Source organism: Streptomyces sp. NPDC043738 (genome assembly GCF_056436545.1).
Genome location: NZ_JBWKCJ010000018.1, coordinates 1 through 112,864 on the forward strand (window position 1 = coordinate 1; position 112,864 = coordinate 112,864).

100 protein-coding genes, 3 tRNA genes and 1 pseudogene (1 of these 104 cut by a window edge) are annotated in these 112,864 nt (G+C 72.6%); 41 read left to right on the top strand and 63 right to left on the bottom strand.

Annotated features, from left to right (window positions below; genetic code table 11):
* The 5 genes from AC0680_RS22875 to AC0680_RS22895 all read right to left on the bottom strand — a co-directional run.
* Positions 1–5,150 (bottom strand): toxin glutamine deamidase domain-containing protein (locus AC0680_RS22875; RefSeq protein WP_478631682.1); only part of this gene is annotated, 5,150 nt, incomplete at its 3' end.
* Between the two features lie 200 nt (positions 5,151–5,350).
* Entirely contained in the window at positions 5,351–5,851 is a 501-nt protein-coding gene (locus AC0680_RS22880; protein ID WP_478631685.1) for a hypothetical protein, read from the bottom strand.
* A 107-nt stretch (positions 5,852–5,958) separates the two neighbouring features.
* A complete protein-coding gene (locus AC0680_RS22885; RefSeq protein ID WP_478631688.1) occupies positions 5,959–6,339 on the bottom strand; it encodes a hypothetical protein in 381 nt (126 codons plus the stop codon).
* Positions 6,340–6,617: 278 nt separating this feature from the next.
* Positions 6,618–7,442, bottom strand: a complete 825-nt coding sequence (locus AC0680_RS22890; protein ID WP_478631690.1) for a maleylpyruvate isomerase family mycothiol-dependent enzyme — start codon at positions 7,440–7,442, stop codon at positions 6,618–6,620.
* Positions 7,443–7,557: 115 nt separating this feature from the next.
* Positions 7,558–9,492, bottom strand: coding sequence for an APC family permease (locus AC0680_RS22895; RefSeq protein ID WP_478631692.1), 1,935 nt, complete (start codon positions 9,490–9,492; stop codon positions 7,558–7,560).
* Positions 9,493–10,071: 579 nt separating this feature from the next.
* Here AC0680_RS22895 and AC0680_RS22900 point away from each other — a divergent pair.
* On the top strand, positions 10,072–10,581 hold the full coding sequence (locus AC0680_RS22900) for a hypothetical protein (protein WP_478631694.1): 510 nt from the start codon (positions 10,072–10,074) through the stop codon (positions 10,579–10,581).
* Between the two features lie 71 nt (positions 10,582–10,652).
* On the opposite strand, the gene AC0680_RS22905 is transcribed toward AC0680_RS22900, so the two are convergent.
* The 10 genes from AC0680_RS22905 to AC0680_RS22950 form a co-directional block, all read right to left on the bottom strand.
* On the bottom strand, positions 10,653–11,321 hold the full coding sequence (locus tag AC0680_RS22905) for an RDD family protein (protein ID WP_478631697.1): 669 nt from the start codon (positions 11,319–11,321) through the stop codon (positions 10,653–10,655).
* A 56-nt stretch (positions 11,322–11,377) separates the two neighbouring features.
* The gene (locus AC0680_RS22910) at positions 11,378–11,683 is read right to left on the bottom strand and encodes an ArsR/SmtB family transcription factor (RefSeq protein WP_478632031.1); all 306 of its coding nucleotides are present in this window, start codon (positions 11,681–11,683) and stop codon (positions 11,378–11,380) included.
* A 191-nt stretch (positions 11,684–11,874) separates the two neighbouring features.
* The gene (locus tag AC0680_RS22915) at positions 11,875–12,360 is read right to left on the bottom strand and encodes an SRPBCC family protein (protein ID WP_478631699.1); all 486 of its coding nucleotides are present in this window, start codon (positions 12,358–12,360) and stop codon (positions 11,875–11,877) included.
* A gap of 133 nt (positions 12,361–12,493) precedes the next feature.
* Positions 12,494–12,910, bottom strand: a complete 417-nt coding sequence (nirD, locus tag AC0680_RS22920; RefSeq protein ID WP_478631701.1) for a nitrite reductase small subunit NirD — start codon at positions 12,908–12,910, stop codon at positions 12,494–12,496.
* Positions 12,910–15,510, bottom strand: coding sequence for a nitrite reductase large subunit NirB (gene nirB / locus AC0680_RS22925; RefSeq protein WP_478631703.1), 2,601 nt, complete (start codon positions 15,508–15,510; stop codon positions 12,910–12,912). The genes nirD and nirB overlap by 1 nt, the downstream gene beginning before the upstream one ends.
* A 130-nt stretch (positions 15,511–15,640) precedes the next feature.
* A complete protein-coding gene (locus AC0680_RS22930) occupies positions 15,641–17,680 on the bottom strand; it encodes a glycoside hydrolase (RefSeq protein ID WP_478631706.1) in 2,040 nt (679 codons plus the stop codon).
* Positions 17,681–17,938: 258 nt separating this feature from the next.
* Positions 17,939–18,895, bottom strand: a complete 957-nt coding sequence (locus tag AC0680_RS22935; RefSeq protein WP_478631707.1) for an NAD-dependent epimerase/dehydratase family protein — start codon at positions 18,893–18,895, stop codon at positions 17,939–17,941.
* Positions 18,896–19,010: 115 nt separating this feature from the next.
* Positions 19,011–20,201, bottom strand: a complete 1,191-nt coding sequence (locus tag AC0680_RS22940; protein WP_478631708.1) for a M20 metallopeptidase family protein — start codon at positions 20,199–20,201, stop codon at positions 19,011–19,013.
* A gap of 11 nt (positions 20,202–20,212) precedes the next feature.
* The gene (locus tag AC0680_RS22945) at positions 20,213–20,500 is read right to left on the bottom strand and encodes a DUF397 domain-containing protein (RefSeq protein WP_478631711.1); all 288 of its coding nucleotides are present in this window, start codon (positions 20,498–20,500) and stop codon (positions 20,213–20,215) included.
* Positions 20,497–21,327 carry a helix-turn-helix domain-containing protein gene (locus tag AC0680_RS22950; protein ID WP_478631714.1) on the bottom strand — a complete coding sequence of 277 codons (831 nt, stop codon included), beginning with the start codon at positions 21,325–21,327 and terminating at the stop codon, positions 20,497–20,499. The genes AC0680_RS22945 and AC0680_RS22950 overlap by 4 nt, the downstream gene beginning before the upstream one ends.
* 159 nt (positions 21,328–21,486) lie before the next feature.
* Between AC0680_RS22950 and AC0680_RS22955 the strand changes: the two genes are divergently transcribed.
* Entirely contained in the window at positions 21,487–21,768 is a 282-nt protein-coding gene (locus tag AC0680_RS22955; protein ID WP_478631717.1) for a hypothetical protein, read from the top strand.
* 27 nt (positions 21,769–21,795) lie between these two features.
* Here the strand turns inward: AC0680_RS22955 and AC0680_RS22960 are convergent, their stop codons facing one another.
* Positions 21,796–22,728 (bottom strand): aldo/keto reductase, encoded by a 933-nt coding sequence (locus AC0680_RS22960; RefSeq protein WP_478631718.1) that lies wholly within the window; start codon positions 22,726–22,728, stop codon positions 21,796–21,798.
* A 42-nt stretch (positions 22,729–22,770) separates the two neighbouring features.
* Between AC0680_RS22960 and AC0680_RS22965 the strand changes: the two genes are divergently transcribed.
* The gene (locus tag AC0680_RS22965) at positions 22,771–23,559 is read left to right on the top strand and encodes a sulfite exporter TauE/SafE family protein (protein ID WP_478631720.1); all 789 of its coding nucleotides are present in this window, start codon (positions 22,771–22,773) and stop codon (positions 23,557–23,559) included.
* 67 nt (positions 23,560–23,626) lie between these two features.
* Here the strand turns inward: AC0680_RS22965 and AC0680_RS22970 are convergent, their stop codons facing one another.
* The 4 genes from AC0680_RS22970 to AC0680_RS22985 all read right to left on the bottom strand — a co-directional run bounded on the left by AC0680_RS22970 (position 23,627) and on the right by AC0680_RS22985 (position 27,054).
* A complete protein-coding gene (locus AC0680_RS22970; protein WP_478631721.1) occupies positions 23,627–24,757 on the bottom strand; it encodes a hypothetical protein in 1,131 nt (376 codons plus the stop codon).
* A 48-nt stretch (positions 24,758–24,805) separates the two neighbouring features.
* Positions 24,806–25,273, bottom strand: coding sequence for a MarR family transcriptional regulator (locus AC0680_RS22975; RefSeq protein ID WP_478631723.1), 468 nt, complete (start codon positions 25,271–25,273; stop codon positions 24,806–24,808).
* A gap of 114 nt (positions 25,274–25,387) precedes the next feature.
* Positions 25,388–26,266 carry a class I SAM-dependent methyltransferase gene (locus AC0680_RS22980; RefSeq protein ID WP_478631725.1) on the bottom strand — a complete coding sequence of 293 codons (879 nt, stop codon included), beginning with the start codon at positions 26,264–26,266 and terminating at the stop codon, positions 25,388–25,390.
* Positions 26,267–26,640: 374 nt separating this feature from the next.
* Positions 26,641–27,054, bottom strand: coding sequence for a cupin domain-containing protein (locus AC0680_RS22985; RefSeq protein ID WP_478631728.1), 414 nt, complete (start codon positions 27,052–27,054; stop codon positions 26,641–26,643).
* 365 nt (positions 27,055–27,419) lie between these two features.
* Here AC0680_RS22985 and cutA point away from each other — a divergent pair, with 365 nt between their 5' ends.
* The 3 genes from cutA to cpt all read left to right on the top strand — a co-directional run bounded on the left by cutA (position 27,420) and on the right by cpt (position 29,954).
* Entirely contained in the window at positions 27,420–27,716 is a 297-nt protein-coding gene (cutA, locus tag AC0680_RS22990) for a divalent-cation tolerance protein CutA (protein ID WP_478632033.1), read from the top strand.
* 166 nt (positions 27,717–27,882) lie between these two features.
* A complete protein-coding gene (locus AC0680_RS22995; RefSeq protein WP_478631729.1) occupies positions 27,883–29,247 on the top strand; it encodes a trypsin-like serine peptidase in 1,365 nt (454 codons plus the stop codon).
* Between the two features lie 173 nt (positions 29,248–29,420).
* Positions 29,421–29,954: a chloramphenicol phosphotransferase CPT gene (cpt, locus tag AC0680_RS23000; protein ID WP_478631732.1), complete on the top strand. Its 534-nt coding sequence runs from the start codon at positions 29,421–29,423 to the stop codon at positions 29,952–29,954.
* 64 nt (positions 29,955–30,018) lie between these two features.
* Here the strand turns inward: cpt and AC0680_RS23005 are convergent, their stop codons facing one another.
* Positions 30,019–30,756, bottom strand: a complete 738-nt coding sequence (locus AC0680_RS23005) for a SanA/YdcF family protein (protein ID WP_478631733.1) — start codon at positions 30,754–30,756, stop codon at positions 30,019–30,021.
* A gap of 272 nt (positions 30,757–31,028) precedes the next feature.
* On the opposite strand from AC0680_RS23005, the gene AC0680_RS23010 reads away from it, so the two are divergent.
* The 8 genes from AC0680_RS23010 to AC0680_RS23045 all read left to right on the top strand — a co-directional run bounded on the left by AC0680_RS23010 (position 31,029) and on the right by AC0680_RS23045 (position 41,192).
* Positions 31,029–31,472: a gamma-glutamylcyclotransferase family protein gene (locus tag AC0680_RS23010; RefSeq protein ID WP_478632035.1), complete on the top strand. Its 444-nt coding sequence runs from the start codon at positions 31,029–31,031 to the stop codon at positions 31,470–31,472.
* Positions 31,473–31,671: 199 nt separating this feature from the next.
* Positions 31,672–32,715 carry an adenosine deaminase gene (locus AC0680_RS23015; RefSeq protein ID WP_478631734.1) on the top strand — a complete coding sequence of 348 codons (1,044 nt, stop codon included), beginning with the start codon at positions 31,672–31,674 and terminating at the stop codon, positions 32,713–32,715.
* A 163-nt stretch (positions 32,716–32,878) separates the two neighbouring features.
* Positions 32,879–33,769 carry a sirohydrochlorin chelatase gene (locus AC0680_RS23020; RefSeq protein ID WP_478631736.1) on the top strand — a complete coding sequence of 297 codons (891 nt, stop codon included), beginning with the start codon at positions 32,879–32,881 and terminating at the stop codon, positions 33,767–33,769.
* Positions 33,766–35,103 (top strand): deoxyguanosinetriphosphate triphosphohydrolase, encoded by a 1,338-nt coding sequence (locus tag AC0680_RS23025; RefSeq protein ID WP_478631739.1) that lies wholly within the window; start codon positions 33,766–33,768, stop codon positions 35,101–35,103. The genes AC0680_RS23020 and AC0680_RS23025 overlap by 4 nt, the downstream gene beginning before the upstream one ends.
* A 241-nt stretch (positions 35,104–35,344) precedes the next feature.
* Positions 35,345–36,610: an NAD(P)/FAD-dependent oxidoreductase gene (locus AC0680_RS23030; RefSeq protein WP_478631741.1), complete on the top strand. Its 1,266-nt coding sequence runs from the start codon at positions 35,345–35,347 to the stop codon at positions 36,608–36,610.
* 9 nt (positions 36,611–36,619) lie between these two features.
* On the top strand, positions 36,620–37,660 hold the full coding sequence (locus AC0680_RS23035; RefSeq protein WP_478631744.1) for a threo-3-hydroxy-L-aspartate ammonia-lyase: 1,041 nt from the start codon (positions 36,620–36,622) through the stop codon (positions 37,658–37,660).
* Positions 37,661–37,755: 95 nt separating this feature from the next.
* Positions 37,756–39,675: a DNA primase gene (gene dnaG, locus AC0680_RS23040; protein WP_478631747.1), complete on the top strand. Its 1,920-nt coding sequence runs from the start codon at positions 37,756–37,758 to the stop codon at positions 39,673–39,675.
* A 170-nt stretch (positions 39,676–39,845) separates the two neighbouring features.
* The gene (locus AC0680_RS23045) at positions 39,846–41,192 is read left to right on the top strand and encodes an RNA polymerase sigma factor (RefSeq protein WP_478631748.1); all 1,347 of its coding nucleotides are present in this window, start codon (positions 39,846–39,848) and stop codon (positions 41,190–41,192) included.
* A gap of 103 nt (positions 41,193–41,295) precedes the next feature.
* Here the strand turns inward: AC0680_RS23045 and AC0680_RS23050 are convergent, their stop codons facing one another.
* A complete protein-coding gene (locus tag AC0680_RS23050) occupies positions 41,296–42,777 on the bottom strand; it encodes an FGGY family carbohydrate kinase (RefSeq protein WP_478631749.1) in 1,482 nt (493 codons plus the stop codon).
* A gap of 193 nt (positions 42,778–42,970) precedes the next feature.
* Positions 42,971–43,270, bottom strand: a complete 300-nt coding sequence (locus AC0680_RS23055; RefSeq protein WP_399147875.1) for a YtxH domain-containing protein — start codon at positions 43,268–43,270, stop codon at positions 42,971–42,973.
* Positions 43,271–43,489: 219 nt separating this feature from the next.
* Between AC0680_RS23055 and AC0680_RS23060 the strand changes: the two genes are divergently transcribed.
* The 3 genes from AC0680_RS23060 to AC0680_RS23070 all read left to right on the top strand — a co-directional run bounded on the left by AC0680_RS23060 (position 43,490) and on the right by AC0680_RS23070 (position 43,896).
* Positions 43,490–43,562 (top strand) — tRNA-Asn (locus AC0680_RS23060).
* Positions 43,563–43,567: 5 nt separating this feature from the next.
* Positions 43,568–43,640, top strand: a tRNA-Asn gene (locus tag AC0680_RS23065).
* Between the two features lie 179 nt (positions 43,641–43,819).
* Positions 43,820–43,896: transfer RNA gene (locus AC0680_RS23070), tRNA-Ile, on the top strand.
* Positions 43,897–44,042: 146 nt separating this feature from the next.
* On the opposite strand, the gene AC0680_RS23075 is transcribed toward AC0680_RS23070, so the two are convergent.
* The gene (locus AC0680_RS23075; RefSeq protein WP_478631752.1) at positions 44,043–45,473 is read right to left on the bottom strand and encodes a PA14 domain-containing protein; all 1,431 of its coding nucleotides are present in this window, start codon (positions 45,471–45,473) and stop codon (positions 44,043–44,045) included.
* 334 nt (positions 45,474–45,807) lie between these two features.
* Between AC0680_RS23075 and AC0680_RS23080 the strand changes: the two genes are divergently transcribed.
* Both AC0680_RS23080 and AC0680_RS23085 read left to right on the top strand, forming a co-directional pair.
* Positions 45,808–46,710, top strand: a complete 903-nt coding sequence (locus tag AC0680_RS23080; RefSeq protein ID WP_478631754.1) for a GNAT family N-acetyltransferase — start codon at positions 45,808–45,810, stop codon at positions 46,708–46,710.
* 355 nt (positions 46,711–47,065) lie between these two features.
* Entirely contained in the window at positions 47,066–47,584 is a 519-nt protein-coding gene (locus AC0680_RS23085) for a hypothetical protein (RefSeq protein WP_478631757.1), read from the top strand.
* Between the two features lie 278 nt (positions 47,585–47,862).
* Here AC0680_RS23085 and AC0680_RS23090 read toward each other — a convergent pair whose 3' ends face one another.
* The 6 genes from AC0680_RS23090 to AC0680_RS23115 all read right to left on the bottom strand — a co-directional run bounded on the left by AC0680_RS23090 (position 47,863) and on the right by AC0680_RS23115 (position 53,648).
* Positions 47,863–49,095 carry an HTTM domain-containing protein gene (locus AC0680_RS23090; RefSeq protein WP_478631758.1) on the bottom strand — a complete coding sequence of 411 codons (1,233 nt, stop codon included), beginning with the start codon at positions 49,093–49,095 and terminating at the stop codon, positions 47,863–47,865.
* The gene (locus AC0680_RS23095; RefSeq protein WP_478631760.1) at positions 49,092–49,811 is read right to left on the bottom strand and encodes a DUF5819 family protein; all 720 of its coding nucleotides are present in this window, start codon (positions 49,809–49,811) and stop codon (positions 49,092–49,094) included. The genes AC0680_RS23090 and AC0680_RS23095 overlap by 4 nt, the downstream gene beginning before the upstream one ends.
* Before the next feature lie 254 nt (positions 49,812–50,065).
* Positions 50,066–50,836 (bottom strand): AfsR/SARP family transcriptional regulator, encoded by a 771-nt coding sequence (locus tag AC0680_RS23100; RefSeq protein ID WP_478631763.1) that lies wholly within the window; start codon positions 50,834–50,836, stop codon positions 50,066–50,068.
* Between the two features lie 240 nt (positions 50,837–51,076).
* Positions 51,077–51,763: a hypothetical protein gene (locus AC0680_RS23105; protein ID WP_478631765.1), complete on the bottom strand. Its 687-nt coding sequence runs from the start codon at positions 51,761–51,763 to the stop codon at positions 51,077–51,079.
* Positions 51,764–51,988: 225 nt separating this feature from the next.
* Positions 51,989–52,756: a GNAT family N-acetyltransferase gene (locus tag AC0680_RS23110; RefSeq protein ID WP_478631768.1), complete on the bottom strand. Its 768-nt coding sequence runs from the start codon at positions 52,754–52,756 to the stop codon at positions 51,989–51,991.
* Between the two features lie 16 nt (positions 52,757–52,772).
* Positions 52,773–53,648, bottom strand: a complete 876-nt coding sequence (locus AC0680_RS23115) for a glycosyltransferase family 2 protein (protein WP_478631770.1) — start codon at positions 53,646–53,648, stop codon at positions 52,773–52,775.
* 237 nt (positions 53,649–53,885) lie between these two features.
* Here AC0680_RS23115 and AC0680_RS23120 point away from each other — a divergent pair, with 237 nt between their 5' ends.
* From AC0680_RS23120 to AC0680_RS23130, 3 genes are all read left to right on the top strand, one after another.
* Positions 53,886–54,248, top strand: a complete 363-nt coding sequence (locus AC0680_RS23120; protein WP_478631772.1) for a cupin domain-containing protein — start codon at positions 53,886–53,888, stop codon at positions 54,246–54,248.
* Positions 54,249–54,550: 302 nt separating this feature from the next.
* Complete coding sequence (gene trxA / locus AC0680_RS23125; RefSeq protein WP_384427125.1) at positions 54,551–54,943, top strand: thioredoxin; 393 nt, start codon at positions 54,551–54,553, stop codon at positions 54,941–54,943.
* Between the two features lie 11 nt (positions 54,944–54,954).
* Positions 54,955–55,551: a histidine phosphatase family protein gene (locus tag AC0680_RS23130; RefSeq protein ID WP_478631777.1), complete on the top strand. Its 597-nt coding sequence runs from the start codon at positions 54,955–54,957 to the stop codon at positions 55,549–55,551.
* Positions 55,552–55,625: 74 nt separating this feature from the next.
* Here AC0680_RS23130 and mreB read toward each other — a convergent pair whose 3' ends face one another.
* The 11 genes from mreB to pgfA form a co-directional block, all read right to left on the bottom strand.
* Positions 55,626–56,657: a rod shape-determining protein gene (mreB, locus tag AC0680_RS23135; RefSeq protein ID WP_384427129.1), complete on the bottom strand. Its 1,032-nt coding sequence runs from the start codon at positions 56,655–56,657 to the stop codon at positions 55,626–55,628.
* Positions 56,658–56,850: 193 nt separating this feature from the next.
* A complete protein-coding gene (locus AC0680_RS23140; RefSeq protein ID WP_478631780.1) occupies positions 56,851–57,459 on the bottom strand; it encodes a hypothetical protein in 609 nt (202 codons plus the stop codon).
* The gene (locus AC0680_RS23145; protein WP_478631783.1) at positions 57,443–58,252 is read right to left on the bottom strand and encodes an FkbM family methyltransferase; all 810 of its coding nucleotides are present in this window, start codon (positions 58,250–58,252) and stop codon (positions 57,443–57,445) included. Before AC0680_RS23145 ends, AC0680_RS23140 begins: the two co-directional genes overlap by 17 nt.
* Positions 58,249–58,473 carry a Trm112 family protein gene (locus AC0680_RS23150; protein WP_478631786.1) on the bottom strand — a complete coding sequence of 75 codons (225 nt, stop codon included), beginning with the start codon at positions 58,471–58,473 and terminating at the stop codon, positions 58,249–58,251. Before AC0680_RS23150 ends, AC0680_RS23145 begins: the two co-directional genes overlap by 4 nt.
* Positions 58,470–59,489, bottom strand: coding sequence for a DMT family transporter (locus AC0680_RS23155; RefSeq protein WP_478631789.1), 1,020 nt, complete (start codon positions 59,487–59,489; stop codon positions 58,470–58,472). The genes AC0680_RS23150 and AC0680_RS23155 overlap by 4 nt, the downstream gene beginning before the upstream one ends.
* 63 nt (positions 59,490–59,552) lie before the next feature.
* Complete coding sequence (locus AC0680_RS23160) at positions 59,553–60,338, bottom strand: class I SAM-dependent methyltransferase (protein ID WP_478631792.1); 786 nt, start codon at positions 60,336–60,338, stop codon at positions 59,553–59,555.
* Positions 60,335–61,864: a condensation protein gene (locus AC0680_RS23165; protein ID WP_478631795.1), complete on the bottom strand. Its 1,530-nt coding sequence runs from the start codon at positions 61,862–61,864 to the stop codon at positions 60,335–60,337. The genes AC0680_RS23160 and AC0680_RS23165 overlap by 4 nt, the downstream gene beginning before the upstream one ends.
* Positions 61,861–66,390: an alpha-(1->3)-arabinofuranosyltransferase domain-containing protein gene (locus tag AC0680_RS23170; RefSeq protein ID WP_478631798.1), complete on the bottom strand. Its 4,530-nt coding sequence runs from the start codon at positions 66,388–66,390 to the stop codon at positions 61,861–61,863. Before AC0680_RS23170 ends, AC0680_RS23165 begins: the two co-directional genes overlap by 4 nt.
* Entirely contained in the window at positions 66,387–67,112 is a 726-nt protein-coding gene (locus AC0680_RS23175; protein ID WP_478631801.1) for a class I SAM-dependent methyltransferase, read from the bottom strand. Before AC0680_RS23175 ends, AC0680_RS23170 begins: the two co-directional genes overlap by 4 nt.
* Before the next feature lie 7 nt (positions 67,113–67,119).
* Positions 67,120–68,277: a glycosyltransferase family 4 protein gene (locus AC0680_RS23180; RefSeq protein WP_478631803.1), complete on the bottom strand. Its 1,158-nt coding sequence runs from the start codon at positions 68,275–68,277 to the stop codon at positions 67,120–67,122.
* A gap of 169 nt (positions 68,278–68,446) precedes the next feature.
* The gene (gene pgfA / locus AC0680_RS23185; RefSeq protein WP_478631806.1) at positions 68,447–69,451 is read right to left on the bottom strand and encodes a cell envelope lipid trafficking protein PgfA; all 1,005 of its coding nucleotides are present in this window, start codon (positions 69,449–69,451) and stop codon (positions 68,447–68,449) included.
* A 297-nt stretch (positions 69,452–69,748) separates the two neighbouring features.
* Here pgfA and AC0680_RS23190 point away from each other — a divergent pair, with 297 nt between their 5' ends.
* Together AC0680_RS23190 and AC0680_RS23195 are read left to right on the top strand one after the other, a co-directional pair.
* Positions 69,749–69,895 (top strand): hypothetical protein, encoded by a 147-nt coding sequence (locus tag AC0680_RS23190; protein WP_478631809.1) that lies wholly within the window; start codon positions 69,749–69,751, stop codon positions 69,893–69,895.
* Between the two features lie 28 nt (positions 69,896–69,923).
* A complete protein-coding gene (locus tag AC0680_RS23195; protein ID WP_478631812.1) occupies positions 69,924–71,168 on the top strand; it encodes a PucR-like N-terminal domain-containing protein in 1,245 nt (414 codons plus the stop codon).
* Between the two features lie 74 nt (positions 71,169–71,242).
* Here the strand turns inward: AC0680_RS23195 and AC0680_RS23200 are convergent, their stop codons facing one another.
* Positions 71,243–72,184, bottom strand: coding sequence for a TetR/AcrR family transcriptional regulator (locus tag AC0680_RS23200; protein WP_478631814.1), 942 nt, complete (start codon positions 72,182–72,184; stop codon positions 71,243–71,245).
* Positions 72,185–72,418: 234 nt separating this feature from the next.
* On the opposite strand from AC0680_RS23200, the gene AC0680_RS23205 reads away from it, so the two are divergent.
* Complete coding sequence (locus tag AC0680_RS23205; protein ID WP_478631817.1) at positions 72,419–74,023, top strand: MFS transporter; 1,605 nt, start codon at positions 72,419–72,421, stop codon at positions 74,021–74,023.
* On the opposite strand, the gene AC0680_RS23210 is transcribed toward AC0680_RS23205, so the two are convergent.
* Entirely contained in the window at positions 74,016–74,639 is a 624-nt protein-coding gene (locus AC0680_RS23210; protein WP_478631820.1) for a mycothiol-dependent nitroreductase Rv2466c family protein, read from the bottom strand. The genes AC0680_RS23205 and AC0680_RS23210 overlap by 8 nt on opposite strands.
* 110 nt (positions 74,640–74,749) lie before the next feature.
* Entirely contained in the window at positions 74,750–75,181 is a 432-nt protein-coding gene (locus tag AC0680_RS23215; protein ID WP_478631823.1) for a MarR family winged helix-turn-helix transcriptional regulator, read from the bottom strand.
* An 89-nt stretch (positions 75,182–75,270) separates the two neighbouring features.
* Between AC0680_RS23215 and AC0680_RS23220 the strand changes: the two genes are divergently transcribed.
* From AC0680_RS23220 to AC0680_RS23255, 8 genes and pseudogenes are all read left to right on the top strand, one after another.
* Positions 75,271–76,290: an NADP-dependent oxidoreductase gene (locus AC0680_RS23220; protein ID WP_478631826.1), complete on the top strand. Its 1,020-nt coding sequence runs from the start codon at positions 75,271–75,273 to the stop codon at positions 76,288–76,290.
* 131 nt (positions 76,291–76,421) lie between these two features.
* Positions 76,422–76,925 (top strand): N-acetyltransferase family protein, encoded by a 504-nt coding sequence (locus tag AC0680_RS23225; protein WP_478631829.1) that lies wholly within the window; start codon positions 76,422–76,424, stop codon positions 76,923–76,925.
* Positions 76,926–76,988: 63 nt separating this feature from the next.
* Positions 76,989–77,417, top strand: a complete 429-nt coding sequence (locus AC0680_RS23230) for an organic hydroperoxide resistance protein (protein WP_478631832.1) — start codon at positions 76,989–76,991, stop codon at positions 77,415–77,417.
* Between the two features lie 264 nt (positions 77,418–77,681).
* Positions 77,682–77,807 carry a hypothetical protein gene (locus AC0680_RS23235; RefSeq protein WP_384427165.1) on the top strand — a complete coding sequence of 42 codons (126 nt, stop codon included), beginning with the start codon at positions 77,682–77,684 and terminating at the stop codon, positions 77,805–77,807.
* A 343-nt stretch (positions 77,808–78,150) separates the two neighbouring features.
* Positions 78,151–79,149 carry a LacI family DNA-binding transcriptional regulator gene (locus tag AC0680_RS23240; RefSeq protein WP_478631835.1) on the top strand — a complete coding sequence of 333 codons (999 nt, stop codon included), beginning with the start codon at positions 78,151–78,153 and terminating at the stop codon, positions 79,147–79,149.
* Between the two features lie 69 nt (positions 79,150–79,218).
* A complete protein-coding gene (locus AC0680_RS23245) occupies positions 79,219–80,826 on the top strand; it encodes a sugar ABC transporter ATP-binding protein (RefSeq protein ID WP_478631838.1) in 1,608 nt (535 codons plus the stop codon).
* A pseudogene (locus AC0680_RS23250) lies at positions 80,816–82,827 on the top strand (ABC transporter permease/substrate-binding protein). The gene AC0680_RS23245 and the pseudogene AC0680_RS23250 overlap by 11 nt, the downstream one beginning before the upstream one ends.
* 123 nt (positions 82,828–82,950) lie before the next feature.
* Positions 82,951–83,874 (top strand): ribokinase, encoded by a 924-nt coding sequence (locus AC0680_RS23255; protein ID WP_478631841.1) that lies wholly within the window; start codon positions 82,951–82,953, stop codon positions 83,872–83,874.
* A gap of 199 nt (positions 83,875–84,073) precedes the next feature.
* Here AC0680_RS23255 and AC0680_RS23260 read toward each other — a convergent pair whose 3' ends face one another.
* Both AC0680_RS23260 and AC0680_RS23265 read right to left on the bottom strand, forming a co-directional pair.
* Positions 84,074–85,477 carry a nitrilase-related carbon-nitrogen hydrolase gene (locus tag AC0680_RS23260; protein WP_478631844.1) on the bottom strand — a complete coding sequence of 468 codons (1,404 nt, stop codon included), beginning with the start codon at positions 85,475–85,477 and terminating at the stop codon, positions 84,074–84,076.
* Positions 85,478–85,547: 70 nt separating this feature from the next.
* Positions 85,548–86,861, bottom strand: coding sequence for a pyroglutamyl peptidase (locus AC0680_RS23265; protein ID WP_478631846.1), 1,314 nt, complete (start codon positions 86,859–86,861; stop codon positions 85,548–85,550).
* A 131-nt stretch (positions 86,862–86,992) separates the two neighbouring features.
* Between AC0680_RS23265 and AC0680_RS23270 the strand changes: the two genes are divergently transcribed.
* Positions 86,993–87,751 carry an LppU/SCO3897 family protein gene (locus tag AC0680_RS23270; RefSeq protein WP_478631849.1) on the top strand — a complete coding sequence of 253 codons (759 nt, stop codon included), beginning with the start codon at positions 86,993–86,995 and terminating at the stop codon, positions 87,749–87,751.
* A gap of 29 nt (positions 87,752–87,780) precedes the next feature.
* On the opposite strand, the gene AC0680_RS23275 is transcribed toward AC0680_RS23270, so the two are convergent.
* Positions 87,781–88,470: a TetR/AcrR family transcriptional regulator gene (locus AC0680_RS23275; protein WP_478631852.1), complete on the bottom strand. Its 690-nt coding sequence runs from the start codon at positions 88,468–88,470 to the stop codon at positions 87,781–87,783.
* Positions 88,471–88,609: 139 nt separating this feature from the next.
* Between AC0680_RS23275 and AC0680_RS23280 the strand changes: the two genes are divergently transcribed.
* The gene (locus AC0680_RS23280) at positions 88,610–91,225 is read left to right on the top strand and encodes a beta-glucosidase (protein WP_478631855.1); all 2,616 of its coding nucleotides are present in this window, start codon (positions 88,610–88,612) and stop codon (positions 91,223–91,225) included.
* A gap of 79 nt (positions 91,226–91,304) precedes the next feature.
* On the opposite strand, the gene AC0680_RS23285 is transcribed toward AC0680_RS23280, so the two are convergent.
* The 3 genes from AC0680_RS23285 to AC0680_RS23295 form a co-directional block, all read right to left on the bottom strand.
* Complete coding sequence (locus AC0680_RS23285) at positions 91,305–92,003, bottom strand: DUF4097 family beta strand repeat-containing protein (protein ID WP_478631858.1); 699 nt, start codon at positions 92,001–92,003, stop codon at positions 91,305–91,307.
* 150 nt (positions 92,004–92,153) lie between these two features.
* Positions 92,154–93,221 (bottom strand): aldose epimerase family protein, encoded by a 1,068-nt coding sequence (locus AC0680_RS23290; RefSeq protein WP_478631861.1) that lies wholly within the window; start codon positions 93,219–93,221, stop codon positions 92,154–92,156.
* A gap of 88 nt (positions 93,222–93,309) precedes the next feature.
* A complete protein-coding gene (locus tag AC0680_RS23295) occupies positions 93,310–94,221 on the bottom strand; it encodes an SGNH/GDSL hydrolase family protein (protein WP_478631863.1) in 912 nt (303 codons plus the stop codon).
* 323 nt (positions 94,222–94,544) lie between these two features.
* Between AC0680_RS23295 and AC0680_RS23300 the strand changes: the two genes are divergently transcribed.
* Together AC0680_RS23300 and AC0680_RS23305 are read left to right on the top strand one after the other, a co-directional pair.
* Complete coding sequence (locus tag AC0680_RS23300) at positions 94,545–95,039, top strand: DUF3145 domain-containing protein (RefSeq protein ID WP_384427187.1); 495 nt, start codon at positions 94,545–94,547, stop codon at positions 95,037–95,039.
* Positions 95,040–95,223: 184 nt separating this feature from the next.
* The gene (locus AC0680_RS23305) at positions 95,224–96,150 is read left to right on the top strand and encodes an NAD(P)-dependent oxidoreductase (RefSeq protein WP_478631866.1); all 927 of its coding nucleotides are present in this window, start codon (positions 95,224–95,226) and stop codon (positions 96,148–96,150) included.
* A gap of 74 nt (positions 96,151–96,224) precedes the next feature.
* Here the strand turns inward: AC0680_RS23305 and AC0680_RS23310 are convergent, their stop codons facing one another.
* From AC0680_RS23310 to AC0680_RS23330, 5 genes are all read right to left on the bottom strand, one after another.
* Positions 96,225–97,511: a beta-ketoacyl-[acyl-carrier-protein] synthase family protein gene (locus AC0680_RS23310; protein WP_478631868.1), complete on the bottom strand. Its 1,287-nt coding sequence runs from the start codon at positions 97,509–97,511 to the stop codon at positions 96,225–96,227.
* Positions 97,512–97,588: 77 nt separating this feature from the next.
* The gene (locus tag AC0680_RS23315; RefSeq protein ID WP_016572342.1) at positions 97,589–97,837 is read right to left on the bottom strand and encodes an acyl carrier protein; all 249 of its coding nucleotides are present in this window, start codon (positions 97,835–97,837) and stop codon (positions 97,589–97,591) included.
* 105 nt (positions 97,838–97,942) lie between these two features.
* Complete coding sequence (locus AC0680_RS23320; RefSeq protein ID WP_478631874.1) at positions 97,943–98,989, bottom strand: beta-ketoacyl-ACP synthase 3; 1,047 nt, start codon at positions 98,987–98,989, stop codon at positions 97,943–97,945.
* 13 nt (positions 98,990–99,002) lie between these two features.
* Positions 99,003–99,968 (bottom strand): ACP S-malonyltransferase, encoded by a 966-nt coding sequence (locus AC0680_RS23325; RefSeq protein WP_478631876.1) that lies wholly within the window; start codon positions 99,966–99,968, stop codon positions 99,003–99,005.
* Between the two features lie 89 nt (positions 99,969–100,057).
* Positions 100,058–101,242 carry a PucR family transcriptional regulator gene (locus tag AC0680_RS23330; RefSeq protein WP_384427195.1) on the bottom strand — a complete coding sequence of 395 codons (1,185 nt, stop codon included), beginning with the start codon at positions 101,240–101,242 and terminating at the stop codon, positions 100,058–100,060.
* Between the two features lie 58 nt (positions 101,243–101,300).
* Between AC0680_RS23330 and AC0680_RS23335 the strand changes: the two genes are divergently transcribed.
* Positions 101,301–101,972: a pirin family protein gene (locus AC0680_RS23335; protein WP_478631880.1), complete on the top strand. Its 672-nt coding sequence runs from the start codon at positions 101,301–101,303 to the stop codon at positions 101,970–101,972.
* A 56-nt stretch (positions 101,973–102,028) separates the two neighbouring features.
* Here the strand turns inward: AC0680_RS23335 and AC0680_RS23340 are convergent, their stop codons facing one another.
* On the bottom strand, positions 102,029–102,841 hold the full coding sequence (locus AC0680_RS23340) for a serine hydrolase domain-containing protein (protein WP_478631883.1): 813 nt from the start codon (positions 102,839–102,841) through the stop codon (positions 102,029–102,031).
* 150 nt (positions 102,842–102,991) lie between these two features.
* On the opposite strand from AC0680_RS23340, the gene AC0680_RS23345 reads away from it, so the two are divergent.
* Together AC0680_RS23345 and AC0680_RS23350 are read left to right on the top strand one after the other, a co-directional pair.
* Positions 102,992–103,474 carry a MerR family transcriptional regulator gene (locus tag AC0680_RS23345; RefSeq protein WP_478631885.1) on the top strand — a complete coding sequence of 161 codons (483 nt, stop codon included), beginning with the start codon at positions 102,992–102,994 and terminating at the stop codon, positions 103,472–103,474.
* A 7-nt stretch (positions 103,475–103,481) separates the two neighbouring features.
* Positions 103,482–104,498 (top strand): aldo/keto reductase, encoded by a 1,017-nt coding sequence (locus AC0680_RS23350; protein ID WP_478631887.1) that lies wholly within the window; start codon positions 103,482–103,484, stop codon positions 104,496–104,498.
* Between the two features lie 206 nt (positions 104,499–104,704).
* Here AC0680_RS23350 and AC0680_RS23355 read toward each other — a convergent pair whose 3' ends face one another.
* The 7 genes from AC0680_RS23355 to AC0680_RS23385 all read right to left on the bottom strand — a co-directional run bounded on the left by AC0680_RS23355 (position 104,705) and on the right by AC0680_RS23385 (position 112,698).
* Positions 104,705–105,943: an acyltransferase family protein gene (locus AC0680_RS23355; RefSeq protein ID WP_478631890.1), complete on the bottom strand. Its 1,239-nt coding sequence runs from the start codon at positions 105,941–105,943 to the stop codon at positions 104,705–104,707.
* A gap of 73 nt (positions 105,944–106,016) precedes the next feature.
* Positions 106,017–107,183 carry an alpha/beta hydrolase gene (locus AC0680_RS23360; protein ID WP_478631892.1) on the bottom strand — a complete coding sequence of 389 codons (1,167 nt, stop codon included), beginning with the start codon at positions 107,181–107,183 and terminating at the stop codon, positions 106,017–106,019.
* Positions 107,184–107,329: 146 nt separating this feature from the next.
* A complete protein-coding gene (locus AC0680_RS23365) occupies positions 107,330–108,007 on the bottom strand; it encodes a response regulator (RefSeq protein WP_478631895.1) in 678 nt (225 codons plus the stop codon).
* Positions 108,004–109,395, bottom strand: a complete 1,392-nt coding sequence (locus AC0680_RS23370) for a sensor histidine kinase (protein ID WP_478631898.1) — start codon at positions 109,393–109,395, stop codon at positions 108,004–108,006. The genes AC0680_RS23365 and AC0680_RS23370 overlap by 4 nt, the downstream gene beginning before the upstream one ends.
* A gap of 135 nt (positions 109,396–109,530) precedes the next feature.
* Complete coding sequence (locus AC0680_RS23375; protein WP_478631901.1) at positions 109,531–110,412, bottom strand: DUF4429 domain-containing protein; 882 nt, start codon at positions 110,410–110,412, stop codon at positions 109,531–109,533.
* 200 nt (positions 110,413–110,612) lie between these two features.
* Complete coding sequence (locus tag AC0680_RS23380) at positions 110,613–111,827, bottom strand: alpha/beta hydrolase (protein WP_478631903.1); 1,215 nt, start codon at positions 111,825–111,827, stop codon at positions 110,613–110,615.
* Positions 111,828–112,038: 211 nt separating this feature from the next.
* Positions 112,039–112,698: a TetR/AcrR family transcriptional regulator gene (locus AC0680_RS23385; protein WP_478631906.1), complete on the bottom strand. Its 660-nt coding sequence runs from the start codon at positions 112,696–112,698 to the stop codon at positions 112,039–112,041.
* A 115-nt stretch (positions 112,699–112,813) separates the two neighbouring features.
* Between AC0680_RS23385 and AC0680_RS23390 the strand changes: the two genes are divergently transcribed.
* Positions 112,814–112,864, top strand: the 5' end (the start) of a protein-coding gene (locus AC0680_RS23390) for an MFS transporter (protein ID WP_478631908.1). The gene runs 1,551 nt beyond the window's last position; only the first 51 of its 1,602 coding nucleotides appear in the window; its start codon is at positions 112,814–112,816; its stop codon lies beyond the right edge, outside the window.

Genomic DNA, 112,864 nt, shown 5'->3' on the forward strand with positions numbered 1-112,864 from the left:
GAGTCCTCGACGTGCTGCTGGTGCTCGTCGGTGGGGCCCTCGAGACCGCCGGGACGCTCCCGGTTACGCGTCTCGGAGGCAGGGGTGTGCTCGCCCTGGTGCTTGTTGTCGGTGTCGTCCTTGCGCTCCGCGGAGGACTCGTTGCCGTTGTCGTCCGCCTTCTCTTCCGGGCGGGAGGCGTGCTCGGCGTCGGTGTCGGCGGGGCGCTGGGCGGTGTCGGACGCGTCCGGCTCGGTGCGGTCGTTCGGACGATCGTTGTCCGGCGTCGGTGAACTGCCGGCGGCGGTGTTGGGCGCTGCTGCCGGGTGCTGCGGGTTCTGGGGGTTGTACGGCGCCTGTTGCTGGTACGGGTTGTTGTTCGGGGGCTGCTGGTAGGGCTGCTGGGCGTACGGGCCAGGCTGCTGTTGGTACGGGCCGGGCTGCTGCTGGTGCGGCTGCTGGGCGTAGGGGTTTGGCTGGTGCTGCGGCTGGGCGTACGGGCCGGGCTGCTGTTGGTACGGCCCAGGCTGCTGTTGCTGGGGCTGCTGGGTGTACGGCTGCTGTTGGTACGGGTTGTGCTGCTGTTGCTGGGCGTACGGGTTGGGCTGTTGGTGCTGCGGAGCCGGTTGCTGGTGAGGCTGCTGGGCGTACGGTCCGGGCTGCTGCTGGTGCGGCGCGGGCTGCTGCTGGGCGTACGGGCCCGGCTGTTGCTGCTGGTGGGGCTGTTGTGCGTACGGGCCGGGCTGCTGCTGGTGCGGCTGCTGGGAGTAGGGGTTTGGCTGGTGCTGCTGCTGGGCGTACGGGCCTGGCTGCTGTTGGTATGGCCCAGGCTGCTGTTGCTGGGGCTGCTGGGTGTGCGGCTGCTGTTGGTACGGGTTGTGCTGCTGTTGCTGGGCGTACGGGTTGGGCTGTTGGTGCTGCGGAGCCGGTTGCTGGTGAGGCTGCTGGGCGTACGGGCCCGGCTGTTGTTGGTGGGGCTGCTGATAGGGGTTCGGCTGCTGCTGGGCCTGCTGGGCCTGCTGGGCCTGCTGGGCCTGCTGGGCCTGAGCGTGTTGTTGGGCCTGCGCCTGAGCCTGCGCCTGCGCCTGTGCTTGGGCCTGCGCCTGTGCTTGGGCCTGGGCCTGCTGCTGGGCTTGCTGTTGTGCCTGTGCTTGGGCCTGCTGTTGAGCTTGCGCCTGCTGCTGGGCCTGGGCGTGCTGTTGGTTCTGTGCCTGCTGCTGGTTCTGGGGTTGGGCCTGGGGCTGTTGCTGCTGGTTTTGGGGGGCGGCGGGGTCGAAGGGCTGGCGGTTGGCGTCGGTGACGAGGTGCCAGACGTTCTTGGCCTGAGTGTTGATGGGCTGGTCGCTGATCGTGCCGGTCTGGCTGTCGACCCAGACGACCTTGCCGTTGTGGTTGACCGCGTTGAAGACGTGGGCGCCGCCGTTGGGCCAGGTGACCAGTACCGCGGCCGCGGCGCCGGGGCCGGCCTGGCGGAGGTCGTCGGCGATCTGGGCGTAGCCGTCCTTGGCGTTCTGGCCTGAGCTGCGGAACTTGGCGCCGGTGTACTGCTCGATGTTGGCGGTGCCGTTGTTCTCGCCGGACGCGCGGTCGATGCCGCCCTTGCCGTCCGGGTCGAAGGTGCGCGGAGCGGACACCTGCGGGTTGCCGTACCAGGACTCCATGAAGGAGCGGGTGCAGTCGGCGCAGTTGTTGGAGCGGCCGTACACGGCGGGGCCGCCGTCGTTCTGGAGCTGGGCCCACGGCTGGAACGGGTCGTTGAACGCCCGCGGGGTGCCGTCCGGGTTCCGCGGGAAGCTGTTCAGCAGCGCCTGCTGGTCGTGCGGGAACGGCGAGTACAGGCCACCCGGCTGGACGTTGAGGCCGAGCCGTACGTCGTTGTGGCTGCGGAGGTTCTGGGGCTGTGCGACCGGTGGCTGGTGCTGTGGTTGCTGCTGTTGGGGCGGGGTGGGCTGGGTCTGCTGGGGGTTCTGGTTTTGCTGGTGCGGCGCGGGCTGCTGGTGGGGGGCCGGCTGTTGGACGTACGGCCCCGGCTGTTGCTGCGGGGTCTGCTGCTGGGGCGTCTGCTGCTGGTGGGGTACCGGCTGTTGCGTCGGCTGTTGCTGTTGCGGCGCGGGCTGCTGGTGCTGCGGCTGCGGCTGCTGGTTCTGGTGCGGGACGTTCGGGTTCGGCGTGTTGGGGGTCGGGGCACCAGGGCGTGTGGGTGCCTGGGCGCCGGGCTGCGACGGCACCTGGGCAGGGGCGTCGGTCTGGGGCCGGTCCGTACGGGTGGGGGCGGCGGGCTGTGGCGTCCCGTCGGGACGTGCCGAGTCGGGGCGTGTGGTGTCGGGGCGGGATGCGTCAGGACGGGCGCTGTCGGGACGTGTCGCGTCGGGGCGCGATGCGTCGGGGCGGGATGCGTCCGGGCGTGTTGCGCTGGGCTGGGCGCCGTCGGGTCGAGTTGCATCCGGGCGAGTGCCGTCCGGGCGGGTCGAGTCGGGCCGAGTGCCGTCGGGACGTGTCGCGTCGGGACGGGGGCTGTCGGGCCGAGTGCCATCCGGGCGGGTGCCGTCGGGATGTGTCGCGTCGGGATGTGTCGCGTCGGGACGGGTGCCGTCCGGCCGGGTGCCGTCGGGACGGTTTCCGTCGGGACGGTTCCCGTCGGGACGGTTTCCGTCGGGTTGCCCGGAATCGTCGTTGCGGGCGGGGCCGTCGAGGCGGGGGTTGTGCGGGGGACGCTCGGGGGTGGGCTGTTGGGTGTGGTCCTGGACGATCTGGGAGCCGTCGGGGCGGCGGTTGTTGCCGGGAGGCGTGGTGGGCGCGTCGCGGCGGGGGCCGTCCAGGCGGGGGTTGTAGGCGGGGCGTTCGGGCTGACGCTGCTGGGTGACGTCGCGGATGGCCTGGGAGCCGTCGGGGCGACGGTTGGTGCCCGGGGAGGGGGCGGTGTTGCCGGGTGCGGCGCTGCGGGGTGGGGCGCCGTTCGGGGTGGTGCTGCCGCCCTGGGGTGGGATGCCGCCCATCATCGGGCCGGGGGTCTGGGGGGTGTTGGACTGCTGTCCCTGTTGGGGGGTGGAGGGGGTGCTGGGGGTGTTAGCCGTGGGGTCGGTGGTGTGTTGGGTGGGTGGGGGGAGGGTGGCGGTGCCGGCGGACTGGGTGGAGACGGTGGTGTCGTCCGGGTCGTCCATCGTGGGCATGGGGTCGCCGGGGGCCGGGTCGCGCTGCTGGACGGGCTGGCCGGAGGAGGGGGTGTGCTGGACGGGCGCGCCCTGGGGCGGTGTGCCGACGTGCGGCATGGAGGCGCGGCCACCACTGCCACTGTTGTTGGTGTTGTCCCCGTTGTTGCTGCTGTTGCCGCTGCCGTCGGGGGAGTTGTCGCCGTAGGAGGGCGGGTTGCCGGCTATGGGGTCCGGGGTCGGCGAGGGGGCCGGTGCTGGCTGAGGCGCGTCAGGGCGTGAGGGTCCGCCCTCGTGGGGGGCGGAGTCCGGCGCGGGCTGGGTGCTGACGGGGTCCGGGGCGGGGGTGGGGCGTGCGCCATCGGGAGTGGTGTCCGGCGCGGGCTGGGTGCTGATCGGGTCCGCATCCGGGCGGTCCGGGCGTGCGAAGTCCGGGGTGTTGTCCCGGGTGGGCTGGGTGCTGATCGGGTCGGAGTCGGGGCGTGCCGAGTCCGGGGTGTGGTCCGGCGTCGGCTGGGTGCCGATCGGGCCGGAGTCCGGGCGTGCCGAGTCCGGGGTGTTGTCGGGCGTCGGCTGGGTGCTGATGCCGTCCGTGTCCGGGCGAGTGGTGTCCGGAGTGGGGCCCGAGTCGCGGGTGGGGCCGGAGTCCGGGGTGGAGCCGGAGTCGGAGTCGGGGGAGTTCGAGTGAGGGCTGTCGTTGCCGCCTCGGTAGCCCTCGTCGAAGGGGGAGCGCTGGTCCGGGGGCGGCAGGGGCTGGGCGTCGGGGACGTTGCGGGGAGGGGTGGAGCCGGAGTCGTTGGCGGGGGTGTTGGAGGAGGACGGGTTGGTGCCCGTGCCGCCGGAGTCCGCGCCGTCGCGGCCACTGGAGCTGGGGCCGTCGGTGGCGCCCGTGTTGTCCGAGGCGCGGGGGGTGTGGCTGGTGGAGCCGCCGCCGTCGGAGCCGCTGCGGTTGCCACCGCCTGCACTGTTGCCGCTGCCGCTGCCGCTGCCGCCGGAGTCGTTGGAGGTACCGCCCGAACCCGAACCCGAACCCGAGCCAGAGCCCGAGCCAGAGCCGGAATCGGAGCCCGACCCGGAACCGGAACCCGAGCCGCTGCCGGAGCCCCCGCCGTCGGAGCCACTGCCCGACCCCGACCCCGACCCCGACCCCGACCCCGACCCCGAACCCGAGCCGCTGCCCGAGCCCGAGTCCGACCCGCTGTTCGACCCCGACCCGCTTCCGGACCCGCTGGAGCCGCCGTCGCCGGACCCCCCGCCATCGCCGCCGTCCCCGCCGTCGCTGCCGTGCCCGGCGGCGGAGTCCAAGCCCTGGCGGGCCCGCCGGCCCGCCCGGCCGCCGGCACCGTCACGCAGCCCCTCGCCCAGGGACTCGCCCATGTTGTCGACGGCGTCCTCGGCGGCCTTCCGACCCGCCTTGCCCGTCCGGCCCAGGTCGTAGCCCTTCTGGGCGCCGAAGTTCTGGTTGACGGTCTGGGCTATGAGGTCGGAGGCCATGGCCTCCAGCGCGGAGATCACCGGCTCCTTGGCGGCCTCCATGATGGCGTCCAGGAGCTGCTTGGCCACCTCCTTCAGGATGCGGCGGACCATCTCCCGCGTGGCCAGCGTCGCGGCCGCGCCACCGATCTCCGACAGCCCCAGAGTGAACGGGGCGGCGGCCTGCGCGGCGATGATCTCGGCGGCCAGGATCGCCAACTGCACGATCACCGCCACCTTCATGCCGATGACCAGCATGGCAGCGGCCTCAAGCGTGAACGCGATGACCTCGGCCGCCTGCGCCGCGTCATTGAGGTAACCGGAACCGCCGGAGAACTTCTCCCACGTCTTGCTGAACCCCTCGATGGCATCGCCGGAGTTCTCGCCCAGGACATTGCTCGCATAGCTGTTGCCCTGGGCCGCATGACCCTGGACCTCCGACGCGAACGTGCGCCAGACCTGCGCGCACTCCATCAGCTTGTCCTCGTCGGCATGCGGCCAGTTGAAGCCGAGCATGTCCAGGACCCACTCAAGAGGATCCGGCAGCATGAGAGACAAGGTGGAACTCCCCCGTGAAAAAAGTGCAATCAGGCGTGGTGTGGACGCAGGGCGTGCGGAAGGGCTGGTTGCCGAGCCAACACCCCGGAGACCGGAAGCCCTGAGATCAGAACCCTGGAGGTCAGGACCCTTGGGCTCGAATCCTGGGGGCCGGCCCTTGAGGTCGGAGCCCCTGGGGCGGACTTATGGCCTCAGCTGCTGGCCGGTCTCCAGGAGACGCGGACCGCGCTCTGGTCCTTCGTCGGGTCCTGCCAGGCCCGCTTGTTCTCGACGTGCTGCTTCATCAGCGAGTCGTTGAAGTCCTCGTTCTCCGCGTGGTTCTTGGACATCGAGGTCAGCGCCTTGCCGATCTCCTGGAACTTGGCGGCGAGGTGACCCATCGACTCGTACATGCCGTCGCGGACGCCCTCGTAGACGACGCCGAACTTCTCGCCGATCTCGTCGTCCCCCCACGGAGGAGCGTCGGCCTTGCTGGCGAACGACGTCAGACCGCTGACGAACTGCTCACCGAACGACTTCTTCTCCGGCGGCGGCCCCTCCGGGGGCTTGCTCGGCGGCCCCGCTCCCAACGCGCTCAGGCCGTCCATGAGCCGCGCCACCGAAGAGTCGAAGTCCTCGCCGAGCTTGACGAAGTTCGTGCCCTCGGCCTTGAGACCTTCCACATTGGTCTGGAACCCACCAGCGCCAGCCACAACGTCCCCCGTGCTCGTGATGGTTACCTAATGAGATATTCGGGCCAAAGCTTAACCGGCGGCGCTGACAGCTCACCAGGCGCCGGCCGCTGCCCCGGCCGGTGCGCTCAGGCCTCGCTCGGGCGGTAGAAGCGGTGGTAGAGCTCCACTGCCGCCTCCGGGGGGAAATTGGGCAGGAATGTCACGTCGCCGTTGGTCTTGTTGATGGCGACCTGGCTTCCCCCGGGGTCGGCCGGCGGGACGGTGGGGTCCTCGGGCGGCGGCCAGCTGGCGAACACCAGGTAGCCGAGATCGAATTCGTGGACGAACAGGCCTGCGGGGCCACCGGGCGAACCGACCTCGGGGAAGTGCTGCCGACCGATCTCCAGCGCCTCGGCCTCGTTCGTCGGCACCGGACGCGGTCCGGCGTCCACCGGCTCCGGGGGGAGCGGGGGAGGCGTGGGCGGCAGACCGGGGGGCTGGCTGCCCGTCTGGTCGGAATCGGTCATGGTGCGTCTCCCTTGGTGCTGATCCTGTCGATGACCGTCAACCTAACTCACGCATGGTCGGCCGGATTGGTTCACGTGAGGCGGGAAGTGAGGGTGACGGTGAGGGGAGAGGGGGAGGGGAGGGGAGGGGGTAGTAAGGGGGCGGCGAGGACCTTGCTTACCCGAATGTGACTGTTTATCCCAATGCCGCCAGTTACCAGTTAGCCCGTCACCCGTCACCCGTCACCCGTCACCCGTCACCAGTCACCCGTCACCAGTCACCAGTCACCAGTCACGAGTCACCCGAAGTTGACCAGCGACAGCCAGAACTCCAGCAGGTCCGCGTCGCCCACCACCTCGAAGGCCTGCTCGTCGGCTGAGCGGCGGCCGTAGACGAGCAGCAGCAGGTCCGTCAGCGGTGCGCTGACGGAGACCGCGGCCGGCTCCTGCGCGCGCCGCCAGGCCAGGGTGTCGCCGGTGAGGTCGACCAGCCAGTGGGCGGCCGCCTCCGGCGGGGTGTCCGTGGCGTGGAAGTGGAGCGTGCGTCCGGGGCCGAGGAGGGCGCGCCGGTCGGGGTGGTGGTCGAACATCTCGGGGAGCGAGCCCAGTTCCATCCACTCGTCGAGGGCATCGAGGGCGATGCGCTGGTCGACGGTGAAGTCCGTGCCGAGGGTCAGGGTCGCGTCGGCCCGGTGGATGACCGTTTCATGGGCCATCCGGCGGGCGAAGAAGGCTGGGCTGCCGGACGGGAGCGGGGTCCAGATCCGGGCGTCGGGGCCGGCGGCACGCAGGGTACGGGCGAGGCGTTCGGCGCCCTCGGTGAGCCAGCCGGCGAGCTCCTGCGGGCTCCGGTCGGACTCGCGCGGAAGGACGCGCAGCGCGGTGTCGGGCGGCGGCTGTGCGGCCCGGGTGCGGACGACCTCCTCGACCCAGCGATGAGCCTCGCCCAGATGCCGGAGCAGCTGGGCGAGGTTCCAGTCGGGGCAGGAGGGCACGGACGTGCTCAGGTCCGTGCGCTCGTCGAGGCAGGAGCTCAGCAGTCCGGCCTCGGCGGCGATTTCGGCGCAGTGCTCCTCGTAGTCCATGGGGGCATCGGCGGCGTCGGCGGCATCGGTGGCTTCCATGACCTCACGGTAGGGCGCGCCACCGACAATCAGCGGTTCCCACATGCGGCCGCCTCCGCTCCCGCCCTCGGCGGCACACACCCCTACACCCGCCCAGTCGCCTACGCCCAGCCGCCTACGCCCGCCCGGCCGCCTCCAGGCGGAATCGCAGCCGGCAGATGACCGCGTCGGTGTCCCGGCGGATCGCGTGGGCGACGACCGCCCCGCGCTGGTTCTGCAGCAGGCGCTGCCACAGGTGGGCGGGTTCGGCCTCCGGGATCAGGACGGTGATGCGGGTGCCGGGCCGCTGGGCCGCCAGGTCGGTGACGTAGCCGGCTATCGGACGGCCTATGGAGCGGGTGGCGGAGGGCAGTTCGAGGAGTTCCACGCCGGGGTTCCACAGCTCCCAGTCGCGGCGCAGTGCCTCGGCGGCCGGGCGGTCCTCGGGGGTGCTGTAGGTGACGGTGACCGCGACCACCTCATCGCCCAGGGACACCGCCGCGTTCAGCGCCTCACAGGTCAGCCGGGACAGATGCGATACGGGAACGATGACCAGGGAGTGGGCACGGCGCGGCGGCTCGGGGACCCGGCCCAGGCCCAGCCGCTCGCCGATCCGGCCGTAGGCGCGGTGCACCGCTTCGAAGGCGAGGACCAGCAGCGGCAGCGCGACGACGATGAGCCAGGCGCCCTCGGTGAACTTCGTCGCGGTCACGACGACGGCCGAGACGCCGGTGAGCAGCGCGCCGAAACCGTTCAGCAGGGCCTTGCCCCGCCAGCCCGGCGAGCGTTCGAGGCGCCAGTGCCGGACCATGCCGACCTGGCAGATGGTGAAGCCGACGAAGACGCCGATGGCGAAGAGCGGGACGAGGGTGTTGACGTCGCCGCCGGAGAAGACCAGGAGGGCCCCGGCGACGGCGGCGAGGGCCAGCACACCGTGGCGGTGGACCTGGCGGTCCGCCTTCAGGCCGAAGACGTGCGGCAGGAAGTTGTCCCGGGCGAGCAGGCCCATCAGGACGGGGAGGCCGCCGAAGGAGGTGTTCGCGGCCAGCGCGAGCAGCACCATGGTGGCGAACTGGACGACGTAGAAGGCCCAGTTGTGGCCGAGCGAGGCGTCCGCGAGCTGGGCGAGGACCGTGACGCCCTCGACCGGCTGGAGGTGGAAGCGGCCGATGAGGACCGACAGGCCGATCAGCATCACGCCGAGCAGCGCACCGAGCGCGACCTCGGTGCGCTGGGCGCGCTTGGCGGCCGGGGCACGGAAGGACGGCACCGCGTTCGCGACCGCTTCGACACCGGTCAGCGCCGAGCAGCCGGACGCGAACGCCTTGAGCAGCAGCAGGGCCCCGACCGTGGTGGCGTTGTCCGCGAGGGCCGAGGCATGGCCGTCGGCGGTGACGGTGGAGGCGGGCGCGTCGCGGAGGAGACCGACGACGACCATCGCGAGGACGGCGCCGACGAAGACCGCGGTGGGCGCGATGAACGCCTTCGCCGAGTCGACGATCCCGCGCAGGTTGATGCCGGTGATCAGGACGAGCACCGCCAGGCAGATCCAGACGCGGTCCTCGTAGAGCGCGGGGAAGGCGGACGTCAGCGCCGCGACGCCGGCGGTCACCGAGACCGCCACGTTGAGGACGTAGTCGAGGATGAGGGAGGCCGCGGCGACCAGTGCCGTACGGCGGCCGAGGTGGGCCTGGGCGACCGCGTAGGAGCCGCCGCCGTTGGGGTAGGCGGCGATCACCTGGCGGTACGACGCGACCAGGACGGCGAGCAGCGCGGCGATCGCGAGCGTGACCGGCAGCGTGAAGCCCAGGCCGTGGCCGCCCGCCGCGGCCAGCACCAGCACGATCGACTCGGGGCCGTAGGCGACCGACGCCATGGCGTCCAGCGAGAGGGCGGCGAGTCCCTGCAGGGCGGTGAGGCGGTGCCGGGCGTCGGGCTCGGGCCCCTGCCCCTGGGCGCCTCCGGGGCCGGTGGCGGCCTCGCGGGAGCCTCCGGGCCGGGTGGTGACCGCGCCGGTGACGGTATCCGGCGGTTCTTCGGGCCGCCTATCGGGCTGGGACACCATGGACATCTTTCGTCGGACCTCCGTACGGCACTGTGGCCGTATCTCGGTACGGCACTGTGGCGCTGTGCTGGACCAGGCCAGCGTGCGGGCCGCGACGGCCGCCGTCTGCGGGCCTTGGCGGCCCCTTGGCGGGCGAAAGGGCGATCTTCACGCGTTCTTGACGGGGAGGCGGGCGTTCTCGGGCCGCGCCGCGGGGCATGCGGCCGGTTTTCGCGTACGCGGTGGCCGCTTTTCGGCGTCCGCGTCAACGTCGCGTCATCGCCGCGTCAAGGTTCGAGGGGGCCGCGTCAGCGCCGTGCAAACGCCCCCGGCCGACCCGGGGCACCGCTCTAGCTTCAACACATGGGACGGCGACGTGGCCTGGGGCCCGATTTCACGAAGGACGACGGGGACGACGGGGACGACGGCGAGGGCGGGGACTGCGGGGCTGACGGGGCTGACAGGGCTGACAGGGTCGGTGCTGGTGGGATGGGTGAGACGGATGCGGTGGGATGGACGGGACGGGCCGGACGGGGAAGGGCCGCGGCCGGACGGGCGGCGGGGGAGGGGCGACGAGGTGTCCGGCCGGCGATCCCTCCACCGCCGGTGCGCCGCGGCGAGCCGGCCCGGGACCGTACCTGGCTGCCCGAGTTGCGAGCGGCGATCTGGTGCACGGCCGGGCTGTTCACCGTCATGCTGCTGGTCGACCTCGCCAACGGGACCCTCGGTCCATGGCGCACGCTTTGCTGGACGGCCGTCGCGCTGGTGTTCTTCGCGGTCCTCTACCCGCCACGGGTGACCGCCGGCGAGCACTGGCTGGCCTCCCGCGGACCGGTGCGCACCCGCACGGTCCGCACCGATCTGCTCGTCCTCGTCCGCCGCAGCGACGGGGTGGCCCCGCGTCTGGTGCTGCGCGACGCGGTGGGCGGCCGGGTCGAGCTGGACCCCAGGGTGCTCACCGCGAACCCGCTGCTGTGGCACCGCCTCGAGCAGGGCGTACGCCGCTCCCGGGAGCGCGGGTTGCTGCGCTGTGGTGCGGTGCCGGTGCAGGCGCTGGCGGACCGGATCGATCGCGACGGTGCCCGGGCGGTGTTCGAGGTGTCCGGGATGAGGTGAGCATCAACTTCCGGTCGGAGTAAGTCAGTTGAATCACGCCCGCATCCCGTCCGGACCCCGCCCGAGCCCCGTCAGCGACCGGGCGTCGAACCGGCTCCGGCTCCCCGCAGATCGCGGAAGCGGACCAGGCGGATGCCGCAGAAGTCCTCGGGGCCTTCCGCCATGTCGAAGAAGGCGGCGATGATCCAGACCAGCACGAAGAGATAGCCGCCCAGCCACCTGCGGAACAGCCGCGGCAGCCGCGGACGGCTGGCGTCCGTTTCGCGGACCACACGGGTGCGGACGGCGAACTTGCCGATGCTCGCGCCGCCGATGCGCGTCAGCACGACGTGGTTGAGGAACGAGAGTCCGAAGCAGGCGCCGGCGGTGGAGTAGAAGACCTGCATGTCCGGCAGACCGGCGCGCTCGGTGGCGCGCATCGCGATGAGCGCGGCGGTCAGGGCGAGCAGCCCGTCGAGGAGGACGGCGCCGAGCCGCCGCATGTCGTTGGCCTCACGGGGGACATGCGGGGCGGCGGCCGCCGGAGGGTGCGGCTGGTACGGAGCGGGTTGCTGGTACGGGCCCGGCTGCTGCTGGTACGGGTGCTGCGGCCCCTGCTGCTGGTAAGGCTGCTGGTGGGGGTATGGCTGCTGGTGGTAAGGCTGATACGCCTGTTGCTGAGCGGGCTGCTGATACGGATGCTGGGGCGGCGGGACCTGCTGCCCCGGCTGGTGCTGCGGGGCGGACTGCTGCTCGTACATGAGTCCGGATCTTTCCATGCCGTGCAGGTCGGCGTCGCGGCCCCGTCGTCAGTGCGTCACCCCCCTTCGGCCAGGCGCTTGATGGCCGCGAGCCGGGTGTCCCAGGTGGCGGCCACCCGGTCCATCCACCGGGCGGTGGCCCCGAGTTGTTCGGGTCGGACCCGGTAGCGCGCCTCCCGGCCCTCGCGGTGGCCGGTGACCAGCCCGGCCCGGTCCAGGATCCCCAGGTGTTTGACGACGGCCTGCCGACTGACGGGCAGTTCGGCCGCGAGGACCGTGGCGGTCGCCTCGCCGTGCGCGGCGAGGGCGTCGAGTATCCGGCGGCGGGTCGGGTCCGCGAGCGCGGCGAACACCTCCGCCACCGCGTCCGCACCGGCCTCCCGGCCCGCGTCCGCACCGGGCTCCCGGCTCGCGTCCGCACCGGCCTCCCGGCCCGCGTCCGCACCGGCCTCCCGGCCCGCGTCCGCACCGGGCTCCCGGCTCGCGTCCGCACGGGGCTCCCGCCCCGCACCCGCGCCGGGCTCCCGCCCCGCACCCGCTGCTTCGTCCGTGGTCATGCCGCGAGCCGCTCCGCGTACTGCTTGATGTTCTCCGCCTGGCCGGACCAGCCCGCGGAGTGGCTCTCGTACCCGGCGGTCGGGATCCGCTCCTCGGGGATGACGATCTCCTCGAAGCCGGTCTCCACGACGCGCAGGCGGGTGCCGTCGCCCTCCGGCGTGAGGGTGAACTCGACGAGGGTGGAGTTGCCCTCGGCCGCCACCTCGCCGGGGTGGGCGCTGGCCCAGCGGTACGAGAAGTAGTGCGGCGGGTCGACCTTGACGATGGTGGTCGGGAACTGGCCGTACTCGCCGTGGTCGAGCCGCATGATGCCGCCCGGCCGCAGGTCGATCGGGGTGGGCTCGCCCTGGCCGAACCACGAGCCGACGTGCTCGGGCTCGGTCAGCACCGCCCAGACCCGTTCCACGGGTGCGGCGATGCTGATCTCCCGCTCGATTCGGTTGCGGTCCTCGCCGGTGGCGCGGGCGCTCTGTGTGCTCATGGGGGTGACCTCCTGTCGCGCTCTTCTTGTCGCGCTCGTCCTCTCGGAACGTGCTACCCAATGGTTGCACATCGAGCACAGGAGGTGCAACCGGAAGGTTGCGCATTCCCCGATCCGCGCGCCCGGCGCCCGCTCAGCCGCCCTGGCGCTCGCCGCCCTGCGCCCGCACCCGCACCCGGTACGCCGGAATCGAAACCTCCGGATCGTCCAGACATTCCCCCGTCGCCAGGTCGAAGCGCTGCTTGAGCAGCGGCGACGCCACGAACGGGCGGCCCCCGGTGGAGCCCGTCAGTCCGCGGGAGAGGACCTGGGCGCCGGTGAAGGGGTCGCGGTTGCCGATCGCGTAGATCTGGCCGGAGCGGTCCACGAAGAGCGCGGCCTGGGTGCCGTCGGGCAGGAGGGCGGCGACACCGCGCCCCGGGGTGAGGGCGTTCAGCGTGCAGACCGCGAGCCAGTCGCCCTGCGGGATGTGGACCTCGACCGTGCCGGCGGCCGTGGTGACGGCACCGGGCGCGGTGGCGGTGGCGGTGGGAACGGTTGCGGTGGTCATCAGGCAGAGGTCCCTTCCAGAGTGCGTACTGCCAAGGTCGGCCCGGCCAGCAGCGTCAGGTCCGGCTTGACCTGGTCGCGCTCCGGTACGAAGCGGACGGACGGGTCCGGGGCGTCGGGTGCGTTGACGAAGGACACGAAGCGGGCCAGCCGCTCGGGGTCGGCGAGGGTCTCGGCCCACTCGTCGCGGTAGTGGGTGACATGGGCGGCCATCAGGGCCTCCAGTTCGTCGCACAGCCCCAGGGAGTCGTGGACGACGACATCGCGTACGTGGTCGAGGCCGCCCTCGATCCGCTCCAGCCACGTGGAGGTCCGCTCCAGGCGGTCGGCGGTGCGGATGTAGAACATCAGGAAGCGGTCGATCAGCCGGATCAGTTCGGCGTCGCTGAGGTCCTGGGCGAGCAGGTCCGCATGGCGCGGGGTGGCCCCGCCGTTGCCGCCCACGTACAGGTTCCAGCCGTTCGCCGTGGCGATCACACCGAAGTCCTTGGACTGGGCCTCCGCGCACTCCCGCGCACACCCCGAGACCGCGGACTTCAGCTTGTGCGGGGCGCGCAGTCCCCGATAGCGCAGCTCCAGATCGATCGCCATACGGACCGAGTCCTGCACGCCGTAGCGGCACCAGGTCTCGCCGACGCACGACTTCACGGTGCGCAGTGCCTTGCCGTACGCGTGCCCCGACTCGAAGCCGGCGTCCACCAACCGCGCCCAGATGACCGGAAGTTGGTCGACCCGGGCGCCGAACAGGTCGATCCGCTGACCTCCGGTGATCTTGGTGTAGAGGCCGAAGTCGCGCGCCACCTCGCCGATGACGATGAGCTTGTCCGGGGTGATCTCGCCGCCGGGGATGCGCGGGACGATCGAATACGACCCGTTCTTCTGGAGGTTGGCGAGGAAGTGGTCGTTGGTGTCCTGAAGGGCCGCCTGCTCGCCCTGGAGGACATAGCCGTCGGCGCCGACCGCCGGCGCGAGGGAGGCGATGACCGAGCCGATCGCCGGCTTGCAGATCTCGCAGCCCTCACCGCCGCGCGCCTCCTCCCGGCCGTGCTCGTCGAGCAGCTGGGCGTAGGAGGCGACCCGGCGGACGCGGACGATCTCGTACAGCTCGGCGCGGGTGTGCGGGAAGCACGCGCACAGGCTCTGGTCGCCGCTGTCCGGCAGCAGCCTGCCGATCAGCTTCACGCAACTGCCGCACCCGGTACCGGCCTTGGTGCACTTCTTGACCTCGGGGAGGGTCTCGCAGGCCTGGATGGCGTCCTTGGTGACGTTGTGGCAGCTGCAGATCACCGCGTCGCCGGGCAGCGCCTCCGGGCCGAGCGCCGCGGGCGCGCCCGCGCCGGCGGGCAGCACCAGCTGCTCGGGCGCCAGCGGGGGAACGGTGCCGGTCAGCGGGCGCAGCATGCCGTACGCCTCGGCGTCGCCGACCAGCACGCCGCCCAGCAGCTCGCCGCCGGCGCCGATCACCAGCTTCTTGTAGACGCCGCTGCGCGCGTCGGAGTACACCACGTCCAGACAGCCGTCGGTGGCGCCGTGCGCATCGCCGAACGAGGCGACGTCCACGCCGAGCAGCTTGAGCTTGGTGGACAGGTCGGCGCCGGTGAACCCGGCGAGCTGCCCGGAGCCGTCGCCGAGCCGCTCCGCGATGGCGCCGGCCGTCACCCGGGCCATGCCGTAGCCCGGCGCGACCAGGCCGTACACCCGGCCGTCGACGGCCAGCGCGCACTCGCCGATCGCGTACACCGCGGGGTCGTCGGTCCGGCACTGCTCGTCGATGATGATGCCGCCGCGCTGGCCGACCGGCAGCCCGCAGTCCCGGGCGAGCTGGTCGCGGGGGCGGACCCCGGCGGAGAAGACCACCAGGTCGGTCTCGATGCGGGAGTCGTCGGACAGCCCCATGGCGGTCACCTTGCCCGCCTCGTCCGCGACGATCTCCTTGCCGCCGACGCCGGTGTGCACCTGCAGGCCCATCTCCTCGACGGTGCGGCGCAGCGCACGGCCGCCGCCCTCGTCGACCTGCAGCGCCATCAGCCGCGGCGCGAACTCCACGATGTGGGTGCGCAGCCCCAGCCCCTTGAGCGCACCGGCCGCCTCCAGGCCGAGCAGGCCGCCGCCGACGACCACACCGGTGCGGGAGTTCTTGGCGTACTCCTCGATGGCCAGCAGGTCCTCGATGGTGCGGTAGACGAAGCAGCCCGCGCTGTCCTTGCCGGGCACCGGGGGCACGAACGGATACGAGCCGGTGGCCAGCACCAGCGTGTCGTAGCGGACGGTCAGCCCGGAGCGGGCGGTGACCGTGCGGGTGGTGCGGTCGATGGCGGTGGCCGGGTCGCCGAGGTGCAGCTCGATACCGTGCCGGGACATGAAGTCCGGATCGGCGAGGCTCAGCTCCTCCGGGCTACGGCCGGCGAAGTACGAGGTCAGCTGGACCCGGTCATAGGCCGGGCGGGGCTCCTCACACAGGACGACCACCCGTGCGCGCTCGGTGACACCGCGGTCGGCCAGCTCCTCCAGGAAGCGCTGGCCGACCATGCCGTGGCCTATGAGAGCGATGGTGGGGATCGTGCCTGGTGCGGCGTCGGAGTGCGGGTGTGTGGTGGTCATGCTCGTCAGCGTGCGGTCCGGCTGTTACCCGCCCGCATCTGCTCTGTTTCCCGGGCGGAACGCTGCCCTCAGAACGCGGACGGCCGCCGTGTGAGGGACCGCCCGCCCCGGCCCGCCACCCCGGCCCGGGTCAGCCGCCCAGGCTCGCCGGGCACAGCCGGCGCGGCGCCCGGTCCGTACGCAGTCGGGCATCGACACAGCCGCCCGGCAGACCCTCGTATGCCTGCGTGCCGAAGTTCGCGGTGACGGTCAGTGCGCCGTCGCCGAAGACCGTGCGCTGCACCGTGCGGTCGCCGGTCAGCCACCGGAAGGACGTCATGCGCTCGGTGCCGGCGGCGCGGTGCAGCGGCGAGAAGTACTTCTGCAGCGCGGCCAGCCGCGGGCCGTTGCGGGTCAGCGTCGGCCCGTCCAGGACATGGTTGAGCGGGGTGTTGTAGAGCATCGCGAGCAGCGCCCGGGTGGTCTGCTGCTCCGGCAGCTTCTCGTACGACAGCTCCCAGCGCTCGACGTTGACCAGGGAGCCGTGCAGTGCGGTCTCGTACAGCGGCACGCGGTACTTCGGGTCGTACATGGCCTTGGCCAGCTCCGCGGGCAGCCGCACCGGTTTGAAGAAGGCCGTCGGGGCCTTCTCCGGGAAGTAGCCGCCCCACCTCTCCCTGTCCCGCTCCAGCTTCCACAGCCCGTCGGCGACCGGCGTGCCCGAGCCGTGGTCGTACGCCAGCACCTCGTTGGCCCAGGCCTGGGCGGACTCCGAACCGAGGACGAGGTCCTTCGACAGCCGCCGCATACGGGTCAGGCGCATCTCCCGGTCCCCCGCCTTGGTCATCTCGTGCCCCGCACCGTGATCGCGGAAGAGCTCACCGGTCGCGTCGACATCGAGGAAGTAGCTGTCCGCGCCGTTGGCGACCATCGAGCGGGTACGGTCGGCGAGGTAGTGCCTGCCCGGCTCGGCCTTCTCGAAGGCCCGCGAGCTGAGATAGCAGCCCCGGCCCCCGAACCCGGTCTGCGCGCTGCCGTCCGCCTTGCGCACACAGAAGTCCGGGTAGACCCGGCCCGGCCAGACCGACGTCGGACTGTCGGCGCTCTTGGGGTCCTGCCCGTTGGCGAAGGTGTCGTACGGCCCGACGAGATAGCCGGCCTTCTTGGCGGCCCGCACCGCCGCGGCGTTCATCGGGCCCGGCCCGGAGTCGTACCCCAGCCACATCCGGTCCACGCCGAGCCGCTTCAGCTTCTCGACCCCGGCCGCCGTACGGGCATCGCCCCACACATAGGCGTGGAACGCCCCGAGCAGCTTCGCGGTGGCCGGATTCTGCCGGATCTTCCGGCGCAGGCTGCCGAGCCGGCCGTGCTGGGAGAGGTAGGAGCGGTAGTCGGCGGCCGGGGCGACCGGGTTGCCGTCGGTGAGGGCGAAGGTCACTTCGTAGTCGCGGGTGCCCTCACCCGCGTCGAAGGCGTGCGTGGCGGTGGCACGCAGCCGGCCCCCGGTGGAGGCGAAGCGCAGCGAGGTACCGATGTCGGTGGGGGTGAGGTAGCTGACGCCGTGCCGGGCGCCGGAGCCGGCCGCCCCACCGCCCATGGAGTAGCCCCACAGGGGAAGCGACAGTTCGCCGCCGACGTCGACCGTGCTGCCGGCCAGTCCGCCCTTCTCGGCGGCGGAGTTCCAGAACGCGTCCCGTACGGGGATGTCCAGCCCCTCGCCGCGCGGCAACTGCACCGCGGAGGCGGCCCGGTCGGTGCCGGTCACCGGCCAGCCGACCGACCCGTCACGGTCCGCACGCAGCCTGATCCGCAGCCGCCCGCGCTCCGCGCCGGCCGTCACGCTCAGCCCCTTGGCCGGGTAGCTCCAGCGCGCACCGTCGGCCGTGCGCGTCACCGGCCCCGGTTTGCCGAGCCCGCCGCCGGCCGCACCGGCCGCCTCGGACAGCACCATCCGCCGCCCGTCGCCGGTGCGCGCGGTCACCGCGAGGGAGTCGGTGTCGATGACGGCGGTACCGCCGCCGACGGGCAGTTCGAGGCGGCTGCCCTTCAGCGTGCCGGCGGCGGCGCTGTCACATCCGGCGATGCCGAGGGCGGTCGCGGCCAGCGCGAGGGAGGCGGCCAGCGCGCGGGTGGCGGCGTTGGGGCGGCTACGGCCGGTCGTCTTGGGGGAGTGGGGATCGTCGGAAGTCATGAGGACTGGATAGTCCCGCGGCATAAGAGGCTTCTAAGAACCCGGCCGGGTCCCGACGTGGCGGACGGACATCCACTGAACTCCCACTCCGAAGGCCACAGTTGACCTGCCCGCGTCCGTCCCGGGATGGCACGTTCCGACTCTTTGCCGGGTACGCAACGGGGGCGCCGGAACCGGAGGGACGCGCGGCGCCTGTAGGGGGCGGGGCGGCACGGCCCGCGGGACGATGCGCGCAGAGAGGAGCCGAGCGTGCCCCCTTCAGCCGGCCGCCCGCGACAGCCGCGCCCGCTCCTCCTCGTCCGTGAACCCGTCCCGCAACGGCGGTTCGCCGCGCTCGACGTCCCAGGCCAGGACGTCGGCCGCGGTCACCTCCAGCGGGGTCGCCGGCATGCCCGCCGCCCGGGCGCGGGCCGAACTGCGCTGCTGGGTCGACCAATCGGGCCGTACCAGCGGGAAGAACCGCGGCAGGTCGTCGCCGGACACCCGGACGATCTCGACCTTAGTGCCCGCCACCCGGGCACAGGTCTCGATGAGCCCACCGAGCGTCGTCGGCTCGGCGGGCCCCACCGCGTGGAACGCCCCCGGGCGGTCGTCGACGAGCAGCTGCACCACCAGGCGGGCCAGATCGCGCGAGTCGATGATCTGCACCGGCTGTGCGGGATCGGCGGGCAGCGCCACCCGTCCGCCGCGCGCTGCCCGACGCACCCAGTAGACGAAGGAGTCCGCCGTATCGAACGGCCCCGCCACCTTGCCGGGGCGCACGATCGTCGCCCGCTCGCCGTACCGGGCCAGCACATCGTCCTCGCAGGCCACCTTGCAGGGCCCGTAGGTCTCCTCGGTCAGCTCCTCGGTGTCGCGTACCGGCGGCCGGCGCGGGGTGTCCTCGTCGGAGCCCGGACCCACCCCCGTCCGCCGGTACACCGCATGGCTGGAGACGAACAGATACCGCCCGACGCGGTCGCCCAGCGCGTCCATCGCCTGCCCGACGTGCCGGGGGACGTATCCGCTGACATCGACGACCGCGTCCCAGCGGCCGTCGCCCAGCGCGCGGTAGTCACCGGTGTCCCGGTCGCCGATCAGCCGGGCCACCCCGGGGAACAGGTCCGGGCCGGTCCTCCCCCGTCCGAACAACGTCACCTCGGCCCCGCCGCGCAGGGCGTCCTCCACGATGGCGCGGCCGACGAACGACGTACCGCCGAGAATCAGAAGGCGCATGGTCGACGACACTATCGATCACGAACGCCCGAAGGGGCCCGCATTTTCAGCCCTTCGGCCAGCAGGCCGCACGCCCGTCGCACGCCCGCCGCGCCACGCTCGGGCCGGGCCGGCGTCACACCTCGCTCAGCCGCCGCGTCGCCAGCTCCGCGTACAGGGTCGCGCCGTCCGCCAGCACCGCATCGTCGAACTCGGCGAGCGGCGAATGGTTGTTGGGGCTGCGCTCGTGGTCGGCACCGGCCGGCGGTGCGCCGAGCAGGATCATCGCACCCGGCACCTCGGCCAGCACGCGGGAGAAGTCCTCCGCGCCCGCCAGCGGCTGCGTCATCGGCGCGAAACGCTCCTCGCCCAGCACCTCGCGGACCGCGTCCGCCGCGAAGTCCGCCTCCCCGTGGTCGTTGACGGTCACCGGGTACACCTCCGTGAAGTCCGCGTCCACCCCCACCCCGTAAGCCGCCGCGATGCCCCGGCACACCTCCACCGTGCCGTCCTTGACCCGCGCCTGGGCGGCGTCCGAGAAGCTGCGGACGGTCGCCTCGAAGACCGCGGTCTCCGGGATGACGTTCTGCTGCGTGCCCGCGTGGAACGTGCCCACCGTCAGCACCACCGGATCGAAGACATCGAAGGTACGGGTGATCCACGCCTGCAGCGCCGTCACCATCGCACACGCCGCCTGCACCGGGTCCTTGGCCCGGAACGGCATCGAGCCGTGCCCGCCCTCGCCGCGCACGGTCACCCGCAGCACATTGGACGCCGCCAGCGCCGGGCCGCCACGGGTACGGAAGACGCCGCTGGGCAGGCCCGCGGAGAGCACATGGAGCGCGTACGCCGCCGCCGGCCGCCGCCCCGCCGCGTCCAGCAGCCCCTCCTCCAGCATGTGCCGCGCACCGTCGTGGCTCTCCTCGCCGGGCTGGAACATGAACAGCACATCGCCCGCGAGCCGGTCGCGGTGCGCGCTGAGCAGCTTGGCCGCGCCGGCCAGCATCGTGGTGTGCAGGTCATGGCCGCAGGCGTGCATCCGGTCGTTGTCGGCGGCGAAGTCCAGGCCGGTACGTTCGGCGACCGGCAGCGCGTCCATGTCCCCCCGCAGCAGCACGACCGGGCCGGGCCGCCCGCCACGCAGCACCGCGGTGACGGAACTGAGCCGCTCACCGGTGCTGACCTCCAGCGGCAGGCCGTCCAACTCGGCCAGCACCGCCTCCTGCGTACGGGGGAGGGTGAGCCCCGTCTCGGGGATCCGGTGCAGCGAGCGGCGCAGCCGTACGAGGTCGTCGGAGAGGCTGCGGGCGTCGTCGCGGAGGTTCACGGGTGCTCCCTTCAGGCGGGGAACTCCCCGCGCTTGATGGCCGTGACGAATGCATTCCACTCGCCGGCGGGAAAAATGAGCGCCGGACCGCCCGGGTTCTTGCTGTCACGGACGGGGACGAGGCCGTGGGGGGTGGTGAGGGCGCGGGTGAATTCGAGGCACTGGCCGCCGTCGCCGCCGCTGTGGGAGGACTTGACCCAGGCGTAGTCGCGGGTGAATTCGAGGCAGGCTCCGCCGTTACCCTCGCTGTAGGAGGACTTGACCCACTTGGCGGCTGCCAGATTCAAGTCGGGGCTCACGTTCTGTACTCCTTCAACAGAGTCTTGATCGCGGTCAGCGATTCGTCCGGGGACAACGCATTCGCCCTGAGGAGATCGTAGTCATCCAGAGCGTCGTCGACCATTTGTGCGGAGTCGTGCATCTTGGCCCCTACCCGGGTTTCCGCGTACAGCACGGTGGGGGAGTTGGGGAAGCGCAACACGATGAAGGGCATCGTGCACGTGGCCGGGATGCCCACCGAGAACGGCATGACCTGGAGTTCCAGGTGAGGCGACGCGGCTGCCTCCAACAGATAGCCAAGCTGCCCGGCCATGACCTCGGCGCCCCCGACGACGCTTCGCAGACACGCCTCGTGGAGGATGACCCACAGCAACGGCGGGCTGTCCCGCTCGAACACCTCCCGCCGCCGTAGCCTTGCGGCAACCTTGTCCTCGATCGCCTCCGCACTGGCCCGAGGATTGGATACGCGGAAGACGGATCGTGCGTAGTCCTCCGTCTGGACAATTCCCGCTACGAGGTTCGTCTCGTAGGTCAGGATCCGCGACGCCTTCCGTTCCAAGTTGAGGTACGGGACGAACCAGCTCGGGTGTTCTCCGTCGTTGATCCTCCGTAGCAGCCCGGCGAATAACTCGCCCGTGCCGAAGGCGGTGTCGCAGCCCTTGGCGAACTTCTCGCTGGGCCGGGGCAGCAACGTCCCGGATTCGACCTTGCTGACGTACCCCTCGGAGTAACCGGTGGCCGTGCCCAGGTGCTTCTGTGTGAGCTTGCGGGCCAGGCGTACTTGTCTGACGTCACGACCGAAGCGCTGAAGGGGGTTCAAGTGCTCGGATGGGCTGTTCTCGTCCAACGCTCTGACCTCTCGTCATGTGGATGCGCAGCGCAAACACGGCAGGCCGATGTCTTGAACACTCTGGTTCAAGCAGCCCAATTCTATTGGCTGTTGCGTTGTCCGCGTGACCGAATGACTACATCCGGTTACCCGTAACGAGCCCCCAGGAGACTGGCCATGACAGACCCAACCGACACCGCCCGGCTCCTGCCGCCGCCGACCCCCGACGGCAAGCGCTGCCTGGTCGTAGGCGACGGCACCGGCTACGTGTCCCGAATGGCCGACAACCTTGAAGAGGCCCAGCTCGGACTGGCCGCCGAACTCATCGACGAGTCGCGCCGCATCCCCGGCGCACGCCGATGGACGCCCGGCGAAATCCACCTGCTGGCCGTCGAGTTGACCGACGCACTCGCCCAGGTGCACCACGTCGCGAAATGCCGGGGCCCGCGCCGTTCCTGAACCGCCCGCCCGGTCACACGCGGTCGGTCAACGCGCCGTCCGGTCCAGCTGCGCCATATCGGCCTCCGTCAGGGCGATGCCGGCCGCCCCCAGGTTCTCGTCGAGATGCGCGGGCGACCCCGTACCGGGGGTGGGCAGCAGCACAGGGGAGCGGTGCAGCAGCCAGGCCAACGCGATCTGCCCGGTAGTTGCCCCGTGCCGGGCGGCGACCGAAGCGAGCGCCTCACCCAGCGCCTTACCCGTACCGTCCGCCAACGCGCCATTGCCCAACGGGAACCACGGCAGGAACGCCGTGCCGTGCTCCTCGCACAGCTTCAGTACGTCCTCCGAGGCGCGGTCCATCAGGTTGTAGCGGTTCTGGACGGACGCGATGGGGGCCAGCTCCCGCGCCCGCCGCAGCTCCGCCGCGCTGACGGAGTCCAGCCCGATGTGCCGGATCTTGCCCTCCCGCTGGAGTTCGCACAGCGCGCCCAGCTGGTCGGCCATCGGCACCTCCGGGTCCAGCCGGTGCAACTGGTAGAGGTCGACGGTCTCGGTGCGCAGCCGGCGCAGGCTCGCCTCGCACATGGCGCGCAGCCGCTCCGGTCGTCCCTCGATGTGCCAGACGTCGGGACCGGTCCGCACCACCCCGCCCTTCGTCGCGATCACCAACCCCTCCGGGTACGGATGCAGGGCGCGCGCCACCAGCTCCTCGGCCACGTCCGGGCCGTAGTTGTCGGCGGTGTCGATCAGCGTGACCCCACGCTCCACGGCCTGCCGCAGCAGGGCGACGGAGCGCTGCGCATCGTCGTGCCGCGGCCCCCAGTAACCCGGCCCGACGAGCCCGCCGGTCCCGAACCCCAGCCGCCGGACCGGAAGCTCCCCGCCGATGGAGAAACTCACGTCGCGGTCGCGGTCGCGGTCGCCGCCGCGGCTGCGGCTGCGGTCACGGTCGAAGGCGTCGACGGTCTCAGCGTTCATAATGCTGAGCCTAGAGCGGTGCGCGGTTCGTAAGATCGCCCGGTGCCCGCTGACATATCACTCTTCGCCCTGACCCTGCTCTGCCTGGCCGCGCTCGCGGCGGGCTGGATCGACGCCGTGGTGGGCGGTGGGGGACTGCTGCTGCTCCCCGCTCTGCTGGTCGGCCTCCCGCACACGCCCGCCGCCTACGTCCTGGGCACCAACAAGTCCACCGCCATCGTGGGCACCACCGCCGCCGCGGTCACCTACGTCCGCAAGGCGCCCATCGACCTCCGTACGGCGCTGCGCATCGGCCTCGCCGCGGTCGCCGGTTCGCTGGCCGGGGCGTTCTTCGCGGCCGGTATCAACAGCGAGGTGCTCCGCCCGCTGATCATGGCGGTGCTGCTGGCGGTGCTCGCGTTCGTCCTCCTCCGCCCGGCCTTCGGGACCGCCCCCGCGCCGTCGGGGCCGGTCACCCGGCGGCGGGTGCTGGCGGCGGCCCTCGTCGCGGGCCTGGGGATCGGCTTCTACGACGGCCTGATCGGGCCGGGAACGGGTGCGTTCCTCGTCATCGCGCTCGCCGCCGTACTGCACATGGACCTGGTCACCTCGTCCGCCACCGCCAAGGTCGTCAACGTCTGCACCAACATCGGTGCACTGACCATGTTCGCGATCCAGGGCACCGTGCTGTGGCAACTCGGTGCCCTGCTCGCGCTGTTCAACCTCGTTGGGGGGATGGTCGGCGCGAAGATGGCGCTCAAGCGCGGCGCCGGGTTCGTCCGCGGGGTGCTGGTGGTCGTGGTCGTCGCCCTGCTGTGCAAGCTGGCGTACGACCAGTGGCTGGCGGTCTGAGGGCAGGGCGCGGCCCGCGGGACTCCGGCCGCGCCGGCGCGCCGCGCACCGCCCTCGCGGACCCGGCCTACCGGCCGGGCCTGCGGGCCCGCAGCGCCTTGCGGTAGTCCTCGACCCCTTCCCCGACCGATTCCATGCGCTCGCGCATGCCACGGTTCGTGCGGCGTTCCACGAGGGTCCGCAGGACGAAATCAGGGGAGAACCCGCCGCCGAAGCCGTCCGGGGTGTTGGAGCGGATCAGCGGCTCGTTGGTGAAGGGCGACGAGTCGTCGTCGGAGTGCCGGTACGTCCAGCGGCACGGCCAGAGCCGCAGTGCGGTCTGACCGACGTATCTGACCGCGCCCTCGAAGAACTCGTCCTCGCCCGCCGCCTCAAGTGCCGCGAGGCCGTCGAAGCGGTCCAGCACCAGCCGTTCCAGTGCCGTGAGCGAGTCCAGCGAGTGGTCGAAGGGGAAGTCGTCGGGCAGAAGGGCGCTCCGCCACCGGTCCAGTGCGGCGTCCATGGGGGCCAGCCACGCATCGAGGCCCCGGCGGGACTCCTCGCTCGCATGCAGGCGGTCGTCCTCCACGTACCACTCCGGAGTCTCGGGCTCCGCCGAGGGCATCCCGTCACGGACCCAGTTCCCGAGATCCACCGGCATCGGCAGGCCGAACTCCTCCAGGCCCTGGGCCTGTTCGGGTGTCAGCAGCAGCCACCAGGCGTCATAGGAATCCTCGTCCAGCTGCCAGAAGGCCCGTGGATCGTCGTTTCCGGGCACGACGTCGCCGATGGCCTCCATGGCGGCGTTCCAGTCCATGTAGCGGGTGCTGTCGGAGAGGTGCTCCGTCCTGTGCCAGATCGACCGGCCGTTGCGCCGGAAGTGCAGGTACTCGTCCGCCTCCCCCTCCTCGTTCTCGACCTTCACCAGCTCGACGTCGTCGACCACCACCGAACCGCCCGAGCACGCCGCCGCCTCCGTCAGCAGCTCCGCATATCCCTCCTCGAGATCGCCATCCACCTTTTCGGGCGTCTGGAAGCCGAGGCCGCATTCGCCGACGAGGAAGGTCAGCTCTTCGACGTCCTCGAATTCCTCGTCGGGGTCCATGCCGATCTCGGCGGCCTCCGCCAGGCCGGCCGTCGCCTGTTCCTCCGTCGCGATGCCCAGTCGGACCAAGGTCTGCGCAAATCCGTTGAGTGTGAGGGGTGTTGAGTCGCTCATGACAGCACCCTCACACATTCCGGTCGCCGCCAAGGGGGGATCGGCTCGTCAGGCCGGGGAGTTCCCGGTGTTCAGGATCATCTGCCGGAGCACCTTCAGGGCGGTGACGTAGTCGGTGTCGCTGATGCCCTGGTGGATGCGGTCGCGGATGGCCGGCGTCCGTCGCTTGAGGTCCGCTCGGGCCTGGTCCCCCGCCTCGGTGATCCACAGCCGCTCCTCGGCGTCCCGGGTGAGCCAGCCGCGCTCCAGCAGGAGTTCGGACTCGGCCGCCAGATCGTCCTCGGGTCGAAGGTAGGAGCTCATGGCCTGTTGGAGTTCGGGAATGGTCATGCCCTGACCGTCGGGCGAGATGTCGTTCTTCGACAGGTTGCGCAGCAGCCAGTACTGGGGCTGGGTGAAGCCGAGCTCGGCCTGCCGGGCCCGGGTGAACGCGATGAGGGCCTCGTAGGCCACCCCGGTCCAGTACGCGGCGGGCTGTGTGGCGAGTTCGGCGTCGGAGAGGTGATGGGTCGTCATGTCGGGTGCCCCCTTGAACGGTCGCGTGAACGGTCACTGGTATGAGCGGCACCGTAGAACCTGAAGTTGACTTGAGGTCAAGGGGGGCGGAACGGGCCGGGCCGGGCCCCGACCTCAGAACCGGCAGTGGTACATCCGCGCCATGTCCCGCACCTTGGGGAGCTTCGCCCAGGCCCGGGCGCCGAGTCGGTAGGCCGCCGGCAGCTTCTCGATACCCGGGACCTCCAGGGCGCTGACGTTCTCGACGATCTCCAGTCGCGGGCTCAGTGCGGCGATCCCCGCGGCGTCGGTGCCCCAGTGCAGGCGGGCGCCGGCCTTCACGACGGTCCTGTTGATCCACTGCGCGCGGATGGCGAACGGGCTGAAGGCGTCGAAGGCCAGCTCACCGCTCGGCGCGTGGGCCATCAGCCGCCGCAGCAGCGCCGTGCCGTCCTCCTCGGTCAGATACATCAGCAGCCCCTCGGCCACGATCATCGTCGGCCGGTCCGCCGGAATGCGTGCCATCCAGGCCGGGTCGGTCACCGACGACGGGATCATGGTGTATCCGGGGCGCTCGGGGTAGAGCTGCTTGCGCAGCTCTATGACCTGGGGGAAGTCGACGTCGAACCAGCGCACCCCTGGGCCGGGGTTCATGCGGTGCACGCGGGTGTCGAGGCCGCAGCCCAGATGCACCACCGTCGCCTCGTCGTGGCGTGCGAGGAAGCCGGACGTCCAGACGTCCAACTGCCGGGCGCGCAGCGCGACCGCGGCCGCGTCGCCGGAGTTCAGCCGCATCTTCCGGAAGTCGTAGTCGAGCCGCCGGACGGTGTCGAGGGCCATGGTGTCACCGAGGATCGGCCGCTTCGAGCGACTGTCCGCGGCGCGGCCGTAGAGCGTGGCGAGGAGGGTCTCCGGTGCCCCGGTCAGCTGGACCTTGGGGCGCGGACTGGGGCTCTGACTGGGGCTCTGACTGGGGCTCTGGCTGGGGCTCTGGCTGGTACGCGGACTGGTCATGCCCCAGAGACTACATAACATTCAGAAAAATGTGAATACTCGAAAGTCGCCCGGTGGCGGGTCCGGTCGAGCGTCGTCGAGGGGCTGTTGAGCGAGAGGTTCGACGACTACACTCCGAGGGAACTGATTACTCTCCGTAATCGTTGCCGGATATGGAAGGAGGCGCCGGGCGAGGCAGCGCGAGGTGAAGGGGGCAGCGCGCGGTCAAGAAGGAGGCGTCGAGCGAGGTGGCGCGAGGTCAAGGGGGGCGCGAAGTCAAGAAGGAGGCGGCGCGAGGCCAAGGGGGCAGCGCGAAGCCAAGTGGGGCGTAGCAAGTCAAGTAGGGCGCAGGAAGCCAAGTGGGGTGCAGCACAAGGCGGCTAAGGCGGCTACGACTACTTCCGCGCTGCCCGCGCCCCTTGCCCTGTCCCTTGCCCCGCCCCGGCGCCCGCTCCCGCCCCCGCCGGGACCGCCCGGTGGACTCGTGCCGGCACTTCGGTCACGGCCGTGAGCAGTACCGCCGAGTCCTCGATGGCCAGCAAGCCGTGCCGCTCGTGCGGGATCGCGGCGACTTGACCCGCCTTCAGCTCCTGGCCGCCGCCTGGCCCGGTCAGCCGGACGCGCCCGTGCAGCACCTGCAGGCTCGCTGCCGGTGGCGCGTTGTGCTCGTCCAGCGCGGCGCCCGCGATCAGCGCGATCACGGTCTGCCGCAAGGGTCCGTCGTGCAGGAACAGGTGGGCGCTGCGCCCGTGGGCGGAGGCCCGGGCGTCGTCGAGTTGGTAACGGGTGAGTGTGGAGAGGTCGTCCATGATGCTGCCCTTTCGCATCCGTGGCGGCGGGCTCGGCGGGCTCCCTCTCCATCGTTGCCGTTGCGCGGGTGGACGCAACCGGGGAATCGGCCCCGGGCGTCCGGGTGCATACCGGTGCAGGGCGGCCCGTCACTTACGCGATGATCATCGCGGTCCGTACGATGCGGCCCGGGACGGTCCCCATGACACGTCCCGGCGTCCCCCGCCCCCACTGCGAACGTCCCCCACTGCGAACGTCCCCCACTGCGAACGCCCCCCACTGCGAAGGATGCGCCACCGTGGCCGACCCCACAGCCCTGAGCGAACCGTCCGAACCGTCCGGACCGCCCGGACCGGCCGGGCAGGGCACAGGATTCCTGACCGTCATGACGACCACCGACAGCGAGGAGAAGGCCGAACGGCTGGCGCGCGGGGCGATCGCGGCCAGGCTCGCCGCCTGTGCGCAGATCAGTGCGCCGGTGACCTCGGTGTTCCGCTGGGACGGCGCGGTCGAGACCAGCCGGGAGTGGCAGGTCCTGTTCAAGACGACGCAAGCGCGCTACGCGGAGCTGGAGGGCCATCTCCTCCAGGCGCACGACTATGACACCCCCGAGATCATCGCCACCCCGATCACTCGCGGCGGCGCCGACTACCTGTCGTGGGTCGCAAAGGAGACGAGCTGACGTGGCACGGGACAACGGTATGACTCCGGGCAACGACGACCGGGCGGCAGGTAACGGCAACGTGGCTCCGGGTCGCCACCAAATGGCGCCGGGTCACAGCGGTATGGCCCCGGGTGACGACGGTATGGCGCCGGGTGGCGACGGTATGACGCCGCGCGACACTGTCATGACACCGCGTGACATTGCCATGGCGCCGCGCGATGTTGCCATGGTGCCGGGCGATGTTGCCATGGTGCCGGGCAGCGCCCGCGTGGCCGCGGGCGGCAACGGCGGGGCGCCGGCCGGCACGGAGCGAGGGGAGGCCGTGCGGCGTACCCGGCGGCGCTGGACCAGGGCGGCGACCGCCGCGCTCGGCATGGCCATGTGCCTGGTCACCGCCCCGCTCGGCCATGCCTCCGACGGAGTCCCGGGCACCAAGGACAGCAGCCGGCCGCACCCCGGTCCGGTCTTGGGCAGCCGGGACGCCGCCGCCTACTGGACACCCGAGCGGATGGCCGCCGCGGCCCCGGCCGACGACGCGGCCCCGACCGACGAGGCTCCCCCGGCCGACGGCGACTCCCCGGACCAGTCGTCGCCCGCCGCCCCGCCGGAAGAGGGCACGCCGAGTCAGTCCCCGACGACTCCGGACGGAGCGGACGCACCGAGCCAGTCGCCCACCACCGCGGCCGGAGGGGACACGCCGAGCCAGTCGCCCACCACCGCGGCCGGAGGGGACACGCCGAGCCAGCCGCCCGCCGCCCCGCCCGGCAAGGACACGCCGGATCAGTCGCCCACCACCCCGTCGCCCACCACCCCGCCCGCGTCCGGCAGTCCGGACCGGCCCAGCGACTCCGCCGCGGCCCAAGCCCCGGCCACCGCCCGGCACTTCGACGGCATCCCGTCCGTGGGCGTGCTGTTCTCCGTCGACAAGGACGCCCGCGCGCACCACTGCACCGCCAGCGTGGTGCACAGCCGGCACCGCAACCTGATCCTCACCGCCGGACACTGCAACCCCGGCGCCCGCGCCGCCTTCGTCCCGCAGTACCGTTCGGGCGCCCAGACCCAGCCGTACGGCGTCTGGGCGATCACCAAGTCCTTCGCCTACCCCGAACGCGGCACCACCGGCGACAAGGCCGACCTCGACTTCGCCTTCGCCACCGTCGCCCCCGCCGAGGACGGCCGCTCCCTGGAGGAGGTCACCGGCGGCAACATCCTCACGGCGACGCCCGGTTACGCCAACGACGTCACCGTCATCGGCTACCCCAAGGTCCGCAACGACCCGGAGGACCGCGCCGTGCGCTGCGACACCCGCAGCTCCCGGCTCGCCGGTACCCGTCAACTCCGCATGGAGTGCGGCGGCTTCGCCGCGGGAACCTCGGGCGGCCCCTGGCTCACCGACCTGGACGAGGAGACCGGGACCGGCCGGATCATCGGCCTGATCGGCGGCCTCAACGGCGGCGGCCCCAAGGGCCCCGACCACGACCGGATCTCCTACAGCCCGTACTTCGGGGGCAAGATCCTCGCCCTCTACACCCGCGCGTCACAGGCGTGATCGACGGTCCTCGTAGTCCGCGGGGACTTGTGGTCCACGGGGGCCTCGCAGTCCACAGGGCCTCGTAGTCCACAGGGCCTTGTGGTCCGCGGGGCTTCGTAGTCCATGACAGGCGGTGCGGGCTTCGGGGAAATTCGCTTCGAGCGTTGCCCCGGTGCCTCTACCGTGGCGCGGTGACGACTCAGGTGATCGTGCTCAACGGTGGTTCCAGCTCGGGGAAGTCCGGGATCGTCCGGTGTCTGCAGGCGGTCCTGCCGGATCCGTGGCTGGCCCTCGGGACGGACACGCTGGTCGAGGCGATGCCGGCGGCCATGCAGGAGTCGGACGCCGGCATCGAGTTCGCTCCGGACGGCGAGGTGATCGTCGGGCCGGAGTTCCGAACGCTGGAAGCGGCGTGGATCGAGGGGGTCGCCGCGATGGCCCGTGCGGGAGCCCGGGTCATCGTCGACGAGGTCTTCCTCGGCGGAGCGGGCTCACAGCAGCGATGGCGGAAGGCCTTGGGCGGACTGCGGGTGCTGTGGGTCGGCGTCAGGTGTGACGGCGCGGTCGCCGCGGGCCGTGAGGTCGCACGAGGCGATCGGACCATCGGGATGGCCGTGTCCCAGGCGGATGTGGTCCACCGGGGCGTGGTCTACGACCTGGAGGTGGACACCGCGCAGGCCGAGTCGATGGAGTGCGCACGGACCATCGCCGTACATGTCGGGTGATCCACGTGATCTCCCTGATCCACGTGATCTCCGTGATCTCCGTGATCTCCGCGATCCACTATCCCTATTGCCTGTCGGTGCCGGGCTCGTCCTTCGGGTCGGCCCCGGCTCGCAGCGCCTCCGCCACCCCCGTCTCGCGCGGCCCGAGGAAGTGCGGATCGGGGCGCAGCAGGGCATCCGCCGCCGCCTTCCCGGCCGCGAAGATCTCCCGGACACCGCCGTACGCCCAGGTCACATCGCGCTTGGCGGCCACCCCGACCCCGTACGAGTCGATGCCGGCCGCCGCGCACAGCGACAGCGCACGCCGGATGTGGAAGCCCTGGCTGACCAGTACCGCCCGGTCGACGCCGAAGATCCGGTGGGCGCGGCTGCAGGAGTCCCAGGTGTCGAAGCCCGCGTAGTCGCTGACGATCTTCCGGGCCGGGACGCCGTGGCGCAGCAGATACGCGCGCATCGCGTCCGGCTCGTCGTAGTCGCGCCGGCTGTTGTCGCCGGTGACCAGGACCGCGCGGACCGTGCCACGGTCGTAGAGCTCGGCTGCCGCGTCCAGCCGGTGGGCGAGGTACGGGGACGGTTCGCCGTTCCACAGGCCCGCGCCGAAGACGATGGCGACCGGCGCGGCGGGCGCGTCGGCGACGCTGCGCACCCGGGGACCCCCGGTGGCGTTCATCCACGTCGCGGGCGCCAGGGCGAGCACCGTCGCGGCCACCGACACCTGGTACGCGCGGCGCCATTCGCGCCGGGTCCGCGGCAGCCGCACACGGCGCACCCCGCCCCGTATCCGCTGCATCAGCGCTCGCATCCGCCGCCCCTGTCCCCGATCGCATCCGATCACGTCCGGTCGTGATCGATCCTGCAGGCTGCGACGCCCACCGGCCGGTGATGGTTGCACCGGGGGCCTGACCGGTGAGGGGCGCCACGGGGGCCTGGCATCGTGGCAGGAGAAGCACCGAGCCCGCAGAGGAACGCGTCACCATGGCCATCGAGCCCGGAGAGGATCGCGTCACCATGGCCACCGAGCCCGGAGAGGATCGCGTCACCATGGCCACCGAGCCCGGAGAGGAACGCGTCACCATGACCACCGAGCCCGAGCGGCTGCCGTTCTTCGTCTACGGAACGCTGCGCCCCGGCCAGGCCAATCACGCCCGCACCCTGCGCGGCCGCACCGCGCGCGAGGAACCGGCCCGTATCGGTGGCGCGCTGCTCTACGACGGCCCCGGATACCCCTACGCCGTCACCGGGCCCCCGGACGCGGTGGTGCACGGTGCTCTCGTCCTGCCCCGCGACGCCGACTACGACGAGGTGTGCGCGACGCTGGACCGGCTGGAGGACTACGTCCCCGGTGCCCCGCGGAACCTCTACGAGCGGGTGGTCACCGAAGCCGAGTGCCCGGACGGCAGGTCCGTACGAGCCTGGGTCTATCTGGCCGCCGAGCCGCTCGCCGCCCGGCTGCGCGCCACCGGCACGCCCGTCGACGGCGGTGACTGGCTGCGCGGCACGGCGGCGCACTCCCGGTAGCCGCGCGCATTCCCCGTAGCCGCGGCGCGATCCCCGTGGCCAGGGGACGGTGCCGCCCCGGCGCCGGCGGCCGCACCGCGGATAGCCTGGACGAACAACTCCTTCCGGACCGGCGATCGCTCCGGGGCGGGCGGCTCCTCCGGGCCGGCGGCCCTCGCGTACCGGGCCTCCTTCCGTACCGCAGAACAGGTGTGACCGCGTGGCTTCCTCCCCGTCCCTCCCCCCGTACGCTCCCTCCGCCGCGACCGCTCCCGGTCCGTGGCCCAAGGCGGAGCTGCATCTGCACATCGAGGGCACGCTGGAACCCGAGCTGGCCTTCGCGCTCGCCGAGCGCAACGGCGTCACGCTGCCGTACGCCACCGAGGACGAGCTGCGCCGCGCCTACTCCTTCGCCGATCTGCAGTCCTTCCTGAACCTCTACTACGCGCTGATGGCCGTACTGCGCACCGAGGACGACTTCGCCGACCTCGCGGACGCCTACCTCGCCCGCGCCAAGGAGCAGGGCGTACGCCACGCCGAGATCTTCTTCGACCCGCAGGCGCACACCTCCCGCGGCGTCCCGGTCGGCACGGTCATCGACGGGCTGGCCCGCGCGCTGGACCGTGCCGAGGAGACCTACGGCATCAGCACCCGCCTGATCATGTGCTTCCTGCGCGACGAGAGCGCCGAGTCGGCCCTGGCGACCTTCGAGGCGGCCCGCCCGTACCTGCACCGGATCACCGCCGTCGGCCTGGACTCGGCCGAGGTCGGGCACCCGCCGGCCAAGTTCAAGGAGGTCTTCGCGCTGGCCCGCGAGGCCGGGCTCCGGTGCGTGGCGCACGCGGGGGAGGAGGGGCCCGCCGCGTACGTGTGGGAGGCCCTGGACGTCCTCGGGGTGGACCGGATCGACCACGGCGTGCGCTGCATGGAGGACGAGCGGCTGGTGGCCCGTCTGGCGGCGGAGCAGGTGCCGCTGACGGTCTGCCCGCTGTCGAACGTGCGGCTGCGGGTCATCGACGACCTCGCCGACCACCCGCTGCCCGCGATGCTGGACGCCGGGCTGCTGGTGACCGTCAACTCCGACGACCCGGCCTACTTCGGCGGCTACGCGGACGACAACTTCACCGCCGTACGCGACGCCCTCGGTTTCGACGCGGAGACCCTGCGCACCCTCGCCCGCAACTCCTTCCGGGCGTCCTTCCTCGACGAGGCGACGCGCGAGAGGTATCTGGCCGAGGTCGACGCGCACGCCACGAGCGCGTGACAACGGGGAGCGCGCACCGAAACGGCGCAGGTCACAGGCGGCGCACACCCCCCGCACGGTCCCGCCGCGCGCACACCCGGGGCGGCCCCGGCGGCAGCCGTACGGAACACGGAGTTACCCGCGGGGAAACGGCACCGCAACGACCGGGTGCCACGCTCGGGCCATGACGGCGCCGATACCGCATTCGTCCTCCCACCGGTCTCCCACTGCCGCCGGGCCGCTCGGCGCGGGTGATCTCGCCGCCGAGATCACCGCCCAGCTCAGCACCCGGCTGTGCGGCGTCCGGCTGCGCGGCCGCCGCCACCCCGGCGCGGCCGCGCCGACGCTCGTCGCCGTGGCCCACGGCAGCCGTGACCCCCGCGCGCTGCCCGCCGTGCGGGCCCTGCTCGACCGGGTCCGCGCGCTCCGCCCAGGCCTGCCCGTGCGGCTCGGCAACATCGAGCTCGACCGGCCGCTGCTCGCCGACACGCTCGCGGAGCTGCACGGCGAGGCCGTCCTCGTACCGCTGCTCTTCGGCCGTGGCCATCACGTCACCCACGATCTTCCTGACGCACTGGCGGCCGCTCCTCATCTGGCGGGCCGGATCGCCGAGCCCCTCGGCCCGCACCCGCTGCTCGCCGAGGCGCTGCACGGACGCCTGCTGGAGGCCGGATTCGCCGCCGGCCGGGGGAGCACGGCCGTGGTCCTGGCCGCCGCCGGCTCCCGGGCGGCGCGTTCCACCCAGGACACCGAGCACATCGCGCGGCTGCTCTCCGAGCGGCTCGGCGGCCTCCCCGTCCTGCCCGCCTACGCGTCCGCCGCCGCCCCCACCGTCGCCGAGGCCGTCCGGGAGCTGACCGCCCGCGGCCACGACCGGATCGCCGTCGCCGGCTGCTTCACCGCGCCCGGCCGCTTCGCCACCCAGTGCGCGGCGGCCGCCCCGGGTGTCGCCGCCGCGCCCCTGGCCGACCACCCCGCATTGGCCCGTCTGGTGCTGCACCGCTACGACCAGGCGCTCCTCGCGCGTACCGGATCCGGCTCCGAGAGCCCCAGGGCGGCTACCGTCGCTGTATGACGGGCACACCACCCGGGACACCACCGGGCGCACGACCGACCATCCCCGGCTACCACCCGGCCGACACCGAGCGCTGGGTCCCCGAACCCGACAAACGGCCGGGGCGCACCGCCTTCCAGCGCGACCGCGCCCGGGTGCTGCACTCCGCCGCGCTGCGCCGGCTCGCCGGCAAGACCCAGGTGGTCACCCCGGGCGCGCACACCCACGCCTGGGACGCCACTCCGCGCACCCGGCTGACCCACTCCCTGGAGTGCGCCCAGGTCGGCCGGGAACTCGGCGCCGCTCTCGGCTGCGACCCGGATCTGGTCGAGACCGCCTGTCTGGCGCACGATCTCGGCCACCCGCCGTTCGGGCACAACGGTGAGCAGATCCTCAACGAAGTCGCCGCGCCCTGCGGCGGCTTCGAGGGCAACGCCCAGTCGCTGCGGCTGCTCGCCCGTTTGGAGCCCAAGCGGTTCGTGCCCGCCCCGGACGGCGGGGCGCTCAGCGTCGGACTGAACCTCTCGCGCGCCGCCCTCGACGCCGCCACCAAGTACCCCTGGCCGCGCGGCGGGCACCCCACCGACCCCGCCTCGGTGAAGTTCGGGGTCTACGCGGACGACCTGCCGGTGTTCGAGTGGTTCCGGCAGGGCGCCCCCGACGGGACGCAGAGCTTCGAGGCGCAGGTCATGGACTGGTCCGACGACGTGGCGTACTCGGTGCACGACGTGGAGGACGGGCTGCACGCCGGGCACCTCGACCCCAACGTCCTGCTCGCCGACGCCGAGCGCGCCGAGATCTTCGCGGTCGCCGGTGAGCGCTATGCGCCCGGCGCCGGACCCGAGGAGCTGGCCGCGGCACTGGACCGTCTCCTGGAGCAGGAGTGGTGGCCGCACGGCTACGACGGCTCGGCGCTCGCCCAGGCCCGCCTCAAGGACGCCACCAGTCAGCTGATTGGCCGCTTCTGCCTGGCGGCCGAGGGCGCGACCCGGGCGCAGTGGGGGAGCGGGCGGCTGACCCGGTACGGGGCCGAGCTGGTGGTTCCGGCCGAAACGCGGCTGGAATGCGCCGTTTTGAAAGCGGTCGCCGACCGGTACGTCATGCAGCGCCCCGACCAGGAGGTGCTCCGGGCGGACCAGCGCGTCGTGATCGCCGAACTCGCCGAGGCGTTGCTCGCCCGCGCCCCCGACGGCCTTGATCCGCAGTTCCGTTCGCTCTTCGACGCGGCCCCCGACGACACCGCCCGTATGCGCGCGGTCATCGACCAGATCGCCTCCTTGACGGACACCTCGGCCCGCTCGCTGCACGCCCGGCTCACCCGACGCCCTGGTTACGCAGGGGACAACCGGGGGTGACCCTAGGGGGGAAGCCCCTCTTCCCCCCTCACGCTCCGTGCGGGACGCTCGAAGCCGACCGTTCTCGAAGTCGATCGTTTTCGAACGGGGAATCCCGACAGGACCGAACGGGAACCCCGACCACACCACTCACATCTACGGGGGAAGCAACCGGCATCTACGGGGGAGCAGACCGGGGGTACATCGGGGGCGTTTACGGACGCGGACGCGGACGTACGGCACCGCAACGAGGAGGAAGCAAGTGGTCGACGCACACCAGACGTTCGTCATCGTCGGGGGTGGCCTGGCCGGAGCGAAGGCCGCGGAGACGCTCCGCTCGGAAGGCTTCACCGGCCGGGTGATCCTCATCTGTGACGAGCGCGACCACCCCTACGAGCGGCCCCCGCTGTCCAAGGGGTACCTGCTCGGCAAGGACGAGCGCGACAGCGTCTTCGTCCATGAGCCCGCCTGGTACGCCAAGGCGCACATCGAGCTCCATCTGGGCCAGCCCGCCGTCCACCTGGACCCCGCGGCCAAGACCGTACGCCTCGGCGACGGCACCCTGATCGCCTACGACAAGCTGCTGCTGGCCACCGGTGCCGAGCCGCGCCGCCTGGACATCCCCGGCACCGGCCTGGCCGGCGTGCACCATCTGCGCCGCCTCGCGCACGCCGAACGGCTGCGCGGCGTCCTGGCCTCCCTCGGCCGGGAGAACGGACACCTCGTCATCGCCGGCGCCGGCTGGATCGGCCTGGAGGTCGCCGCCGCCGCGCGCACCTACGGCGCCGAGGTCACCGTCATCGAAACCGCCCCCACCCCGCTGCACGGCGTCCTCGGCCCCGAACTCGGCGGCATGTTCACCGAACTGCACCGCGAACACGGCGTCCGCTTCCACTTCGGTGCCCGCCTCACCGAGATCGTCGGCCAGGACGGCATGGTGCTCGCGGTGCGCACCGACGACGGCGAGGAGCACCCCGCCCACGACGTGCTCGCCGCGATCGGCGCCGCCCCGCGCACCGCCCTCGCCGAACAGGCCGGCCTGGACCTGGTCGACCGCGGCGCCGGCGGCGGCATCGCGGTGGACTCCTCGCTGCGCACCTCCGACCCGTACATCTACGCCGCCGGCGACGTGGCCGCCGCCGACCACCCCGTCCTGGACACCCGCCTGCGCGTCGAACACTGGGCCAACGCCCTCAACGGCGGTCCGGCCGCCGCCCGCGCCATGCTCGGCCAGGACACGAGCTACGACCGCATCCCGTACTTCTTCTCCGACCAGTACGACCTCGGCATGGAGTACTCCGGCTACGCCCCGCCCGGCTCGTACACCCAGGTGGTCTGCCGCGGCGACGTCGCCAAGCGGGAGTTCGTCGCCTTCTGGCTCGGCGCGGACGGACGGCTGCTCGCCGGGATGAACGTCAACGTCTGGGACGTCGCCGAGACCGTCCAGCAACTGATCCGCTCCGGCGCCCCGTTGGAGCCCGGCGCGCTGGCCGATCCGGAGGTTCCGCTGGAGTCGCTGCTCCCGTAGCGTGCGTCCATGACGCAGAGCCCCACTGGCCCCGCCGTTCCCACGGGTCCCGCCGACCACGCCGACCACGCCGGCCGCTCCGGAAGCGCCGCCTCGGACCTCGTCACCTTCGACGACGTCAAAGACGCCGCCCGGCGGCTGGCGGGCGTGGCACACCGCACGCCCGTGCTGCGCTCGCGCACCCTCGACGCGCTGGTCGGCGCCGAGGTCCACCTCAAGTGCGAGAACTTCCAGCGCGTCGGCGCCTTCAAGTTCCGCGGCGCCTACAACGCCGTCTCACGGCTGGCACCCGAGCAGCTGGCCCGCGGCGTGGTCGCCCACTCCTCCGGCAACCACGCCCAGGCCGTCGCGCTCGCCGCCCGGGAACTCGGCAGTCACGCCGTCATCGTGATGCCCGAGGACGCCCCGGAGTCCAAGGCCGAGGCCACCGCCGGCTACGGCGCCGAGATCGTCCGCTACGACCGCTACACGGGCGACCGCGCCGCCATCAGCCGCCGGCTCGCCGAGGAGCGCGGCCTGGCCCTCATCCCGCCGTACGACCATCCGCACGTCATCGCCGGCCAGGGCACCGCGGCGCTGGAGCTGATCGAGGAGACCGGCCCGCTCGACGCGCTCGTGGCCCCCGTCGGCGGCGGCGGGCTGATGGCCGGCTCGGCCCTCGCCGCCACGGCTCTGGCGCCCGGCATCCGCATGATCGGCGTCGAGCCGGAGGCCGGCGACGACACCCGCCGCTCCCTGGCCGCCGGCCACCCCGTCACCATCCCCGTCCCGCGCACCATCGCCGACGGCCAGGCCGTCGAGAGGCCCGGCACCCTGACCTTCGCCGTCAACCGGCGGCTCCTGGACTCGGTCGTGCTGGTCGGCGACGACGAGATCCGCGGTGCCATGAAGTTCGCCTTCGAACGCCTCAAGATCGTCACCGAGCCCAGTGGCGCCAGCGGCCTGGCCGCCCTGCTGGCCGGCCGCGTCGCCCCCCTTCCCCCGCGCGTCGGCGTGATCGTCTCCGGCGGCAACATCGGCCTGGACCGCTTCGTGGAGCTGCTGGGGTGAGCGGCGGCGAGGACGGGGCCGCCGCCGCGCCGCCGGACACCGCCCGGCAGCGGCCTGCGGCCGGGACTGTCCGACCCCGGCCGTAGAATTCACGCGTGGCAGGCAGGATCAACGATGACGATGTGAAGGCGGTACGGGACGCGGTCCCGATCGACGCCGTCGTGGCCGAGTACCTCCAGCTCCGCAACGCCGGCGGCGGCAACCTCAAGGGACTGTGCCCCTTCCACGACGAGAAGTCCCCGTCCTTCCACGTCAGCCCCGCCAAGGGCCTCTACCACTGCTTCGGCTGCCAGGAGGGCGGCGACACCGTCGACTTCATCATGAAGATCGACCACCTCTCCTTCGCCGAGACCATCGAGCGCCTCGCCTCCCAGGCCGGCATCACGCTGCGCTACGAGGAGGGCGGCTACACCCCCGGCCGCCAGCAGGGTGAGCGCACCCGTCTGGTGGAGGCCCACAAGGCCGCCGCGCAGTTCTACGTCGAGCAGCTGGACGGCCCCGAGGCCGAGATCGCCCGGAAGTTCCTCGCCGAGCGCGGCTTCGACCAGGCCGCCGCCCAGCACTTCGGCGTCGGCTACAGCCCGGCCGGCTGGGACCACCTCACCCGCTTCCTGCGCGGCCGCGGCTTCACGGACAAGGAACTGGTCCTGGCCGGCCTCTCCCAGGAGGGCCGCCGCGGCCCCATCGACCGCTTCCGCGGCCGCCTGATGTGGCCGATCCGCGACATCGCCGGCGAGGTCGTCGGCTTCGGCGCCCGCAAGCTCCGCGACGACGACAACGGCCCCAAGTACCTCAACACCCCCGAGACCCCCCTCTACCGCAAGTCCCAGGTCCTCTACGGCATCGACCTCGCCAAGAAGGAGATCGCCAGGACCAACCGCGCGGTGGTCGTCGAGGGCTACACGGACGTCATGTCCTGCCATCTGGCCGGCGTCACCACCGCCATCGCCACCTGCGGCACGTCCTTCGGCGAGGGCCACATCAAGATCCTCCGCCGGCTGCTGATGGACAACTCCGGCTCCGAGGTCGTCTTCACCTTCGACGGCGACGCCGCAGGTCAGAAGGCCGCCCTGCGCGCCTTCGAAGACGACCAGAAGTTCGCCGCCGAGACCTCCATCGCCATCACCCCCGGCGGCATGGACCCCTGCGACCTGCGGCTCGCCAAGGGCGATGCGGCCGTCGCCGACCTCGTCGAGTCCCGCACCCCGCTCTTCGAGTTCGCCCTGCGCCATGTCGTCTCGCGCCACAACCTCGACACCACGGTCGGTCGCGCCGCCGCCCTCGACGAGGCCGCCCCGATCGTCGCCCACATCAAGAACAGCTCCATCCAGCACGAGTCCGCCGTCCAGCTCGCCGGCATGCTCGGCATCCTGGACACCCAGTTCGTCGTCCGCCGGGTCAGCCAGCTCGCCCGCTGGGCCCGCGAGCGCGGCCGCGACGGCGCCGGCCCCGACCAGGGCCGCCAGCAGCGCCGCGGCCCGGCCCCCGGGCCCGAGCAGCCCGGCCCCGCACCCGGCCCGCGCGGCCCGGCGCTCAACCTCCGCAGCCCGGCCCACCGCGTCGAGCGCGAACTGCTCAAGCTCGCCCTGCAGCGCCCCGACCTGGTCTCCCCGGCCTTCGACGCCTACGGGGCCGACGAGTTCACCGCGCCGCCGTACGCCGTGGTCCGCCAGTGCATCGAGGACGCCGGCGGGGCGACCGCCGGCGCCGCCGACAGCGGGTACGTCCCCCGGGTGCGCGACGTCGCCCCCGACGACACCGTCCGCGCCATGGTCACCGAACTCGCCGTCGAACCGCTGCACACCCGTCGCGAGCCCGACGAGGCCTACGCCGGCGTCCAGTTGGTCGCCGTCCGCCTGGCCGCCGTCAACCAGCGCGTCACGGAGATCCGCGGCACCCTCCAGCGCCTCGGCCCCCGCGCCGACCCCGAGCACCTGGCCGCCGTACAGAACGAACTGTGGGTCCTCCAGCAGTACGGCCAGTCCCTCCGCGAACGCGGCTACGCGGCGCTGTAGGTCTCCGCACGCGGCGCCGCGGGCGACGCCCTACGCTTTCCGGCCCCGCCCGACCCGCCCCCGACCCCTCCGACCACACCCCGCAGTAGCCGTCCGGTCACGGATCGGACTCAAAAAGTGGTCGCACGCCCCTCGTGGCGGGAGTGTGTCGTACTCCACACTGAGAAGCGGTGCCTGAGTCCTCGGAGCGCGGCGGGTCCGGTCGTACGCCACCGGAATCCCCCGCGGAACCGCTCTTGACGTACGGGACGGGAGGCGGCTCGGCCGCTACCGTGCCCGACCTTTCTGCCGCCTCAGCTGCGATCACCCTGGAGGTCGCCCCCGTGCAGACCCAGACCCTCGCCGGTGCGCCGACTGCCGTGGAACCGGACACGGACCCGGCCACGAACCCGGCCGCCGAGCCGCAGCGGGAGCCGGCCCCGGAACCGGTCTCCGTGCCGCAGCAGGCCGAGCCCCCCGCCGTCGAGATGTACCTCGGGGAGACCGCCCCGGAACCGGGAACGGAACCGGAACCGGAAGCGGAACAAGAACCGGAACTGGAAAGGGAGCCGGGACCGGCACTGGAACGGGAGCCGGCACCCGCGCCCCGCCCCGACGCCGGCAGCGGCCCGTCCTCCGATCTCTTCCGCCAGTACCTCCGCGAGATCGGCCGGATTCCGCTGCTCACCGCCGCCGAGGAGGTGGAGCTCGCCCGCCGGGTGGAGGCCGGCCTCTTCGCCGAGGAGAAGCTCACCAACACCCCCGACCTTTCGTCCCAACTCGCCTACGACCTCGACAAGTTGGTGGTCCTGGGCCGGATGGCCAAACGCCGCCTGATCGAGGCCAACCTCCGCCTGGTGGTCTCCGTCGCCAAGCGCTACGTCGGCCGCGGACTGACCATGCTCGACCTCGTCCAGGAGGGAAACCTCGGACTGATCCGCGCCGTCGAGAAGTTCGACTACGCCCGCGGCTACAAGTTCTCCACCTACGCCACGTGGTGGATCCGCCAGGCGATGTCACGCGCCCTCGCCGACCAGGCCAGGACCATCCGCGTGCCGGTCCACGTCGTCGAGCTGATCAACCGCGTGGTGCGCGTCCAGCGCCGGATGCTCCAGGAGCGCGGCTACGAACCGACGCCCGAGGAGGTCGCCGCCCACCTCGACCTGACCGAGGAACGCGTCAGCGAGGTGCTGCGCCTGGCGCAGGAGCCGGTCTCGTTGCATGCTCCCGTCGGCGAGGAGGAGGACGTCGCCCTCGGCGACCTCATCGAGGACGGCGACGCCGCCTCACCCGTCGAGTCCGCCGCGTTCCTGCTGCTGCGCGAGCACCTCGACGCGGTCCTGTCCACCCTCGGCGAACGCGAACGCAAGGTCGTCCAGCTCCGCTACGGCCTTGCCGACGGCCGCCCCCGCACGCTGGAGGAGATCGGCCGGATCTTCGGGGTCACCCGCGAACGGATACGGCAGATCGAGTCCAAGACCCTCAACAAACTCCGCGACCACGCCTTCGCCGACCAGCTCCGCGGCTACCTCGACTAGAGCCGGCCGCCGGGAATACCACCCGACCCCACCCCGTTGTGGCCCCGCAGGGGGCGCTCGCATCCCCTACGGGATCTGTTCGCCCCGCCCCTAAGGTGCGCCCTCACGCCTCCCGCTGGAACGCCCCCGGATGGGCCTCGTCGCGCACCGCCGCGTACTGCTGGCGCACGGCCTGCCCGACCGGCAGCTCCTCGCCCGGATCGAAGATCTGGCTCGCGGCGGCCGGCCACTGCGGCGGATCGACCCAGGCGGCCCCGCCGCCCGGATGGGCCGGCGCTCCGGCGGCCGGCGTGAGCGTGCCGTGCGCGACCCCCCACGCCCAGGCCGCCTGCCGCGCCGCGCCCAGCGCCGCGTACTCCGCCGGCTGCGGCACCACGACCTGCACCCCGAACAGCCCCGGCGCGACCGCCTGCACCGCGCCCAGCTCCGCCGCCGCGCCCAGCAGGAACACCCGGCGCACCGCCACGCCCCGCCCGCGCAGCACGTCCAGCGCGTCGGCGAGGCCGCAGAGCATGCCCTCCACGGCCGCCCGCGCCAGGTGCTCCGGCTTCATGCTCTCCCGCCGCATCCCGTGCAACGACCCGGCGGTGTGCGGCAGATGAGGCGTCCGCTCGCCCTCCAGATAGGGCAGCAGCACCATGCCGTACGCACCGGGCGACGACTTCAGCGCCAGATCGGAGACCCCCTCCAGGTCCGTCCCCAGCATCTCCGCCGCGCCGCGCAGCACCCGCACCGCGTTGCTGGTGTGCACCACCGGCAGATGCCGTCCGGTGGCGTCGGCGAACGAGGTGATCGTGCCGCTCGGGTCGGCCAGCGCCTCATGGTGGATCCCGAACACCGACCCCGAGGCGCCCAGCGACACCACGGCGTCACCCTCTCCGACGCCGAGCCCGAACGCCGCCGCCATCGTCTCGCCCGTGCCCGCGGAGATCAGCAGCCCTTCCGGGGTGAAGCCAGCGGTCCCGGAGGGGCCCAGCACCTCCGGCAGCCGTACCTGGTGCCCGAGCGCCAGCTCCACGAGATCCGGCCGGTACGACGCGCTCGCCGCCGACCAGAAGCCGGTCGCCGAGGCCCCGCCGCGGTCCGTGGTGCGCCGTGCGGGCCGCCCCAGCAGCTGCCAGGCCAGCCAGTCGTGCGGCTGCATGACCTCCGCTATCCGGGCCGCGTTCGCCGGCTCCGTACGCGCCAGCCAGCGCAGCTTGGTCACCAGGTGCGCGGCCTGCGGCACCGCTCCGACGGCCTGCGCCCACGCGGCACGCCCGCCCAGCGAGTCGACCAGGTCCGCGGCCGCGCTCTGCGCCCGCTTGTCGTTGCCCACCAGCGCCGGCCGTACGAGGTTGCCCTCGGCGTCCAGCGCCAGCAGTCCGTGCTGCTGCGCCGAGACGCCGATGGCCTGTACGCCTTCGAGCAGCCCGTTGCCGGCCGCCTCGCCCAGTGACATCAGCCATGCCTGCGGATCGGCCTCGGGTCCCTTTTCGACGGGGTGCGGGGCATACCCCCGTCTGATGACGGCACCCGTGTCCGCATCGCAGACGACGATGCGTGTGCTCTCGGACGAACTGTCCAATCCGGCGACTATCCCCATGGCCCCAGATGATGCCTCATGGGACGCATAAGGAGAGAGTCAGGGTTTGCCCGGGAGGGGCGACCTCGGGCCCCTTCCGGCATCCCCCTGACCCGCTCCCCGGGCATTCCCTGAGGTCATCCCCCTGAGCCGCTCCCCGGGATCATCCCCCCGTCGTCTCTCCGAGCCGTCCGGGTCCGTAGACCCGCCGAGCTCAGGTGTTGCTGGTTCCCCAGTCGTCCTCGTCGGCGGCGCGCTGCTCCCGCAGGGAGCGGACCCGGTCGGTGACGGCTCCGGGCAGCCGGTCCCCGACCTTGGCGGAAACCGTTCCGAACGCCTTGGTCGCCGCCTCGCGTCCGGTCAGGGCGACGGACTCGGCACTGTTGCGGACCGCCGGGTTCTGCGCGACCCGCTGGGCGGCCTTGCGGAGCTGCTCGTACCGCTCGCGGCCGGCTCGTGCGCCGAGCACGTACCCCGTGGCCAGTCCCGCGATGAACGTGAGCCGGTAGCGCATCGCTCCACCTTTCCCTCTGTCGGTCCCGTCCGGTGCCACCACGCACCGGCACGCCGGGCTGTGCCGCGCCCCTACCCTCCGGGGCCGGAGATCACCCGAGGTGACCTGAGGCGATACCGATTGGCGGAGCACCCCCCTGCTTGCGCTAATGTATGTGTCGCAGCGAGCGCGCGCCGTCCGGAAGCCCGGACAGCGGTGCATTCGAGGCACACAGAGCAATCCCCTGTAGCTCAATTGGCAGAGCAGCCGGCTGTTAACCGGCAGGTTACTGGTTCGAGTCCAGTCGGGGGAGCTCGGTCCCCTGTAGCTCAATTGGCAGAGCATTCGGCTGTTAACCGGAGGGTTACTGGTTCGAGTCCAGTCGGGGGAGCAGAGAGAACGAGGACCCCGGAAGGGGTCCTTTTTCTTGTGTCGTGGAACCGAACCCCGGGTGATCGAAGTCCTCTTGGGCGTCCGATGTCGCGCGACGGCAGCCCTCACGGGCAGCAGATCGTATGAGCGGCTATGCTGCGGCAGACGGCGCGCACAAATGTGCGCGACGCGCCGTGGGGGGCGGTAGCTCAGCCGGTTAGAGCAGCGGACTCATAATCCGTCGGCCGTGGGTTCGAGTCCCACCCGCCCCACCACAGCTCCCAGGGCGAAGATCCTTTCTACCTGGCGATACGGAGAACGGGGGTCACCGCTTCAGCGCGGCGGCCCCCGTTCATCCGTTCAGACCAAGATCCAGAGGGTTCGGATCCACCGGCCCGCGGACAGCGAGCGGCGAACGGCGTCAGCCGACCGGCACGGTCACGGTGCGGATCTCGCTGGACGGCGAGTAGTTCCCGGCCGCGTCATAGGTGCGGGCGCGGTACTCGTAGCTGCGCCCGTCGGCGGGCAGCGGGTCGCAGACGGTGGCCGTGGCGGTGGCGAGGCGCGGGTCGTAGCCCTTGTGCAGGACGGCCGACCAGGTGTCCGTGCCCGCCTCGCGGCGCTCGATCTCCAGGCCGGTGAAGTCGCGGATCGGGGCCGGCGTGCTGTCGGTGACGGTCGCCTGGATGCCGGTCGGGCAGGAGCCCAGGGTCAGCTCGGGGGCGTAGGCGGGGGCGATGCCGTCGGGGATCTCGAGCCAGAGCTCATTGGTGGCGGTGCCGGAGAGCCCGTTGGGGTTGTAGGTGGTGGTGCCGCCGTCGTTGGTGACGAGGACGCGGTAGTGGCCCCACTCGCCGTCGGCGACGACCGGCTCGGTGGTCCAGGTGTTGCCCTTGGTGGTGCCGAGCGGGACCCAGACCCAGTAGCCGTCCACCTTGTCGTTGCTCAGGACGGTGTAGTGGTCGAAGTGCGGCTCGGTGTTGAGGGGCCACTTCAGCGTGACCTTGCCGGTCGCCTTGTCGTACGTGCCCGTCAGCTCGGTCACCACGGGCAGCGGGCGCACGATGGTGTCGGTGCTGCCCGACGAGGTGTTGCCCGCCTTGTCCTTGGCGCGGACCTCGTAGTAGTAGGGCGTGCGGTCGTCGGGGTTCACGAGGGGGTCGGTGTGGCTGCGGGCGGTGGTCGTGGTGACCTGCGTCCAGGTGCCGGAGCCCACGGGCCGCCGGTAGAGGGCGTAACCCGCGAGGTCCATCTCCTTGTTGGCGGACCAGGAGACGGTCGTCTTGCGGGTCGTGGTGTTGTAGGCGGTCTGCACGCCGGTGGGGGCGAGTGGCTTGGTCGTGTCGTACGTGGCCGAAGTCCGGGGTGCGTACGTGTACTTGACCTTCGCGGCGCCGCTCCAGTTCGCGTAGTCGACGCGGAGGGTGTGCTTGCCGGAGGGGACGGTGAGGTTGACGCTCTGGGAGCGGGCGGTGTCACCTGTGCCCTTCCACAGGTCGATCTTGCGGACCCCGTCCAGGTAGACCCGGACGCCGTCGGTGGCGGAGGCGGTGAACGTGAACGGCCCGCCGGAGCCGAAGTCGCGGGTCACCGACCAGCGGACGCCGAAGTTGTCCGACGGCATGCCGGAGACCGGGCTGCCGGACCAGCTCTGGTCGATGGCGCTGTCGCAGTCGGTCTTCACCGGGGAGCCGGAGAACGAGGTGTTCTTGTAGAACGTCCGCTTGTAGACGTTGGTCGAGCAGGTGACGTCGGCGGCGGCCGCCTGCGGGGCGGCGGCCAGCAGGCTGCCGAGGACGACGGCGGACATGACGCCACCGGTCCGGGCGACGACGAGTCTCTTCTGGTGCACGGGGACCTTTCGCGCTGTGCGGGTCAAGACATACAGCGCGGAGACTCGTGAGGTGGGAAGAAGGTTGCACGGCGCGCGGATGGCGTGATGCGCGGATGACGTGCAGGGCCCGGGGGCGATCGCGGCGTGTCGTCCGCGGACAACTGCCTGGACGACTGCGAGTAAATGCCTGGACGACCGCGAGCGATCGCGCCTAGGGTGGGCGCACGCCCGTGATCACAGAGAAGGAGGCGAGAGCGATGTCCACCACAACAGCCGTGCGCTCCCGCCCCGTCCACCGGGCGTCCCAGGTCTGATCGGGAGCGCGTCACTCTCCCGAAGGATCGCTTCACCCATGACTGAATTGGTCATCCGTCCGCTCACCGCGGGCGAGACTCCCCTCTTCGCCTCCCTGCCCGACCCGGGAATCGTCGGCCGCGCCGTCCTCGGCGACACCTACGCAATGATCGCCGACGGCGGTCAGTACCGGCCCGAATGGACCTGGGTGGCGCTGCGCGACGGTGTCGTCGTCGCCCGCGCGGCCTGGTGGGCCAAGGCCGGGGACGAAAAGCCCATCGCCCTCGACTGGTTCGACTTCACCGACGCCGAGGCCGCCGTCCAACTGCTGCGCGCCGCCCCCCTTCAGGCCGAGTACAGCCTGCTGCTGCCGCCCGGCTGGCGCGAGCAGCCGGACGTGCGGGCCGCGGCCGAGGCCCGGATGGCCGCGGCCGAGTCGGCCGGCCTGCGGAAACTGGTCGAGCGCTACCGCTACACCTGGACCTCCGCCTGCCCGCTCCCCGAGCGCACCGGGCGCCTGGAGTACCGGCCGGAGCCGGACGACGACGTCGTCCGGGGCGTGCTGCGCCGTATCCAGGAAGGCTCCTTGGACGCCCACGACCTGCACGAAATCGCGGAGTACGGCAGGGACGGGGCCGTCGAGGAACTCCTGGGCATCCTCACCTGGATGCCCTCCCCGCGGGACTGGTGGCGCCTGGCCTACACCCCGGCCGGCGAGGTGGCGGGCATCCACGTCCCCGCCCGGAACCCGTCGGGCCCCTGCATCGGATTCATCGGCGTCCTCCCGGAGCAGCGCGGCCACGGCTACGCCTACGACCTGCTGGTGGAGTGCACACAGGACCTGGTGGCGCGGGGTGCGACGCGCATCGCGGCCGCCACCGACCAGGGCAACTTCCCGATGGCGGCGCATTTCGCGACGGCGGGCTACCCGGTCAGCGAGGAGCGCATCGACTTCGTCTGACCGTCCGCGGCGGACGGCCGCGGAACACTCCGCCCGGAGCCGGCGGCCGGGCAGCAGCACGCCGGCGGCCGCTCCGGGCGGAAGGCGGGGCCACCCAGGAAGAACGGAGCCGTCACGCGAGGGTCACGCCACTTCAACGCCGCGGTCATGGCTGCCCTCCCACGCTGGACGTATCTACGGCTTCAAGAGAAGAGGAGGCGCAGTGATGACAAGCATCCGCAAGCGTCTTCCGCACGTGGTCGGAGCGTCAGTCATGGCGGCTGCGCTCGCCGGAACGATGGGGGTGATAGGGACGACCGGCACTGAAACAGCGGCCGCGAAAGCGCCGACACAATCGACACAGGAGGCGCCGGCAGTGCCTGACGTCCTGTGCGTCAGCAAGGTGACCGGCAAGATCATCAATGTCGCTCCGGGTTCGGTCAGGCTGCTGTGCGTCCGCGGCAGGGGCGGTGGCGGCGGTGGCGGCGGGGGCGGCGGCGGGGGCGGCGGCACCAGCACCACCACGACGACCGGCGCCAGCACCACCACCGGCGCAACCACGACGACCGGCGCCCAGACCACCACCGGCGCCCAGTCGACCACCGTCTCCCAGACCGTCACCGGTGCCCAGTCCACCACCGTCACCCAGACCACCGGCGCGCGCACCACCGTGTCCCAGGAAATCGGCGGCACCATCGGCAACCAGACCACCACCGTGGCCCAGGAAATCGGAGGCACCACGACCACCACCGGTGGCACCAAGGCCGGCGCTGATCAGGGTGGAGCCGCTCCCGCTGCTCCCGCCGCTCCGGCTGCTCCCGCTGCTCCGGCCGCTCCGGCCGCTCCGGCTGCTCCGGCCGCTCCCGCTGGGGGTGCTGGGGGTGCCGGCGGCTGAGCGAAGGGCGTCAGCAGAGGCGGCCAGGACAACAACGACCGAGGCAGGTCACGCGCTCGGCAGAGCTCTCGGCTCATGCTGACGGGACGGACGCAATCCTCCTGCCCGGGAGCGCCGTTCACCGTCCGCGGGACGGTGGATCCCGACTCCCCGCAATTCCTCTGGCGGTTCGTGCCCACCACGGGCCGATTCCGCCGGAGGGCCGCGTCCGTCGGCTCCGTCGGTGCCTACGGTCCCTCGGCTCGCACGGCCGGTCCGTCGGCTTCCTGCACGGCGCGTCAGATGGTCACGCGCCGGTCCGCGTCACGGCTGCCGGGGCCCTTGTTCCGGCGTAGTCGTGCCGTGGTGCGGTCCCACGCGGCCGCCATCCTCGACCCACCCCATTTCAGGGCGTTCGTCGGCAGGAAGACCATGTCAGAGGCGATCATCGCCAGCGAGAAGAACGGCAGGCCGCAGACCACCGCGATGGTGGCGTGTTCGGTGATCAAGATCGCGAGCAGCGCATTCTTCACCCGCCGGTTGAGGAGAGTGAAGGGGAAGGCGACCTGTGCGATCACGGTGCCGTAGGTGATCAGCGTGACCATGATGGAGTGGCTGTCGAGCGCGTGGGACAGAGCGGTCCACGGGCTGAAGTAGTGCAGATTGAGCGGGTAGTGCACGGCGCTTCCGTCCTGCCAGCGGATGCCCTGGATCTTGTACCAGCCGGCCGTGGCGTAGAGCAGGCATACCTGGGCGGCGATCACCAGCATCGCCGCGTTGTGGACGAGGTTGGCGACGACGTCCAACAACGCCCGTGCCTCCGGGGAACGACTCCGCCCTGCACAGAACCACAGGGCCTGGGTCAACCACAGTCCCCAGAGGACCAGTCCCCAGCCCATGGGGAGTTTGGCGAACCCCGTCACCTGTGCGAGGGCGAGGCCCGCGCCGGCGAGGATCCACAGCGCCACGCTCACCCGGTCGCAGCCGTCCGGGCGCGGTGTCGCCGTGCGCTCCCGCCGTCGGGCGTCCAGCGACCACACCTGCCCGCACCGCGTGAGTACCAGATAGCTCGCCATCAGGTGGATGAGGGTGTCGCCGCCGTCCCCCAGGAGGATGCTGCGGTTCATCAGTGACAGCACCCCGACCATGAACAGCGTCGCCATCGTGCGGGTGTGCCACCCCAGGAGCAGCAGCAGACTCGCGGCGATCAGCCCGTGGTAGACCAGTTCGAACCACAGCCTGTGGTGCGACCACAGCAGGACCGTGAACGCGTGGTTCGAGTCGACGAGGCGCTGGGCCAGGTCGAATCCCCATGGGTTGGTGGTGCCGTACAGGTCCAGCCGGTACGGCCATTCGCGGAGGAGGTAGAGCGCGAAGGTCAGGGAGAAGCCGATACGGACGACCGCGGCCTGGTACGGCGCGAGTGGTGTGCTCGTGATCCTGTTCAGGCCCTTGGCGATCGCCGCGTCGAGCCTGGTGTCCATGCCCTTGAAGGGGGAGGCCGTCCGGGCAGTGTCCTTCTCGACGCTCACGGGAACTCCTTCTCGGAGACCGTCCACCAGGGAAGCACCTGGTAGGTCTTCTTGGTGCTCCCGCGGTTGCTGGTCCACTTGGGCGGGATGATCGGGGTGTACGACGCGTAGATCTGCACCTTGACCACTCGACCGCCGTCGATCCGCGGCCCGAGCCGGTGAGCCGCGATCCGGTTCACGAAGGCTTCGGCGAGTTCGCCGCGCAGGCCCAGCGCCCGCCCCTTGACGTCGTGCGTCCTGTTGTAGAAGTCCCAGGCCTGACGCAGCAGGTTCTGGTGCGCGTGACTGGGCGCGGGATTGCGTCTGATCTCGCGGAGGTCCTGGGCGGTCATGGCCAGCCAGTCCGTCGTGCGCCGCGAGCCGTCGGGGAACGCGACCTCGGCGCGGGCGTGCACGGCGATGTTGGACTGGAGCGGGTTCGGGGCGAACAGCTGCCAGTTCTGATCGAACTCCGGATAGACGTAGCCGCTGATCACCCCGTTGTACTCCTTGCTGATGGCGTTCGACGGGGCGACGTACAAGAACACCAGAAGCAGGTGGAGCGTGACACCGATCGTGAGCACCCCGATGGCCGCCATGATCACGATCCGCGACAGCAGCGACCAGGACCCGTTCGGCGCCGGCGGCAACGCGCGGACGACGGCGGACCGTCCGGGCGCCTCGCCTTCGTCGGCGCCGTCCGCGCCTGTCTCGTCCGAGGCCCCGCGTGGCTCCACGATGCTCCCCCGATCACGGGTCCCGAACATTCAGCACGTTCACTGACGGAGCACCTGGGCATCCAGCGAATCACCGTCGCCAGATCAGAATAAATACGCTCATTGCCATGCATACCTGCTGTTGGGCCGAATGGCTGAGGGGGCGGTCCGGTGCGAGGGGACCGTATGCGACGGAGCCCGGAGCCGCCGGGGCGCCGACCGCGGGGCCGCCGTACGTCACGACGAGGGCGGCGCCGCGCTGCCCCAGGGCCTCGTCAACGACCGGGGTACTGCCGCTGCAGCCCGTCCACGAGATGGCGCAACCGCCGCGTGGGCCGGAGTCCGAGCTCGTCGTGGAGGCGGTGCTCGTAGCGTTCGAAGTCGTCCAGCGCCTCGGACAGGTTGCCTTCCGCCAGGTGGGCGCGGATCAGCGACGCCTGGCTGCTCTCCCGCAGCGGATTGGCCTGTACGGCCGCGTGGGCGGCCGCCACCGCCCCGGCGAACTGCTTCGTGGCGATGAAGGCTCCCGCCAGGGACTCGAGTGCGTGGATGCGGAGCTGCTGCCACCGCTCCGCCTCCTGCAACGCCCAGTCGTCGTACCAGCCGGGCAGCAGGTCACGGGAGAGCTGATCGACGGTCGCCGCATTGAGGTGGAGCGCTTCGGCGGGGACGCCGGGGTCGAGTATGCGCTGGGCCAGTGACCGTGCGAGGTACAGGTCGACGCTGACGTCCCGCGCGAGACGTACGTCGGTGGTGCTGACCTCCAGGGCTCTCCTGCCGGTGCTGCACAGACGCGACAACGCCGACCGCAGGTTCGCGTACGCGCTCTGCTCGCTTGCCTCCGGCCAGAGACTCCCGGCGACCAGAGACCGGGCGGCAGCCGTACGGCCATTGAGAGCGATGAACGCCAGGAGTCGCTTCGAACCGACGGAGACCAGTACCGGCACATCGCCGACCAGCAGATCGAAACCACCGAGAAGGGCTATCCGCGCGGCAGGCCAGTGATTCGCGTGCGGTCCGGAGAGTATGAGCGCGTCCGGGCTCATGACCGTTGATCGTGGAGAGGCCCGTCTGCTCGGCGTACACCCCACCGGCCGCGCCGACGTTGCCTGAGGTTCGCGATCACCTGTGCACCTCCCACCAATTTCATGTTGCGCCGCTCGCGGTGGGTTGTCGAATTGTTCGACATTGGTGAGATGTTTTTCCTCAGGCGGTGCGTCACCGAGGCGAATGAGGCTTACCCTGTGCGCCATCGCCATCGCCGTCCCGGGGTGACTCCCGGCAGGTCAACCGCTCTCAAGACGGCCCAGCATGAGCGAGAGGGCATTGACCGCATCGTCGCGGGTCTGCTCCTGTGTGTCGGACCCGCTGCGGGTCACGACCGACTGCAGTACGTACTGCCCTTTGCGGGCCGTGAGATACGTGTAGTAATTGTCTACCTTCCGGCCATCTGCATCGACAACTTCATGGCCTTCCTCGGCCGCCACGTCATCAAAGCCCTTCAGGTCGGGAACGTCGACCTCGTGGACATTCTCGACCTGGTCCTTGCCTTCGGCCATGCTCTGTGTCGGACATCGCCGCAAAGGCTCGCGCTGCAGGACGACGGCACGTCCGGCGGTATCCGCTCCCTTGTAGGTGATAAGTGTGGAGGAGCTATATGCCGTCTTATTCGATTCCCTGACGTTGCGCTTCAGGCTATCGAGCGCACCGGCCAGCGCTTTCGACGTGAATTTGCAGTCCTGATCGACAACCGTCCAATATTGTTGGGAATTCTCATAGGGAGAATCCCGAACGAACGAACTGCCCCAGTCCTCGGGTGTCAGCGTCACGCGTTTCGCGAGATTGCGAGCCGCCGCGGACGAGCTGACGCTCGGAATTTTGGAGGGGTTGCCCGAAGGCTCCCCCTCGTCATCGCCGCCGATGGACGCGAAGAAGGAGATCGCCGTCACCAGCACCACGATGGCAACGGCCACACCGATGAGCACAGGTGCGACGCGCCGCTTGGGCTGCTGAGGGGGTGGGGGAGGTGGCGGAGTGGGCGCCGGCTCCCCGTGCAGGGGGCCGCTGGGCGGGCCGGTCGGCGGTTGGGAGCTCACAATGCGTGCTGTACCACCCGTGGCCGGGATGTCGCACCGCCGCGCCGACGTTCACCTGACTGACATGCGAAGCCGTTGCCCCAGGCGATCAGTCGGGGCGGGTCACCAGAGTCTGTCGATGTCGCCCGGGTGCAGGGCGATGCGGGTGTGGTGGAACGCGGTGCGGTCCCGGCGGGCCTCGGGGGAGAAGAAGTCCGCCATGGTGACTTTGTCGAAGCCGGGCCGGTCGCTGGGGAAGGGGGCCTGCGGCGTTCCTCCTACTAGCACAGTTCCGGGCAACGGGTGCCAGCCTGCGCTCTCGTAGAAGCTCTGCAAGGGGCGGTCGCAGGTGAAGATCCCCAGGTCCAGGTCCAGGTCCAGGTCCAGGTTCAGGTCCTGGTTCAGGTCCTGGTTCAGGTCCTGGTTCAGGTCCAAGTCCTGGTTCAGGCCCAGGGGTGGGTGTGGGGCCGGGATGGGATTCGGGGGCGGGAGCGGATTCGGGAACGAGGTCGAGCCGGCCATGGATTCGCGGGCGGCGGTCACCAGGCGGCGGCCGTGTCCCCGGCCGCGGACGGCGCGGCGGGTCACCACGGTGCTCAGCCCGCCCGCCCGATAGCGGCGGCCGGCGTGCACGATCGGCTTGGAGAGGATGTCCAGGGCCGCCAGCACCGTGCCGTTGTCCACCAGCAGCATCGAGACGGGGTGCAGCGCGGGATCGTGGTGCGACTGGTCGCCGTCGTCGGCCGTCGCGCCGGCCGAAGCGCCGGTCCGGGGCGCGGACGGGGACTGGGGCGGACCGCCGGTCGGGGGCCATGCCTCGTCATGGAGAGCGCGCACCTGCCGGCGGAGCTCGGGCGGGGTCGCGGCTTCGGGAAAGGCGAGGAGCTGCATCAGGTGGTCCCCGCCCTCAGATGACCGGCGGGCGGCCGAGCCGCGTCATGCGCCACACCGTGCGCCAGCGGATCGGCCGGCGCCGTCCGCAGGGCGTCCGTACCCCCTCGGCGAAGCCGGCGGCCCAGGCGCGCATGCCGGCCACCGAGCGGCTGCGTACGGCCGTCAGCGCTGCCCATACGCCCAGGTAGAGCGGCACCAGGACCGCGGGCAGATGACGCTTCGCCAGCCACACGCGGTTCCTGGCGACCATGCGGTGGTAGACCGCGTGCCGGGTGGGTGAGGTGTACGGGTGCTGGAGCACGATCTCCGGGGCATAGCGGATGCGCCAGCCGTCGTCCAGGGCCCGCCAGGCCAGGTCGGTCTCCTCGTGCGCGTAGAAGAAGTCGTCGGGCCAGCCGCCGATGCGGTCCAGCATCGGTACGGACAGCGAGTGCCCGCCGCCGAGGAACGTCGTCACCAGGCCGCCGCGCCGCGGGTCGCCGGCCCGCAGGCGCGGGACGTGGCGGCGCTGGGTGCGGCCGAGCTCGTCGGCGATGCGGAAGCTCACGATGCCCAACTCCGGGTCGCCCGCGTGGAGTTCGGCGAGCCGGCTGAGGACGTCCGGGCTGATCAGCAGGCCGTCGTCGTCCAGGTCGACCACCACGTCCAGGTCTCCGAGCTTGCGCAGTTCGTCCAGGGCGACGTTTCTGCCTCCGGAGACGCCCAGGTTCTCGCTCAGCTCCACACCCGTCGCGCCGTGCGGCAGCGGCGGCAGCGGCGAGCCGTTCCCGACGACGACGATGTGGGCCGGCTGGAGGTCCTGCTTGGCGACCGAATCCAGCAGCGCGGTCAGCTCGGCGGGACGGTTTCCCATGGTCAAGATGGCGACGCCTACGCGCAGATGACGCACAGAAGGATGCTCCGTTCTTGGCGGGCTTGCCCGGTTGTTTCGGATGCTAGCCCTCGGGGTAAGCAGCTGCGCGCCACCGCACCCGCAGGGCGACATCCCCGTCGAGTACCGGTGAGTACGTACGCACGCGCGTACCCGCTCACGTACGCGCGTCCGTGTGGCCGTCGGTCCCGCGGTGGGCGCACCATGGAGGGAGCGGGGGAGAACGACCGGTGGGGGTGGCGGGAGGTAGCCCTCATGATGGAGATCAAAACGATCGACAAGCCGGACGAGCGACGCGACTTTCCCAGGGGTCACCTCGAAGCCGTGCACCTGACCGGGCTGGACTTCGCCGTGGCCACCTTTGATCCGGGCTGGCGCTGGTCGGAGTCGGTCGGCCCGATCGCGGGGACCGACAGCTGCGAGGTCCACCACAACGGTGTCATGGTCCAGGGCCGTATGCGGATCAGGATGAACGACGGCGCGGAGTCCGAAGTGGGGCCCGGCGATGTCTTCGTCTGCCCGCCCGGCCATGACGCCTGGGTCGTCGGCGAGGAACAGGTCATCGTGTACGACTTCGCGGGCGGGATGGCGACGGAGTACGCCAAGGCCAAGGATTAGCCGGTGGCCGGTGCGGCTTGCTGAGACGGAGCGATGAGGAGGACCGCAGGGCCGCGTGCCCGCACCAGGTCCCGGGAGCCGGTCCCGGGACCTGGTGGTGTGCGGATGCCGCTTGTGGTGAGTGCGGGGTGCCCGTAACCGGTGCGGCGTGTGTTTCCCCACGTCGGTCGGGATGTCTAGGAACGCGTTCGGTGGGCAGGGGAGCCGGCGGTCCGGCATGGGAATACGGCACGGGTTGATCCTGTTGCCGCTGCCGGAGACCGAGTGGACATCGTCGACAGACCGGAAGCAGGGACGTACGCATGAGCACGGTTGAGCTCACCAAGGAAAACTTCGACGAGATCGTCTCCGGCAACGATTTCGTCCTGATCGACTTCTGGGCCGAGTGGTGCGGTCCCTGCAAGCAGTTCGGCCCGATCTTCGAGCGGTCCTCGGAGAAGCACGACGACCTGGTCTTCGCCAAGGTCGACACGGAGGCCCAGCCGGAGCTGGCGCAGGCCTTCCAGATCCAGTCCATCCCGACGGTCATGATCGTGCGGCAGAACATCGCGGTGTTCGCGCAGCCGGGCGCGCTGCCGGCGGAGGCCCTGGAGGACGTCATCGGCCAGGCCCGCGCGCTGGACATGGACGAGGTCCGGACCTCGGTCGCCGAGGCCCAGGAGAGCGGGCAGGCGCAGGGCGGGTCGGGCCAGTAGGCTCGGGCCCCGTGAGCGAGCTACTTCTGGTCCGGCACGGCGAGACCGAGTGGAGCCGGAACGGCCGGCACACCGGCTGGACCGATCTGCCGCTGACCGCCCATGGCGAGGAGCAGGCCCGTGCGCTGCGGCCGCTGCTGTCGGGCCGGAAGATCGCTCAGGTGTACGCCAGCCCGATGGTGCGGGCGCTGCGCACCGCGGAGCTGGCGGGCCTAGCCCTTCCGCGGATCGATCCCGACCTGCGGGAATGGGACTACGGCGGCTATGAGGGCATCACCACCGCCGAGATCCATCGCGAGCGGCCCGGCTGGTATCTGTTCTCCGACGGTGTCGCCCAGGGCCCCAACGAGCACCCGGGGGAGTCCCCCGAGCAGGTCGGCGCGCGCGCCGACCGGGTGCTGGCCCGGATCGTGCCGCAGCTGCGGGCCGACAAGGGCGATGTGGCGCTGGTGGCGCATGCGCACTTCCTGCGGGTACTGGCCGCGCGCAGGCTCGGACTGCCGGCCGCGGCGGGTGGAATGTTCACCTTCGAGACCGGGACCGTCGGCGTTCTGGGAACGGAGCACGACCGCCCCGCGGTGGTGGCCTGGAACGCCAGGAGCCTGTGAACTCCGGGAGCCTGTGAAATCCACAAGCCTGTGAACTCCGGGAGTCTGTGACCTGCTGGAGCCTGTGAACGCCGCTACGGCGCCATCGGGTCGAGGTGCAGGGGCTGGACCTTGCCCTCGATCATGGCGCCGAGTCCCATGACGGCGCAGGTGTCCGGTCGGTCCGCGGTGTGCACCGGCATGCTGGTGGCCTGATGGATCATCGGCTCCAGACCGGGGATCAGTGCGCTGCCGCCGGCGAGCATGATGCCGCGCTCGCCGAGGTCGGCCACCAGATCCGGCGGGCAGCGCCGCAGTACGGCTCCGATGCCGTCGAGGATCGCGGTCAGCGGGGTGATGATGGCGTCCCGTACCCGCTCGGTGTCGACATGCACGGAGCGTGCCATTCCACTGACCACGTCCCGGCCGTGCACCTCGGTGGAGCCGGGGGTGAGCCCGTCACCACCGGACAGGATCAGATGCAGCGGGCGCACGGCCTGGCTCGCCAGCATCAGTTCGTGGTGCTGCCGCAGATGCTGGATGACGGCGTGGTCGATGGCGTTGCCGCCCACCGGCACGCTCTCCGCGGCCACGATGGAGCCCAGCGACAGCACCGCGACCTGTGTGGTGCCCGCGCCGCACATCACGATCATGGTCGCCTCCGGCTGCTCCACCGGGAGTCCGGAGCCGACGGCGGCGGCGACCAGGGTGTCGACCAGTTCGACCCGTCGCGCGCCGAGCCCGGTCAGTGTCTCCACGGCGGCCCGCTGGGCAAGCGGCTCGCTGCCGTACGGGAGGCAGACCGCGGCCCGCATCGTGGGGCGGCGCCGCCAGGTCTTGCGCAGCCCGTTGCCGACCAGGGTGCGCAGCAGTCGCTGGGCCATGTCGATATCGACGACGGTGCCGCCGGAGACCGGGCGGACCACACGGATGTGGTCGGGGGTGCGGCCGTCCATCAACTCGGCTTGCTCGCCGACGGCCAGCAACGCCCCGGTACGGGTGTTGATGGCGGCGACGCTCGGTTCATCGACGACCAGCCCCTGATTCTTGACGTACACCCTGGTCCGGGCCGCGCCGAGGTCGACGGCGGCCGAGCAGCGCCGCAATTGGGCGAGGCTGATGGTCATGGGTGATTCCTCCGCGGTGGGCCGGTATGGACGGAGCGCTCACACGGCCCGTTCGCACGGACCGCTCGTGCGCCATCCTCTGATCGCCCATGGGGGGCCGCCCGCTGGGAGGGTCCGGTCGGGGGACGGGGAGGGGCGGGCTACGGCGAACGGGTGAGCGGGGCCGGGGTGGTGGCGCGCCGATGGCCGGGGCTCAGTCGACGCGGCGCTGGTAGAGCCCCCAGGTGAATTCCGTGACGATGTTCCGCGGGGTGCCGTCGGAGCCCGGAGCCGTGCAGGCCAGCCGCCAGCGGGTGGGGGCGCTGCCCTCCATCGGGCGGGCCGGGGCGAAGGCGCGTGCGACCTCGTCGACGGTGCAGGACCACGGAGCCAGGTCCGCGGTGGTCCGCAACTCGGGAGACGGGGCCCCGGGCGCCCGGACCAGCCAGGCGTTCCAGACGGTGCCCCGGGCCGCGGTGAGGACCTCGAACCGCAGGTCGGGCCAGAGGGGGACCGGCCAGGTCAGGGCCTCGCAGGTCAGGTCGCCGATCCGGCGGGCGGTGACGGTCTGCGGGGCGCCCAGCAGCGCACGGTAGGGCTGGACGCCGCCCGCCCTCGGGGCGTGCATCCGTGCCTGCCAGCGGCGGTTGGCCTCCCGCATGTCGGCGCGGGAGACGTGCAGGGCACGCAGTGCGTCCTCGACCATGCCGGGGTGGTGGTCGGCCATCCGGCGCAGCAGCACGAGCTGAAAGGCGACGGGTCCCGGCAGGTCAAAGGGGGTGCCGGGGCCGGTGGGCGGGTCATTGTCAGTGGTGGGGCTCATGATGGACATGGTCGTGGACGGCGGGGGTTTCGGGGGGTCCGGGGCGGTCGCCGTCGGGGAGGAAGAGCACGGAGTTCACATAGCGGCGGTGCGGTGCGAGGGAGCGGCGCAGCAGGCCGTGTTCGGCGACGTGGGAGGTGCGGGACTGATGGGCCGGCAGATCGAAGTCGTCCAGTGGCAGCCAGCGGTCGTGCGGCAGGACCCAGCCGCGATAGCCATGGGCCGCCGTCCAGTCGAGCACGGGCGCGAGCGGCTGGATGCGGCTCTCCAACTCCACGAACAGCGCCGGCCGGTCACGCTCGACGGTGTCGGCCGCGCCGCGCAGCACCGCCAGCTCCGCACCGTCCACATCCACCTTGATCAGGGTGACGGACGCCAACCCGAGCGCGTCCAGGGGGAGGCAGGGCACGTCGAGGGTGGCGGCGTGCAGCTCGCGGCGTACGAGCGAGCAGACCCCGCGGTCGCCGCGGCCGTCCGGGGGGAGCCAGAGGGTGGCGCAGCCGGCGTGGTCGGTGGCCGCCGCGGGGACCACGTCGACATGAGGCGGTGCGACGGAAGCGATCAGGCGGGCCAGATGGGGGACGGGCTCGATCGTGACGACCCGGTCGGCCCGCCGGGCCAGCCGCCGGGTCCAGGGGCCGTACCACCCACCCACATCGACGGCCGTGCCGCCCGGTGGGCAGAAGTCGGCGAGCCGCCGCAGCTCCGGCTCGAAGCGCGGATAGAGCCCGCCCGCCAGTGCCGACACCAGCCGGGCGGGCAGCCGGGGCCCGAGCCGCGCGGCGAGCGTCACGACGGCGCCCCCTGCCCCGTGAGGCGGCGCAGCAGACGGTCGTGCTCGGCGTCGCTGACCTGTTCACCGGAGGAGGGGAGGAGCTGGGGAATGCCGTCGAGGATCGGATAGCGGCGGCGCAGCCGGGGGTTGTAGAGGATGCCGTCGGGGGCGAGGAGGGACAGCGGGCCCTTGTCGAGGGGGCAGACGAGGATCTGCAGCAGCGGGTCATCGGGCTTCATGGCTCAACTCCGTTGGCCGGATGGCGGGGTGGGGTGGTGGGGACGTGAGGTGGCGGGCCCGCGGCGTCATGACCAGGTCCGTCGGGGGTGTCATGACCAGGCATGGCGGTCGTGTCGTGGGTGGGCCCGGCGGGGGCGTTTTCATGGCGCGGCAGTGCGAGCAGGACGGTGACGGCGACGGCGGTGCCGCCCAGCCGCAGGGCGAGTCGCAGCGGATCGGCGGGTAGCGGTTCGCCGAACGCCACGGTGCCGCAGGCGACGGTGAAGACGCAGGTGACGGTGGTGCAGACGGGGACGATCACGGAGGCACGGCAGCGCTGCAGCGCGGTCTGGGACAGGACCAGACCGGTGGCTCCGGTGAAGAGCAGGAGGTAGGGGTAGGGCGAGCGGAGGAGCTGGGCGGCGGCGCCCGCGATGTCGTCGGTGGTGAGCAGGCCGGAGACGCCCTTGATGGCCAGTGAGCTGACGCCGTAGAGCAGGCCGACGGCCACCCCGTAGGGGACGCCGGCGGTCGGCAGCCGGTGGCGGCGCATGGCACGCCGTTCGGCCGAGCGGTAGAGCAGCAGCCCGGCGGCCAGTGAGGGCACGGCGATGGTGAGCAGCGTCGCGGGCGGGGCGGTGCGGGCGATGGCGCGAGCGTCCTCGCCCTGGAGGGAGGCGACGACCAGGACGAGCGCGATCAGGATCGCCACGATGCTCTGCCGCTCCCGGCCGCTGGTCCGCTCGCCCAGGACGACCGAGGAGAGGAGCAGCAACAGGACCAGACCCGACACGAAGATGCCCTGGGCGGCGGCGAGGGGCAGGGTCCGGTAGACGGCGAGCTGGGCGGCGAATCCGGCGGCCAGCGCGAGTGAGCCGCCGAGCCACAGCGGACTGGACAGGAGGTGGCCGACGACCCGGGCGGGCCGGCGGGTGCTCAGCGCAGGCAGCGTGGCCAGCGCGCGCTTCTCCAGCACGAAGCCGGTGCTGTACAGGACATTGGCGAGCAGCGCGGACGCCACGCCCCACCACAGCATCGCGCTACCTCCTTCGTCGAGGGCCCCCGTGGGTCTTCGTGAGGTGTCGGGCGGTTGGGTTGGTCAGGGGCCGCTTCGGCGGGCGTGGGCGAGCAGGATGGAGGCCAGGGACGGGAGATGACAGGCGGCCCGGTCGAGCGGGCGCAGGGGGCGCGGCACATCGTGGTACGGGGCGCCGGTGATGCGTACGGCCTCGAAGCCGGAGGCCGCCAGGAAGCCGCGCAGCGCACGGGCGGTGTAGAGGCGCAGATGGCCGACGACCTGGCTGCCCGGCCGACCGTGGATATGACGCAGGCTCACTTCCGAGAAGACCGGCTGGACTCCGGCCAGCAGGAGTCCGCGGTTGTACCAGGCGGCGAGATTGGGGGTGGAGAGCATGAGGTGGCCGCCGGGGCGCAGCACACGGCGCAGCTCGTCCAGGGCGGCATCGGGGTCGACGAGGTGCTCGATGACCTCGCTGAAGAGGACGGCGTCGGCGGAACCGGTCGCGAACGGCAGGCCGCCGTCGGTCAGTTCGCCGCGTACCACGGAGGGGATGCGGGGCTGGGCGCGGCGCAGTGCGTCCTGGGACCAGTCGACGCCGATGAGCCGGTGGCCCGCGAGGACCTCGGCGGCGGTGGCCGCGGCGGAGCCGTCGCCGCAGCCGAGGTCCAGGACGGTGGCCGGCGGCGCGCCGGCGCGTACGGGGCCCAGGGCGCGGGCCAGCAGCCGCGCCTGCCGCCGGCTGCGGGCGGCGCCGGACGCCACCGGAACGGCCGGGTTCTCGTAGAAGTCCCGCAGCCCGGTGGGGGGCGCGGTCGGACCGGTTCCCAAGGCGCCGCTGGGGCGGGGGGCGGCGGGCCGGGTCATCGGGCGCGTCCTTCGGTCGGGGCGGCGGGGGGTGGGGGCGGCTGGCCGGGGGACGGAGGAGCGGCGGGATCCGGCCAGGCGGTGGCGGCGAGCGAGGAGCGGAAGAGCGCGCCGAGCCGGGCGCCGGTCGGATCGTCCAGCAGGGCGTGCGACCAGCGCAGCGCGAGCTGGATGCGGCCGCCGACGGAGACGGTGGTGACGGTGAGCCCGCGCGGCATCCGCGCCGGGGCGGAGAACCACACCGCGGTCGGGCGGCCGGCGTCACCGAAGTCCAGCGGATAGGGGATACGGCCGATGTTGGACAGGAGTGTGGTGGACGTCCAGGGCGCGGCGGCGCCGCGCAGCGCGCGGGTGGCGGCGCCGCGCAGTCCGACGGGCAGTACGGGCGCGGTCAGCACCGCAGCGGAGAGCCCGAGTTGGGGGCCGGGCGGCGCCGACTTGAGGGCGCGGGTGCGGGCCGCCGTACGTCGCAGCAGCCGGGCCACCGCGTCCGGGTCGGGGGGATCGGCGGTCAGCAGCTCGGCGTCCCGCCGCTCCTCGGGGCCGAAGCCGACCGAGACCAGCCGGGTGCCGTTGCCGATGGGCATGCCGAGGTCGCGCGGCCGGTCGTCCACGGGCATGGTGACGACGACGGGAGCGGTGCGGCCGGCATGCAGCCGGTTCCAGCGGGCCACCATCAGGCAGGTGGCGACCAGGAGTTGGTCGTTCACGGTGTACGCGGGCCGCCCGTCCACCCGGGGCGGACGGGCCGGCACCGGCAGCTCGGTGATGAGCATGCTGTTGCCCCTGCCCCTGCCCTTGCCCCTGCCCCTGCCCGTGCCACCGCCGCCCCCGTGGTGGGCGGCGATCCGGACCGGACGGGAGAAGCGGTGGCCGGCGCTCCCCGGATCGGTCTCGTCGTCCGGATGCTCCGTCCCGGGGCCGGTGGCCCGTACGGGCGGCGGTGCCGGGGAGTTGTCGGCGCCGCCGTAGAGCTCGGCCGCGGTGGCCAGCACCCGGAGGCAGGCCGGGCCGTCCAGGGCGGTGTGGTTGATGGTGAGCAGCAGCACCGTGCCGTCGGCCGTTCCGGTCCCCTGTCGCCCGACGATCTCCAGCCGTACGGGCGGTGAGGCATCCAGGGGCGGGCAGAGGGAGAGCGCGCGTTCCCGGGCGTGGCCAAGGGCGTCGGGCCCCGGTGGTGCGACGGTGACCGGGTCCACGTCCGGGGCGGCGGTGAGCTGCCACAGGTAGCGGCGGCGCCACCAGCGGACCGGCTCCTGGCGCATGAGGATGCGCGGGTGCCGGGCCAGCGCCTGCAGGAACGCGGTGCGCAGCCGCGCGGGCTCGATCCGGCCGGGGAGGTGCACCTCGATGTGCACGGTCTCCGGCTCGTCGTCCTCCAGGCAGTGCCGGGCGATCTCGTCGACGAGCGGGAACGGGACGCGGGCGACGGTGGGTTGGCGGGCCGGGCGCGGCCCGGACGGGGAGGACGAGGAGGCGGACGACGAGGAGGGTGGCGGCGCGGCGGCCGGCTGCAGTGCGGTCATCGTGCGGTGTCCTCCCCGTTGCCCTTCCCGTTGTCCCCCCGGTTGTCCTCCCCGTCGCCACCTGGTGGCATGGGCGGTGGCGCCGGCGGTGTCGGCGGCCGTCCCGGCCGGCGCCGCTCGGCCCAGCGCGGACCGTCACCCCGCGCCCGTCCCCGGGCCACGATGGGCCGGCCGATGGCCGCCGCCCCGGGCTCGTCCGCGGTGCTCGCGGAGCGCCCGGTGTCCGTGGGTCGCCCGGTGTTCACGGAGCGCGCGGTGTACGCACCGCCCCGCGGCCGCCGCGGCAACGGTGGCGGAGGCGAATCCGGCGGCGCGTCCGCCCCCGCCCCGCCCGGCGCCCCGCCCCGTGGCCGGGCCGCCGTCGGTGCCGGCTCCGACTCCGCCACCCCCGTCGGTACGGTCACCACCCCCGCCGCCAGCCCCAGCAACGCCAGCCCCTGCGCGAGGCCACTGAAAGCGCCCTGGTCCGCGGCGACGGGCTCGCCCGCGCCCAGTGCCGCGACGGCCCCGGCGGCCGCCATCGCCGCCAGTGCGAGCGGGACGAGCAACTGCCGCCGGAAGCGGGCCAGTAGCGCCAGGAGCGGCACGATCACCGCGTACGGCCCGGAGGCCATGGCCACCACCGCGGTGAGGGCGACGACCCCCAGCACCCACGAGGGGGCGGGCGGCGGCGGGACGTCGGGACGCGGGGTGCGGGGCGTGCGGCGGATCAGGGCGGACAGGACGAGCAGCGCCACGCCCAGCGCTCCGCCGATCAGCCCCAGGTCGTACGCGGTGGCCGGACCGTAGGACAGCTCGACGGTGCCGCCCGCCCCGGCCGGTACGAGGAAGGCCTGCTGCCAGCCGTCCACCCGCAGCGGCGTCAGCCGCCGTCCGTGGAGCGTGGCGTGCCAGCCGTCGTTGGCGTTCTCGTACATCTGGAGGTAGACGGCCTGGCCGGAGCCGATGGAGACGGTGCGGCGGTCCCCCGACCAGTCCTCGGCGGTGACCTCGCGGGCCGGGCCGGCCGGGGCCGCCGCCGGCTCCGTGCCGTGCGGGTCCCCTCTCCGCAGCGTGACATCCGTCAGCGCCAGCGGACCCTGGTCGCCGGCCTCCACCCGGTGGCGCCCCGGCGGCAGCTCCAGTCGCCCGTCCTTGGCCGGGCCGGCGCACAACTCCACGTCGATCGGGCGGCGTTCGGTCAGGTCGCGGACGTAGCCGGAGGCCTTGGTGGCGTGCAGTACGCCGTCGACGGCGAGCATCGGGCCCTGGCCGCAGCCGACGGTGAAGCGGGTGCCGGCGGCGGGCCGCGGGGTGCGGTAGGCGTCGAGTGCCGGCAGGTAGACCTCGCTGAGGCCGACCGGGAGTTGCAGGGCCTGGCCGGCGACCGGGTTGTGGAGCGTCAGCTCCTTGACCTTGCTGATGGTGATGTCGAGGCGGTCGGTGGTGATCGCCTCGAAGCGGGCCTGGCCGTTCTCGTCGACGCCCGCGGTGGCCGCGCCGTCCGGTGAGTTGATCAGGATCTGCTCCGGGCGGGTGGAGATGCCGCCGGCCGCGGCCAGCACGATCTGGTCGATCTTCTTCTTGCCGGGCCAGCGCAGATGCAGCGTCGGCCGGTCGCCGGCGATCCAGGCGGTGGTCAGATCGCCGTCGACGAGGTTGCGGGGGCTGAGCGACTGCCCGAAGCCGAAGCTGGTGGAGTCGGCGGTGGCGGTGATCCGGTCCTTCTGCTCCGGCGCGACCCGGTCCAGCAGCCGGTCGAGTTCGGTGCCGGGGACGGCCAGCGCCTTGCCGGAGATGTCGTAGGCGCCGCGGTGCCCGGTACGGAACTCGCGGTGCAGCCCGACCTCGGCGGAGACGGGCGAGAGCCCGCCCGGGTCGCTGCCGCGGTGCAGCGAGACGGTTTCGGCGGGCGCGTCGGAGTCCTGCGCGTCGGTGGGGAGTTGCAGCAGCCGGGTGACCTGGACACCGGGGACGGCGATCTCGGCGAATCCGGCGCCGGTCAGCCCGGCGCGCGGGGTCTGCGAGCCCAGGATCGTCACCTTCAGCCACTTCGCCGTCCCGGCCGGGGCCTTGACCTGCTGAGGTGTTCCGTCGGGGCGCAGCGCGGAGTCGGCGCGGCCGCGGTCGGTCTGGATCCGTACGGACGTCGGGGCGGCGCGCAGCCCGTCTCCGGGCAGCGGAGTGAGGGTCAGCGCGGCGGGGACGGCGGTCGGCCGGGTGAAGGCGATCTCGACCCACTGGCCGACGGGGTCGCCGGCGCTGCCCTCCGCCCAGGCGGTGTCCGGGTTGCCGTCGAAGGCGTTGACCGGGTCGTACTGCGGCAGGTGGAAGAGCCAGTTGCCGCTGGTGGAGGCGGTGACCGAGGACGCGCCGCGGAGGCGGGCGGTGGTCTGGTGGCCGATTCCGGTGGTCGGCAGGATCTGCCGGGGCGGCCGGCCGGGGTCCTGCACGCTGTCGGGATGGTTTCGCTCGTCGGCCGTGTAGGTGTACGAGGTGTTGCTGTTGACCAGCCCGAAGCGGGTGTCGGCGCGGCGCAGTCCGTCGGCGGTCAGCTGGAGCGGCGGGGTGCCGAGGCCGGGGTGGTTCTCGCCGGTCAGCACGGTGGCCCGGTTGCGCAGGGCGGGGTCGGCGGAGAGCTGGAGGAGGGCTTCGGGGCCGCCGCTGAGCTGGGCGGTGTCCGCGACGGGCCGGGCGGCGACGCGGCCGGGCTCCGGGGTGTTCTGGGGTTGGTAGATCTCGACGGCGCGCTGGCGCGGATACAGGCCCTGGATCTGCAGCGGGGCCCCGGCGGGGATCCTGCCGCCGGTGGTCAGCGGGCCGAAGGCGGCCACCTTGCGGTAGCCGGAGGCCTCCAGGGTCCGTTTGACGGTCTGCGGGGGGACGTAGCCGATCTGGTCGGGGTCGAGGTCGTTGCGCACCACCACGTCGTGCAGTCCGGCCCGGCCCAGGTAGTCGCGCAGGCCCGGAACCCGGGCGCCGGTCAGCAGTGCCTGTTCGACGGCGTCCAGGGTCCGGCGGGCGCCCGGGGTGCCGAACGGGACGAAGTCGCGCTGCGCCCAGGGGGAGGCGGCGAGCACGTCGAGGGGTTCGTCGATGGGGGAGCCCCAGGTGTAGATGCCGTGCGCGGTGGCGGGGACGACCAGGGCGCGGCTGTGCGGGGTGTGGGTCCGCAGCCAGCCGGCGGTCTGCTCCCAGTAGGCGGGCAGCTTGGTGAAGGGGCCGGGCTGGAGGACGGTGCCGGTCAGGAAGGGCAGTGCGAGGGCGGGCAGGACAAGCAGCGCGGTCAGTTGGGGCAGGCGGTGGCGGGCCGGGACGCGGCGGGTGCCGCGGCGCTCGGCGGCGACGGCGAGCAGATGCGCCAGCCCGAGGGTGAGTGCCAGGGCCAGGCCCGGGGTGAACTTGTAGATGTTGCGGAACGGGCGCAGCCAGCCGTTCAGCCAGTCCTGCCACAGCTCGTGCAGGGGGCCGCCGAGCGCTCCGCCGTATCCGGCCAGCGCGATCAGTGTCACGGCCAGTACGGTCAGCAGGAGCCAGCGCCGTTCGGGCAGGTCGCGGCGGGCCAGGCCGGCCAGGCCGAGCGCCGCGGCCAGCGCTGAGCCGAGTACCGCGAAGGCGTTGGCCGTCATGGTCCAGCCGGCGGGCAGCCAGGGCTCGCCGAAGTCGAGGTAGCCGACCCAGTTGCCGGCGCCGCGCAGGAGTTCGGTGGCGGACATGGTGCCGGTGGTGGTGTCGGCCTGCTCGATGAACGGCATGAAGTTCTCGCCGTGGATGCCGAGCAGCAGCAGCGGCACCACCCACCAGACGGTGGCCAGTACGACACCGGGCAGCCACCAGGCCAGCAGCCGGGTCCGGCGCGGCCCCGTGCGCGAGAGCAGATACAGGCCGGCGGGCAGCAGCGCGGCCAGCGTCGAGGCCGCGTTGACGCCGCCCATGAAGGGGATCAGCAGCGCCGAGCGGGTCGCCGCGATACGGGCGCTCACCTGAGGGTTGGTCAGCGGCAGCAGCACCCAGGGGAGCAGCGCGCCCGGCAGGGCGGCGGCGGAGGTGGAGCCGATGACGATGGTGAAGGTGGGCCACAGGGCGTAGCAGGCCGCCGCGAGCAGCCGCGTCGGCGGGCTGCCGAAGCGCAGCCGTTCGGCCAGCCGCAGCGCGCCCCAGAACGCGGCGGTGACGATCAGCGACATCCACAGCCGCTCCGCCAGCCAGACGGGGACGTGGGCGAGGTCGGTCAGGCCGTAGTACGGGAGCGTGGGGAAGGCGTAGCCGAAGTACTGGTCGGCGATGCCGCCGAAGCCCGCCCGGTCGTGCCACAGCTGCCCGAGGTCGCCGAGGAACTTCCAGGGGTCGGTGGTGACGCCCAGTTTGGTCTCGAACGTCATCTTCCCCGGCGAGGGCACGAGGAAGCCGGCCAGGGCGGCCGCCCAGAAGGCCAGTAACCAGCGTCTGCCGCGGGGCCTGCCGGGCGGTGGGGCACACGTGGTGTCGGTCCTGCCGCCGGTATCGGGCGTTCCCGGGGACGGGGAGGGCCGCAGGGTCTGGGTCATGGCAACCGCCGGAGGATGAGGAGGAGGTTCCAGGTGGCGACCTCCCGGACGCCCGGGAGGCGGGGGATGGCCTCGGCGAGGAACGGCGCGTAGCGGGACCGCGCGGTGACGATCGCGACGTCGTCGCGTGCCCGTACCTGCCGCAGGGTGCGCCCGACGTGCACCGCGAAGAGGTTGACGCCCAAGGTGTGCTTGGCGTCCCGGCCGGTGCGCCGCCGGTAGCGCCTGCGGGCCCGTTCGGCGCCCAGGTAGTGCCAGGGCGCGGTCTCGTGGCCGCCCCAGGGGGAGAGCCAGTTGGTGAAGGCCACGTAGATCAGCCCGCCGGGGCGGGTGACCCGGACCATCTCGCTGAGGAAGGTCTGCGGGTCGGCGACGTGCTCCAGGACGTTGGAGGAGAAGCAGATGTCGGCGGCGCCGTCGGCGAGCGGCAGCAGGTATCCGTCGGCGACCACCGCCGCCTCGGGCCTGCGGCCGCGGGCGGTCAGCTCCGCCGGGTCGGGCTCGAAGAGGTAGCCGTGGGCGCCGCGGCGCCGGAACTCCTCGGTGAAGTGCCCGGCGCCGCCGCCGACGTCGGCGACCACCGCGCCCTTGAGCGGTGCATGGCGTTCGACCTGGTCGGCGGCGTCGCGGGCGAGCAGCCGGTAGCAGTGCTCGGGTGCGGTCTGCTCCTGGAGGAAGGCGCGGAAGAGGGCGTAGGACCTGCGCAGCGAGGGGTCGCGCACCGGGGCCTCACCGCCTGGGGGGCGCGTCGAGGACGGCTTCGGCGGCGACCGCGCGGAAGCTGCGGACGGTATGGCTCCATCGGAAGCGGTCGGCGCGTTGTCGTGCCGCGTCGCCCAGTGCCTGACGGCGCCGGGCGCTGAGCGCGAGGGTGCACCAGTGCGCGGCGAACGAGCTCTCGCCGCGGGCCAGCAGGCCGGTGGCCCCGTCCTCGACGGAGTCCCGCAGGCCGGGGATGTCGAAGCCGACGGTGGGGGTGCGGCGGGCGGCGGCCTCCATGACCACCAGGCCCCAGCCCTCGACGAGTGAGGGGTGCAGCAACAGCCAGGCGGCGCAGAGCAGTTCGTGCTTGCGCTGCTCGGAGACGTGGCCGGTGAAGGTGACGCCGGGGCCGGCCTGCGCGGTCAGCCGTGCGCGCTCCGGCCCGTCACCGACGATCACCAGGTGGCCGCCGGTCACCGGCCGGACCCGCTCCCACAGCCGCAGCAGCAGATCGATCCGCTTGTACTCCACCAGCCGTCCCATGGCCAGGAACAGCGGCTCCGGGGCCTTGGGGGCCAGCGCGCCCGGCTCCTCCACGCCGTTGTGGACGAGCCGGATCCGGCCGGGGTCCACGCCGAGGCCGCGCAGTGCGGACGCGGTCGATCCGGAGACCGCGACCATCAGGTTGCGCTGGTGGGTGGCGGCCAGCGCCCAGTGCTCCAGACGGCGGCCGAGCCGGGCGGCCGGCGCCGGGTAGCGCAGCCGCCACAGATCGGTGTGGACGTGGTTGACCAGGCACAGGGTCGGGCCGCGGTGCCACAGCGGCGCGAGATAGGGCATGCCGTTGCAGACCTCGACCAGCAGGTCGCAGGCGTCGGCCCGGCGGGCCAACTGGCGGGGCGCGCGCAGGAAGTGGCCGGCGTCGCCGCCCGCGGACACCACCCGGTAGTCCCGTGCGGCCGCGGGCCCGCCGCACAGCAGGGTCACCTCGTGGCCGTGCGCGGTCAGTCCGGAGGCGATCTTGTCCACCAGGAGTTCGGAGCCGCCGGCGGCGGGGTTGCCCAGATCGCGGCGGGCGAGGAAGACGATCCGGCGGGGGAGCGGGGGCCGGCCGGCGGCGGGGGGACCGCCGGCCGGCGGTGCGCAGGGCACCGGGGGCGGGGAGGGGCGTACGTACGGGGGCATGTGCGATCCAACTCGTCTCAGGGTGCGGTACCGGCGGTGGGGGGACGTACTGCGTACTGAGTCGTGCGGGGCCGTGCTGCGCCGTGGGGTGGACAGTTTTCGCCCGGCCGGTGCGCCGCGGCTACTCACCGGGGTGACAAAAACGGGTCCGAACCTGACTGACGCATCATCACTTCGCTCCGGGGCCGGACCGCCGGCCGCGCGCCACCCACCCCGCCCCGGCCACCGCCAGCACCCCGCCCGCCACCGCCGCCCCCACCGGCAGCGTCCGGCCGACCAGCGCCAGCCTGTCGCTGTCCGCCTTCGCCAGCCGCACCTGCGCGCGCTGCGTCGCCGGGGTGAACCGCAGCTGCCGGCCGCGCAGCAGCACCACCGCGTCGCGCCGGGAACCGGGCGCCCGCAGGGTCTTGAGCGGGGAGATCGCGGCATGGATGATCCGGCCGGTGCGCTGCTCGACGACCAGCTCGATGCCGGAGTTGGCGTACCACTCCTCGGCCTGGATCTGGCCCTGTCCGCCCCGCCCGACCAGCCGCCCGGGGACCTGCCGGCTGCCGGTCCTGGTCGGCGGCACCGTCCCGGTGAAGCGGTAGCCCTCATGGCCCTGGATGTGCCGGGTGCCGGCGTAGCGGAGCGGGACGGCCGCGCCCAGGGTGTTGTCCCACCAGCGGTAGCTCTTCTTCTGCACGTCGAAGGGGAATTTGAGGTACGCGTCGCCGTCGAAGCGGGTCGGGGCCTCGGCGCAGCAGTGCACCGGCGCATTGCTGTGCCGGTCGGTGACCCAGCGCTCGGTGGTCCACTGGAACGCCTTGCGCGGATCCTTCAGCGGCAGCGTCCGAGGGGTGTCGACCGTGGTGGAGACGTCCCACACGGCCCGCCCGCTGCGCTCGCTCGCCGCGACATCGCCCAGGACGTGCCGGGTGATGGTGATCTTCTGCCGGTCCCTGGTGCGCAGCGCGGCGGTGTCGAAGTAGCTGCCGGTGCCGGTGAAGACGGTGGTGACATCGACGTCGATCGGGGTGACCTTGGCCCGTGGCTCGACGTACCAGGCCAGCAGGGGGGCCAGGACCAGCAGGAAGACGCCGAGTCCGAGGACGGCCAGGGACAGCGGCGATGCGGTGCGGGCGGCGGCGGTGGGCGTGGCGGAGGGGGTGGCGGGCTTGCCGGATGCGGGCATACGAGCACTCCTGGAAGCGGTGGGGGATCACGCTCTGGTGCACGTGCGGGGCGCCGTGGCCGGTCCGGTGCGTTCGCTCCCGGCGGCCCCGGGCGTCATGGGCCGGGAACGTAAGCGAACTCTTGACAGGGCGTCAATGCCCTTTCACACTCGGCAGGCACCACGAGTGAAGTGGTGCCGCGCTGTGGGACGCGGCGCCGAGCCGGCCTTGATCCGTCGCACCCCGGGCCGTGCGTGTGCCGTACCAGCCTCGACAAAGACCCGAGGTCTCCGGCATCGACGAAGGGCCGCCGCGCCATGCACCGAACGCTCGCCGCCGTACTGACCGCACTGGCCGCCGCCGCACTGGCGGTCGGCGTCGCGCTCGGCATCGTCGCGGCGCTGGGCGCCACCCCGAAGCAGCCGAACGTGCCGCTGGTGACCTTCGGCCGGACCGGCGAGTAGGCGGGGCCGGCGTGCGAAGGAGGTCCCGGTGGTGACCGCCGTCCGTTCCGCCTGGCGTGAGGTCCCGGCCCACCAGGTGCGGCGGTTCGCCGCGCTGGCGCTGGACGAGGTGCCTGCCCTGGCCCAGGACATCCTGCGCGAGATCCGCCGGGAGTACCCCCAACTCCCTTTGGTGCACGATGAGTTCGGCGAGCCGCGGGCGCTGGTCGGCATCCGGCAGTCGCTGGAGCACTTCGTCGCCCATATGACGGCCGGTCTGGACCGTCCGCACGTCCACCCGAGGGTCTTCCAGGAGTTCGGCCGCGGCGAGGGCATCCAGGGCCGCAGCCTGGACGCCCTGCAGGCCATCTACCGGCTGGGCGTGCGGCTGGCCTGGCGGCGGCTCGCCGAGATCGGCCAGCAGGTCGCCATCCCGGCGCCGGCGATGTACGAGCTGGCCGAGTCCGGGTTCGAGTACCTGGACGGACTGGTCGCCGAGTCCGTACGCGGCTACGCCGAGGCCGCCGCCCGGCAGGCCGGTGAACGGCTGCGGCTGCAACGCGGCCTGATGGAGCTGCTGTTCAGCGGCTCCGGAAGGAGGCGGCGCGGCAAGGGCTCCGGGGCGGCGGGGGCCGCCGCGCTGCTGCCGGCGCTCGCCGAGCGGGCCGCACGGATCGGCTGGCCGCTGCCCGAGCAGGTCGCCGTCGCGGTCCTGCTGCGCCCGGCCCGCGAGGCGGTGGCGCCCGCCGTCGCCTCGGACGTCCTGCTGGACATGGAGTGCGAGCGGCCGCGGATGGTGGTGCCGGAGCCGGACGCCCCGGGCCGGCGCGAGCTGCTGGCGCGCGCGGCGGCCGGCTGGTCCGGCGCGATCGGGCCCGCCGTACCGCTGCTGGACGCCGCGAAGTCGCTGCGCTGGGCCGGGGCGGCGGTCGATCTGACGGAGCGCGGACTGCTGCCCGCCGGTGAGCTGCTGCAGTGCACCGAGCACACCGAGGCGCTGATCCTGCTGCCGCCCGAGGAGCTGATCGAGGACCTCACCCGCCGCCGGCTCGCCCCCCTGGAGAGCTGCGGCCCCACCCACGGGCGGCGGCTCGCCCAGACCCTGCTCGCCTGGCTGGAGACCCGCGGCGGGGCCCCGGAGATCGCGGCGAGGCTCGGTGTCCATCCGCAGACCGTGCGCTACCGGCTGCGCCAGATACGGGAGTTATGGGGCGGGGAGATGGACGACCCGGACCGCCGCTTCGAACTGGAGCTGGTGTTACGGGCCCGCCGGCTGCGCGGGGAGCTGACCTGACCGGCCGCGCGGGCCCGGCGGGTCCACCGGTGTCGCTCTGAGGGCCGGGCGACCTCCAGTGGCCCGCGGCCGGTTCAGCCGTCCCCGTCGCTCCCCGCCGCCCGGCGCCCGACCAGCACCTCCATGCCGTCCAGGAGGCGGGCCAGCCCGAACTCGAAGAGCGTCTCCAGGGTCACCGCGTCCTCCCCGACCCCGTCGATGCCCGCGTACATGGGGTACGAGCCGGACTGCAGGATGCCCTCGAACACCGGGTCCATGGAGGCCATCCACTGGTTCTGGTCCATCCCGGTCTCCTGCTCGGCCTCCAGGTCGTCCTCGAAGCCGGCGGCGGTGGACCGTACGTAGTTCAGCAGGGTCACGGCCATGTGGATCAGGGTGAGCGGAGCCATCCCCTCCACCCGCGCCATGGTCCACTCGATCAGCGCCATCGCCTGCGGCATCGGCCGCGGCCGGGTGATCGACAGATACTGCGCCAGCCACGGATGCCGCTGGTAGAGCTCCCATTGCAGCCGCGCGCCCGCCTCCATCCGCTCCCGCCAGCCCTCCGGCGCCGGCCGGGGCAGCGCGACCTCGGCGAACGCGGCCTCCGCCATCAGCAGTTCCAGCTCGTCCTTGTTGGCGACATGACGGTAGAGCGCCATCGAGGACACCCCGAACTCGGCGGCGACCCGGCGCATCGACAGTCCGCGCAGCCCCTCGGCGTCGGCGACCTTGATCGCGGCCCGTACGACGCGTTCGCGGCTGAGCCCGCCGTCCGTCTCGCGCGGGCGCCGCTCGCGCGCGGCCTCCGCGCGGGGCGCCCGCTCCTTTTCGGCCACGACCGTGCCCACGCCCGGTACGGCCCGTACGAGCCCCTCCTGGCGCAGCGTGGTGAGCACCTTGGTGGCGGTCGCCATCGCCACGCCCCACTCCTGGGTGATCCGCCGGGTCGACGGCACCCGGTCGCCCGCCGCCAGCTCGCCGGCGTCGATGCGGCGCCGGATCTCCTCGACGATCCGTCGGTAGGGCGGCGCCATCAGCGGGGGCCGCGCGAAGCGCGTCGTTGAGGGGTGGTGGTCGGGCGGCGGGTGGGATGCTCCACGGGGCAACCTCCGTACTAGTGCACCAGGGGGATTTGCTTGCTGTGAGGGTAGCAGCGGGGGTGCCACCAGCACCTCGCACTAGGTAGGTGCACTAGTGTGATGCAGCTCCAATTCCCTTACTGCTCCCGCTGTTTGCACCGTAAGCGCAACCTGTTTACCGTGTCAGCCATGTCGTTTACTTCGTACACCTCCAAGCCGCTGGCCGGCCGCCGGGAGTGGATCGCCCTGGGCGTCCTCCTGCTGCCCTGCCTCCTGGTCTCGATGGACGTCTCGGTGCTCTACTTCGCGGTGCCGTTCCTGACCGCGGAGCTGGATCCCAGCAGCGTCCAGCAGCTGTGGATCCTGGACGTCTACGGCTTCGTGCTGGCCGGCCTGCTGATCACCATGGGGGCGCTGGGCGACCGCATCGGCCGCCGCCGGCTCCTGCTGTCCGGCGCCCTGCTCTTCGGCCTGGCCTCCGCGCTCGCCGCGTACGCCCGGAGCGCCGAAATGCTCATCGCCGCCCGGGCGTTGCTCGGCGTCGGCGGTGCGACCCTGATGCCGTCCACGCTCGCGCTGATCCGCAACCTCTTCCACGACGCCAAGCAGCGCGGCACCGCGGTCGCGGCCTGGTCGGCGGCGGTGATGGGCGGGATCGCGATCGGGCCGGTGCTCAGCGGGGCGCTGCTGGAGCACTTCTGGTGGGGCTCGGTGTTCCTGATCAACACACCCGCGATGGTGCTGCTGCTGGTCTGCGGGCCGCTGCTGCTGCCGGAGTTCAAGAACCCGGCGGCCGGACGCTTCGACCTGCCCGGCTCGCTGCTGTCCCTGCTCGCCATGCTGCCGGCCGTCTACGGCGTCAAGGAGATCGCCCGCGACGGCTTCGCGGTGCTGCCGGCCTGCGCCCTGGTGTTCGGCCTGCTGGCCGCCGCGGCCTTCGTCCACCGCCAGCGCACCGCCCGCCACCCCATGCTCGACCTGGAGCTGCTGCGGCACCGCGGGTTCAGTGTCTCGGTGCTGATGAACCTGCTGGCGACGTTCGCGGTCGTCGGCTGCGCGGTGTTCTTCACCCAGTACCTGCAGACCGTCAAGGGCATGAGCCCCGTGGAGGCGGCGCTGTGGAACCTGCTGCCGACGCTCGCGGTGGGCGGGATGGCGGCGGTGGCCACCGGGCTCGCCCGGCGGATGGACCGGGCGTACGTCATCGCCCTGGGGTTCGCCGTCGCGGCCGGCGGCTTCGTCTGGCTGTCCTGGCTGGAGCCGGGCTCCGCCCTCTGGTACGTCCTGGTCGCCTCGTCGGTCTACGCCTCGGGCCTGGTGATGGTGATGTCCCTCGGCAACGAACTGGCCATCGGCGCCGCCCCGCCGGAGCGGGCGGGCTCCGCCTCGGCCCTGCTGGAGTCCGGTACCGAACTCGGCGGTGCGCTGGGCATGGCGATCCTGGGCAGTATCGGGAGCGCGGTCTACCGCGGCCACATGGACGACGCGCTGCCCGGCGGGCTCCCCGCCCAGGCGGCCGACGCGGCCCGCGAGACCCTGGCGGGCGCGGCCGCGGTGGCCGGCGAACTGCCCGGCCGGGCGGGCCGGGCGCTGCTGGTCGCCGCGCGGGAGGCCTTCACCGACGGGCTGCAGACGGTGGTGCTGGGCGCCGCGGGGGTGATGCTGTGCGCCGCGGTGCTGGCGGTGGCGCTGCTGCGCGGCCTGCGCACCACGGGGGGCGAGGAGCCGGGAGCGGTGGACGCGACCGGTCCGGCCGCCGCCCCCGCGTCCGCCGCCCCCGAGGCCGTCAGCTGAAGTCGAACTCGCCGGTGCGGGTCCGCTTCAGTTCGAAGAACTTGTCGTAACCGGCGAGGAGGCGGACGCCGTCGAAGATCCGCACCGCGTCCTCGCCGCGCGGGATCGCCATCAGCACCGGGCCGAAGAACGCGACCCCGTCGACGTGGAGCGTGGGCGTGCCGACGTCCTCGCCGACGGGGTCCATGCCCTCGTGGTGGCTCTTGCGCAGCGCGTCGTCGTACGCCTCGCTGCCGGCGGCGCGGGCCAGCTCGGCCGGCAGCCCGACCTCGGCCAGCGCCTCCTCGATGACGGTGGCGGTGTCCTTGCGGCCGTCGTTGTGGATCCGGGTGCCGAGCGCGGTGTACAGGTCGCGCAGCACCTCCTCGCCGTGCTCCTGGGCGGCCGCGATGCACACCCGCACCGGGCCCCAGCCCGCGTCCAGCAGCTCGCGGTACTTCTCGGGAAGGTCCTCGCGGCCCTCGTTGAGCACGGACAGGCTCATCACCCGGAACCGCAGATCCAGGTCGCGGTGCTGCTCGACCTCGAGGATCCAGCGCGAGGTGATCCAGGCGAACGGGCAGATGGGGTCGAAGTAGAAGTCGACACAGTGGCGGGTGCTGCTCGGGTTGGTCATGGGGTCGAGGTTAGAACGCCGCCGCTCCGCCCGCCCGGTCCACCTGCCCCCGACGATCCTGGGCCACTTGCCGCCGCGCCCCCGGACGGGCCCGGGGCGGTGCGCCGGTCTCACTCCGGCGCGACGCCCAGCATCCGCTGCAGCAACTCCTTGAGCAGGGTGCGCTCGGCGACCGTCAGCTTGCCGAGGGGTTCGCGGGCGAAGCCGAGGGAGGCCCGCAGCGCCGCGGCCGTGCGTGCGCCCTCGGTGGTCGGGGCGGCGAGCTTGACGCGGCGATCGGCCGGGTCGGGGCGGCGCTCGACCAGGCCGCGGGACTCCAGGCGGTCCACGATGCCGGTGATGTTCGACGGCTCGCACTTCAGGCGCTGGGCGACCTTGCGCATGGGCAGCGGCTCGACGCAGAGCAGGCCGAGCACCCGGGCCTGCGCGCCGGTGAGGGAGTGCTCGGCCGCGGCGTGCTCGTACTCCTCGTAGTAACGGGCGACGACGGTGCCGATGAGATCGACGACCTCGACGGTCAAGGGGTCCGGGCGCACTGTCATGGGCACCAGGATACCCAATTACTTGACAGCATGAAATATCGAGGAGCATCATTGTTTCAGTACCTGAAGCATTAGGAAGGACCGCGCTCATGTCCGCACTGCCCACGACCGGCCGCGAATGGCACCTCGTCGCCCGCCCGCACGGCTGGCCCACCCCGGACGACTTCGCGCTGCGCGAGGCCGCGGTGCCCGAGGTCGGCGAGGGCCAGGTCCTGGTCCGCACCAAGCACTTCTCGGTCGACCCGTACATGCGCGGCCGGATGAACGACGTGAAGTCCTACGTCCCGCCCTTCCAGCTCGACCAGCCGATGGAGGGCGGCGCGGTGGGTGAGGTCATCGCCTCGCGCGCCGACTCCCTCGCCGTCGGCGACCACGTCCTGCACGGCCTCGGCTGGCGCGAGTACGCGGTCCTCGACGCCCGGCGCGTCGCCAAGGTCGACCCGTCGCTGGCGCCCCTCACCGCCTACCTCGGCGTGCTCGGCATGCCGGGCCTGACCGCCTACGCGGGCCTGCTGGAGGTCGCCTCCTTCAAGGAGGGCGACGCCGTCTTCGTGTCCGGCGCGGCCGGCGCGGTGGGCAGCGAGGTCGGCCAGATCGCCAGGCTCAAGGGCGCCTCCCGGGTCATCGGCTCGGCCGGCTCCGACGAGAAGGTCAGGCTCCTGGTCGAGGAGTACGGCTTCGACGCGGCCTTCAACTACAAGAACGGCGATGTCGCCAAGCAGCTGAAGGAGGCCGCGCCGGACGGCATCGACGTCTACTTCGACAACGTCGGCGGCGACCACCTCGAAGCGGCCATCTCCTCCCTGCACGTCCACGGCCGGGTCGCCATCTGCGGCATGATCTCGATGTACAACGCCACCGAGCCGACCCCCGCGCCGCGCAACCTCGCGCAGATCATCGGCAAGCGCCTGCGCCTGCAGGGCCTGATCGTCACCGACCACTACGCGCTCCAGCCGCAGTTCGTCCAGGAGGCCTCCGCCTGGATCCGCTCCGGCGAGCTGAAGTACAGCGAGACCAAGGTCTCCGGCATCGAGAACGGCGTCGAGGCCTTCCTGGGCCTGCTGCGCGGCGAGAACACCGGAAAGATGATCGTGAGCCTGGACGACTGAGCGGAGCCCCGGCCCGCGGCGGCCCGGTCCGCACCCGGTCGCGGCGGGCCGCGGGCCGCGGTGCGGGCACGGGCCCGGCTCGCGCGGAAAACCCCTTGCCGCAGGAGCCGGCCGGCGTCAGGGTCCGACCCATGGCAGAGATCACCGTGCGTCCCCTGGAGCCCGACGACTGGGCCCTCTACCGCGCCGTCCGCCTGGCCGCCCTGGCCGACGCCCCCGAGGCGTTCGGCTCCACCCTGGGCCGCGAGCAGGCCTTCACGGAGGACGGCTGGCGCGAGCGTCTCGCGCACCGCAGCCAGTTCGTCGCCGAGGACGGCGGCGAGGCCCGGGGGCTGATCAGCGTCGTCCCGACCGGCCCGGGGACCGCCGACCTGGTGTCCATGTGGGTGCACCGAGCCGCACGAGGACGCGGGGCCGGCGACCTCCTGGTCCGCGAGGCGCTGCGCTGGGCGGGCGACCACGGCCGCCCCCGGGTCCGGCTCTGGGTGACGGAGGGCAACGCGCACGCGGAGCGGCTCTACGCCCGCCACGGCTTCCAGCGGACGGGGCGGGTGCAGCCCGTGCGGGCCGGATCGGACGAGCGGGAGTTCGCCATGGTCCGCCCTGCACCCCACCCCCTTGCGCCTGCCCGTTAGGCTCGTCGGCAGGCCGTCGCGATCCGTGGGCGCGAGTCGCGGCGAATCACAGGAGGATCTCGTATGTCCATCCAGACCGTCGACGTCGTCTACACCGCCGTCGCCACCGCTGAGAACGGCCGTGACGGCCGCGTCGCCAGCGACGACGGCAAGCTCGACGTGGTCGTCAACCCGCCCAAGGAGCAGGGCGGCAGCGGCGCCGGCACCAACCCCGAGCAGCTCTTCGCGGCCGGCTACAGCGCCTGCTTCCAGGGCGCGCTCAGCGTCGTCGCCCGCCGGGAGAACGCCGATGTCTCCGGCTCCCGGGTGACCGCCAAGGTCGGCATCGGCAAGACCCCGGACGGCGGTTTCGGCCTCACCGTCGAGCTCGCGGTGTCGATCCCCCAGGTCGACGCGGCCACCGCCCAGGACCTCGTGGAAAAGGCCCACCAGGTCTGCCCGTACTCGCACGCCACCCGCGGCAACATCGACGTCAAGCTGACCGTCGCCTGATCCGCCGCTGACCGGCGACTCCACCAGGGGCCGCATCCCGCGAAGGGGTGCGGCCCCTGTCGCGTGGAGCCGGCGCCGGGGCGGCCGGGATCCGCTCCCGCCCCGCGTGCGGCTTCCGGCGCGTGGGCCGGATTCCGCCCCGTGGGTCGCTCAACTCGCGCTACTCTCAAGGGGCTTCATCGCGTTCCTCCCCACAGCTTCGCCGGCGCACCGCCGGCGGAGGCCCTGACTTCCGGGGCCTGTCCGGAGGAGCGAGGAGGAGCGATGGACGATCAGGACACGGAGCAGGAGAGCGACCGATGGGCCCCGCCTGACAGGTGGCAGGTCGTACTCGGCGTGCTGAGCCTGCTGGTGGCGGTCGTCGCGTGTGTGGGGCAGTTCGCCCGGTAGTCGGCGGGTTGGGCCCACAGGTCCGGACACGGCCGGTGCGCGCCATCGAGGCGGGACGGTCAACGGGGGAGTGCCCGGGCCGATCCTTCGTGCGGCGCACGACTCCCGCGCCGCTTCCGCGAACCGGCCGCACGACGCGCCCGGGGCGGGACCCGACGAGCCGGGCTCCGTCGCCGACAACCCCTCCGGTGTGACGCAGGCAACATTCGCCGCGTCTTGACGCGATGGCCGTGTAATCGATTTCGTAGCCCCCACGAAAACCTCCTGAAATCGATTACACGGCGATCGTGCGAAGCCCCCCGGGGCGGTTCGCGGTCGCACGGACGGAAACGGCAACGGCGCCATGGCGAACATCAAAGATGTGGCAGAGCGGGCAGGGGTCTCCGTCGCCACGGTCTCCCGGGTGCTCAACGGCCACAGCCCGGTCGCCGAGACCCGGGAACGCGTGCTGGCCGCCGTACGGGAGCTGGGCTACCGCCCCAACAACGTCGCCCGCGCGCTGCGCACCGCCCGCACCGGCACGCTCGGCCTGATCATCAGCGACCTCACCAACCCCTTCTTCACCGAGCTGGCCGACGCCGTCGAGGACGCCGCCCGCAGCCTCGGCTACAGCCTGGTCATCGGCAACGCCGGCGAGCGCCCCGAGCAGCAGGACGACCACATCCGCACCCTGCTCGACCGCCGGATCGACGGCCTGCTGGTCAGCTCGGCCGGCACCGGCTCGGCGATGCTCGGCGAGGCCGTCGCCGCCGGCACCCCGCTGGTCCTGCTGGACCGCACCGTGCCCGGCGTCGACGCCCCCTGCGTACGCGCCGACGGCGCCGCCGCGCTCACCGATCTCGCCGCCCATCTCGCCGCCCTCGGCCGCCGCCGTCCCGCGATCATCGTCGCGCCGGCCGGCACCCCCACCGGCGAGGAGCGCCTCGAACTGTTCCGCACCGCGCTGGCCGGCCACGGCCTCGCCCTGCCCGACGAGCGGGTCGGCGCCACCCCCGACCTCCAGCCCACCGGCGGCCGGCGGGTGATGAGCGGCCTCCTCGACCTGCCGCAGCCGCCGGACGCGGTGCTGGCCACCGACAACCTGATGGCGCTGGGCGCGATGGACGAACTTCGTGCGCGCGGGATGCGGGTGCCCGACGACATGGCGCTGGTGGTCTACGACGACGTGCCGTGGTTCGCCCACATCGACCCGCCGCTGACCGCCATCGCCCAGCCCACCCGCGAACTGGGCCGGGCCGCCGTCGCCACCCTCCTGGAGCGGATCGAGGGCCGGCCCGCCGACTCGGTGCTGCTGCCGGCCCGGCTGGTCGTGCGGCGCTCCTGCGGCGAGCGGGCCGGCTGAGCGGATCCGGCGAGCCGCGCCCAGACCATCCACCACCGCAAGGCGACCCGAAGAAGAGAGGGGCAGCGCATGACCGGCGTCAACGACGACGTACCGGGCGGCCGTGAACTGCTGCGCGTGGAGGGGGTGACGAAGTCGTTCCCCGGCGTCCGCGCACTGGACGGGGTGGACCTGAGCCTGCGCAGCGGCGAGGTGCACGTCCTGCTCGGCGAGAACGGCGCGGGCAAGAGCACCCTGATCAAGATGCTCTCCGGCGCCCACCGCCCCGACGCCGGCCGCATCCTCGTCGACGACGGGCCGCACGGCCCGCGCGAGGTGCACATCCGCTCCGCGCGGGACGCCGAGCGCCTCGGCATCGCCACGATCTACCAGGAGTTCAACCTCGTCCCCGGGCTGACCGTCGCCGAGAACCTCTTCCTGGGCCGCCAGCCGCGCACCGCGCTCGGCCTGATCGACCGCAGGGCCCTGCGCGCCCGCGCCGCCGAGCTGCTCGCCCGCGTGGGCCTGGACGTCTCCCCGGACACCCCGGTGGCCGAACTGGGCATCGCCCGGCGCCAGATGGTCGAGATCGCCAAGGCCCTCAGCCTCGACGCCGGTGTCCTGATCATGGACGAGCCGACCGCGGTGCTCACCTCCGAGGAGGTCGTCACCCTCTTCGCGATCGTCCGCGAACTGCGCGACGCCGGTGTCGGCATCCTCTTCATCACCCACCACCTGGAGGAGATCGGCGCGCTCGGCGACCGGGTCACCGTCCTGCGCGACGGCCGCTCGGTCGCCCAGGTGCCCGCCGCCACCGACCAGGACGAGCTGATCCGCCTGATGGTGGGCCGGGACATCGCCGAGCAGTACCCGCGGGTGCGCCCCGACGAGCCGGGCGCGCCCCTGCTGCGGGTCCGCGGTCTGACCCGTCACGGGACGACGGCCGGTCCGGTCTTCGAGGGAATCGACTTCGAGGTGCGGGCCGGAGAGGTGGTGGGTCTGGCCGGACTGGTCGGCGCGGGCCGCACCGAGGTCGTCCGGGCCGTCTTCGGCGTGGACCGCTACGACGCCGGCACGGTCGAGGTCGACGGCGAGCCGCTGGCCGGCGGCGATGTGCGCGCCGCGATGCGCGCCGGCCTCGGCCTCGTACCGGAGGACCGCAAGGGCCAGGGCCTGGTCCTGGACGCGTCCCTCCAGGACAACCTCACCCTCGCCCGGCTCGACCGCGACACCCGCGGCGGGCTGGTGGACCGCGGCGCCCAGCGGCGCGAAGCGGCCGCCGTCGCCGAGCAGTTGAAGGTGCGGATGAGCGATCTGGCGCAGAGCGCCCGTACGCTCTCCGGCGGAAACCAGCAGAAGATCGTCATCGGCAAGTGGCTGCTGGCGGACACCAGGCTGCTGATCCTCGACGAACCCACGCGCGGCATCGACGTCGGCGCCAAGGTCGAGATCTACCAGCTCGTCAACGAACTGACGGCGGCCGGCCGGGCGGTGCTGATGATCTCCAGCGATCTGCCCGAGGTGCTCGGCATGAGCGACCGGGTGCTGGTGATGTCCCAGGGCCGGCTGGTCGGCGAACTGCCGGCCGCGGAGGCCACCCAGGACGCCGTGATGGAGCTCGCGCTGCAGTCCCCGCACGGCACCCCCGACGGCCACCACACCAACCAGAGCGCGATGGAGGGCTCCGATGTCCGCTGAGGTGAAGACGGCAGCCGCCGCCCAGGCGGTGGGACGGGCACCGGCCCGGGGCGGCCCCGGGCCGTGGTTCTCCCGGGCGGTCCTCAAAAACGGCCCGCTCGGCGGCCTGATCGCCCTGGTCGTCGTGATGGCCGCGCTGTCCGGGGACTTCCTCAACGGGCAGAACCTCCTCAACGTCGGCGTCCAGGCGTCGGTCACCGCGATCCTCGCCTTCGGCGTCACCTTCGTGATCGTCTCGGCCGGTATCGACCTGTCGGTCGGGTCGGTCGCGGCGCTCTCCGCCACCGTCGTCGCCTGGGCGGCCACCGCCGGGGGCCTGCCGGTGTGGGCTTCGGTGCTGCTCGGCCTCGCGGTCGGCGCGGCGGCCGGACTGGTCTCCGGCGCGCTGGTCGCCTACGGCCGGCTGCCCGCCTTCATCGCCACGCTGGCGATGCTCTCGGTCGGCCGCGGTCTGGCGCTGGTCATCTCCGGCGGCTCGCCGATCGCCTTCCCCGGCCCGGTCGGCAGGCTCGGCGACACCCTCGGCGGCTGGCTGCCGGTACCCGTCCTCGTCATGATCGTGATGGGGCTGGTCGCCGCCCTGGTCCTGGCCCGTACGTACACCGGACGCGCGATGTTCGCGATCGGCGGCAACGAGGAGGCGGCCCGGCTCTGCGGCATCGACGTCAAGCGCCGCAAGCTCGTCATCTACGCGCTGTCCGGGCTGTTCGCGGCGGTGGCCGGCATCGTGCTCGCGGCCCGGCTCACCTCCGCCCAGCCGCAGGCCGCCGTCGGATACGAACTGGACGCGATCGCCGCCGTGGTGATCGGCGGGGCCAGCCTCTCCGGCGGCTCCGGGAAGGCGTCCGGCACCCTCATCGGCGCGCTGATCCTCGCCGTACTGCGCAACGGCCTCAATCTGCTGAGCGTCTCGGCGTTCTGGCAGCAGGTGGCCACCGGGCTGGTCATCGCCCTGGCGGTGCTGCTGGACACGCTGCGGCGCCGGAGCGCGCGATGACCGCCCGGAGCCGGAGTGCGGCGGGGACGGAACGGACGCGACGGACCGTGCGCCTCAGGAGGGCCGCCGGGCGCGGGGCGGTCGCCCGGGCCAGGGCGCCGCTGGCGGCCGGGCTTGCCGCGACCGTGGCCCTCGGGCTGGCCGGCTGCGACCGCGGTGGCGACACCGACCTGGGCCTCGCGCTGTCGACGATGAACAATCCGTTCTTCGTCGGCATCAAGGAAGGCGCCCAGGCCGAGGCGGACGCCCGGGGGCTGCACATCAACATCACCGACGCGCAGAACGACCCCACCCAGCAGATCAACCAGATGGAGACGTTCACCAGCCAGAACGTCAAGGCAGCGATCATCAACCCGGTCGACTCCGACGCCGCCGTCCCGGCCGTCGGCGTCGCCAACCGGGCGAAGGTACCGGTCATCTCCATCGACCGCGGCGTCAACGGCGGCACGGTCGGCTCGACCATCGCCTCCGACAACGTCGCGGGCGGCCGGCTCGCCGCGAAGACGCTGGCCGAATCGCTCGGCGGCAAGGGGAAGGTGGCCTTCCTGGAGGGCCAGGCCGGCACCTCCGCCGCCCGCGAGCGCGGCCGGGGCTTCGAAGAGGGCATCAGGAAGTACCCCGGCATCCAGGTCGTCGCCCGCCAGCCCGCGGACTTCGACCGCACCAAGGGCATGGACGTGATGTCCAACATGCTGCAGGCGCACCGCGACATCGCCGGGGTGTTCGCCGCCAACGACGAGATGGCGCTCGGCGCGTCCAAGGCCTTGGGCGGGCGGTCCGGCGGGGACGTGAAGGTGGTGGCGTTCGACGGCACCCCGGACGGCGTCGAGGCGGTCCGCGGCGGCACCCTGACCGCCACTGTCGCCCAACAGCCGAAACTCCTCGGCAGGCAGGCCGTGGACTGGGCGCTGAAGGCCGCCCGCGGTGAGAGGCTGCCGGAGTCGGTCAAGGTGCCGGTGGTGCTGGTGACGGCGGAGAACGCCGCGAAGTTCGACGGCGGATGAGACGGCGGATGAGACGGCGGACGGGCCGGCGAGCGGGACGGCGGGCGAGACAACGGATGACAACAATCGGCAGAGCGGCGCACGGCTATCGAAGCGCGCCGCTGAGACATGGGAGAACGGCGCATGTATGACGTCCTGGTGGTCGGCTCGGCCAACGCGGATCTGACGGTACGGGTCGAGCGGCGGCCCGGCGCGGGAGAGACCGTGCTCGGCACGGACCTGGTCGAATCGGCCGGCGGCAAGGGCGCCAACCAGGCGGCCGCCGCGGCCCGGATCGGCGGCCGCACCGCACTGCTGGCGCGGGTCGGCGGCGACGCGTACGGCGAACTGCTGCTGCACGCCCAGCGCGGGGCCGGCACCGACGTCACACCGGTCATCGTGGACGAGGCGGCCCGCACCGGCACCGCGATGATCATCGTCGACCCGGACGGCGACAACAGCATCGTGGTCTCGCCCGGCGCCAACGCCGCCCTCACCCCGCAGGACGTGGCCGCGGCGAAGGAGGTCATCGCCGCCTCCTCGGTGGTCTCCCTCCAGCTGGAGATCCCCATGGAGTCGGTACGGGCCGCCGCCGAGGCCGCCGCGCAGGCCGGCACCCGGGTCGTGCTCAACCCCTCCCCGGCCCCCGAGGCGGCCCTCGCGACCGAACTCCTCGCGGTGGCCGACCCGTTGGTGGTCAACGAGCACGAGGCCCGCCAGCTCTCCGGCCGCGCCGACGGCACCCCCGCCGAGTGGGCGCAGGCGCTGCTCGACCAGGGCGCCCGCTCGGTCGTGGTCACCCTCGGCGGGGACGGCGCGCTGGTCCTGGACGCCGCCGGAGCCAGCGAGGTCGCCGGCGTCCGGGTCAAGGCCGTGGACACCACCGGCGCCGGCGACGCCTTCACCGGCGCCCTCGCCACCCGCCTGGCACGCGGCGACTCGCTCCCGGAGGCCGCCCGCTTCGCCGTACGCGTCGGCGCCGCGGCCGTCACCAAGCCGGGCGCCCAGCCGTCCTATCCGACCCGGGCCGAGCTGGAGCTGCTGGCGCCGGAGGCTCCGCAGGGCTGAGGCCCCTCGGCCGGTCCGGCGCCGCCCGGGTGCCGGAGCGCCGGCGTCGTACGGGTCTGGGCCGCCGGTGCCGTACCGCTGCGGGACGCCGTACGGGTGCCGGGTCGCCTGCGCCGTACGGACGCGGGGTCGCCTGCGCCGTACGGTTGCCCGGCTGTCGGCGCCGCACGGCTGGGGGACCGTCAGCCGGCCGGTGGTGTCACCACCCCTCCACCGGGCCGTACAGCGCATGGTCCGCGCCGGTCGCCAGTGCCCAGTAGCGGTCGCCGTAGGACCAGTGCCACCACTCGGTGGGGTAGTTGACCAGACCGGCCGCCCGCAGGGCGGAGGCCAGTATGCGGCGGTGGGTGCGGACCGCCGGCGTCAGATCCGGGGCGCTCGTGTAGCACGCGCCGTCGCTCTCCTCCGGCGAGGCGTTCATGGGTGTGCCCATGTCGACGCCTTGGCCGTCCGCCGTGACCAGGGTGAGGTCCACCGCGCCGCCCGCGCTGTGCGGCGCGATGTCGGGCGGCGACACATAGCGGCTGGCGGCCCGGTGGAGGCGCTCGGCATCCCAGCCGGGCCGGGCGGCGCGCAGCTCCTCCACGTACTCCTCGAAGTAGCGGCGCTGCAGCTCCGGCGGGCGGTAGCCCTCGACGAACTGCAGCCGCAGCCCGTCCGGCAGCGACTCCTGCGCCGCCAGCAGCCGCCGCAGCACCCCCTGCCGCAGCTGGGCGAACGCGCCCCGCTCGTCGAGCCGGTCCGCGCCGGCCAGCAGCGCGGGCGCCGCGGTGCGGACGTCCATCAGCGGCTCACCGCACTCCTCGACCCCGATCGCCGCCACCTCCGGGTCCGCCATCAGCGTGATCCGGTCGCGGACATCGGTCAGCACCAGCTCGAAGCCCTCGCCCGGCGCCAGGTCCGTCCCGGCGCCGGCCGCCGCCACCTGCTCGCCCGTGGGCAGCCAGGCGCCGCTGCGGCCGCAGGCCGGGCGGTCGGGGCGGTCGACGCCGGTGGCGGTGCCGGTGCCGTTGGCGAGGAGGATGTGCAGCCCGTGCTTCCGCGCCATCGCCGCGTACCGCGCCATCCGCTGCGGGTCGTCGTGGAAGGAACTGGCGAGGTACACCCGGCAGCCGTCCGCCGCGGCCCGCTCGGGCACCTCGGGGAAGTCGTTGTCGTAGCAGGTGGCGAGCGCGAAGCGGATCCCGCCCAGGGTGAAGCGGCCCTCGGCCGTGCCCGGCGCGAAGAGGTCGTTCTCGGCCCCGGACAGATGCCGCTTGTCGTAGCGGGTGAGCAGCGCGCCGTCCGGCCCGTAGACGAAGGTGCTCAGGAACGGGCGGCGGCCGTCCCCCGCCGCACGCCCCGGGGCATTGACGACCGCGGCGGTGCCGGTCGCCCGGCAGGCCTCCCTGACGGGTGCCAGCCGGGGATCGTCGGGGGCGACCGTCATCTTCTCCGGGTCGGCCGCTATCGCCTCCAGGTCGTAGCGTGACAGCGCGAGTTCGGCGAAGACCACCAGATCCGCGTTGCGTCCCGCGGCCTCGGTGACGAGCGCGGCCATCCGCGCGGCGTTGGCGTCGATGTCGCGTGGTACGGGGGTGAACTGTGCGGCAGCAAGGATCATGGCTCCATGATGCCGCCGCAGTTCACGGCGCGTGACGGCCTGTGGATAACCTCTCCGGGCCGCCGCCGCGCTACCCGCCGGAGGCCTCCTTCGAAGCCGCCACCGCCACGACCGCCCGTACCTGCCCGATGATCGCGACCCGGTTGTGCACGAAGACCGGGTCGGTGACCTGACCGCCGGCCGGATCGGTGTTGCCGGGACCGAACTGGAGCACCGGAGTGTGCAGATGGCCGCCCGGGAGCGCCGGCCGCCGCACCGCGTCCCGCAGGAGCGTCGCCCGGTAGGCGATCTCGTTGGACAGATAGTCCCCGCCGCCACCGGCGCGGGCCGTGGACCCCGGCGTCGGGCCGCTCGGCCGCTCGACCGGCTCGGTGCCGCCCGCCGGGATCTCGGTGACGGCCGTGTGGTCGACCACCGGATACGGCCCGGTGTCGGCCGCGGTGATCCGCGCGTAGGGCAGGCTGGTGGTCGTCCACTGCGGCTGCGGCGTCACGGTCGGCACCCCCGCCGGAATCGGCACGGTCTGCGTACGGGACTCCCGCACATTGTCCGGATAGCCGCCCCGCCAGGCCCCGTTGGTCCGCTCGACGTCGAACCTCCCCGGGCGTCCCTGGCTGATCGTCGTGAACAGATCCACCTGCCGCGGCCCGCGCCGGAAGTGCGGCAGCAGGGTGCGCTCCACCGTGCCGGCCGCGAAGTCGGCCCACCGTACGGGGAAGACGGCAGCCTCGATCCGGGCCGTCCGACCCGACGCGGTGCGCACCGTCGTCCCGTCCAGTGCGAGTGCCGCCGCCCCCGACGGATTGCTCCGCCGTGGATCGCCGTCCAGCTGGAACGGGTCGAACCCGGTCACCACGATCCGCAGCACCTGCTTCCCGGCGGGCAGTTCGATGCCGTCCTGCCCGCGCGTGCCGCGCTCCAGCGAATCGAGCAGCGCGGCACGCCGGGCAGGGGACAGTGCGAAGTCCGGCCGCCACTGCCGCAGTTCCTTCGTCATGCCCAGCCGCGCCCAGTACAACGGCCGGTCGTCGTCCCGGCTCAGATCGCCGCCCTCGGGCCCGCGCCCCTGCGCCCGGTCCACCGCCCGCCGCCACAGCGCCCGTCCCGCGTCCGCGACATAGCGCCTGGCCTGCGGGTAGCCCTCCAGGCGGGTCAGCCCGCGCCCGAACTCCCGCGCCTGGTCGTCGAATGCGCTGCGCCGCAGGATCTCCTGCGGCGCGGCCTGCGTCAGCCGGGCCTCCTCCACCGTGACCTGCTCGACCGCGGTCCGTGCCGCGGTGGTCCCGCTCGCGCCGGCCGCTTGGGCCGGAGCCGTCAGGGACAGCGGGACGGTGGCGAGCAGTGCGATGCCGAGTGCGACCGGCCTGGTGCGTATGCGTCTCATGGGGCGAGTAAAACGGGGCGCGCGGTGCGGCGGTAGAGGGCGCGGGATGGCTTGATACGGCCCGCCGTTAGGGTTTCTGGTCCGGTCCGCCCATGCGTCCGGCACGTCAGAGCAATCCAGGGGGAGTCTCCGTGGCCACACCGCCACCGCCGCACGGCCCTTACCCGTATGCGCAGCCGTATGGCCAACAGTCCACGGGACCCTACGCCCAGCAGCCCACGGGGCCCTACGTCCAGCAGTCGCACCCCGTGCCCTACGCCACCGCCCCCGGTTGCGAGTTCTGCGGTGCCCAGCCCGCCGTCCGGGCCACCGTGCGCGGGCATCAGGGCATCCTCTTCCTGATGCGGTTCCTCAGCCGGAGCGCGGTGTTCTGCCGTTCCTGCGGGCTGGCCACCTACCGCGAGATGTCCGCGAAGACCCTGTGGCAGGGCTGGTGGAGCCCGCTGTCGGTGGTCATCACCCCGATCACCCTGCTGGTGAACCTCGGTCCACGGGCCCGCTTCCGCAAACTGGCCGCCCCGGCAGGCGGCTTCGGGCCCTCCCTCGATCCGGGCAGGTCGCTGCTGCGCCGCCCCGAGGCGCTGCTGTTCCTGGTGCCGATGGCGCTCGTGGCGCTGGCGATCCCCACCCTGTTCGTGCTCGGCGCGTTCGTCGAGGGGGCAGGGATCGGAAGGACCCCGACCCTCGCCGTCGGCGACTGCGTCCGCAACGAAGGCGACTGGCACGACCAGGACCTCGAAGTCGTGGCATGCGGATCGGCCGATGCCCAGTACCTGGTGACCCGCAGGCTCGACGCACCCAAGGACACCTGCGCGGACGGCGAGCTGCTCGCGGACCTCGAATACAGCCCGGACAAGATGACCGTCTCCTGCCTCGCGCCGGTCCGTTAGGGGGCTCTCCTTCCGATCTGGTTCAGGGTTCAGCCCGGTTCGGCCTGGCCGGGCCTCTCGGCCGGCCCGTCGTTCCCGCTCCCGTCCCCGCCCCCGCTCCCGAGCAGCGCCAGGAAGTCCCGGAACGACGCGGGCATGTCCACGTCGTCCGGGTCCAGCAGCCACTGCAGCTGCAGCCCGTCCATCACCGCGACCAGCAGCGGCGCCGCCCGCTGCGGGGTCAGGCCACCGGGCAGCCTCTCGCCGTACTCGGCCCGCAGCACCTCGGCCATCGCCGCGCGTACGCAGCGGAATCGGGACTCGAAGAAGTCGCGGGCGGGGTGGTCCTCGGTGACGCTGTCGGCGGACAGCACGGTGTAGGTCTGCACGATGCCGGGTCGGGTGGCGTTGTAGTCGACCAGCTGGGCGAGGGTGCCGGTGCGCCGGGCCCCGGACACCGCGGCCGCCGAGGCCAGGTCCCAGCGGTCGCGCGCCTCCAGCACGCCGACCAGCAGCAGCTCCTTCGTGGGGAAGTGGTGCAGCAGGCCCTGCTGGGTCAGCCCGGCGCGCTCGGCGACGGCGGCGAGCGAGGTACGGCGGTAGCCGCGCTCGGCGATCAGCGCCATGGCGGCCTGCAGGATCGCCTCCCGGCGCTCCGCGCGCTGCGCCTCCCGCCCGCCGCCGGCCCGCCGCGGGGCCGGCCGGCCGGCGCGGGGCGCCTGCTGCTCTCGTGCACTCACCGGCCGAGCGTAACCCCGGAGTGGAGGTCCCGTACGGATGGATAACGGAAAGGTAACGACGCTTACCGTTCGGCAGGTGGGAGGGAAAGAATCCGGACAGGGAGGCCGTAGATCCACTCAGGGAGCACCGGAGAGCCGCATGACCGACGACCAGCCCCTCGACCCCGCCCGCGACGACGACCGGCGTCCGATCCGCGACCGGGCTCCGGACAGCGACCGGACCCAGGACAACGACCGGGCTCGGGACGGCGACCAGCCCTCGGACGGCGACCGGGCCCCGGACGACGATGGCGCCGGCGCTCATGCCGCGGCCGTCGAGCGGGCGCTCGCCGGACTCGACCTCGACACCAAGACCCGGCTGCTGTCCGGCCAGGACATGTGGACGCTGCCGGCCGTGCCCGGGATCGGGCTGCGCTCGCTGGTGATGTCGGACGGCCCGATCGGGGTGCGGGGCTCGCAGTGGAGCGCCGAGGACCCCTCCATCGCGCTGCCCGGCCCCACGGCGCTGGCCGCCACCTGGGACCCCGGGCTGGCCCGCCGGGCCGGTCACCTCCTCGCCCAGGAAGCCCGCCGCAAGGGTGTGCACGTCCTGCTGGCCCCGACCGTCAATCTGCACCGCTCACCGCTGGGCGGCCGCCACTTCGAGTGCTATTCGGAGGACCCGCTGCTCACCGGCGCGATCGGCGCCGGATATGTCCGCGGTGTGCAGGAGGGCGGCGTCGGTACGACGGTCAAGCACTTCGTCGGCAACGACGCCGAGACCGAACGGCTCACCGTCGACAACCGCATCGCTCCCCGGCCGCTGCGCGAGCTGTATCTGGCGCCCTTCGAGCACATCGTCAAAGAAGCCCGCCCCTGGGGCATCATGACCGCCTACAACCAGGTCAACGGCGCGACGATGACCGAGCACCGCTCGCTCGTCCACCATGTGCTGCGCGGCGAATGGGGCTTCGACGGCGTCAACGTCTCCGACTGGACGGCGGCCCGCGACACCGTGCGCGCACTGCGCGGCGGGCTGGACGTGGCGATGCCGGGCCCCCGTACCGTCTTCGGCGTCCCGCTCGCCGAGGCCGTGCGCGCAGGGCAGGTCGCGGAGTCGGACGTCGACGACGCGGTGCGCAGGGTGCTGCTGCTCGCCGCGCGCACGGGGTGTCTCGACGGGGTGCCGGCCGCCGTCGACCCGACCGGTGTCCCGCGGGGGATCGACGGCCGGGCGGTGGCCCGCGAGGTCGCCCGGCGCGGCTTCGTCCTGCTGCGCAACGAACCCGTCGCCGGCGCGCGGCGGGCGCTGCCGATCGACCCCGCGGCGGTCCGGAGCATCGCCGTCATCGGCGCCGGCGCGCGCGAGGCGCGGGTGCTCGGCGGCGGCTCGGCGACGGTCTTTCCCGAGACCGTCGTCTCCCCGCTGGAGGGACTGCGCGCCGCGCTGCCCGACCACGTCGAGGTCGCCTTCGCGGCCGGCGCGGAGCCGCGCACCCGCCTCCCGCACGCCCGCGACGGTTTCACCCTGCGCGCCCGCTACCTCGCCGCGGACGGCCGACTGCTGGCCGAGACCGCGCAGTTCGACGGCCGGGTGCGCGCCACGGGCAGCTTCCCGGCGGGTGTCACCCGGCAGAACCTCGACGCCGTCGAACTGACCGGGAGCTTCACCCCGCGGCTCACCGGCGGCCACACCTTCGCCGTCGCCGGCAGCGGCGAGCTGCGGCTGACCGTCGGCGGCTCGGTCCTCTTCGACGACCGCTGCGCGCCGGAGGGCAACGACCCCTTCGAGACCCTCATGCACCCCGTCGAGCAGCGGGTGACGACGGAGCTGACGGCGGGGGAGCGGGTCGAGGTCACCCTGCGCTTCGTCCCGCTGCGGCTCGGCCTGGGCGAGGGCGTCGACGCGCTGTACTTCTCCCTCGGCCACAGCGAGCCGCAGGGTGACCCCGGCGCCGAGATCGAGGAGGCGGTCCGCGTCGCGGCGGCCGCCGATGTCGCGGTCGTGGTCGTCGCCACCACCGAGGAGGTCGAGTCCGAGGGCTTCGACCGCGGCGACCTGCGGCTGCCCGGTCGTCAGGGCGAGCTGGTCACCCGGGTCGCCGCCGTCAACCCGCACACCGTCGTGGTCGTCAATGCCGGCTCGCCGGTGGAGCTGCCGTGGCGCGCGGAGGTGCCCGCGGTGCTGCTGAGTTGGTTCCCCGGCCAGGAGGCCGGTGCCGCGCTGGCGGACGTCCTGCTCGGCGCGCACGAGCCGGGCGGGCGGCTGCCCACCACCTGGCCGGCCCGGCTCGACGACGCCCCGGTCACCACCGTCACCCCGACCGAAGGCCGACTCGACTACTCCGAGGGCGTCTTCATCGGCTACCGCGCCTGGCAGCGGTCCGCGGTGGCTCCCGCTTACCCCTTCGGCCACGGTCTGGGCTACACCGACTGGGAGTACGAGTCGCTGGACACCACGCCGGACTCGGTGCGGGTCCGGGTCCGCAACGCGGGCGACCGGCCCGGCCGCGAGGTCGTCCAGATCTATCTGGCGCCGCCCGCGGACACCGCCCCGGATGCACCGGAGCGCCCGGCCCGCTGGCTGGCGGGTTTCGCCGTCGTCGAGGCCGCTCCCGGCGAGAGCGCCGAGGCCGAGATCCCGCTGCCGGACCGCGCCTTCGCGGTCTGGGAGGAGAAGGACCGCGGCTGGCGCAGGGTCGAGGGCGTCTACACCGTCGAGGCGGCGCACAGTGTCGCCGACCGCAGGCTGACCGCGGAGGTCACCGTGGGCTGACGCGGGCGTGTCCGGGGGGGCTTCCCGCCAGGGGCGCCCCCGGAACCCGGTCATGAGACCGCCGCCTTCATCGCCCCGGTCATGACATCCTCACCGATACGTTCCCGCCGCTCGTCCGCGCCGTCACCTTGTGCCCGGACTTCGGGTCCGTCGGCACGGAGACCTTGCTGGTGCCGCCGCTGGTCGAGGCGTCCACCGCGTAGGTGCCCTTCGGGAGACGGATGGTCACATCGCCTCCGCTGGTCCGCCCCGAGACCTCGTCGGGCGCCGAGTCCAGCGCGACGTCCACATCGCCGCCGCTGGTCTTCACCTTCGTCGAACGGGAGGTGGAGTCCGTGACGGTGATGTCGCCGCCGCTGGTCTCCGCGGTGATCCGGCCGGCCGCCCCCCGGATGGTGATGTCGCCGCCGCTGGTGTGCAGATCTATCGAGGCGTCACGCGGCAGCAGCACCCGGTAGTCCACCTCGCACTTGCGCCCCATGCCGCAGTCCCCGGCCTTCAGCGTCAGCCGGCCGTCCTTGACTCCGTGCTCGGGCGTCGGCTTGTGGTCGTTGTAGCGGTACTTCTCGCGCACCTTGACCGACTCTCCGGCGGCGACCGGCACCACCTCGATGTCCCCGCCGTGCGTGGTCGCCGACAGCGCGGTGACCTTGCCGTCCACCGAGTACGTGCGCTCCGCCTCCTTCGTCGGGCCGAAACCCGACAGCGAGCAGCCGGTCACCAGCGCGGTCAACGCCGCACAGGACAGGACGAGATGAGGGGCGCGGAGGCGGGCCATGGTGACGAGTTCTCCCGGGTCAGGCGACGGTCGGAGCGATCGGAACCGATCACAGCCCATCTTCGGCCTTCGCCGCCCCGCGGTCGTCGCCGTACGGTATGACCTTGCCGTCACCGCACGGTATGACACTCCCCTAGGGGACCCCCGCCCTCAGGCGGCCCCCGCGCCGGCCCGGCGTGGCCGGACCGAGAATCCGTACACGGTCTCCGAGCGGTAGCCCGTGCCGGGGCGCAGGACCGTGCTGGGGAAATCCGCGCGGTTGGGGGAGTCCGGGAAGTGCTGGGTCTCCAGGGCGAGACCGGCCGCCGGGCCGTAGGGGACCCCTGAGGTGCCGATCAGGGTGCCGTCGAGGTGGCCGGCGGTGTAGAGCTGCAGGCCGGGCTCGGTGGTGGCCACCTCCAGTGCGCGGCCGGAGCGCGGATCGTACAGCTCGGCGACCCCGCGCGGCTGCTCGCTCACCCCGCCGTCGAGCGCGAAGTTGTGGTCGTAGGCGCCGTCCACCGTCCGTGCCGCCCGGAAGTCGAAGCGGGTGCCGGCGACCTCGGCGGGCGCGCCCGGCAGCGGAATGCCGGTGCCGTCGACGGGCGTGTACCGCGACGCCGCCAGCCGCAGCTCGTGCCCGGTGGCGCTGCCGCTGCCGTCGCCGCCCAGGTTGAGATAGGTGTGGTTGGTGAGGCTGACGACCGTCGGAGCGTCGGTCTCCGCCCGGTAGGCGATCCGCAGCGCCGCGCCGTCCGGTCCCGCGGAGAGGGTGTACGTCACGCGCACGTCCAGGGTGCCGGGGAACCCCTCCTCACCGTCCGGGCTCACCCGGTGCAGCTCCACGCCGCCCTCGACCTCCCGGGCGTCCCACACCACCCGGGAGAAGTTCCCCGGCCCGCCGTGCAGGCTGTTGCGCCCGTCGTTCGCCGTCAGCGGGTACGTCCTGCCGTCGAGCGCGAACCGCGCCCCGGCGATGCGGTTGGCGTACCGCCCGACCAGCGCGCCGAAGTACGACCCACCGTGCGCGAGGTACGAATCGAGATCGGCGAAGCCGAGCGCCAGCTGCGCCGTCGTCCCGTCCCGGTCCGGGGCCTCGACGCTCTGGACGATCCCGCCGTACGTCAGCACGCCCACCCGCAGTGCGCCCGCCCCGGAGCCGGTCTGAAGGGTCCAGCGGTCGACGCGGGTGCCGTCGCCCAGCGTGCCGAAGAGTTCCCTGCCGACCTGCGTGTTCATGGCCGCGAGCCTATGCCCGGCGGCCGTCCGGCGCCCTCTGGGGACCGCACGTGGCTACCGCGACGTGTCCGGGGCGTGCCCGCCCGGGCTACGACTGCCTGCGGGTGATCGCCCGGAACGCCAGCTCCGCGAGTTCCCGCTGGCCGCGGGCGCCCGGATGGAACCAGTCCCAGGTGCTCAACTGCCGGTCGGTGAAGCGGTAGTCGAAGACCGAGCCGTCGAACCGGCACAGCGGATCCTTGCCGCACACCTCCGCCAGCGCCGAGTTGTACGCGACCACCCGCGCCCGGACCTTCGCCCGCCGGTCCTGCGCCGACTTCGTCAGATCGTCCGGGTCGCGCAGCATCGACCCGCAGATCCCCAGCTTCCACACTTCCTTGCCGAGCGGGTTCTTACGGCCCTCGGACCACAGCCGCAGCAGATCCGGCACCGCCGCGACGTACACCTGGGTGCGCGGCAGGGCGCGCCGCAGGGACGCCAGGGACCGCGTGAAGTCGGCCCGGAAGGCCGCCTCCGGGGTCATCGCGCCCACGCTGCGACGGCAGGCGTCGTTCGCGCCGATCAGGACCGTGACCAGTTCGGGCTTGCGTGGAACGGCCGCGGCGACCTGGTCGGGCAGGTCGCTCATCAGCGCGCCGGTCTTCGCGAAGTTCCAGCTGTGGGTGGCGGGGCGGGCGACCAGCCGCCGGGCCAGGCTGTCGACCTTGGGGTCGGTGCCGGTGGCCCAGGAGACCTCGGGGCAGTCGGAGAGCACCGTGCAGGCGTCGAAGCCGACGGTGATCGAGTCGCCGAGCGCCGCCAGCGAGGCGGGGTCGGTCCGCCAGGTGGGCGCCTTCTTGGCCCGCTGGTTGCCCGATGCGCCGGAGTGCGAGGTGGAGCCGCCGCCGGCACTACAGGCGGCCAGGGTGATCAACAGGGTGGCAGCGGCGGCTACGGTGCGTGAGATTCTCAGGCCCGGGCGGCTGCGCCGGGGGCGAAAGGGCCGATCGATCTGCGTCATCCCCTGTCCCCTCCGGCGTGCGAGTGATATCTCTTCGGGTACCGACGGTACGTCACCCTTTCGCCTGGCACTGCGCGGTAGCTTTGCCCCGTGCCTGCCGGGCGGTGACCCAAAGTGGCAAGTGCAGTCGGCACAGACAAATTACATCACGTCATTTCCTGTCCCTTTTGCGGCAAATTCAGTCCAATGGTGTTTACTGTAGGTCACCTCGCATGCTGGTGCCGAAGTGATCACTGGGGCAGAATGGCAACTGTCCCGGCCGCAACCGGAACGGGCACGAGGCCGCTGGGGAAGGCGAACCTCGAACCGCACTGGAGGTCCCGGTGACGACACGTGGAGTTCTGTACGTCCACTCCGCTCCGCGCGCGCTGTGCCCGCACGTCGAATGGGCAGTGGCGGGCGTCCTCGGTGTGCGCGTCAACCTCGACTGGATCCGCCAGCCGGCGTCCCCGGGCACGTGGAGAGCCGAGTTCTCCTGGCAGGGCGAGGTCGGTACGGCCTCCAAACTGGCCTCCGCGCTGCGCGGCTGGCATCTGTTGCGCTTCGAGGTGACCGCGGAACCCTGCTCCACCGCCGAGGGGGAGCGCTACAGCTCCACTCCCGACCTGGGCATCTTCCACGCCGTCACGGGCATCCACGGCGACATCCTGATCCCCGAGGACCGGCTGCGCGCCGCGGTCGCCCGCTCCGCGCGCGGTGAGACCGAACTGGCCGCCGAGGTGGCCAAACTCCTCGGCAAACCCTGGGACGACGAGCTGGAGCCGTTCCGGTACGCCGGCGAGGGCGCCCCGGTGCGCTGGCTGCACCAGGTCGTATGAGGTAGTGCGGCGCCGGTGCGCCGGCTGCCCCAGGGCCGTATGAGGAACGCGGCGCCCGTCCGCCGCCTCCACCACGTCGTCTGACGCCCGCTCGGCACCGCCCCGACACGCCGCGGCCGCGGGCACCGGCGCGGCCGCACGACCCCCTTGCCTTGGAGTTCGCTCCAGCGTCTAGCGTGCCGCCATGACCGACAGCAACTCTCCCGACACCCCCTCAGTGGCCGTGCTCGGCACCGCAATCATGGGCGCGGCGATGGCCCGCAACCTCGCCAGGGCCGGACTGGACGTCCGCGCCTGGAACCGCACCCGCGCCAAGGCCGAGCCGCTGGCCGCCGACGGGGTCCGGATCGCGGACACCGCCGCCGACGCGGTGGACGGCGCCGAGGTGGTCGTGACCATGCTGCGCGACGGGGACGCCGTCCTCGACGCGCTGCGGCAGGCGGCACCGGCGCTCGGGGCCGGTGCGGTGTGGCTTCAGACGAGCACGGTGGGCGTCCAAGGGGTCGCCCCGCTCGCCCGGTTCGCCGACGAGCACCGGCTGCGCTTCGTGGACTGCCCGGTCCTGGGCACCAAGGCGCCGGCGGAGAAAGGCGAGTTGACGATCCTGGCGGCCGGCCCGCAGGACGTACGCGAGCGCGCCGGGCAGGTCTTCGACATCGTCGGGAGCGCCACCCACTGGATCGGCGAGGACGCCGCGAGCGGCGCCGCCAGCCGCCTCAAGCTCGTCGTCAACAGCTGGGTGCTGACCCTCATCAACGGCACGGGGGAGGCCCTCGCCCTCGCCGAGGGGCTCGGGGCCGACCCGCGCGACTTCCTCGCCGTGGTCGCCGGCGGGGCGCTCGATGTGCCGTATCTGCGGCTGAAATCCGAGCTGATCCTGTCCGGGAACTACCCTGCGAGCTTCACGGTGTCCGCGGCCCGCAAGGATGCCCGGCTCATCACCGGGGCGGCCCGGGACGCCGGGGTACGGATGGATCTGGCGGCGGCGGCCGCCGAGCGCTTTCGCCGGGCCGAGGAGCAGGGCCACGGCGACGAGGACGCCGCGGCCGCGTACTTCGCGAGCTTCAAAGGCCGGGACCTGCTCCATGGGCCGGGGCAGGACCGGCCCTGAGGACACGCCAAGGGCCCGCCCGGTGCGGTTCACCGGGCGGGCCCTTGGCGCAGGTGCGAAGTGTCGTCCGCGCGTCAGACCGTGCGGAAGGCGAGCACGACGTTGTGGCCGCCGAAGCCGAACGAGTCGTTCAGGGCCGCGATCCGGCCCTCGGCGGGCAGCTTGCGGGCCTCGCCGCGGACGACGTCCGCGTCGGCCTCCGGGTCGAGCTCCTCGACGTTGATCGTCGGCGGAGCCGTCCGGTGGTACAGCGCCAGGATCGAGGCGACCGTCTCGATACCGCCCGCACCGCCCAGGAGGTGACCGGTCATCGACTTCGTGGCGGAGACCGCCATGTGGTCGGTGTCGTCGCCGAAGACCTTGCGCAGCGCCTTCAGTTCGGCCAGGTCGCCCTGCGGCGTGGAGGTGGCATGCGCGTTGACGTGCATGATCTCCGCCGGGTCGAGGTCGGTGTTGTCGAGGAGGTTCTGCAGCGCGTGCGCGATGCCGTTGCCGGACGGCTCGGGCTGCACGATGTCGTGGCTGTCGGCGGAGATGCCCTGGCCGACCGCCTCGGCGTAGACCTTGGCGCCGCGCTTGGCGGCGTGCTCGGCGGACTCCAGGACGATGACGCCGGCGCCCTCACCCATGACGAAGCCGTTGCGCCCGGTGTCGAAGGGACGCGAGGCGCCCTGCGGGTCGTCGTTCGACTTCGACATCGCCATCATGTTGCCGAACGCGGCGATCGGCAGCGGGTGGATGGCCGCCTCCGTACCGCCGGCGACGACGATGTCGGCACGGCCCGTACGGATCATCTCGATGGCGTAGCCGATCGCCTCGGAGCCGGACGCACAGGCGCTGACCGGGGTGTGCACACCCGCGCGGGCGTTCACGTCCAGGCCGACGTTGGCGGACGGGCCGTTGGGCATCAGCATCGGCACCGTGTGCGGGGAGACGCGGCGTACGCCCTTCTCCTTGAGCACGTCGTACTGGCCGAGCAGGGTGGTCACACCGCCGATGCCGGAGGCGATGACGGTGCCGAGCCGGTCGGGGTTGACCGAGCCCGCCTCGCCGGCCGCCGGGTCGGGCTCACCGGCCTTGGCGGTGAAACCGGCGTCGGCCCAGGCCTCGCGGGCGGCGATCAGGGCGAACTGCGCCGAGCGGTCCAGCTTGCGGGCCTGCGCCCGGGGGAGGACCTCCGACGGGTCGACGGCCGCCTGCGCGGCGATGCGGACGGGCATGTCGGCGGCCCAGTCCTGGTCGAGGGTGCTGACACCGGAGCGTCCGGCGAGCAGTGCCTCCCAAGTCGAAGCGCTGTCGCCACCCAGCGGTGTGGTTGCGCCGATACCGGTGACGACCACGGTGCGATTGGTCGCGTTCACGGGAATTCTTACTCCACGGGTAGAGGGGTCTGAATCGACGGCGCCACCGCCAGGTGGCGACATGCGCGGGAGCTGGATCAGCTCTGGTGCTTGAGGATGTAGTCGGTCGCGTCGCCGACCGTCTTGAGGTTCTTGACGTCGTCGTCGGGGATCTTCACGTCGAAGCGCTCTTCGGCGGCGACGACCACCTCGACCATGGACAGCGAGTCGACGTCCAGGTCGTCGGTGAAGGACTTGTCCACCTGGACGTCCTCGGTCGGGATGCCGGCGATCTCGTTCACGATCTCGGCGAGACCCTTGACGATCTCTTCCTGAGTGGCGGCCATGATGGCGCTCCTTCGGTCATTTTAAGGGGAAACTGCGTTACTTGTGGTGAAGGTCCGTGCGGCGGCCGACACGTCCGAGGACATGCGGTGCTGCGCAGATCTTGCCTAGGGGAGGGTAACGACCGTCGCGGCGTAGACGAGACCCGCCCCGAAGCCGATGACCAGCGCGGTGTCGCCGCTCTTGGCCTGCCCGGTCGCCAACAGCCGCTCCATGGCGAGCGGAATGGAGGCTGCCGAGGTGTTGCCGGTGGTCTCCACGTCGCGGGCGACCGTCACGCTCTCCGGCAGCTTCAGAGTCTTCACCATCGAGTCGATGATCCGCATGTTGGCCTGGTGCGGGATGAAGACGTCCAGGTCGTCCGGGCTGACTCCGGCCGCGTCCAGCGCCTGCTGGGCGATCTTCGCCATCTCGAACACCGCCCACCGGAAGACCGCTTGGCCCTCCTGGGTGATGGCGGGGTACCGGATCTCCTCCAGGGCGGGGCGCGCTTCGGGCCCGTCGCCCCCGGGGAGCGGGGTGGAGCGGTAGACGTCCCAGCCGAGGGTCTGCTTGATGGTCTCGGACTTGTCGCCCTCCGAACCCCAGACCGTCGGGCCGATCGCCGGCTCCTTGGCCGGGCCGACGATCACCGCGCCGGCGCCGTCGCCGAAGAGGAAGGCCGTCGCGCGGTCCTCCAGGTCGGTCAGGTCCGACAGCCGCTCGACGCCGATGACCAGGACGTGCTCCGCGCTGCCCTCGGTCACCAGGCCCTTGGCCAGGGTCAGTGCGTAACCGAAGCCCGCGCAGCCCGCCGAGATGTCGAAGGCGGCCGGCTTGCCGGCGCCGATGCGGTGCGCGATCTCGGTCGCGATGGCCGGGGTCTGCTTGAAGTGCGAGACGGTGGAGACGATCACGGCGCCGATCTGCTCGGGCGTGATGCCCGCGTCGGCGATCGCCTTGCCGGACGCCTCGATCGACATGGTCGCGACGGTCTCGTCGGGGCCCGCCCAGTGGCGGGTGGCGATGCCGGACCGCGAACGGATCCACTCGTCGGACGAGTCGATGTGCTTGAGGATCTCCTCGTTCGGCACGACACGGGTCGGGCGGTAGCCGCCGACACCCATGATCCGCGCGTACGGGACGCCCTGCGAGGGCTTGATCTTCGAGGTCATGCGCTTCGGACTCCTATTCGGCCGGTGCAGAGCCTGCTGCGGAGACGACCGGTCCCGCTTCGGCGATCAGTGTGCGGGCCGCGTCGAGGTCGTCGGGCGTCTTGAGGGCGAGGGTCCGCACTCCGGGCAGCGCACGCTTGGCCAGACCGGTGAGCGTACCGCCGGGGGCGGCCTCGATGAGCGCGGTGACGCCGAGCTCCTTGAAGGTCTCCATGCACAGGTCCCAGCGCACGGGGTTGGCCACCTGGCCGACCAGGCGCTGCACCAGCTCCTGACCGGAGGAGACCAGCTGCCCGTCCTTGTTGGAGACGTAACGCGTGTGCGGATCGACGACCGACAGCTTTGAGGTCGCCGATTCCAGGGCCGAGACGGCAGGTGCCATGTGGTGAGTATGGAACGCGCCGGCGACCTTCAGCGGTACGACCCGGCGAGTGCCCTCCGGCTTGTTCTCGACCAGCGCGGCGATCTGCTCGGCGGTGCCCGCGGCGACGATCTGGCCGGCGCCGTTCACGTTCGCCGGGGTCAGGCCCAGCTGCTCCAGGTGCGGGATGACGACGGCCTCGTCGCCGCCCAGCAGGGCGGCCATGCCGGTCTCGGTGACGGCGGCGGCCTCGGCCATCGCCTGGCCGCGCCGGCGCACCAGCACCATCGCGGCCTCGTCGGAGACCGTGCCGGTCAGCGCGGCGGCGGCGAGCTCACCGACGCTGTGGCCGGCCGCCGCGCCGACCTGCGCGGCGAAGTCGTCGGCCGTCGCGAACAGCTGGCGGGCGGAGATCAGGGCGGAGGCCACCAGCAGCGGCTGCGCCACCGCGGTGTCGCGGATCTCCTCCTCGCCGGCCTTCGTTCCGTAGTGGACCAGGTCCAGGTCGATGGCAGCCGACCACTCACGGAGCCGGTCTTCGACACCGGGGAGGTCGAGCCAGGGAGTCAGGAAGCCGGGCGTCTGAGCGCCTTGGCCGGGAGCGACGAGTACGAGCACCCTCACACTCTCTCTTGTGGGTGGTTCCGCCCGCCCGTGGGGACAAGGACGAAGAACCATCGGGGTAATTGTTGGTCTCCGACAAAAGTCTAGGGTTGTGCCTCACCGTCAGCCAGACGCCCCAGAATCAGCGCGATACGGAGTGTGAACGCCGAGCGCACATCGGAGGGCGACCAGCCGGTGACGTCCGTCACACGTCGGAGCCGATAGCGCACGGTGTTGGGGTGGACGAAGAGCATACGGGCGGCGCCCTCCAGGCTGCTCGCCTGCTCCAGATAGACGCTCAGCGTCTCCAAAAGCGCGGACCCCGCCTCCTCCAGCGGTCTGTAGATCTCCTCCACCAGCTGGTCCCGCGCCACCGGGTCCGAGGCCATCGCGCGCTCGGGCAGCAGGTCGTCCGCCAGGACCGGGCGCGGGGCGTCGGGCCATGCGGCGCAGGCCCGCAGTCCGGCGGCCGCGGCCTGCGCGGACCGGGTCGCGGCCAGCAGGTCCGAGACCACCGGGCCGGCCACCACCGGACCGGCCGCGTACGGACCGATCAGCGCCTTCGCCGCCTTGAGCGGGTTGTCGGAGCCGCCCGCGATCACCACCAGGCGGGAGCCCAGCACGCCGGTGAGGACCTGGAGCTTGGCGTGCCGGGCCGCCCGCCGGATCGCCTCCACGGTCAGTTCGCTGTCCCCGTCCGGGGCGGTGCCCAGCACCACGCACACATGCTCGGGGGAGTTCCAGCCCAGCGCCGCCGCCCGCGAGACCGCGCCCTCGTCGGCCTCCCCCGACAGCACCGCGTTGACCACCAGCGACTCCAGGCGGGCGTCCCACGCGCCGCGCGCCTCGGCCGCCTGGGCGTACACCTGGGCGGTGGCGAAGGCGATCTCGCGGGCGTAGACCAGCAGCGCCTCACGCAGCACCGACTCGTCACCCGGGGCGGCGACCTCGTCGATGGCCGCCTCCATGACCTCGATGGTCGTGCGGACCATCTCCACGGTCTGGCGCAGCGTGATCGCCCGGGTCAGCTCGCGCGGCGCGGTACCGAAGACATCGGTGCTGATCGCCTGCGGGGTCTCCGGGTGCCGGAACCATTCGGTGAAGGCGGCGATGCCGGCCTGGGCGACCAGGCCGATCCAGGAGCGGTTCTCCGGGGGCATCGCGCGGTACCACGGCAGCGTGGCGTCCATGCGGGCGATGGCCGCGGCGGCCAGTTTGCCGGACGAGTTCTCCAGGCGCCGGAGGGTCGCGGAGTGCGGGTGCGCGTCGCGCGATGCGGGTTCAGACACGGGACAAGCCTGCACTATCGGGACGGGGAGGTGAGGGGGTGGGGGCTACGGTGGGCCGATGATTGAGGTGCGCAGGGGCCCGGAACGCTATCGGGGCGGCGATCCGGACGCCGGGATCGAGTCGCTGCACGCGTTCTCGTTCGGGCCCCACTTCGACCCGGACAATCTGCGCTTCGGCGCACTGATCGCCTGCAACGAGGAGCGGCTGGCGGCCGGCGCGGGCTTCGACGAGCATCCGCACAGCGACACCGAGATCGTGACCTGGGTGATCGAGGGCGAGCTGACCCATCGCGACTCGGCCGGCCACGAGACCACCGTACGCCCCGGCGATCTCCAGCGGCTCAGCTCGGCGGGCGGCGTACGGCATGTGGAGCGCAACACGGCCGGCCGGCCGCTGCGCTTCGTCCAGATGTGGCTGGCGCCGACCGAATTCGGCGGGGAGCCGTCGTACGAGGTGGTGCGCGGCATCGCCGACGGCACTCCGTACGCGGTCCCGCGGGCCGACGCCCTGCTGCACCTGCGCCGCCTGGCCGACGGCGAGCGCACCGCGGTCCCGGACGCCGCACGGGCGTATGTGCATGTGGTGCGCGGTGCCGTGCGGATCGGCGGGCAGGAGCTCGGGGCGGGCGACGCGGCCCGGATCACCGACGGGGCCGGCCTGGAGCTGACGGGGCTGGCCGCGTCGGAGTGCCTGGTGTGGGAGATGGCGGCGGAGCCCCGATTCGGCTGAGGCGGGTGTGCGGGCCCCGGACGCCCGGTGCCCGCACGCGGTGACGCGAGGTGCCGTCAGGCCAGCTCGGTCAGCACCGCGTCGGTCAGCTTCGGCCAGACCTCGATCGCCCACGGGCCGAAGGCCCGGTCGCTCAGCGCCACACAGGCGGCCCGCGCGTCCGGGTCCACCCACAGGAACGTTCCGGACTGCCCGAAGTGCCCGAACGTGCGGGGTGAGGACAGCGCGCCGGTCCAGTGCGGCGACTTGCCGCCGCGGATCTCGAAGCCCAGCCCCCAGTCGTTGGGCTTCTGATGGCCGTAGCCCGGCAGCACACCCGTCAGACCGGGGAAGACCACCCGCGTCGCCGCCGCGAGCGTCTCGGGCGCGAGCAGCCGCGGTGCCTGGAGCTCGGCCGCGAAGCGGATCAGGTCGGCGACCGTGGAGACGCCGTCCTTGGCGGGCGAGCCGGGCAGCTCGGTCGCGGTCATGCCGAGCGGCGCGAGCACCGCCTCGTGCAGATACTGCGGGAAGGGGATGTCGGTCGCCTTGGCCATGTGGTCGCCCAGCGCCTCGAAACCGGCGTTGGAGTAGATCCTTCGGGTCCCCGGTGCGGCCATCGCGCGCTGTTCGTCGAAGGCCAGCCCCGAGGTGTGCGCGAGCAGATGGCGCACCGTGGAGCCCTCGGGCCCGGCCGGTTCGTCCAGCTCGATCGCGCCCTCCTCGATGGCCAGCAGCGCGGCGTACGCGGCCAGCAGCTTGGTCACCGACGCGAGCGGAAACCGCTGCTCCAGGGGCCCGTACGAGCCGGCCACCGCCCCGTCGGCTCGTACCACGGCGGCCGCGGCGGTCGGCACCGGCCAGTTCTCGATCATCCGGAGGCTCTGCATGCCCACGAGCCTAACGGTCCCAAATTCCGGTCAAGTCTGCGTGTGATCGGCGCTTGCTTGGAGTGCGCTCCAAGTCTCTAGCGTTGAGGACGTCGAGAGGGATCCGGCGAAAGAGCCGGGCGATATCCGGCGAAACAGGGGAGACGGGGCATGACGGTGACGCAGAGCGAGCCGGTCGCGAGCGGCGCGGCCGGCGGACTGCCGACGAAGGTGCGGGACTGCGGCACCGCGCCACCCCACCCGCGTCCGGCCGGCCGGGACCAGTACACGATCGGCGAGGTGGCCGAGCACACCGGGCTCAGCGCCCACACCCTGCGCTGGTACGAGCGGATCGGCCTGATGCCGCACGTGGACCGCACGCACACCGGGCAGCGCCGCTTCACCAACCGCGACCTGGACTGGCTGAGCCTGGTCACCAAGCTGCGGCTGACCGGTATGCCGGTCGCGGACATGGTCCGCTACGCCGAGCTGGTGCGGGCCGGCGAGTCCACCTTCGCCGAGCGGGAGCAACTGCTGACCGCGCACCGCGAGGACGTACGGCAGCGGATAGCGGAGCTGCAGAGCACGCTGGACGTACTCGACTACAAGATCGACATCTATGCCGACGCCCGGCGGGCGTCCGAGAGGTTCTGAGGTCTTAATGAGCAGCAAGAAGATCGAAACGGTCGAGCTGGGCACCGGCGGTCCCCGGGTCGGGGTGCAGGGCCTCGGCTGCATGGGCATGAGCTTCGCCTACGGGCCCACCGACGCCGACGAGGCGCGGGCCACGCTGGAGCGCGCGCTGGAGCTGGGCGTGACGCTCTACGACACCGCCGACATGTACGGCATGGGAGAGAACGAGAAGTTCATCGCCCCGTTCGTCCAGGCGCACCGCGACGAGATCGTGCTCGCCACCAAGTTCGCGATATCGCTCGACCCGGACGACCCGACCAAGCGGATCATCCGCAACGACCGCGCCTACATCCGCCAGTCCGTCGAGGGCAGCCTCAAGCGCCTGGGCGTGGACGAGATCGACCTGTACTACATGCACCGGCGGGATGTGACCGTCCCCATCGAGGAGACGGTCGGCGCGATGGCCGAGCTGGTCGCCGAGGGCAAGGTCAAGCACCTCGGGCTGAGCGAGGTCACCGGCTCCGAACTGCGCGCGGCGCAGGCCGTGCACCCGATCGCGGCGCTGCAGTCCGAGTGGTCGCTGTTCAGCCGGGACATCGAGGACGGTGTGGTGCCGGCGGCCGCCGAGCTCGGCGTCGCCCTGGTCGCCTACTCGCCGCTCGGCCGGGGCTTCCTGACCGGCGCGTTCGTCAGCGCCGACAAGGATCTGAGCGCGGACGACTTCCGCCGCCACCAGCCCCGGTTCACCGGCGACAACGCGGCCGCCAACGCCGCGCTGCTGGCGCCGATCCGCACGATCGCCGAGGCCCGCGGCGCGACGCCCGGCCAGATCGCGCTGGCCTGGGTGCAGCAGCAGGCCGCGGCGCACGGCCTGGCCGTCGTCCCGATCCCCGGCACCCGCAAGCGCACCCGCGTCGAGGAGAACACCGCCGCGACCCGCATCCAGCTGACCGAGCAGGAGCTGGCCCTGCTGGAGCCGATCGCCGCGGAGGTGGCGGGGCCGCGCTACGCGGACATGTCGTTCACGTCGGCGGGGCGGGACTAGGGCCTGTCCCAGGGGCCAGGGTCGGACAGGCCAGGGACGGCGAGGCCGCAAGCACCCGCTGTCGGCTCGGGCCCGGCCGGAAATACCTTCCGCGCCCGCCGCGTTGTGGCCCCGCAGGGGGCGCTCCCACCCCCTAAGGGATGTGTTCGCCCACCCCCTGCGGGGCCACCCCGACGAACCCCACCCCACCCCACCTCACCCCACCCCTACGCCACCCCCAGCGCGAAGAGCGCGAACCCGGCGGCCAGGACCCCCACGAGCGCCCGCCGGGCCCGGGTGACGCCGGTCCAGGGCGTCTCGAACCGACGGGTCGTCCGCGCGATCACCAGCAGGGCCGCGGCGAAGACCGGCAGCCAGGCGATCCGGGCCACGAGCCAGCCGAGCGTGTCGGGCGCGAGGGTCAGCCCCGGTACCGGGCCCAGGAAGGACGCGGGCACGGCCGCCGACAGCAGCGCCGTCTGATGCCAGCACAGGATCGTCATCGCGGAGAGGTTGATGATCACCACCGGCGCCCAGAGCGCCGGCCGGCGCAGGATCCGCGCGAGCCGGTCGCGGAGCAGGATCGCGGCGCCCGACTGGGCCGCGGCCAGGGCCAGGACCAGCAGCGACGGCGGATGGGAGTTCGTGCGGTCCTGACCGGGGACGCCGACCATGCTCGCCGGGTAGTCGAAGCACAGCAGCAGCACGGCGAACAGCGCGGTCCCGCCGAGCAGCAGTGCCCACGCGGCACGTCTGCCGAGCCGCCGCTCACCCCAGCAGACCCCGAGCTGGTAGGCGAACATCCAGCCGGGGAGCAGGTTCAGCAGGCTCAGCCAGGACGGCATGTCCGGCGCCGCCGGCCCGTAGCGCAGGAAGTCCACCGCCGCCACGGCCGCCGCCAGCGGCGCCGCGGCCCAGGCGCCCGTCCGCCGCGCCGCGCGGACGCAGTACGGCGTCAGTGCGGTGATCACCGTGTAGACGCCGACGAACCACAGCGGCTGGATCACCAGCGTCGCCCCGGTCCGCAGCGTCGCCTCCGGCACCCCCAGGCCGTACAGCAGCGGCGCCAGCGTCGCCCACACCGCCGTCACACCGAGGACCGGGCGCCCCAGCCGGACCAGCCGGCCGCGCAGCCAGTCGCCGGCGGACCCGCCCCGCGCCGTGGCGCGCCGGAAGGACAGCACCGAGGCGTAGCCGCCGACCAGGAAGAAGATGCCGAGCATCTGCAGCACCCAACTGGCGGGCGCGAGAAAGCGGAAGGAGGTCAGCGGACTGGCGTTGTGCAGCGCGCCGTCGGCGTCGAGGGTGAAGCCGCCGAGCAGCCAGTGGCCGGTGGGCACGGCGAGCAGCGCCAGCGCGCGCAGACCGTCGATCGCCCGGTCGCGGTCCGCCGGGGTGCGGTCCTCGATCGCGCGGACGGCCTTGCGGGCCGCGCCGCCGAGGGCTGCCGGGAATGCGGTGTCCATGAGGCGTCCTTGAGTCCGTGAACCGGTGAGGTGGGGTGAGGAGCGGTGAAGGGGCCGGGGGGCGGACGCTGCGTCAGCGCACGTCGCCGTAGCGGCCCAGCACGATGGCCGCGAAGCTCTGCAGGGAGTCGGTACCGGGCGCGAGGTAGCCGGTGTGGCCCTCGGCGCCTTCGGCGGCGACGCGGCGGGCGCCGAACGCGGGGTCGGTGGGGTCCGTGCCGTGGCCCAGCCCCAGCAGCCGTACGTGGGGGACGTCGCCGATCCAGTCCGAGGCGTCCCGTGCCGCCCAGACCCGTGCCGGCCCGTGCAGCTCCGCCACGCTGTCCTGGCGCATACCGGGGGAGCCGAACACGATCAGGTCGGCTATCGGGCCGCGGCCCGGCAGCGGTGCCGCCAGACCGCAGACCACCGAGCCGTAGCTGTGGCACAGCACGGCCGGGGCCGGGGCCTTGACGGCGGCCAGCCCGGACAGGAAGCGGGCCAGCCGCGGCGCGCCGGCTTCGGCGAGCCGCCCGGTGGCGGCGTCCGGACCGAGGCCCACCGGGGTGGTGTACCCGACCCAGGCGATGACCGCGGTACGCGTGGCGGGCGCGTCGGCGGCCAACTGCGCCCGCAGCGACCTCGCCATCCCGGTGGGCGTGCCGTACGGGTCCCGCGCGCGGTCGAACGAGGCCAGGTCGATGTCCGAGCCCGGCACGATCACCGCGGTGCGTTCGGCGCGCGCCAAGTCGCCGTGCACCTCGGCCACTTGGCCGCGGCCGCGCGGGTCGAAGGCGAGGATCCGGCGGCCGGGCGCGAGCAGCGCGGCGCAGCGGTCGGCCGCCTTCCGGGCCTGCCGGTGGTCCTCCAGGGTGCCGGCCGGGTCGGTGCTGCGGGCCAGCTGGCGGCCGCGTTCCGCCTTCAGGGTCAGGGAGTTGGCCTCGTACCGCAGGGCGAGGGGCGCACCGTCGAGGTTGCCCACGGTGAGCGGGTGCCGGGCGGCGAGAGCGTGCTGCTGGGTATCGGTCAGCGAGGCGAAGAAACGGGCGACCTCGGCCGGCCGCGCGCTCGCCGGGTCCGGCAGCCGGACGCCGAGGGTGTGGTCGGCGCGCCAGGCGGCGGCGCCGGGCGCGGGGCCGGTGACGGCGGTCTGTGCGGTGCCGGCCGCCCAGCCGCCGGTGCCGGCGGCCACGGCGACCGCGAGTGCGGCGCCGATGAGCGCGCGCCTGCTGCGTCGAACGGCGGTGCGCAGCACGGACATGGTGGTGTCTCCCTCTCCCGTTGGTGTGGCGGAGGGAAACGTAGGAAGCCGGTGGGTGACGCGGCGTCACACCGGGGCGCCAACTCCCGGGTGATACCGGAGTAGGGGGTGCGGGCCGCCCCTCGTCCTCGGGGAGGAGGGCGCCGTTACCGCTCCCCGGGGGCCACCAGCCCCGACTCGTACGCGAAGATCACGGCCTGCGCCCGGTCCCGCAGCTCCAACTTGGCGAGCACCCGGCCGATATGGGTCTTCACCGTCTGCTCGGCGAGGATCAGCGCATCGGCGATCTCCTGGTTCGACAGGCCCCGGGCGATCAGCTCCAGCACCTCCGTCTCCCGCGGGGTCAGGCCGTTCAGCCGGAGCGAGGCCCGGTCCTTGCGGGGCGCCGGCCGCCGGGCGAAGTCGGCGATCAGCCGCCGGGTCACGGACGGTGCGAGCAGCGCCTCACCGGCCGCCACGACCCGGACCGCGGAGATCAGATCGGCCGGCGGGGCGTCCTTGAGCAGGAACCCCGAGGCACCCGCGCGCAGCGCTTCGTAGACGTAGTCGTCGACGTCGAAGGTGGTCAGCATCAGCACCTTCGGACGATGGGTGACGCCGATGGGCGGATCGAGCAGCCGGCGGGCCGCCTCCAGCCCGTCCATCTCCGGCATCCGGACGTCCATCAGCACCACATCGGGGTGCGTCCGGCGGCTGAGCTCCACCCCCTGCACCCCGTCCGGCGCGTCGCCCACCACATCGATGTCGCACTGCGCCGCGAGCAGCGCGGCGAACCCCGCGCGCACCATGGCCTGGTCGTCGACGATGATCACGCGGGTGGTCATACGGAGTCGGCATCCTTCGTGGGGAGGGCGGCGGTCGGGGAGGGCGGCGGCGAGAGCGGGAGTTGAGCGGCGACGCGGAAGCCGCCGTCGGGCAGTGGACCGGTGTCGAGCGAGCCGCCCACCAGGCGCACCCGCTCGCGCATACCGACCAGGCCGTGGCCGGTTCCGGTGGTCTCCAGCGGCTCGGACGGCGCGGGCGGCGCGGAGTTGACGACCAGCAGCGTCAGCCGCGAGCCGTCCGCGGTGGTCGTCACCGACACCCGGGTCCGCGCGCCCGGGGCATGCCGCACCACATTGGCCAGCGCCTCCTGCACGATGCGGTACGCCGACAGGTCCACCGCCGGTTCGGGCGCCACCGGTTCGCCGGGCAGCGTCAACTCGACCGGCACACCGGCCCGTACGGTCGCCTCGACCAGCTTCGGCAGCATGCCGATACCGGGCTGCGGGGCCTTCTCCGGGCCGCCCTGGCGCTCGGTCTCCTCGCTGCGCAGCACGCCGAGCAGCCGGCGCATCTCCGCCAGGGACTCCCGGGCGGTCGCCGCGATCGAGGCGAACTCGTCCTGGGCATCCTGGGGGATGCCGCCGATGCGGTACGGCGCGCTGTCGGCCTGGACCGTGATCACCGACATGTGGTGGGCGACGACATCGTGCAGTTCACGGGCGATACGGGTGCGTTCCTCCAGCAGGGTGCGGCGGGCGCGCTCGGCCTCGCTGATGGTCTCCTGCTCGATCAACTTCCGCTGGGCGTCGCCCCGTTCCCGCAGCGTGGCGCCCATCAGCAGCATCACGCCGGTGAGTACGAACAGCAGCACCCAGGTGCTCTGGCTGCCGTCGGGGGCGGTCGGCTCCAGCAGGACGCCCGCCGCCCCGGTCGTCAGCCAGACGGCGATCAGGGTGCGGCGGCGCTCGCGCAGCGACAGCGCCAGCATCAGCACGAGATAGCCGACGATCGCCGTCGGCGGCCAGGGCCAGGCGCGGCCGGTGACGCCGTCGGTGACGGCGAGGACCAGGGCGCTCACCACGTCCGCCGCGAAGATCACCCACCAGGCCTGCAGCGGCCGGCTGACCGCGAGCAGCAGCGGCACGGTCTGCGCGGTGGCGAACGCGCCGGCCAGACCGCTGTTCATGCCGTAGTCGTTGCCGAGGACATTGATGGTCGACGGCAGCAGCGACGCCATGAAGGCGAACGCCACGAGGTACGGGACGCCGCGCAGCCAGCCGCTCTGGACGTTGCCGAAGAGCGGCGTGCCGGGCTCGGTCGGATTGCCGAGCTCCGTGGCGAGGACGCGCAGCGCCTGCCGCGCGGTGCGCAGCGCCCTGGTGCGGAGCGGCTCGCGCTCGGCGCCGCGGGCCGGTTCGGGGGGCGGGGGCAGGGTTGGTCCGTTCATCGCGGAGTCAATGTAAGCGGAGCGTGGCCGGCGGTGCGTCATACCGTGGTGCGGGCTTGCACCCCGTACCACGGTATGAGTCCGGTGTCCGGCACCGGTGCGGGGCGCTGCCCGGAGCCGGCCGGCGGAGCGTTCTCACAGCTCCGCCAGCAGCTCGGCCTTCTTCGCGCTGAACTCGTCGTCCGTCAGCAGCCCGGCGTCGTGCAGCTCGCCGAGGTGCCGTATCCGGTCCGCGATGTCCGCCGGGTCCCGGCGCGCGTCCCCGGTCCGCCGGCGCACCGGCTCGCCGTCCGGCGTCTCCTTCGCCGGGTCGGCGGCGCGTACGGCCTGCAGCACCGCGGCCGCGAACGGCAGCGACTCGTGGACGGGGCCGTACCCCAGGCCGAACACCACGGCGGCCGGGTCCTGGTCCGCCTCGCCCGCTCCCGGGTCGCGGGCCCCGCGCTCCAGCAGCCGCAGATGGCCGTTGAAGATCTCCGGCGAGCGCCACTCCACACCGGCCAGCTCGCCGACCGTGAAGGTCTGGTCGCCGCGCTTCCACTTCGCCGACGACGCGCCCGTCCAAAACCAGCGGAAGGCGACCGACCGGCCGTCGAAGGACGCCTTGCCGTCGTACGCCTTGAAGTGCAGCGGGGGCGCCGGCGCGGCCACCAGATGGCGGTCGGCGGGCTCCTTCGCCTCGGGGCTCAGCGCGGTGCGCAGCTCGTCGGCGTAGTACTCGGCGAGCGTCTCGCGTTCGGCCGGCAGCACCAGCCGGTAGGGGTCGGCGTCCTCTTTGAGCTGCCCGGCCGCCGCCTCCATCAGCGGATCGGCGCCGTGTCGTGGCACGGCGTGCAGCACCACCGTGCCACGTCTGCCCTCGGTCACCTCGACAGCGCTCAGCGCCTCGTACGGAATGCGTCGCTCGCCGAGCGCCTGGAACAGCTTCGGCCTGCGGATCCCCCGTTCGAAGCGGATGAGTACGGAGTCGGTGTCGAACTCCCAGACGGCGTGAAAACCGGCCAGCACATCACCCATGCGGCTCATCGTATGCGGGCGGTCGCCCGCCCGTCCCCCTTCCGCACACCTGCCGGAGCCGGCGTGTCACGCCCCGCGACCGCTTGCTCCGTCTCTTGTCCCGTGGACGCCCCCCGTCACGGGGGCGGTTCCCGCAGGCAGGGCCCGTCCCCGGGCGCCGGGCCCTGCCTGCGGCCGCCGGCTGTGGCGCGGTCCGGCCCTCAGACCAGGTCCGTGCTGCACTGCGGATCGGCGGAGGCGCAGTCCACCGAGCTGATCGCACCGACCCCGACCAGCGCGAAGTTGCGCAGGCTGCGGGTGCCGGGCGTGAAGTAGCCGGCGTGCCCGACGGCGCCGTCGGCCGACAGGATCCGCGATCCGAAGGACGGGTCGACCGGGTCGGCGCCGTGGCCGAGCCCGCCGACCTCCAGGTACGGCACGTCCTGGATCCAGTCGTCGGAGTCCCGCATCGCCCAGACCCGGGCGTGGGTGTCCAGCCCGGCGCGGCTGCCGGCCCGCATACCGGGGCTGCCCGCCACCGCGATGTCCTCGACGTTGGCCGGCAGGTCCCGGGCGGCGACGCCGCACACCACGGAGCCGTAGCTGTGGCAGAACAGCGACACGGAGTCGGCCGACGGCAGCGACTTCACCAGGGCGCGCAGCCGGACCGCGCCGGCTTCGGCGAGCTGCCCGGTGGCGGCCTCGACGCCCAGCCCGGACGGCGAGGTGTAGTCGGCCCAGGCGATCACGGCGGTACGCGTGTCCGGGGCGGCGTCCCGCTCGGCGCGGTAGAGGGCCTGAGCCATGCCGACGGGGGCACTGGTCGCCCGCGCGGTGCGCTCGAAGGTCGCGAGGTTGGTGTCCACACCGGGCACCACGACCGAGACCCGCTCCGCGCGCGGGAGGTTGCCGAAGACCTCGGCGGCCCGGCCGCCGTAGGCCGGGTCGAAGGCCAGGATCTGCCGGCCGGGGCTCATCAGCGATTCGAGACGGTGCATCAGCCGGCCCGCTTCCTGGCGGCCGACGGGCGTGAGCCGGTGGTCGGTCATGCGCTTCTTCTCGATCGCCCGGGCGTCGTCGATCGCCAACCGGTTGGCGTGGTAGCGCAGGGCGACGGGGGCGCCGCCCATGTTGCCGACGGCCAGGGGGTAGCGGGCGGCGAGCTGCTGCTGCTCGGCGCGGCTGAGGACGGCGAAGAAGGCCCGGAGCGCGGCCGGCGAGCCGTTGGGGTCGGGCAGCGGGCGCCCGAGGAAGGTGGCGTGCTTCCAGGCGGCCTTGGCGGTGGCCAGGGGGTTGGCGTCCTCCTTGGTTCCTCTGATGGCCGTCCAGCCGGTCATGGCAAGCATCACGAACACCACCACCAAGGCGAGTGCCGCGCGCCAGGCGGTGGACTGCAGGAAACCGGAGGAGGGGCCGAGGCCCGGGAAGGAATTCACCGCGAGCCACCCTAGGAGACGTGGCAGGTCGGCTGGTCCGGCCGTGAGTGATCTCACGTTTCACGCTGGGTATTTCGACCAAAACGGACACGAATTATCGAAATCCGGTGCTCAGCCGTGCAGGAGCGGTCTCATGGGGAGATTAATGGGTTGCGCGGTGGCCGGTGGTCGTCACCCAGGGTTGCCGGCGTCGGCGGCGAGCCGGGTGCCCTCAGCGCCGCGCCCGCCAGTCGTCGTCGATCGCCGGCCCGATGTGGTCCAGATAGGACTGGGTCAGCTCGCGGATGGCCGTCACGCTGCAGTCCTGGCCCTCGCCCCAGACCTTGCCCGCCACCCGCATCACTCCGCTGAACGCGGCGACCAGCACCCGCGGCCGCGGGTCGGTGTCCACGTCCAGTCCCTCGCGCCGGGCGATCAGCCGCGCTATCTGCTCCTCCAGCTCCGAGGAGCGCCGCAGGTGCACGGCGACCAGCGCGGGCGTCGACTCGATCATCTGGTAGGAGCGCATGTGCAGCTCCACCGGGATCACCGACTCGATGGCGCTGCCGATGTCGTCCCAGGCGGCCATCACCGCGCTGCGCAGCGCGGTCAGCGGGGCCTCCGTCGCGGGTCGCGCGCCCAGCTCCTCGATGAAGCGGGCCTCGACCATCTCCGAGACGGCGAAGACGACGTCTTCCTTGTTGGCGAAGTACCGGAAGTACGTGCGCTGGGAGACGTCCACCGCCTCGGCGATCTCGTCGATCGTGGTCGCCTCGTACCCCTGCTGCGTGAACAGCTCCAGGGCCGCGCGGATCAGCGCGTCGCGGGTGCGCTGCTTCTTGCGTTCGCGCAGGCCGCCTGCGGGGGCCGTCTGCGGCGTCGGGGTCGCCATCCTGCGCCGCCTTTCCGTGGAGTTCGTGCTGCTCAGATTACCTGTGAGGGAGATGACAGTTACCGACTCATGAATTGCTTTGTCAACTGTCAGTGGCTGACATTAGTGTCGTCGTATGAGTACTCAGACCCCGGTCGCCGACGCCGCGCCGGAACTTCCCGTACCG

Excerpts from the sequence above, each read along its gene's own strand:
- mreB (WP_384427129.1), bottom strand. The coding sequence starts at position 56,657 with ATGACCATCAGCCTCGCCCAATTGCGGCGCTGCTCGGCCGCCGTCGAC.
- AC0680_RS23215 (WP_478631823.1), bottom strand. The coding sequence starts at position 75,181 with ATGACAGTGCGCCCGGACCCCTTGACCGTCGAGGTCGTCGATCTCATC.
- AC0680_RS23340 (WP_478631883.1), bottom strand. The coding sequence starts at position 102,841 with ATGCAGAGCCTCCGGATGATCGAGAACTGGCCGGTGCCGACCGCCGCG.
- AC0680_RS22960 (WP_478631718.1), bottom strand. The coding sequence starts at position 22,728 with ATGAACGCTGAGACCGTCGACGCCTTCGACCGTGACCGCAGCCGCAGC.
- AC0680_RS23110 (WP_478631768.1), bottom strand. The coding sequence starts at position 52,756 with ATGCAGCTCCTCGCCTTTCCCGAAGCCGCGACCCCGCCCGAGCTCCGC.
- AC0680_RS22980 (WP_478631725.1), bottom strand. The coding sequence starts at position 26,266 with ATGACCAGTCCGCGTACCAGCCAGAGCCCCAGCCAGAGCCCCAGTCAG.
- AC0680_RS23190 (WP_478631809.1), top strand. The coding sequence starts at position 69,749 with ATGCACCGAACGCTCGCCGCCGTACTGACCGCACTGGCCGCCGCCGCA.
- AC0680_RS23290 (WP_478631861.1), bottom strand. The coding sequence starts at position 93,221 with ATGAACACGCAGGTCGGCAGGGAACTCTTCGGCACGCTGGGCGACGGC.
- AC0680_RS22970 (WP_478631721.1), bottom strand. The coding sequence starts at position 24,757 with ATGAGCGACTCAACACCCCTCACACTCAACGGATTTGCGCAGACCTTG.
- AC0680_RS22985 (WP_478631728.1), bottom strand. The coding sequence starts at position 27,054 with ATGGACGACCTCTCCACACTCACCCGTTACCAACTCGACGACGCCCGG.
- nirD (WP_478631701.1), bottom strand. The coding sequence starts at position 12,910 with ATGACCACCGCAACCGTTCCCACCGCCACCGCCACCGCGCCCGGTGCC.
- AC0680_RS23165 (WP_478631795.1), bottom strand. The coding sequence starts at position 61,864 with ATGACCGCACTGCAGCCGGCCGCCGCGCCGCCACCCTCCTCGTCGTCC.
- AC0680_RS23235 (WP_384427165.1), top strand. The coding sequence starts at position 77,682 with ATGGACGATCAGGACACGGAGCAGGAGAGCGACCGATGGGCCCCGCCT.
- AC0680_RS23240 (WP_478631835.1), top strand. The coding sequence starts at position 78,151 with ATGGCGAACATCAAAGATGTGGCAGAGCGGGCAGGGGTCTCCGTCGCC.
- trxA (WP_384427125.1), top strand. The coding sequence starts at position 54,551 with ATGAGCACGGTTGAGCTCACCAAGGAAAACTTCGACGAGATCGTCTCC.
- AC0680_RS23385 (WP_478631906.1), bottom strand. The coding sequence starts at position 112,698 with ATGGCGACCCCGACGCCGCAGACGGCCCCCGCAGGCGGCCTGCGCGAA.
- AC0680_RS23120 (WP_478631772.1), top strand. The coding sequence starts at position 53,886 with ATGATGGAGATCAAAACGATCGACAAGCCGGACGAGCGACGCGACTTT.
- AC0680_RS23100 (WP_478631763.1), bottom strand. The coding sequence starts at position 50,836 with ATGAGCCCGGACGCGCTCATACTCTCCGGACCGCACGCGAATCACTGG.
- AC0680_RS23020 (WP_478631736.1), top strand. The coding sequence starts at position 32,879 with ATGACGGCGCCGATACCGCATTCGTCCTCCCACCGGTCTCCCACTGCC.
- AC0680_RS23225 (WP_478631829.1), top strand. The coding sequence starts at position 76,422 with ATGGCAGAGATCACCGTGCGTCCCCTGGAGCCCGACGACTGGGCCCTC.
- AC0680_RS23355 (WP_478631890.1), bottom strand. The coding sequence starts at position 105,943 with ATGGACACCGCATTCCCGGCAGCCCTCGGCGGCGCGGCCCGCAAGGCC.
- AC0680_RS22955 (WP_478631717.1), top strand. The coding sequence starts at position 21,487 with ATGACAGACCCAACCGACACCGCCCGGCTCCTGCCGCCGCCGACCCCC.
- AC0680_RS23155 (WP_478631789.1), bottom strand. The coding sequence starts at position 59,489 with ATGCTGTGGTGGGGCGTGGCGTCCGCGCTGCTCGCCAATGTCCTGTAC.
- AC0680_RS23210 (WP_478631820.1), bottom strand. The coding sequence starts at position 74,639 with ATGACCAACCCGAGCAGCACCCGCCACTGTGTCGACTTCTACTTCGAC.
- AC0680_RS23305 (WP_478631866.1), top strand. The coding sequence starts at position 95,224 with ATGACCGACAGCAACTCTCCCGACACCCCCTCAGTGGCCGTGCTCGGC.
- AC0680_RS23010 (WP_478632035.1), top strand. The coding sequence starts at position 31,029 with ATGACCACCGAGCCCGAGCGGCTGCCGTTCTTCGTCTACGGAACGCTG.
- AC0680_RS23205 (WP_478631817.1), top strand. The coding sequence starts at position 72,419 with ATGTCGTTTACTTCGTACACCTCCAAGCCGCTGGCCGGCCGCCGGGAG.
- cutA (WP_478632033.1), top strand. The coding sequence starts at position 27,420 with ATGACGACCACCGACAGCGAGGAGAAGGCCGAACGGCTGGCGCGCGGG.
- AC0680_RS23345 (WP_478631885.1), top strand. The coding sequence starts at position 102,992 with ATGACGGTGACGCAGAGCGAGCCGGTCGCGAGCGGCGCGGCCGGCGGA.
- AC0680_RS23265 (WP_478631846.1), bottom strand. The coding sequence starts at position 86,861 with ATGAGACGCATACGCACCAGGCCGGTCGCACTCGGCATCGCACTGCTC.
- AC0680_RS23140 (WP_478631780.1), bottom strand. The coding sequence starts at position 57,459 with ATGAGCCCCACCACTGACAATGACCCGCCCACCGGCCCCGGCACCCCC.
- AC0680_RS23050 (WP_478631749.1), bottom strand. The coding sequence starts at position 42,777 with ATGGGGATAGTCGCCGGATTGGACAGTTCGTCCGAGAGCACACGCATC.
- AC0680_RS22895 (WP_478631692.1), bottom strand. The coding sequence starts at position 9,492 with ATGTCCATGGTGTCCCAGCCCGATAGGCGGCCCGAAGAACCGCCGGAT.
- AC0680_RS23285 (WP_478631858.1), bottom strand. The coding sequence starts at position 92,003 with ATGGCCCGCCTCCGCGCCCCTCATCTCGTCCTGTCCTGTGCGGCGTTG.
- AC0680_RS23315 (WP_016572342.1), bottom strand. The coding sequence starts at position 97,837 with ATGGCCGCCACTCAGGAAGAGATCGTCAAGGGTCTCGCCGAGATCGTG.
- AC0680_RS22905 (WP_478631697.1), bottom strand. The coding sequence starts at position 11,321 with ATGTACGAGCAGCAGTCCGCCCCGCAGCACCAGCCGGGGCAGCAGGTC.
- AC0680_RS22885 (WP_478631688.1), bottom strand. The coding sequence starts at position 6,339 with ATGACCGATTCCGACCAGACGGGCAGCCAGCCCCCCGGTCTGCCGCCC.
- AC0680_RS23160 (WP_478631792.1), bottom strand. The coding sequence starts at position 60,338 with ATGACCCGGCCCGCCGCCCCCCGCCCCAGCGGCGCCTTGGGAACCGGT.
- nirB (WP_478631703.1), bottom strand. The coding sequence starts at position 15,510 with ATGACCACCACACACCCGCACTCCGACGCCGCACCAGGCACGATCCCC.
- AC0680_RS22935 (WP_478631707.1), bottom strand. The coding sequence starts at position 18,895 with ATGCGCCTTCTGATTCTCGGCGGTACGTCGTTCGTCGGCCGCGCCATC.
- AC0680_RS23365 (WP_478631895.1), bottom strand. The coding sequence starts at position 108,007 with ATGACCACCCGCGTGATCATCGTCGACGACCAGGCCATGGTGCGCGCG.
- AC0680_RS23320 (WP_478631874.1), bottom strand. The coding sequence starts at position 98,989 with ATGACCTCGAAGATCAAGCCCTCGCAGGGCGTCCCGTACGCGCGGATC.
- AC0680_RS23035 (WP_478631744.1), top strand. The coding sequence starts at position 36,620 with ATGACGCAGAGCCCCACTGGCCCCGCCGTTCCCACGGGTCCCGCCGAC.
- AC0680_RS22930 (WP_478631706.1), bottom strand. The coding sequence starts at position 17,680 with ATGACTTCCGACGATCCCCACTCCCCCAAGACGACCGGCCGTAGCCGC.
- AC0680_RS23080 (WP_478631754.1), top strand. The coding sequence starts at position 45,808 with ATGACTGAATTGGTCATCCGTCCGCTCACCGCGGGCGAGACTCCCCTC.
- AC0680_RS23280 (WP_478631855.1), top strand. The coding sequence starts at position 88,610 with ATGACCGACGACCAGCCCCTCGACCCCGCCCGCGACGACGACCGGCGT.
- AC0680_RS23200 (WP_478631814.1), bottom strand. The coding sequence starts at position 72,184 with ATGGCGCCGCCCTACCGACGGATCGTCGAGGAGATCCGGCGCCGCATC.
- AC0680_RS23180 (WP_478631803.1), bottom strand. The coding sequence starts at position 68,277 with ATGCCCCCGTACGTACGCCCCTCCCCGCCCCCGGTGCCCTGCGCACCG.
- AC0680_RS23295 (WP_478631863.1), bottom strand. The coding sequence starts at position 94,221 with ATGACGCAGATCGATCGGCCCTTTCGCCCCCGGCGCAGCCGCCCGGGC.
- AC0680_RS23245 (WP_478631838.1), top strand. The coding sequence starts at position 79,219 with ATGACCGGCGTCAACGACGACGTACCGGGCGGCCGTGAACTGCTGCGC.
- AC0680_RS23370 (WP_478631898.1), bottom strand. The coding sequence starts at position 109,395 with ATGAACGGACCAACCCTGCCCCCGCCCCCCGAACCGGCCCGCGGCGCC.
- AC0680_RS22995 (WP_478631729.1), top strand. The coding sequence starts at position 27,883 with ATGACACCGCGTGACATTGCCATGGCGCCGCGCGATGTTGCCATGGTG.
- AC0680_RS23230 (WP_478631832.1), top strand. The coding sequence starts at position 76,989 with ATGTCCATCCAGACCGTCGACGTCGTCTACACCGCCGTCGCCACCGCT.
- AC0680_RS23260 (WP_478631844.1), bottom strand. The coding sequence starts at position 85,477 with ATGATCCTTGCTGCCGCACAGTTCACCCCCGTACCACGCGACATCGAC.
- AC0680_RS23150 (WP_478631786.1), bottom strand. The coding sequence starts at position 58,473 with ATGAAGCCCGATGACCCGCTGCTGCAGATCCTCGTCTGCCCCCTCGAC.
- AC0680_RS22890 (WP_478631690.1), bottom strand. The coding sequence starts at position 7,442 with ATGGAAGCCACCGATGCCGCCGACGCCGCCGATGCCCCCATGGACTAC.
- AC0680_RS22975 (WP_478631723.1), bottom strand. The coding sequence starts at position 25,273 with ATGACGACCCATCACCTCTCCGACGCCGAACTCGCCACACAGCCCGCC.
- AC0680_RS23055 (WP_399147875.1), bottom strand. The coding sequence starts at position 43,270 with ATGCGCTACCGGCTCACGTTCATCGCGGGACTGGCCACGGGGTACGTG.
- AC0680_RS23375 (WP_478631901.1), bottom strand. The coding sequence starts at position 110,412 with ATGGGTGATGTGCTGGCCGGTTTTCACGCCGTCTGGGAGTTCGACACC.
- AC0680_RS23255 (WP_478631841.1), top strand. The coding sequence starts at position 82,951 with ATGTATGACGTCCTGGTGGTCGGCTCGGCCAACGCGGATCTGACGGTA.
- AC0680_RS23170 (WP_478631798.1), bottom strand. The coding sequence starts at position 66,390 with ATGACCCAGACCCTGCGGCCCTCCCCGTCCCCGGGAACGCCCGATACC.
- AC0680_RS23220 (WP_478631826.1), top strand. The coding sequence starts at position 75,271 with ATGTCCGCACTGCCCACGACCGGCCGCGAATGGCACCTCGTCGCCCGC.
- AC0680_RS23005 (WP_478631733.1), bottom strand. The coding sequence starts at position 30,756 with ATGCGAGCGCTGATGCAGCGGATACGGGGCGGGGTGCGCCGTGTGCGG.
- AC0680_RS23335 (WP_478631880.1), top strand. The coding sequence starts at position 101,301 with ATGATTGAGGTGCGCAGGGGCCCGGAACGCTATCGGGGCGGCGATCCG.
- AC0680_RS23350 (WP_478631887.1), top strand. The coding sequence starts at position 103,482 with ATGAGCAGCAAGAAGATCGAAACGGTCGAGCTGGGCACCGGCGGTCCC.
- AC0680_RS23360 (WP_478631892.1), bottom strand. The coding sequence starts at position 107,183 with ATGTCCGTGCTGCGCACCGCCGTTCGACGCAGCAGGCGCGCGCTCATC.
- AC0680_RS23025 (WP_478631739.1), top strand. The coding sequence starts at position 33,766 with ATGACGGGCACACCACCCGGGACACCACCGGGCGCACGACCGACCATC.
- AC0680_RS22915 (WP_478631699.1), bottom strand. The coding sequence starts at position 12,360 with ATGAGCACACAGAGCGCCCGCGCCACCGGCGAGGACCGCAACCGAATC.
- pgfA (WP_478631806.1), bottom strand. The coding sequence starts at position 69,451 with ATGCCCGCATCCGGCAAGCCCGCCACCCCCTCCGCCACGCCCACCGCC.